We start from the raw sequence: 115,343 nt of genomic DNA on the forward strand, positions 1-115,343 counted from the left end.
GCAAATCACCTTCTCCAAATGTAAATTATTTAATGGCATCCATGCGCTCTTTCGCTTGTTTCAACAATGATTTGGAAGTGGATACTACATTCGATGGGAATGTTTCGCCTTCTCCATATTCGATACCATGTGGGTAGTAATGTTTGCCTAATAGCGGAGTAAGCAAGTTGATCATTGCATGAGATCCACCGACATCACCTTCTACTGCGAATCCTTGTAAACGAAGGTAGAATATACCTTCCTTTGTTTCGAATTTGCGGTCGAATGTTACTCGTTCGTAATCCCACTGACCCGCAAGATCAAAACCTAAATCCTCCATAATATCCGTTAAACGGGATAGTTCCACTTTTTCATTTTCAAAGCCTGTATTTTCGATTTTCATGTATGTACACTCCTTTTTCTATCTCTTTCACTCGAAATAAAGTATGCTCCCTGTTAATAATAGTACGAAAGCGGACAACTTTCAATAAGGAATAGAGTAACTAATCTTCTCAAGGAAAGTTTTTTGAAAAAAGTCATGATTTTGTAGAAAATGGTGAACCTAAGGGTGAGAGAAGGGAATACTCTTATCCTCCTCTAATTAATGGGCGACTATGTATGAAATTAAATGGAGGTCAAAATATGCAAACTGTACGCGAAGTCATGACAACGAATGTAGATTTCTGCACACCGCTTGATAATGTTTTCGAAGTGGCAACAAAAATGAAAGACCTTGATGTAGGAGCAATTCCCATTGTTGAAAACGGTGAATTGCTTGGAATGATAACAGATAGAGACCTTGTGGTAAGGGGGATTGCAGAAAAGCATCCAGGATCAAATCCTGTCACCAATGTGATGAGTGATCATTTGATTACCATAGAACCTGAAGCTTCTATAGAAGAAGCGGCCCATGTGATGGCAGAGCATCAAATCAGAAGATTGCCGGTGGTCGAGAATGGGTCTCTTATCGGGATAATTTCTTTAGGGGATTTGGCAATTCGCGATTACTCTGATGATCAGGCAGGAGAAGCGCTTAGTGAAATATCAGAAGAATAGCATACAATGAGGGGCTGGATTCAAAATGGATCCAGTCTTTTTATTTGGCTGTCTTCGCAAAATTTGTTGCTTAAGTATTCATTTTTATCAATTAGGGTATATATAGGATAACTCTACCAGTGTCTAGTAAAACTCATAAATGGAATGAAAGTGATACTATTAAATATAATGATAGAAAAGGGAGGGAAAAGGTGGATGAGGGGTTTATTCTTCTTGCTATTCATTGCATTTTGTTTATATCTATTTGTAAATGTAGAACCTCATGAATTGGAAAGCTTCATAAACGAACAACCGTTAAGCGGTCAGGTTACTCCTGAGAAAAGACAATCTGAAGAAAAAGCGTTTGTGCAATCAGAAATTCAAATGAATGACAATATAGATGGTTTAGCGTCCTTTATGGGGAAAGAAGCTGAAGAACTGTTGGACACTTTGGGTGATCCTGCCAGAAAAGATCTATCCTCGTACGACTACGAATGGTGGGTATATAATCAGGATCCTGCAAACTACATGCAATTTGGTGTAAGTGAGGGCAAAGTAGTGACCGTCTTTGGAACAGGGAGTAAGAGCAGAAATGAATTATTTGAAATAGGACAATCCTATGAGTCTTTGAATGAAAAATATAGCTTTCTCGATAGCATAACAGTGGATCATAAGGAAGGATCCTATCAATTTCAATTAAAGCCTGAAGAAATGAAGACTCGTCCCTTGATCAAGGTGGATGATATATATATACAATTATATTTCGATGATTTTGAACAGCATCTATCGAGTGTTCGTTATATGAATGATGAGACTTTGATAAAACAGCGTCCGTACGAGCTTGTATATAGAGGTCCATTGCTCGATGCCAAAGACCTGACAGATGAGGAGTGGGCGAAAGTGGAGGAGGGCAATGCAAAGCAAATCATTGATTTTACGAATATTATAAGAAAGCGATTTGATATCGAAACGGTTGAATGGGATGGAGATACAGCAGAGGTTGCATACTTACATAGTAAAGACATGAGGGAGGGAAATTATTTTTCTCATGTTTCTCCTACAAGAGGAAGTCTTACAGACAGACTGATGGAAGGGAATGTTCCATTTCGACTTGCCGGGGAGAACATTGCTGCAAAATATGTGGACGGGGTTGCGGCTGTTGAAGGTTGGCTGAATAGTGAAGGTCACAGGAACACGTTGCTCAATTCAAGATTTACACACTTGGGTGTTGGAGTGAATGAGAAGTATTATACACAGAACTTTATAGAATCCTGGTAGGGCGGACACAAATGACACGTAGAAAAAGACAGCCAACTCTGGCTGTCTTAGTTTTTTATTGAGATAATCTCTCCTGCATGGAACAGCTCATTCTCCCACCTGCCATTTAACCGTATCTCATCACCCTGAGTAAGGGAAGGAGGGAAACTTGAATCTGTATATTGTTGCTTGTAGAATGCTGTGATAATTCTGTCATGACTCTGTATCCGCATGGTTGTATCTAGCGTAAATAATTGATGATAGAAGCGTTTCTTTTCAGTACGCAGATTCATCACTTTCCCTTCCACCCTTGATTCAAGGGGGATATTGTGAAGATTCTTCCAACGTTCCTTCTGTTTGGCTGCTTCTTTTCGTGTTATCCAATAAAAATACAAGATCAGAACAGGAATGACAATAGCAGTAACCATAATTCCCTTCCTTTCTAGCTTCTTTTCGGTATGACAAAAAAGCTTCCGGTAGCATGTGCGATAAGAGTACCATCACTTCGATAGACTTTCCCTTCCATTACAAGCAGTTTGGACCCTTTATGTATCACGGAGGCCACACAAGTAAAATGATCACCGACACCTTTTGCTACATAATTCACTTTCATTTCGGTTGTTACAGCGGCCTTATCTTCCGGAATCAACTTGAATGCAAGTGTCCCCATTGCCGAATCAAGCAAAGTTGCGGTTAAACCTCCATGTAATATATCCAATGAATTTTGAAGCAAAGGTGTGTTAGGAATATCCATCGTTAATGTATCAGGTTCCTGAAACTCGCTCTTAATTTCCATAAGTGCCCCGATATGAGTACCGTTTTCTCCAAGTCTTTTCCTTTCCAGACTCCGTAGGTATAGGGTAGCCGCCTCACGTTCCTCTTCGGTTGCATCTGTTAAAAAATTTTCCCATTGCTGACTGATTTCCATTCACTTGTCCTTCTTTCTTTTCAAAAAGTCTACCACCATCTTATCAATGGAAAGCGTGGAAGAAAAGAAAAATAGGCGAACGCTTTTTCTTTTTTGCAATAAAATAAACTAGGCATATATGTAGAAAAGAGGTGAGAGAATGGCAACTAAAGAAAAGCACCCAAGTATTGAAAAGTTCAAGGACTTTGTAAAAAGGCACCCTAAGCTGACAGAGGAAGTTAGAAACAAGAAAAAAACGTGGCAGGAATTGTTCGAGGAATGGTATTTGCTAGGGGAAGAGGATGAGAGTTGGAAGAACTACCGTGAAGATGGTGCGAATCAAGATGATAGTGCCGGTAAAGGGGCGAAATCTGATGTTATTCCTCAATTGCTGCAATCTTTGAAGAAGATGGATATGAACCAGATGCAATACCATTTGACAAATGTCAATTCTGCTATCGGCAATATTCAGCAGCTGATCCAACAGTTCATCCCGAATACTACGAAAGGAAGTTCTCCTTCACAAGGTTTAAAAAATCCGTTTTCGTTTCGAAAAGACTAGGAATGGATGAGATAAATGCGAAAAGACATCTACGAATACATTCAAAAAAAGAAGTCGTTAAAAAGCTATTTGAGGGAACAGCCTATCTGGTATCGCACATTGACAAGGAATCCAGAGAAGTTGAATGACTTTGAATTATCATCCATGCATTATTATAAACAGACAATCCCTCATAAGGTGGAGAAGTTTCAAAACTCCGTTCAAATGGCTTCCATGATGGTTCATATGTTTCAGACAATGAAAAACATGGATTAATTATAATGACCACGCTCCCATACATTTTGGGGGCGTTTAATTTTGAAATCAATTCGAATAGAATGGTACTTCCTTTCCCAAACTAAAGCTAATCAAGTAAACGAAAGGAGAGTAAGCTGTGAAAAAATCTGCTATCGTACTTATCTGTCTTTTCACCATGTTGCTGGGAGGATGCAAGGAGGAACAGCAAAAACCTGAGAGTCAAGTGAGGGCTTCGGGTGAAGTGGTGGAGGTCCTTTCACAATATACGGCATCCAAGCAAAAGGGGCTGGCCATGGCTGTTCATCATCGTGTTAAAGATACCAACATCTATATGGAGTGTATCGTCACTCCTGATTTCAACTTCCAGGCTAATACGACCAGGAAAAAATATGGTGAGGGACAGATAGGAGTCTACCTTGATGGTAAGCGATGGGACATTTTTACAAGTGGGGCTTTTATATTAAAGGGGATTCCAAAGGGCGAGCATGAAATCAAGATCAAGTTGCTCCATAATGACAAGTCAGAGTATGGTCTTGAGAAAACCTTCCATGTAGAAATCTAATATCCCTTAAATAGGAGATTACACATCCTAAGAAAAACATGGTATGATGGTTTTGGAGGTGTATTCCATGATGATTGCAACTTTTGAGCATGTTCAAATGGTCGAAAAAGCAGAAGAATTGGCGAAGATGATTTGGCAGTCCGAACTTGCTGAAGACTATCATCGTAGTCTATATAATTTACAACATGACCAAGAAGCACAGGAGCTTATTCGTGCTTTTGATTCTATAAAAGAACGATATGAGGAAGTACAGAGATTCGGGAAGTATCATCCTGATTATCGAAAAGTAACCCTCGAAACACGTGAATTGAAGCGGAAAGTGGATCTCCATGAGACCATACACACTTTCAAGGAAGCAGAGAATGCCATCCAAAAAACCTTGGATGAAATCAGTGTTATGATTGGAAAAGCGGTATCCGAGAACGTAAAGGTTCCTACAGGAAATCCGTTTTTCGATTCCATGACAAGCTGTGGCGGTGGCTGCGGATCGGGTGGCGGATGTGGCTGTAAAGCAAGCTAGCTGTCACCGAAGGAGCTGCATTTCTGCAGCTTCTTTTTTTTAGGCTCTTTTCTTCAATCGGATACAGTCGTCACATAGGTTACCACAGCAGAACATCTTCTCCTGGGGTACAAAGAACCGGTGACGATAGACAAACAGGTTATCCTGACGCCGAAAAAAATGGGTTTCCGCGGTCACCTTTTTCTTGAACATCGCCTTTTTCGAGCAGACTTGTATAAAGGATTGCCCTTTCTCCTCCCAGCCAGAAGTGTGTTCAGAATCAATTTGCACATATAAAAAGGGGATCCCGGTAACTTTTTTACGAAAGCATTGAACTACTAGGTCATTTTTTTGAAGTTCTTCCAAAAATGTATTCCAAATCTGCTCGAGTTCCATCGAAAACACCCTTTCCATATCTTTCGTGAAGGAATATTCTCATATTTCGGTTGCTTTAAGTATGTCATAATTTTTCCATTCATGCTAAACTATAAATAATACGCTCATATTTATTACAAAGAGCACATAAAAGAGAAAGATTCTTCTCAAAGGGGTAAATCGTATGCTATCACAAAGGCAAGGCATAGTCGTATGGCTTCATTCTCTGAAACAAGCCAAATTATTAAGACGCTACGGAAATGTCATATATATATCCAAAAAACTGAAATATGTCCTGTTCTATTGTAACAGTGAGGATACGGATGCACTAGTTGAAAAACTGAACAGACAATCCTATGTAAAAAAAGTGGAGGTATCCCACAAACCTTCCATTAAAACGCATTACGAAAATTCACGACCGGACAAAGCGAAAGAATATGATTACAAAATGGGTCTATAGAAAGGCTCTTTTCTAAAAGATTATTGCCTACTACTAATATAAAGTCGGCATTTGGACTTTTTACCGTGTATCTACTTTCAAAGTATCATGCAGTTTCTACGATAGCTAGGAAAAGAGCACGACAGTAACAATTATTACGGTTTTTATAAAAATACGTAATAGCAACAAAGTATGCGAAAACAGCCTATAGAAAAAGCAGTACAAACTTAAGAGATTAGGTTTTGTACTGCTTTTTAAGTTTCATGATTATCTCAATGCAGGAATATAATGGTTTAACCGTAGTATCCCAATTAAATATTGAAAATACAGCTCTTTTTCTGCAAAAGTGTCTGTCGGTTTTACATCGAATTGAATGATTTCCTTGTCAAGCTCATTTGCCACCTCTTGAAACAGTGCGGCCCGTTTATTCGCTTGAAACTTATGATTTGGAATGCCCTCCAAACAAATGTAGAGGGCTTGGAAATCCCCAGGGTTTGTGGGCTTCATCACAGCCACATACGAAGACACATTCCGTTCGTTTTTAACAGTATGTAGCATGATAAGGTGTTGCAGACGTTCTTTATTGCTTCTTGTCAGCTCTATTAGCTCATATATATCAGAATACCCTTCTCCTAGTTCTATAAAGCGTTGTATCATTTTTCTTCTCCTCTCAAAGCAACTCGTACTTTACTCAACACATACTTTACCATGTTACCTTCGAAAATTGAAGAGAATCAAAAAGAAGAAGGAGGTTAGCCGATGCTTTGGTTCACTCTGATACTCATCGTAAGCTTGATTGTGTTGTATGTGCATGATCATTTCTATGAAAGTAAGGTTTCCCAAAAGAATCATAGGGTACCGATAAAAGGGATGATTGTTACCGGTATTTTATACTATCTTGTATCTAAAGGGTTACTTACAAAGGAAGAGGAAAAGCAATTGGAGGATAGCAGTCTTGATGAAATAGAAGGCTATGTGTCGCAAAAGGGCATATTGAACGAAGGGGAATGGAGCGAACTGTGCATGAACCAATGTGAGGCGAACCAGGATAGTGGGTTCGATACTGACATCCTGACTTAAGAATATTGTGGCATAAAAAAAACCCTGCTCGGATGTCCGGGCAGGGTCCTTCCATCCCTTGATATAATCAAGGTTAAGAAGGCAAAGGGAGAGGAGAAACCGGAGGAAGAACTTATGGGGAAACGTAAGTCTTCTCCGCGGTTGGCAACAACATCACACGAAAGGATGTTGTTATAACTAAGTATGAACAAAATCGGAGAATGCTATACACATTAGTTTAATCTTATGGCTGCTCGGACTTACACCTGTAGATTTCCGCTCCAGGTGTTCGCTTTCCGCGGGGCGGTGCTTGAGCCTCCTCGGCTTTTGCCTGCGGGGTCTCAAGTCTACCCCTACCTCCCGCCGGAGTCTCACACCTTACACTACAATCTACAGGGGGACTCCGAATAACTATGGATGCTAGAGCAATTCTTATAGAGTGCTCGAGAAATACTTTTGAATTTCTTGTCGAATGTGATAGGATATTGTTGATTGGCAATCTAGAATTAAAGTATGGTGATACGATGAGAGTAGTTTCAGGGAAATGGAAAGGCAGACAGTTGAAAGCGGTTCCGGGCATGAATACTAGGCCGACCACAGATAAAGTCAAGGAAGCGGTTTTCAATATTATCGGTCCGTATTTTGATGGTGGTCTGGCATTGGATCTATTCGGTGGTAGCGGATCACTCGGTATTGAAGCAATCAGCAGGGGGATGGATAAAGCGATTTTCGTCGATAAAGACGGAAAAGCCATTCAGACGATCAAGCAGAATGTTGAGGCCTTCGACTTGAAAGAAGAGGTTGAGATTTACCGCAATGACGCTTTACGAGCGCTAAATGCGTTAAAGAAGCGGGAGATAAAGTTTGATCTTATTCTTTTAGATCCACCTTATAAAAAACATCATTTGGAAGAGTTAATACATAAAATAAGTGAATATAAACTTTTGTCCTCAACAGGACTTATCATGGCAGAACATAGTAATGACGTCGATCTGCCTGTATCCCTGGGGGAATTCGTAAGAGTCAGACAGGAAGATTATGGGTTGACGGTTATTTCCGTTTATCGCCATAGCCAGGGAGAAGAAGGGGGAAATTAAAGTGGCAAGTGTAGCGGTCTGTCCAGGAAGTTTTGATCCGGTCACTTTTGGACATCTGGATATTATAAAAAGAGCATCTAAAGTTTTTGATAAAGTGTATGTTTGTGTACTGAATAATTCCTCTAAAAAACCTCTTTTTACCGTCGATGAGAGAGTTGAGATGATAAAAGAAGTGACAAGAGAATTCGGTAATGTGGAAGTGGAAGAGTTTCATGGCCTTTTAATCGATTATGCCCACAGTAAGAATGCGAGGTCCATAGTCAGGGGGCTGCGTGCAGTCTCTGATTTTGAATACGAAATGCAGATCACCTCGATGAACAGGGTGCTTGATGAAAGTATTGAAACATTGTTCATGATGACCAACAATCAATATTCTTTTTTAAGCTCAAGCATTGTTAAAGAGGTTGCTAAATATGGTGGATCTGTATCGGAATTGGTTCCTCCGACAGTTCAAGAGGCGTTGCGCAAGAAGTTCCATAAAGAATAGATATAAAAGACCAGCACTGTAGGAAGTATCAGTGCTGGTTTTTTATATTTCTCATCCTTTTAAAAAGAAGGAATAGATAAATCCAGAGCATGAAAATGGTAAAGGCTGGACCAAACATTTGAAAAAGGTTCATCACCTTTTCCCAGAATCCATCTGGTATTAAGGGGGAGAATACAGGAATGTCACCACTAGCGGTTTCAAATCCTTCCAGCTTTCGATCCAATGGGTGCCACAGTATAAATGTAATGACAGCCGCGAATGTCCCATGCATGATACGGGCAAGGAAAAAGGGTTTAAATCGAATATCGGACTCTGCCAATATGCTTGCTACCTGTGCCTGAACAGAGAAACCGCTGAAGGCAAGGAAGAAACTTGTCACGATAACCTGCTCCATCAGGCTGACACCTTTCACCTCACTTGTCAGTTTACCACCAAGTGTAATTTCAAAAAGTCCTGAAATGAGAGGGTAACTAAGATCTCTTGAAATATCAAAAAATCCAAGAAACAGACTGATAATACCTGCCAGAATGGCTGTAACCGAAATAAGTGACAGCATACTGTTTAGTACGGAAAAAAGGATAAGGAAGCCCCCGACCATGAGTAATGTCTGTACGGACGACAGAACTGCATCACCAAGCAATTTCCCTAATGGTTTATTATTTTTCAATCGTGTCCTATGCAGTTCCGAGAATGCTTTCCTCAAGGAGATTTTCTGATGGGCTCTTATAAATTCATTCTGAGGCTTTGATTTATAATAGGGACCATAAAACCTCATGACCAATCCAACACAAATATTACCTATATAATGGGCAGCTGCAAGTATGATTCCCACTTTTGGGTTATGAAAAAAGCCTACTGCAATCGCTCCGAAAATGAATAGCGGGTTTGAAGAGTTAGTAAAGGATACAAGCCGCTCCCCCTCAATCTGAGTAATCTGGTTTTCCTGGCGCAGTCTGACAGTCAGCTTGGCGCCGGAAGGATAGCCAGAGGCCATACCCATTGCCCAAACAAAGCCTCCAACACCTGGTACCCGGAATAGAGGACGCATGAACGGCTCAAGAAGTACCCCAATAAATGCGACCACCCCAAAACCTATCAATAGTTCACTGATAATTAAAAATGGAAGAAGGGAAGGGAATACAATATCCCACCACATATTAAGTCCTCTAACGCTTGCTTGAAAAGATGCTTGAGGGTTAAGAATAAGAGATAGTGTAAGTAGGGAAATAATAATAGCAAAAAACAGTGTCTTTATTTTTGAAAGATCCAAGCAGTTAACCCCCTTCATTAGAGTGGTTCATGGTAAAATAACGTTCCGCTTTCTGAAAACGAACTCCGCATTTCTTTTTTGTACAAGAATGATTGCGTTTTTGTTAGAATAATATTAATTACTCATACAGTGGCAACTAGGTTGTCCAGCTACCTTACCTTTCAATATACGTGGAAAGTACAGTGAATTAGAACCTAAAATGACCCAAGTCTTCATAGTTTGTTCACCAAGAAAAAGGAAAAGCGTATGATAAATGGAAAGAGGTTATCAAAGGATAACTGTATATGACTTGTCAATTTGGTTGCTGTCCAGCACTAGGTGGCTGCAAACAGCTTGAGGTGATGACTTGAAAAAGCCTAGAATAGGAATTGCATTGGGATCTGGTGGTGCACGTGGATTCGCTCATCTTGGTGCACTAAAAGTTTTAAAGGAAGAGAATATTCCAATTGATCTGATTGCAGGAAGCAGCATGGGGGCTCTTGTGGGCAGTTTTTATGCCATGGGTCATGATATGGACCGCCTCTATAAAATAGCAACTGCCTTCAAACGGAAATATTATTTGGATTTTACTGTTCCCAAAATGGGTTTTGTTAGTGGAAACCGTGTCAAGGAACTCATTCGCATGTTTACTCAAAATAAGAACATTGAGGATTTGGACATTCCGCTTTCCATTGTCACTACGGATTTGGAAAGGGCTGAAAAAGTCGTCTTTACTAATGGTCCCATTTCTGATGCCGTAAGGGCGAGCATCTCGATTCCGGGTATCTTCGTTCCGGAAAAAGTGAATGGACGCCTGTTGGTGGACGGTGGGGTCGTTGACCGTGTCCCGGTAAGTGTTGCAAAGGATATGGGAGCGGATATTGTTATTGCCATTGATGTGTCACAGGTCAAAACAAATGAACCAGTCGATTCGATTTTTGATGTCATTATGCAAACAATTGATATTATGCAGAATGAATTGGTGAAGCGAAGTGAATTAGAAGCGGATATTATGATTAGGCCATCTGTAGCACATTACAGCTCGAGGGCATTTACCAATATCGATGAAATCATCCGAATCGGAGAAGAAGCAACAAGGTTACAAATACCTTATATAAGAAAGTTGCTAGAGGAGTGGAAGGAGAAACATCAACATGAAAAGTAGATATATTATGAGATCACTACTAATCGGCATAGTGCTTGCAGTCGTCCTCAATTTCGTGACATTGCCTTACTATGTGACCAGACCGGGAGATGCTCAAGAATTGAGGCCACTTGTTTCTGTAGAAGGTGGTTTTGAAGACGAAGGAAGCTTCATGCTGACAACCGTTAGGATGGGGAAGGCGAATATATTCACTTATGCTCTTGCAAAGGTAAGTGAATATCAGAATATCTTTCCTATTAATCAAATTCGTGCAGAAGACGAATCGGATGAAGAATATTCCTATCGTCAGTTACATATGATGGAAAGCTCCAAAGAGACAGCCATTAAAATCGCCTATGAAAAAGCGGGCAAAGAAGTGGAACTTGTCTCCAAGGGGGTCTATGTCTTTAGTGTGAAAGAGGGATTGGCTGCGGAAGGAAAGCTGAAGATAGGAGATCGAATCACACATATTGACGGAGCGTCGACCGCTACCGCTGAGCAACTGATGGAAGTGGTGGGGGAAAAATCGATTGGTGATAAAATCGAACTCACATTTGACAGAAACGACAAAGAAGAAACCACTTCCATTACGCTGGGACAGCACCCGGAAGACCCGAATCGGGCCGGCCTTGGAATCAGCTTGTTGACCGATTATGAAATTACAATGGATCCGCCAATCACGATAAACAGTGCGCAAATTGGAGGACCTTCCGCAGGGCTGATGTTCTCTTTGGAAATCTACAATCAGCTATTGGAAGAAGATATTGCAAAAGGATATCAAATAGCGGGTACAGGTGCCATCAATGAGAAAGGCGAAGTGCAAAGGATCGGTGGAATCGCACAGAAGATAGTAGCAGCAGATAATTCAGGGGTAGATATTTTCTTTGCACCTAACGAAAAAGGGGCGGAGGGGTCCAATTATCAGGAAGCTCTTGTTGCTGCAAAGGATATTAAAACATCCATGAAAATTGTACCTGTCAATACGTTTGAAGATGCGATTGATTACTTGGAGCTATTGGAACCAAAGTAAATATAAACAGGAAAACGCCTCACGCTGGATGTGAGGCGTTTTTTTTTTCGTGAAATTCCGCATTATCTGTTGATATCAACACGTAATTCTTTAAATCACTTTATAAAAAGTGTCCTTCCGCTTCATCATACCTTATTGGAGGTTTTGAGAATTCCTGTAGCATCCATTCACTACGAGCGGGCTCATTAAACTTCATGGCATATGTATTGGTAGCACGTATGTCCATGTTTAGCAATTGGCTTTCCAGTCCAGAAACTTTTGATAGGATAGGGATTTCCACATCTTTTTTAACTTGTTTCAAATAATGCTGTCCCCGTCTGCTCATTCCTAGCAAACGGATATATTCGCTTCTCTTAGATGAAGAGACGTCGAGCATGAGCTCCTTTTTGGTGTTGGTAAGAAGATGAGTGCACATACGCTGAAGTCTCGTCCACGTGTATCTCTTCGTTTTCAACTTTGTCATGAATTCATGGAAAGTCATACTTTCCTTCATAACATGAATCAGCCGATGCTCCAGTCCTTCTTCGACTTCATAGATTTCAGCAAGTTCTGAAGGGGTACTGCAAAGAACCCGATACTTTAAAAGGGAAAAATAATCCTCCCATTGATGAAAGCTACCGACATGATGTAGATAATGTCCTAAGAGATCATATGTTTTTTTTGGAACAAAACGTTGGACCTTATCGATATCTCCACTGTGGTCGAAAAGATGCTTTCTTATGCTGGTGGCACTTGCAATGGGTGTATCATTGAATTCTGGATCATGATACCCTGCCCCTGTCCGCTCAATAGTAGAAGGACTCAAGCTGCTTTTCTGCTCTTTTATCGCCTTTACATAATGATAACCGAGGATGTTATTTGGTTTGGTGAGATCCAATACCTGACTTGTACTCTCTGTCAACTTCAAGAAGGCGAGGGAGGAAGCTTTCGGAAAGCTGAATCCTTGTCCCATAAACTCTTGAACAAGCAAGTCATGCTGGTCCTTTTGGTTATGCATCAAACGAATTGTTTCCTCGAAATCCTCTATATTACCTTGTTCACTGCCAAAGCAGAGAGAATCACATTTCAGGCCTGAGAGAATCGAAATGGAGCCACTTGCAAACATTTCCGCTTTCTGGGTGGCGAATGCGTATGGAAGCTCCACAACAATATCAATTCCATTCACCAGTGCCATTTTAGTGCGTGTCCATTTGGAGACAAGTGCAGGTTCACCACGCTGCAGAAATTGTCCGCTCATTACGGCAATGACAACGTCGGCTCCGGTTTTTCTTTTGGACTCCATCAAATGAAACAAATGACCATTATGAAAAGGGTTGTATTCAACAATTACACCTAGCGACTTCATATTTCACCCACTCATTCCAAATTTCCATCATTATTTTTCAGATTAGCGTTATTTTTTCTTGGATACTTGTTCAATATAAGTTATTATGTCTATAATTATAGTGTAAAGAAAAAATATTGACAAATAATCTTGCGAAAGCTATAATTACTTTTGTTGCCTTGAGGTGAATATCTTGTTGAAATGGACATTAATCCAGTTAAATCAGTTACAACATAAAGGTTTAGAAATCGATGAAACAGTTGATGTAAGTGAAATTACGGCACATAGTGAAATTCGATCTGTCAAACCAGTTCACGTAACTGGAAGAGCTGATTTAAGTTCAAAAAAAGCTACGTTTCATCTAACTGTGGAAGGTAGTATGGTTTTACCATGTTCACGTACATTGGTTGATGTGGACTATCCTTTTACGATAAAAACAACTGAAACATTCTTATTTCAGCCTGGCGAGTATGAAACGGACGAAGAAGAATTGCATAAGGTCGAAGGTGATGTGGTCGATTTAATTCCGGTTATTCGAGAAGCAATCATCCTGGAAGTGCCTATGCAAGTGTTCAGCGACTCTCCCGACAAGGAAGAGGCCGCTCCCCAATCAGGAAAAGACTGGGGCGTCATTTCAGAAAAGGATACACATGAAAAAGTGGATCCCAGACTTGCAGGACTGGCTAAGTTTTTTGAGAAAGACCAAGAGTAGAAATTACATGATGTAGTAGATGCTCATTTTTTAAGGAGGTGGGAAGAATGGCTGTACCTTTCAGAAGAACGTCTAAAACTGTAAAAAGAAAGCGTCGTACACACTTTAAACTACAAGTTCCTGGTATGGTAGAATGCCCAAGCTGCGGTGAACAGAAATTATCACACCGTGTATGCCCGGCATGTGGTACTTACAAAGGGAAAGAAGTAGTAAGTAAATAAATAATAAGAAAAGCATGAGGCTAATTGCCTTGTGCTTTTTTTATTGTTCGGACCTTCTAAAATAAGATAAAATAAACACAATACTCCAAAAAAGGTGGTCCTTCAAACAATGAATGAATCAAAAGTCCATACTTACATAGATGATAATAACTTTTACTGGTTTACAGTCAACCGTCCTGAGAAGCGTAATGCCATCGATTATGATGTGATGAACGCATTGAAAGCGGCGCTAGTCGAAGTTAGAGAGAACACCGCAATTCGAGGGTTTATCATTACTGGTAGCGGCCAGCAATCTTTTTGCTCCGGTGGTGACCTTTCCGTTTTTCATGCGTTACATACAAAAGAGGATGCATATAGCATGCTCTCCAAAATGGGTGATGTGCTCCACAATCTCATGACTTTGCCGGTGCCAACCTATGCATTGATAAATGGTACAGCAATAGGAGGAGGCTGTGAAATTGCATCAGCCTGCGATCAGCGTTGGGCTGCCCCTGACGCCAAACTTGGCTTTGTTCAGGGGAAGCTTGGTATTACAACAGGGTGGGGAGGAGCAAGCATGCTGATGGAAAAACTTCCACATGCGCAAGCTATCCAAATGCTGACATCTGCCAAAATTTTTTCATCCGAAGAGGCAATGGAATTTGGATTTATACAAAAAATAGTTCCATCCTTTGATTCTCAATCAATACAAGAAGAACTAACGTTATCTTCGGCAGTATTAAGAAGCTATAAAAAGTCTTTCATCTCCAAATGGGACCAGACATCTTTAAAAGAAAGAATGCTAGCCGAAATAGAGCAATGTTCCATTCTTTGGGAACAGGAAGAACATCATGAGGCGGTAAACACATTTCTAGAAAGTAAGAAATTATAAGAGAATCCCAAGCATTTTACTTATGCATTTAGTCTATCTTTTCTATTACACGCATATGTATATGATAAAAAAGTGTGTAAGGGGGATAGCATTATGTCTACTGTTCGTCAAGATGCTTGGACACAGGACGAAGATCTATTGTTGGCGGAAGTGGTTTTAAGATATATAAGAGATGGAGGAACACAATTGACGGCGTTTGAGGAAGTGGGGAAAAAGCTTTCTCGAACTTCAGCGGCGTGCGGATTCAGGTGGAACTCATACGTAAGAAAACAGTATGCTACAGGGATTGAACTAGCAAAAAAACAGAGGAAAGAGTTGAAAAAAGAGCAATCCGCTCCTCAGCCGGTTGCGGTTGAAAACAGCTTCAATGCACTCAATAATAAATTGTATGCAGGAGATAACCTGACCATCTCTGCTGTTATCAGTTATTTGAATCATCTGGAGCAATTGGAAAACGAGTACACAAAAATAAAAGATGAGAATCATAGTCTGAAAAAGAAAGTGGAACAACTGGAAAGTGAACTGAATCATTTAGCAGAGGCTAAGCTAGAACTGGAATCTTCCATGAACCTGGTAGAGGAGGATTACAGGGCTTTAATTGAAATTATGGAACGTGCCCGCAAGATGGTCGTTCTGCAAGATGATGAAAAAAACAAAAAAGTTAAATTCCAGATGGACCGTAACGGAAATTTGGAGAGAGTGGAGAAATAACATATACTTAACACCAACCACCCTTTTGATGAAGGGTGGTTTTTGTGAGTGTGCCAGGCATGGCATCTATCTAGGTGGTGAAAGTCCACTGTGGGGGTACACATCGACCAACCACTAAGGAAGCGCAAGGTACTTACCGTGAGGTAAGGGCGGGAGGAAGCGTGGAATAAAATCTTGGCTCGACGAACAGAAATCTGATACTAAGGCTCTTCAAAGGGATAAGGCTCCTCAACAAGTCAAAGTCCAAAAGATGGGCGTAACTTTGTAGGGTAAATCAGGCGAGTAAAAGAGGAAAGATAGGTGTCTTACCCTGGGAGGTCTTGCGGATGTACCTAGGTACAGTCGAAAAAGGTTTGCCGCAAGAAGTCAGCCGAAGCCATAGTAGTGGAATTATTCCATGATGGGCTGAACAATTTATAGTGTTTCGACACCACGAATGCGTAAGTGAAGTGTTCCGAATGTGTTAATGGTGAACGTATGAGCGTATCTCAGAGGATAACCAAAATGGAATAATCACTTACTACGTGAACGGATAGGAGAAACGAGTGTGGAACTTTTAGAACAAATACTAAGTAATCAAAACATGAATGAAGCTTACCTTCGTGTCTATAAAAACAAAGGTGCGAGTGGGGTCGACGGAATAACGGTCGATGAATTAAAGCAATATCTGAAAGAGCACAAAGACGAGCTGCGTCAGCGCATCAGAACAAGAAAATACCAACCACAAGCTGCCTTAAGAGTGGAAATCCCAAAAGAAAATGGCAAGATGCGCAAATTGGGAATACCAACAGTAGTGGATAGGGTAGTTCAACAAGCCATCAATCAAATACTCAGCCCGATATTTGAAAAGCAGTTCAGCGAATTTAGTTATGGCTTCAGACCGAAAAGAAGCTGTGAGATGGCAATTATTAAAAGCCTTGAATTTCTAAATGATGGACACAACTTGGTTGTGGACATTGATCTTGAAAGGTTTTTCGATACAGTCCACCATGATAAACTCATGCGAATCATCTCTAACACAATAGATGATGGAGATGTCATCTCTTTAATAAGAAAATATCTCGTCAGTGGAGTGATGGTGAATGGAAGATATGAGAGCACACCAGTTGGGACTCCGCAAGGAGGAAACCTAAGTCCACTTCTGAGTAATATTATGTTGAACGAATTGGATAAGGAACTAGAAAGTAGAGGACTCCAATTTGTAAGATATGCAGATGACGGTGCGCCACGAAAGTGTGCGTGAGTAGCGAGACTACTCAAAGCAACTATGCTGTACAAATGATGACGGTGGGCCCGTCGGAGTCGCCATACAGGTGGAGATTTCAAACTACCTTAAGGTGCTATAGTCAAAAACTATGGTATTGAGCGTTAAGGAAAAGGCAGTCAAGAACTGTCAAGTGCGTGTTATGGAGATGAATGAGTATGTGAACCACTTACGGAAATGTCGAAAGCGTAGAGATTCCATCAAAACTAGGGGGTAGTCGTTAACCTAGGATAAGCTTAGAGGAAACCTGTTTACTGTCTAAGTGGTGGGCGGCATAGAGGTGGCATGAACATAACACAGGCGTTTGTACGGAACGTGGGAACCTACGGGCTGATGTTAAGGGAGTATTTCAAGTGGAAGACCCACAAGAAAAGAGTACCGATGCAGTCATAGGGGCAGATTGGGTTGTAGTAGTGATGAAACTTCTGTAATGGAAGCAGAGCGAAGAACCCGAATTATTCAGTTTTAAGGATAGGTCAACTTTGAAAGGAGGAGGAACCTATGCAAAAAACAAAACCGTTTAGTATTTCAAAGCATGCAGTAATGATTGCATTCGAGCGAGTAAAAGCTAATAGAGGAACATATGGGATTGATGAACAGTCTATTGAAAGCTTCGAACTAGACTTGAAGAATAATCTATACAAACTATGGAATCGTATGTCTTCAGGAAGCTATTTTCCAAAACCAGTAAAAGCAGTAGCTATTCCTAAAAAGAATGGTGGAACAAGGACACTTGGAATACCTACGGTCGAAGACCGGGTGGCACAAATGGTTGCGAAACTATATTTTGAACCCACAGTGGAAAAATTGTTCTACACAGACTCTTATGGATATCGCCCAAATAAATCGGCAATCCAAGCAATCGAGGCTACAAGGAAAAGATGTTGGCGGAAAGACTGGGTGCTGGAGTTCGATATTAAAGGACTATTTGATAACATCCGTCATGACTACCTAATTGAAATGGTAAAACGTCATACAAAACAAGAATGGATCATCTTATATATACAAAGATGGCTAACCGCTCCTTTTCAATTGGAAGATGGAACGACAACAGAGCGAACATCTGGTACTCCGCAAGGAGGAGTTATCAGTCCAGTTCTTGCGAACCTGTTTCTTCATTATACCTTTGATGATTTTATGGTGAAAGAATTTCCGAGTATTCCTTGGGCTAGATACGCTGATGATGGAATAGCACATTGTACTTCATTGAAACAGGCAATATATCTTCAACGAAGACTGGAAGAAAGGTTTAAATTATTTGGGTTGGAGTTGAACTTGGAAAAAACGAAAATTGTTTATTGTAAAGATGATGATAGACAATTGAAATATCCTAATATTTCGTTTGATTTTCTAGGATACACATTTCAACCAAGGCACTCAAAGAACAAATATGGAAAATTCTTCACAAACTTCTTGCCAGCTATTGCGGGAAAGGCGAAGAAAGCAATCAGGAAAGAAGTGAGAAGTTGGCGATTACAGCTCAAGGCAGATAAATCATTACATGATATTTCCAACATGTTTAATAAGAAAATCCAAGGATGGATTAATTACTATGGACATTTCTATAAATCAGAAATGTATAGTGTATTGCGATACATCAATAGTTGTTTGGTAAAATGGGTTCGCCGAAAATACAAGAAGCGAAAACATCGAAGAAGAGCAGAGTATTGGTTAGGAGCTATTGCCAATCGAGAACGCAAGTTATTTTCACACTGGAAATATGGAATACTACCGGCTATGAATAATGGGAGCCGTATGAGCTGAGAGGTTCACGTACGGTTCTGAGAGGGACTAAGGGGGAGGTTCCCTTGGTCTACTTACTCCCTAATTTTTGTGAAGAGTGAGAAAGCGGCTAATAGAGTGATGGATTCAATTGTACGGTTTATAGAAAAGAAATTAGGACTGATAGTCAACATGGAAAAGAGTAAAATCTCTCGTCCCAAAGACTTGAAATTCTTAGGTTTTGGTTACTACTACGATAGTAAAAGAAAGAAATATCAAGTACGACCTCATCCTGACTCCATTCAAAAATTCCAACGGAAGCTTCGGAAATTAACAAAGCGAAATTGGAGTATAGGGTTGGACTATCGAATAATAAAACTAAAACAAGTCATAATCGGATGGGTAAATTACTTTAGAACTTCAAATATGAAAACAGCAATGACTGAGATAGACCAGATGCTTCGCTCCAGAATCAGAGTTATCATTTGGAAGCAATGGAAGGTACCGAAAAAACAAATCAAATCGCTTGTCCAACTAGGAATTCCGAAGGAAGAAGCGAAGGGATTAACTTTCTGTCGGAGAGGTTACCGGTTCATCGGACTATCAAAAGTTATTCATAGAGCTATCTCAAACAAAAGATTAAAGCAGAGGGGGTTCCCCTCTGCTTTAGAACATTATCTAAAAGTACACACTGAAATATAAATTGAACCGCCGTATACGGAACCGTATGTACGGTGGTGTGAGAGGGGCGAAAATAATTTAAGTTATTTTCCCTCTACTCGATTGGCCAGGATTATGCATTCCGCCCAGCAAGTCGGCCGAAGAACAAAGAATAAGTTAAATCGATACATAGAGGGCAATTAGTTGTATAATGAAGAAGTAATGGAATGGTCTGGTTGGTTCCCGAAAGGAGAGATATAATGCCTGAAACTGTTAAAAAGCATCCTATTCTTCTTTTTGATGGTGTATGTAATATGTGTAATTCGATGGTGACTTTTGTGATAAAACGTGATTATAAAGCGACGTTCAAATTTGCTTCTCTTCAATCTGAAGTGGGGCAACGCATACTAAAGGAGCATTGTCTCCCAATGGAACATTTTGATAGCTTTTATTATGTGAATGGTACAAAGGTTTATACGAAATCGACTGCGGCTTTAAAAGTGGCAAAAGAACTGGATGGTGCCTGGAAGTTATTTTATCCTTTCATCATCATACCTGCACCTATACGAGATATGGTTTATTCCTTTGTTGCGAAAAATCGATATAGATGGTTTGGAAAGAAAGAACAATGCATGTTGCCAAATGCTGATATGAAAAAAAGATTTCTATAGAAGAGAGAAGGGGAAAAATGAGCACTACTGCAAGTTTGACAGGTTCGATATTTCTTTCGAAACTAATTACCCAATATGCATTTATCCATGAAAAGACTGTTGGGAAAACAGCTGGTGAATACATTCGCCAAATTGGCCTGAGAACAGGGGAATGGATTGAGGATTTCTACGGCAATAGAGAAGATGAATGGACTGTAGATAAATATGCAGAAGTGATTGTGGATTTGAAGAATGCCATTGGTGGCGAATTCCGTATTTCATTCATAAACCCTGAATATGTGGTCGTGAAATCGAACCGCTGTCCTTTTGGTGAAATGGTGAAAGACGCGCCACATCTCTGTAACATGACTTCAAGTGTCTTTGGAGGTATTGCTTCTAGAAAGTTCGGATATAGCATGGTTGACCTGAAAAAAAGAATAGCTGTGGGAGATCTTGAATGTGAAGTGGTCATTTATTTTCAGCCTGGTGCTGAGGTGAATGGAGATGTTTATGATAATCTTCCCCGAACACCAGAAAGCATGGACCCGTTTCAATGGGAGAATGAAACAATCGTGCTGTTAAATGAAGAACTGCGCAAAAGCGATGAGCTTGTGGTCAAGCTTCTGGACGAGCTGGAATGCCTGAGAAAGCAGGTTGAAGAGGGGAACGCCAAATGATGTGCTTTTTACACATATTAGAAAAATGCTGAAAAAGGTAATTGCAAGCGTAACAGGCAATTACCTTTTTCTTATATATTTATTCTGTTGCTGCGGATTCGTCTTTGTTTAAGGTTTGTGAAGCTCTCTCTTGCGCGGTAACACCTTCCGGATACCACACAAGAGGATTTTCACCAAGATCTCTTTCTACATCATAATTGACCGAGGTGAAGCCCATGCGATTCCAGAAGTCCGCAGATTTAATTCTTGGGTTTGTCTTGATTGGAAGTCCGAACCCTTTGGCAAAATCGACAAGCTCTTTACCAAATCCTTTACGTTGGTAATTGGACAGTACCTCTAATTTCCATAGCTCCAAATAATCTTGACGTGGTTCGAAGTATTTATCAAGGTCTTTCGAAACTCGATATAGACTCATTCGCGCTACTAATTTTTCGCCATAATAAATTCCATAGAATGGTGACTCGCTGTCATTCTCGATGATATTGTCCTGAAGCTCTTCAAGCATAGATAGTTCCTGCATGCCATATTCCCTGAACTGTTTAAACTCTTCCAATGTTTTATAATTAATGGATAGTTTTTTGACGGTCAATTCAATTTCCCCCTTGTATATCTCTTTTAAAGCGCTTACCACTATACATATTAAGTAAAATGAGTTATTTTAATAATAATTATATAACAAAAAAACAAAAAATTCTGCAATAATTTTAGAAAGCGTTTGCAAAATAAGAAGGAAATTAAAGAATTATGTAGAAATAGTAGTTTGTTAGAGATTTATTATGCAAGTTCTTAAGAAAGGGGAAACCACCATGCGAAAAATACTGATTGCTAATCGAGGAGAAATTGCAGAACGGATAATACGAACATGTCAACGATTAGGCGTAGAAACAGTTGCCATATATTCAGATGCTGACAAAGATATGCCATATGTACAACAAGCTACTGTAGCAAGACATGTAGGGGAGGCTCCCCCTCAAAAATCCTATTTGAACGTAGAACGTATCTTGGAAATTGCGAAAGAAGAAAATGTTGATGGAGTTCACCCGGGGTATGGATTTCTGTCGGAGAACGGTGAATTCTCAGAAGCGCTTCAGGATGCTGGATTAACTTTTATTGGGCCAACTGTTGATGTTATTAAATTGATGGGCGATAAGCTATCTTCCCGTAGAGCTATGATAAAGGCTGGGGTGCCAGTTGTTCCTGGTTCAGAACAGCCCGTTGAAACATTGGAGGAAGCATGTGCCATTGCAGATGAAATAGGGTTCCCTGTCATGCTGAAGGCCAGTGGTGGCGGTGGAGGAATTGGCATGCACCGCTGTGAAAACAGACAGGATATTGAAAATACATTCGAACAAACCAAAAAACGCGCAAAAGCTTATTTCAAAAATGAAGATATGTTTATTGAAAAATACGTGGGGAATGCCAAGCATATTGAAGTACAGATTTTCGGAGATGCCCATGGGAATGTAGTACATATGTTTGAAAGAAACTGTTCTGTTCAAAGGCGTAATCAAAAAGTGATCGAGGAAGCACAAAGTCCTGCGATGAGTGAAGAAACGAGAACAAAGATATGTGAGGCCGCAGTTTTGGCTGCAAAAGAAGTGAATTATAAAAATGCCGGAACAGTGGAGTTTATCATGGATGAAGATGAAAATTTCTACTTCCTTGAAATGAACACGAGACTTCAGGTTGAACATCCGATAACAGAATGCATTACTGGACTGGACCTCGTTGAATGGCAGCTCTTAGTCGCGAGTGGAGAGAAACTTCCGTTGAAACAAGATGAAATCACAAGCAAAGGTCATGCCATAGAATTCCGTCTATATGCAGAAGATCCAGTAAAATTCTTTCCTTCTCCGGGACTGATTACTAAATGGCATCTACCTCCTGAAGAAGGGGTCCGGATCGACAGTGGCTACGGTCCAGATCTGAAAGTTACACCGTTCTATGACCCAATGATAGCCAAAATAGTCATCTCAGGTGATACAAGAGAAGAAACAATAGACAGGTCCAGCAAGTATTTGAAGAATGCTTCTGTGGAAGGTATTAAAACAAACCTTCCGTTTTTGATTCACGCGCTTGAAACCGATGAGTTTTTGTCGGGGAATTATCATACAGGCTTCATACAATCCATGAAACCTATAACAATCTAACACTATTACAACAAGAAAACAGGAGGAAAATATCATGAAAAAAATTGAAGCGTCCATGGCAGGTACAGTTTGGAAGGTATTAGTGAAAGTGGGAGATGAAGTAACGGCGGGTCAGACTGTCATCATTTTGGAATCCATGAAAATGGAGATCCCGGTGGAAGTGATGATGGATGGAAAAGTCGCATCCCTACATACGGCAGAAGGAGAATTCGTTAATGATGGAGATGTGCTGCTGGAATTGGAATAGTCTTTTACAACGTTGATGAGAAAGCGGGGGAATAAGATGATAAAAACAACAAATGATCTTGATCAAGAATTTCAAGAAACAGTTGAAATGATAAAAAGCGGTGGCAATGAGAAATATCATGAAAAATTAAAGGAACAGAACAAACTATTCGTACGCGATCGATTGGCATTATTATTCGATAATGGCCAGTATGAGGAGGATGGTCTTTTTGCCAACAACAAAGCAAAGGGCCTTCCAGCTGATGGTGTAGTAACTGCAATAGGGAAGATCAATGGTCAGACCGTATGTGTGATGGCCAACGACTCAACGGTAAAGGCAGGTTCATGGGGAGCGAGAACCGTCGAAAAGATCATCCGCATTCAAGAGACTGCGGAAAAGCTGATGGTTCCAATCCTCTACTTGGTCGACTCTGCTGGTGCAAGGATTACCGATCAGCTTGATATGTTCCCGAACCGTCGTGGAGCCGGCAAAATCTTTTACAATCAAGTAAAGCTTTCCGGAATGGTTCCGCAGATCTGTCTGTTATTCGGTCCTTCAGCTGCAGGTGGCGCCTATATCCCTGCATTCTGTGACATCGTTGTGATGGTGGATGGAAATGCATCCATGTACTTGGGATCTCCACGTATGGCCGAGAAGGTAATCGGTGAAAAGGTAACCCTCGAGGAAATGGGTGGAGCAAGAATGCACTGTTCGGTGAGTGGGTGTGGAGATGTACTTGCTGCAACCGAAGAAGAAGCAATCCAGCAGGCCCGCAAGTATATTGGGTACTTCCCAGGCAGCTACCAGGAGAAATCAAAAGAGGTGGACCCTGTCAGCCCGAAAGAGGGAAGAACGCTGACTGATATCATCCCGGTAAACCAGAATGCCCCATTTGATATGTATGAAGCAATCGATCAGTTGATTGATGCCAACAGTTTCTTTGAAGTCAAGAAGCTATTCGCACCTGAACTTGTTACAGGCCTTGCCCGTATTGATGGTAAAGTGGTTGGAATCATTGCCAACCAGCCAAAAGTGAAAGGCGGAGTCCTGTTCGTGGATTCAGCGGATAAAGGTGCCAAATTCATTCAGCTTTGTGACGCTTATCATATTCCATTACTTTTCCTTGCGGATGTTCCAGGGTTTATGATCGGTACAAAAGTGGAGCGCGCAGGAATAATTCGCCATGGTGCAAAGCTCATTGCGGCGATGAGTTCGGCAACCGTACCGAAAATATCCGTGGTAGTAAGAAAAGCGTATGGAGCGGGCTTGTATGCCATGGCAGGTCCTGCTTTTGAACCAGATTGCTGCATCGCGCTTCCGACTGCGCAAATCGCTGTTATGGGTCCAGAAGCGGCAGTGAATGCAGTCTATTCGAATAAAATCAATGAGATTGAAGATCCAAAAGAACGAATTGCCTTTGTACAAGAGAAACATCAGGAATATAAAGAACACATTGATATCTATAAGCTGGCTTCGGAAATGATTGTAGATGACATCGTTCCCGCAAAAGACTTAAGGGATGTTCTAATCAGCCGTTTCCACTATTATTCAAGCAAGCAAATGACATTCAGCCACCGTAAGCATCCGGTGTATCCTGTCTAATAAGGTCAAAACTGCTCAGGTCTCTTTCATGGGATTCTGAGCAGTTTTTTTAAAAGGCTCTTTTCTAATAGATTGTTGCTATTTACTAGTAAAAAGTTGGCATTTGGACTTTTTACAGTGTATCTACTTTCAAAATATCATGCAGTTTCTCCTGAATAACCAGGAAAAGAGCACGACAGTAACAATTATTACGGTTGTTTTAAAAATACGAAAAAGCAACAAAGTTTACGAAAACAGCCTTTTAAAAAGTAAGAAAGTATAATATCCGGTTGATTTCCGTTCCAGGCGCTTCGCTTTCCAGTGGGCGGTCCGGGAGCCTCCTCGGCAGCCTGGAGGGCACTGAAAAACTGAAAACGAATTGTTTTTAATGGTTTCTAGCTGTGGATTGGAGCAAATAGCGTAGACTCCTGCAGGGAAGTAGCGACAATCTTGAGACCCCGCATGGCGCAGCCCGAGGAGGCTCAAGGTCGCCCCGCGGAAAGCGAAGCTATTTGCGGAAATCCACAGCGGTGTTTACCCAAGATCTAAAATTCAGTACTTTTTCAGTGGCCTCGCAGCCTGCGGGATCTCCCCAGTCCCTTCCTCCCACAGGGGTCTGCGCGCCTTCCACTACAATCAACTAGGTGGTTTCAATCCCCGTTAGAAGAACGAAAATCACCTTAAAACCATCTCCACCAAAAATTTACTGAAGTAGCCATTACCCAAACTTACTTAAGAATTCTAGCTGTGAATTGGAGCAAATGGCGTAGACTCCTGCAGGGGAGTAGCGACACAATCTTGAGACCCCGCAGGGCGCAGCCTGAGGAGGCTCAAGGTCGCCCTCTGGATAAGCGAAGCCATTTGCGGAAATCATCAGCGATGTTTAACCAAAGACTAGAATTAATTACTTTTTCAGTGGCCTCCGGTTTTTGCCCAGTTTTTTTATATCATGTGTGGTTGTTTATCATTTTTTTAAATCTGTTTCTCAACTATCACAAAATCAGTAGTACAACAATAACGCAATAATTGGTACAATAAGAAAAAATAGGTATAAAGAAGGGGTTCGAATGAAAGTTGGAATTATCGGTGGAGGCGCAATCGGTTTATTATATGCTTTCCACTTATCCAAGGCGTTTCCTGTCACTCTATACGTGAAAAGGAAAGAACAGTTACAACAGCTGAACAGAGATGGAATTAACATGTCTCATGAGAAGGAAAAAAGGAACATCAACGTACAACAATGGAATAATGATACCCTGCCGAATGAAGACATTATTGTGGTCGCAGTCAAACAGTATGCCCTTCCTACCATCCTACCTTTACTGGAAAAATGCACGAAAGATCAATCTGTCCTCTTTCTCCAAAATGGAATGTCTCATTTAGAGATGCTTGAAAAAATCACCGGCCCTTGGATTCTATTGGGGGTAGTGGAGCATGGTGTAAAAAAAATCAACGATCACAGTATAAATTGGACCGGCAAAGGGAGGACGAAAATAGCAGGCTACCAAAAACCTATTGAGGAACATCCTTCAGCTTTCATAGAAGGATGGATGGAGCTTCTTGGGGACAGTTTTCCAGTAGAAGTCTGCCATGACCATCAATCCATGATGACAGAGAAGTTGCTGGTAAATGCTGTTATCAATCCGCTTACTGCCATCTACCACGTAAGAAACGGTGCTCTTTTGACAAATCCGTACTATAAAAAAACGATGGGAATTTTATATGAAGAGATCAGCTTTCTTATAGAGGAGAAAGAAAGGGACGAGATGTGGGAGCATATTTGCACTATTTGTGAGAAAACTGCAGATAACTGGTCTTCCATGGAGAGGGATATTAAAGAAGGTAGACAGACGGAAATAGAAGCAATATTGGGCTATATAAGAAAAATGGCTAACCAGAGAGGAAAAACAGTCCCTGTAACAGAATTTATTTATCAAGCTGTTAAAGGGCTTCAAAAAAATGCTAACCCTGGAATGGAAATCTACAGTAGTTAAACAGAACAAACATCTGTTTTCATGGAGGTTGAATTAAAAATAATCAGGTATGTGAGAGAGGTAGATGAGAATGACCGGATTTTTCGTAGGTACGCTCGCCACAATCGTCACCGTCCCCATTTTAGCACTGATCATGTTCTACATTATTGCGAGGTTCATAACAAAAAATAATAAAAGGTCGTTCCATGTTGCCATCGACATCTCCACTTTTTTCTTTATTTCAGCAGTTCATTTTCTGATCATCATCATTTGGGATCAATCTCTATTATGGGTGATATTCACTGTCCTGTTGGGAATTGCGACTCTAATGGTGCTGCTAAATTATAAGATTAAAGAAGAAATTCATTTTGGTAAAGTGCTCAAAGGCTTTTGGCGATGTAATTTTCTGCTCTTTTCCTTTACATATTTCTGTCTGACAATCTTAGGAGTAGTGAAAAGAGTCTATGAATCATTTGCATAAGCAATATTTTTTGAAACGATGGAAATCAATGCTATACTCATGAAGATATCAACATATATGAACTAGTCAGAAAGGAAGTACTTTATGAATGTAGTAGAATTAATGCTCCCTACTATCAATAAATTCTCATCCGCATATCTAGCCCAAAAGGAGAGTATTCTCCCATTTTTTACATATAATCCATTTTCACAGGATGCGTTTGCTGAAAGAAAGAGGAAGTTGGAATTTAGAAGCTTCAGGAGGAAAGAACTTTCGGCACATCTTTTGGAATTTAACCAAAGATATAATGCCGATCGACATACACTACATAATATTGAAAAATTGAATGATAAAGAAGCCCTTGTAGTAATCGGAGGGCAACAAGCAGGGTTGTTAACCGGACCGATCTATACAATTTCCAAAATAGTGAGTATCATCAAGCTTGCAAAAGAACAAGAATCAAAATTGGGAGTGCCTGTCATTCCGGTGTTTTGGATTGCGGGAGAGGATCATGATTATCAAGAAATAAATCATGTGAACTTGCCAAATGGGAATGGCATTGAGAAACACGTGTTCCATATGAAGCAAGCCGGCAAGAAAATGGTATCTGATCTGGAAATTGATAAAGGAAAAATGAAATCCTGGATGTTGGAGATTATAAACTCATTTGGCGAGACATCGTTTACGACCGATCTCCAAAACGATCTGGAGAGTGATATTCAGTCATCTTCCACATTTGTGGATGTTTTTGCAAACATGCTCACACGTCTCTTCGAAGGAACCGGACTTGTATTGGTTAATGCCTCCGATCTATCCTTAAGAAAATTGGAAACTCCTTATCTGCAGAAATTATTACAGAGTCATGCAAAAATCAGCGATGGAATCCTCCGAACACAAAATGAACTGAATAATTTGGAATTCCCTACGATGTTGGATGTGGTTAAAGAATCCATGAACCTTTTTCATCACCACCATGGGGACCGGGAACTCTTGTACTGGGATGCTCAAATACAGAAGGCCATCACAAAAGATACTAATCGGCAGTTCACAATGGAACAGCTGGAACAGCTAGCGGAAGAAGTACCAGGTGACTTCTCCAATAACGTCGTAACGAGACCATTGATGCAAGAGTTTCTATTCCCTACTCTGGCCTTTATTGGCGGACCCGGGGAAATTAGTTATTGGGCGGAATTGGGACGATGTTTCAGCTCAGTGGAACTTGAAATGCCACCGGTTGTACCAAGGATATCTTTGACTTTATTGGAACGGCATATTGATAGCTCGATGAAGGAATTGGATATACCTATTCAGGATGTTCTGGAAAACGGGTTGGAAGAAAAACGGAAAGCATGGCTATATAAACAGGAACTTGAATCGTTGGAAGGGACCCTGGCATCTTTTCGGGAACAATATGAGGAAGTCCATGGGAAATTCCGTAAGGTGGGGGAAGAAACATTGCCTCATTTAAAGCCTGCATTTGAAAAGAATTGGTTCCTGATTGATCAACAGTTTTCCTATATCCATCGATTAATAGAACGATCTTCATATGAAAAGCATGAAAATATGATGAATAAATATGAACGGGTAGAACTTGCTTTGTTACCGAAGGGTATGCCACAGGAGCGGGTATGGAATATATGCTACTTCCTTAATAAATATGGTTTGGATTTCATACAAAGACTTTGCAAGCTTCCATTGGAACACAACGGAAAACATAAAATAATAAGAATTTAACAAAACAGTGGGGCTTTTCCCGCTGTTTTTTATTTATCTTTTTTCTGACATCACTTCAAAAAAAGGGAGTCGTAATCATACAAACGATGAAGAATGCTAGGTAAATGTGTTTGCACTGGGCGAAAAACGGTCAAGTTTGAACTAAATTCGTCCTTTTGTCAAAAAATGTTGTAAAAAGATGAAAAACGAAAAAAAAGTAGGCTTAAAGGATTTTCTTTTAGGGAAGAGAATAGTACAATAAAGTAAGTGGAGATAAGTGGGGGATTGTGGGGGAAAGTAGAAGAAAGGTGGGAAATCCGAATGTTCATGGGGGAATATAATCATACAATTGATACAAAAGGGCGTATGATTGTGCCTGCTAAGTTCCGTGATCATTTAGGTGAAACCTTTGTTCTGACCAGAGGCCTCGATAAATGCCTTTTTGGCTATCCTCTCTCTGAATGGAATACAGTTGAAGATAAACTGAAACAATTGCCACTTACTAAAAAGGATGCCCGCGCATTTACACGTTTCTTCTTTTCAGGAGCTTCAGAATGTGAGTTGGATAAACAGGGTCGTGTGAATATCGCTACACCCCTTGTTCAATATGCACAGCTTGAAAAGGATTGTGTCGTGATCGGAGTATCTAATCGAATAGAAATCTGGAGCAAGGAAAACTGGAACTCATTTGTGGAAGATTCAGAAGACTCCTTCGCAGAGATTGCAGAAAACCTAGTGGATTTTGACTTATAAAAGGGATTCATTACAACGAATACTAGCAACAGCCTGGATAAAACATAATGGTCGGTGAGAAAATACCGAGAGAAAAGAATAACGCAGCATCCGAGATGAAAACAGCTCAGAGCTAGAAAGGCGGTGGGTAATGTTTCACCACGTTACCGTATTATTAAACGAAGCAGTAAATGGCCTTCAAATCAAGGAAGACGGAACTTATGTGGATTGCACCCTTGGAGGCGCAGGACATAGCTCCGAGATTGTGAAACAGCTATCCGAAAAAGGAAGACTGATAGCTTTTGACCAGGATGACCATGCCTTAGAACATGCAAAAAGTGTGTTACATAACTATCTGGACCGGGTCATTTTCATTAAGAGCAACTTTAAACACTTAAAAGAAAAATTGTACGACCAAGGAATCACTAAGGTGGATGGAGTGTTGTTTGATCTTGGTGTATCATCCCCTCAACTGGATACTCCGGAAAGAGGGTTCAGCTATCACCATGAAGCACCGCTTGATATGAGAATGGATACGGACAGTCCGTTTAGTGCTTATGACGTTGTCAATGAGTGGCCATACGAGAAGCTGGTACGCATTTTTTTCCAATATGGAGAAGAGAAGTTTTCCAAGCAAATTGCGAGAAAAATCGAAGAATACCGAAAAACAAAGCCGATTGAGACGACTCTTGAACTGGTGGAGATCATTAAAGACGGAATACCGGCTCCTGCTAGAAGAACAGGTGGACATCCTGCAAAACGTGTATTCCAGGCAATTCGAATTGCGGTCAATGATGAACTGGGAGTATTCGAAGATGCAATTCACCAAGCCATTGATGTTTTAAGGCCGGGGGGAAGGGTTTGTGTTATCACTTTCCATTCACTTGAAGACAGAATGTGTAAGGTAGCCTTCAAAGAGAAGAGTCAGCTGCCTCAATTACCACCGGGACTACCGATAATCCCTGAGGAATTTGAACCGACACTTAAGCTCATCACTCGCAAACCGATTTTGCCAAGTGAAGATGAGTTGGAAGCGAACAATCGTGCGAGATCGGCAAAACTGAGAATTGCGGAAAAAGCGAAAGACTAATAGATAGGCACTTTTCTCAAAGAAAAAAGCCAAAAGAAAAAAATGTAGACTAGGGGGAAAGGAAATGAGTAATCTAGCTCATAAAATCCAGCGGCAACATGAAGAGCGAGTTCAGCAGTCACCAAAAAGACAATTGGTTGTTAAAAAGCGTGCCAAAATTACGCTTGGGGAAAAAGTGCTTGGCTGCATGTTCATCGGAATGCTCGCGTTTGGGTCCATCCATGTTGTATCAAGTCATGTGAGTATTTATCATGTGAACAGTGAAATTCAATCGCTTGAAGGTTCTGTGGAATCTCAATTAAAGAAAAACCGTGAACTGGAGCTTCGTGTTGCAGAAGAAAGCAGCTATGAAGTCATCTTGGAAAAAGCAAAAAACCTTGGTCTTACATTAAACGAAAATAATGTGAAGAACGTAGGGAACTGATGAATACACACAACATCGTTCAAAAAAAGAGAATTCACTTGGGAGCCGCAATTTTACTGGGATTTTTTGCGTTGCTCTTTTTTCTATTAATTGGACGGTTTTTCTACCTTCAAGCGACAGGAGAGGCACACGGGCATAACCTTTCCGCAGAGGCAAGTGAGAGATACAATGTAAACAAGACAATCAGTGCAACACGTGGAGCCATTTTTGACAGAAGTGGTGATCCGATTGCGGAAGATACTCCTTCTTTCAACCTCGTGGCTGTATTGGACGAGTCGTTGACTACAAATGAAGAAAAACCTCGTCATGTAATCAATCCCGAAGAGACAGCTGCGAAATTAGCAGAGGTCCTAGAGGCCGATCAGGGGGAGATACTTGAAAGGTTAATGCGAAACAGTAAACAAGTCGAATTCGGAGTAATAGGAAGAGATCTCCCTTTATCTGTCAAACAGGAGATTGAAGATATGAAATTGCCGGGTATCGGGTTTGTTGAAGGTGCCAAGCGCTTTTATTTTAATGGAAAATTCTCCAGTCACGTTGTCGGGTTTGCGAGGGCAAATGATGATGGTGCAGTAAGCGGGGTTACAGGGCTTGAGAAAATGCTCGAGGAAGAATTGAAAGAGCAGGATGGTTCATTGGCTGTAAAAACCGATAATAAAGGAATAAAGCTTTCGATGAATTCAGATGTCTCCTATGTCCCTGCAATCAATGGGAAAAATGTGCATCTCACATTGGATAAAACCATCCAGACTTTTTTGGAAGAAGCGATGAGCGAAGTAGCAAAGGAATATAAACCGGAAAGAATCATTGCGATTGTAGCTGATCCGAAAACAGGACAAATACTAGCGATGGGATCAAGACCAACCTTCGATCTGAACACAAGGGAAGGGTTGACGGATAATTGGAACAATGATGCAATTTCGTACAGATATGAACCTGGATCGACCATGAAAATCTTCTCTTTGGCTGCAGCCATTGAAGAAGGAGTTTATAACGGTTCTGAAATGTATCAATCTGGTTCCTACTCATTGCCAAACGACCCTGTTCCGGTTTATGACCATAATAGATCCGGATGGGGTTCCATAAGTTTTGATGAAGGTGTGCAACGCTCATCAAATGTTGCATTTGCCTTGCTGGCGGATAAAATGGGGACTGACATATTATTGGAATATATTCAGGCATTTGGCATGGATAAGCCAACCGGTATTGATCTACCTGATGAGACGACTAGTAATATCAACTTCCATTACTATCGTGACCGAATTTCTACAGCATTTGGACAGGGATCTGCTTTTACTCCAATTCAGCAGATACAGGCTGCAACTGCAGTTGCAAATGGTGGAAAGATGATGCAACCATACGTTATTGATAAAATAGTTGATCCGAACACAAATGAAGTGGTTCTGGAGAACAAACCGAAGCAGAAAGGAAAGCCTATTTCCGAAAATACAGCTGAAAAAGTACTGGACATACTGGAATCGGTGGTAAGCTCGGAAAATGGCACAGGACGTCCGTATAGTATTGAGGGTTATAGTGTAGCTGCCAAAACAGGGACAGCACAAATACCGGGTCCTGGCGGCTATTTATCTGGACATGGCGAATACATCTATTCCATTACCGGAATGGCTCCGGCAGATGACCCAGAGCTGTTAATGTATGTGGCTGTTGAAAAACCGAAAATTGCCCAGCATGAAAATGGTGCAGGGCCGGTGTCTGGGGTGTTTAATTCAGTCATGCGACGGAGTCTGCAATATTTAAGCATCCAGCCTGATGGAAAAAAACAAACGGCCCCTAAGAAGAAAGATGTCGGGGTAAAGGTGCCGAACCTTGTAGGAAAGTCTGTTCAGGATATTTCCACAGGGACTCAGGCTCCCGATTATGTGTTGGTAGGGGAAGGTAACAAAATATTGAAACAGACACCAAAAGCCGGACGTGAAGTGATAAAAGGGGAAAAGGTGATTCTGTTGACCGAAGAATCACCACCGCTTCCTGATATGACAGGATGGAGTCTGAGAGATGTCAGAAAAATTGCCAACCTTCTAGGACTTGATACAGAAATAACAGGCAATGGTTATGTGCAAAAACAGAACATCATGCCGGGAACACCGGTGGAAAAAGGGAACAGTCTGGTTGTGGAATTGGGATCTAATCGTCCTTTACCGCAAACAGAAGAAACTGCTCCTGAGGAAGAAACAGAAGAAGATGGTTGATTCGATATGAACTGCATCGTTGTTGGGTTATCTTAACCCAACAACGATGCAGTTTTTTCTATATTGAAGGCTGTTTTCGTAAACATTGTTGCTATTTCGTATTTTTCAATCAACCGTTATATTCCTTACTGTCGTGCTCTTTTCCCGGCGTACAGAATAACCTACATGCCTATTTTAAAGTAAATAAGCTGTAAAAAGTCCAATTGCCGACTTTTTATTAGTGACTAGCAACAATCTTTGAGAAAGGCTGTTTTCGTAAACTTTGTTGCTATTTCGTATTTTTACAACGACCGTTATATCTGTTGCTGTCGTGCTCTTTTCCTGGTTATTCGGAGAGATTGCATGATATTTTGAAAGTAGATACACGGTAAAAAGTCCAATTGCCGACTTTTTACAAGCGAATAGCAACAATCTTTGAGAAAAGAGCCATATTGAAAAAAGATAAGTAAGTATAAATATTTGGCGTTTTGCTAAGCTGCTGATTTCCGTTCCAGGCGCTTCGCTTTCCTGCGGGCGGTCCGTAACCCTCCTCACAACGCTTCAGGGGTCTTACCTGTCTCTTCCTCCCGCGGGAGTCTGCGCGCCTTCCACTCCAATCAACAAGGTGGTTTCATTCACCGATAGAATAACGAAAACCCCTTCTTAGTAAAGGGTCTGAAATAGTAATCAACCGATCTTACTAAAGAATTCTAGCTGTGGATTGGAGCAAATGGCGTAGACTCCTGCGGGGGAGTAGCGGCAATGTTGAGACCCCGCAGGCTTGCCGAGGAGGCTCAAGGTCGCCCCGCGGAAAGCGCAGCCATTTGCGGAAAGGAACAGCGGCGATTAACCAGTCAACTAAAGTTTTTAAGATATAAAAGAACCGGGCGGTTTTTGCCAGAGATTCTTATACCCCACAATCATTGAACACCATGAAAGTTCTAACCCCTTTCGTACAAGCATATATTACTACGAATATTAAAGGGGGTTCATATGATATGCGGGTGTCTCATGTGACGGTTCGGAGAAGATTGACCATAGTACTTATTGTTGGGATTCTACTATTTAGCATCATAGATTTGCGCTTGGGATACGTTCAAATTGCGCTGGGGAATATGCTGACAGATCGTGCCAAAGATTCTTGGAGCAGGAACATACCATTTGAGCCAGAACGGGGCGAAATACTTGACCGAAATGGGGTGCCACTTGCCACCAATATGAGTGCGCCTACAGTCCTTGTTGTTCCGAGACAAATAAAAGATCCGAATGAAACGGCAGAAAAACTGGCTGCTGTCCTCAATATGTCGAAGGAGAAGGTGTACAAGCTGGTAACTAAGAGTTCTTCCATGGAAAGGATCAATCCGGAAGGGAGGAAAATCTCCCATGAAAAAGCGAAGGAGATAAGGGCACTCGGACTTAAAGGTGTCTATATTGCTGAGGATTCCAAACGTCACTATCCATTCGGAAGTTACCTTTCCCATGTACTCGGATTTGCAGGGATTGATAATCAGGGGTTAATGGGGCTCGAACTCTATTATGACGAACAGTTAAAAGGGGAAAAGGGATACGTGCAGTTCTATTCAGATGCAAAAGGAAGGAGGATGCCTGATATTCCGGATGATTATGAGGCTCCTCAGGATGGGCTCGATCTGAAATTGACCATTGACTCAAAAGTCCAGACCATCATGGAAAGAGAGCTGGACCTGGCTCAGGAGTTGTACAATCCGGATGGGATTATTGCAATAGCGATGGACCCGAAAACGGGCGAAATATTGGCTATGTCCAGCAGACCCGATTTTGACCCTGCCCAATTCCAGGATGTAGCACCTGAAATATATAACCGAAATTTGCCTGTATGGAGTACGTATGAGCCGGGTTCCACTTTTAAGATTATTACACTTGCAGCCGCATTGGAGGAAAACAAGGTTAATTTGACGAAGGACACCTTTAATGACAGTGGAGCTGCAATGGTCGATGGGGCAAGACTTCGTTGTTGGAAAAAAGGGGGGCATGGTCATCAGACTTTCCTTGAAGTAGTGCAGAACTCTTGTAACCCGGGCTTTGTGGAGCTTGGTCAACGATTAGGTACTGATACTCTTTTTGACTATATTAAATCATTTGGTTTTGGTGAAAAAACGGGAATCGACCTTGCTGGAGAAGGGAAAGGGATTCTATTTAAACCTGAGCGGGTCGGTCCGGTGGAATTGGCTACGACCGCATTCGGTCAAGGTGTATCTGTCACTCCCATTCAACAGGTGGCGGCGGTAGCGGCAGCGGTGAATGGAGGGATTCTGTACACCCCATATATTGCAAAAGAATTCGTGGATCCGGTTACTGGGGAGGTCGTTTCAAGAAAGACTCCTGTCGAGAAAAGAAGAGTGATCTCAGAAGAAACATCGGCCCAAGTGCGATATGCATTGGAAAGTGTCGTCGCTCAAGGGACAGGAAGAAATGCCTTTGTGGATGGCTATAGAGTTGGTGGGAAAACAGGAACAGCACAAAAAGTCAAGGATGGCCGTTACATGGAAAACAACCACATCGTTTCCTTTATAGGGGTTGCGCCTGCGGACGACCCTCAACTAGTCGTCTATCTGGCAGTTGATAATCCTAAAGGAACAGTTCAATTCGGTGGTGTTGTAGCAGCTCCAATCGTTGGGAATATAATGGAGGATAGCCTAAATGCACTCGGTGTAGAAAAGAGAAAAGGCCAAATCGAGAAAGAACTGCAGTGGCCGGATGTACCGCTTGTAGAAGTTCCGGATCTAAAAGGGATGACAAGAAAAGAACTGCTTCAACAGCTGGTAACCCTTAAGCTTGATATTAGTGGAGAAGGGGATACAGTGGTACAGCAGGCGCCTGCCCCCGGTACTAAAGTGGAGGAGGGGTCCACTGTCAGAGTGTATATGGCAGGTAAAAGCGGTTCGGGTGAAGAGTGACCATCAAGGCTGTTTACCTGAAGAGGATATAAATACTATTCTTCTTCAGGGAACTGCTTTGAATATGCTGAGAGTGCATCTTTTCTCGTGTCTGTTTGGTTTAATTTCCCTAAATAGGATAGAATGGTGATAGTGGTTAGTCTATTGTTTAAAAATGCGTTTAGGTCTTCAAGTATGCAAAAGGGGTTTGATTTACATGAAACTTCAGCAACTTATACAGAATCTTCATCGATACGAAATATCCTCTGAGTATGATCCTGAAATATCTTCGATTGTCATGGATTCCCGTAAGGTCATCGAAGGGAGTTTATTTTTTTGTATCAAAGGGTACACGGTAGATGGGCATCAATTTGCCAAAGAAGCTGTTGCCAATGGTGCCGTGGCGATCATTTCTGAAAAGCTGATGGACCTCCCAGTACCGGTAATTGTGGTACCGGATACAATGAGGGCGATGGCGATTCTTGCGGATGTCTTCTACAAGCAGCCCACCCATAAACTTCATTTAATTGGTGTCACGGGAACAAATGGCAAAACGACTACAACTCACATCATAGAATCCATTTTCCAAAACCATCAACAAAAGACGGGAATGATTGGCACAATCTATATGAAAATTGGAAATACGACTTATCCTGTCAAAAATACAACTCCTGATGCATTGACGCTCCAGGAATCTTTTCACCAAATGGTGGAAAGCAAGGTGGACACAGTGGTGATGGAAGTCTCCTCCCACGCTCTCCATATGGGAAGGGTATTTGGATGTGACTTTGATGTAGCAGTATTCACCAACCTTTCCCAGGACCATTTGGATTATCATAAAACAATGGAAGAATACCAGTTTGCCAAGTCATTACTATTCTCTTCTTTAGGAAACTCCTATAACCTTTCCAAACCGAAATACGCAGTGTTGAACGCTGATGATGCTTCTAGCGATTTTTTCAGGCGTACAACCGCAGCGCAGGTTATTACGTATGGCATATACCAAAAAAGCGATATAATGGCAAAGAATGTGGTAACTAGCGCAAAAGGAACTTCCTTTGATTTAGTGTATGATAACAAGTCGATTCCAATTAAATTGAAGATGGTGGGGCAATTCAGTGTGTACAATGTTCTTGCTGCCATCAGCGCCAGTTATGTGTCGGATATTCCAATGGAAACCATTATTCCGGTGGTCGAGCGGATGACAGGTGTCCCGGGAAGATTTGAAGCGATTGAAGGGGGCCAGGACTTTACCGTTATTGTGGATTATGCCCATACTCCCGACAGTCTGGAAAATGTTTTGAAGACGACAAAACAACTTTCACAGAATCAAATATATTGTATCATCGGCTGCGGTGGAGACAGGGATCGGGCGAAACGTCCATTGATGGCGGCTGTTGCAGTGAATTATGCCAACAAAGCGATTTTCACCTCCGATAACCCACGCTCGGAAGATCCGGTACAAATCTTCAACGACATGAAATCCGGTGTTCTTAATCGCACATACGAAATTGTGGAAGATCGGAGGAAGGCCATTTTCAAGGCGATAGATCTTGCAAAAGAGGGCGATGTCGTGCTGATCGCAGGAAAGGGTCATGAAACCTACCAGGTCATCGGCGACAGGGTGCTTGAATTTGATGACAGAAAAATAGCTTTGGAGGCCATACAATCAAAAATAAGCTCATAGACTGTTAAGGTGTGAATCAATATATTTAACTATTTCCATTGACACCCGATATCCCAAATTATGAGTAAAAATTAATAAAATAGTTTGGTTTTCAAAAGAAAAACGGAAAAGATGAAAAAAAGTATTTTCATGTGAGGGAAAAACCGATAAAATTTACTTTTGGTATATCTTTTTATTTTTCAAAAAAACAAAGGAAATCCAAAACCTAAAGCCAAGGTATTATCATTCTCCAACATCAGGGACTTCGATGTATTAGAAGTTCATGTTTGGTTTGTGATAATACCTCTAATCATGAAAACAAGAGAGGAGGGAATAACGATGGAACAACAGGTTGTTTTATTTGCTATCGTTATGTCTTTTTTATTTACCGTATTATTATCACCAATTTTTATTCCCTTCCTGCGTAGACTGAAGTTCGGTCAGAGTATCAGGGAAGAAGGGCCACAGTCCCATCAAAAGAAAACAGGTACCCCGACTATGGGTGGAATTATGATTCTACTTTCCGTAACGGTCACAACACTTGTCATTACTGGACAGTTTGCTGAGGCTACTGTCGAAACCTATCTGCTATTATTCGTTATGGTTGGTTATGGTCTGCTTGGATTTTTGGATGATTTCATCAAGGTTGTTTTAAAAAGGAACCTAGGGTTGACGTCCTTGCAGAAATTGATCGGGCAAATTGTGATTGCAGTAGTCTTCTATTTTGTCTTTGTTCAATTCGAATTTTCCACAGCGGTAAGTATTCCGGGAACAAACATTTCTATCGAATTGGGATTCTTCTATGTTCTTTTTATAATCTTCTGGTTGGTTGGTTTCTCTAATGCCGTTAACCTGACGGATGGCTTGGATGGCTTGGTATCAGGTACAGCGGCAGTTGCATTCGGTGCGTTTGCGGTCCTGGCATGGTTCCAATCACAATTTGAAGTTTCCATCTTTGCTGTAGCGGTTGTTGGTTCTCTTTTAGGATTTCTGGTGTTCAATGCACATCCTGCAAAAGTGTTTATGGGAGATACAGGTTCCTTGGCGCTTGGTGGTGCAATTGCAACCGTAGCAGTTCTGTTGAAATTGGAAATCATTCTAATCATTATCGGTGGTGTCTTCGTTATTGAAACACTTTCCGTTATCATTCAGGTCATCTCCTTCAAAGCGACAGGAAGAAGGGTATTCAAAATGAGTCCTCTTCACCACCACTATGAACTTGTTGGTTGGTCGGAGTGGCGTGTTGTCGTAACTTTCTGGACGGTCGGCTTATTATGTGCAATGCTTGGAATCTATTTAGAGGTGTGGATCTAATATGAGACAAATCAACCATTACCAAGGAAAAAATGTACTGGTACTTGGATTAGCCAAAAGTGGGACGGCAACAGCAGATCTATTACATAAATTAGGTGCAAATGTAATTGTGAACGACAGAAGTCCATTGGAAGGAAATGAGCAGGCTCAGTACCTTCAATCCAAAGGAATGGAAGTTGTATGTGGGGGTCACCCGACCAACATATTTGACCAAAGGATCGATGTTGTTTTTAAAAACCCTGGTATTCCATATAGCAACCCATTAGTGGAGTTGGCTTTGCAAAAAGAGATATCCGTATTAACGGAAGTGGAACTTGCCTATCAGATCAGCGAGGCTCCTTTTATCGGGATTACCGGATCAAATGGAAAAACGACCACCACTACGCTGATTGATGAAATGCTTGTTGCTGATGAAAAAGGCCCACTTATTGCCGGTAATATCGGTAAGGTCTCAGTAGAAGTGGCACAGGAAGCATCGGATGCGAACGTAATGGTTACAGAACTATCATCCTTTCAATTGATGGGGATTGAATCATTCCGACCTAAAATTTCCATTCTGTTAAACATTTTTGAGGCGCATTTGGATTATCACGGGACGTTGGATGAGTACGCAAAAGCGAAAGCAAGAATTTTCATGAATCAAACGAGTGAGGATTTTGCAGTTGTGAATGCAGATGATTCTGTGGTAATGAAGCTGGCTGAAGGGATTAGTCCGGTCCTTGTACCATTTTCCACCACTTCAAAAGTGGATGGCGCGTATCTGGAAGAGGGGTTCGTCTGCTTTAAAGACGAGAAAGTGATGTCCATCGAGGATATTGTGCTTCCGGGAAAACATAATCTGGAGAACATTCTCGCTGCTGTAGCTGCTGTAAAGCTCATTGGCACAAGCAATGAAGCCATCAAAAAAGTGCTTTCAAGCTTTTCTGGTGTAAAACACAGGTTGCAGTTCATTGACCTTTTGGAAGGCCGGCGTTTTTACAATGATTCAAAAGCAACCAATATACTGGCAACACAAAAAGCACTTTCAGCTTTTGAAGAAAATGTCATCCTTCTTGCGGGAGGGCTTGATCGAGGTAATGAATTCGATGACCTACTACCATACCTTGCAAATGTCAAAGTATTGATCACTTTTGGTGAAACTGCGGAAAAATTAAAGAGAACAGCTGCTTTAGCTGGAATAAAACAAATTAAACATGTCGATAATGTGGAAAAAGCCGTTCCGGTGGCTTATGAAATGTCAGAAAACGGAGATGTTATCCTATTGTCACCTGCTTGTGCGAGCTGGGATCAATATAAAACATTTGAGCAACGTGGAGACATTTTTATAGACGCCGTGCATAAGCTTAAGTAAGGGCTTGGCCACATATTCAAGAGGCTTTGTTCTGATAGCTTTCTCCTTTAAGGGGTAAGCATACGGACAGAGCCTTTTTTGGCTAACACTTCGGATGTAGCTATAAGTGCACATCTATTGCCCTAATTTTAGTAGTTGAGGTGTTCCACGTTGGCAAATAAGCGATCGACTCCGGACATAATCTTGATCTTAACCACCCTGACCCTGCTCGCGGTCGGGCTTATCATGGTGTACAGTGCGAGTGCGGTTTGGGCCGATTACAAGTTCCAGGACACTTTCTTCTTTGCCAAAAGGCAGTTGCTTTTTGCCGGATTAGGAGTAGTGGCGATGTTCATGATCATGAATGTCGACTATTGGACATGGAGAACCTGGGCAAAGCTAATTATTCTTGTTTGCTTTTTTCTTCTTGTCATTGTATTGATTCCCGGAGTGGGAATGGAACGAAATGGCTCACGAAGCTGGATTGGGGTAGGAGCCTTTTCTGTTCAACCTTCGGAATTTATGAAAATAGCGATGATTGCTTTTCTTGCCAAATATCTTAGTGAAAATCAGAAAAAGATCACTTCATTTAAAAAAGGCTTGGTGCCAAGCCTCTCGCTTGTATTTTTGGCATTCGGGATGATCATGTTGCAACCCGACCTTGGAACGGGAACAGTTATGGTCGGTACTTGTATTGTCATGATTTATGTTGCTGGTGCAAGAATCAGTCATTTTGTGGGACTTGGACTAGTAGGAGTAGCAGGCTTCGTTGCTCTTGTGTTATCCGCACCGTATCGAATCAAGCGGATCACCTCATTTTTAAATCCTTGGGAAGATCCTTTAGGAAGTGGATTTCAGATCATTCAATCCTTGTATGCTATAGGCCCCGGTGGACTACTTGGTCTTGGGTTGGGGCAAAGCAGACAGAAATTCTTCTATTTACCAGAGCCGCAGACTGACTTCATTTTTGCCATCCTGGCGGAGGAACTCGGCTTTATCGGGGGTTCATTTGTCGTCCTTCTTTTTGCACTCCTGCTATGGCGAGGGATTCGGATTGCCCTTGGTGCACCGGACCTGTATGGAAGCTTTTTGGCAGTTGGAATAATCGCAATGATTGCTATTCAGGTTATCATCAACGTTGGGGTGGTAACTGGACTTATGCCTGTTACGGGCATAACTCTTCCTTTTCTTAGTTACGGTGGGTCATCATTGACACTGATGTTGCTTGCTGTTGGTATTCTGCTGAATATAAGTAGATATGCGAAATATTAGATGAGTAAAGCCGATTCCGGTATCCGGGGTCGGTTTTCTATTACATTATGGGACATTATATGACAAAAAATAAAAATTTCATTACAATAACTAATATTCGTTGCACATCTTTAACAAGGGATATACTATTAAAGTACTGTGCGATAATTATTTGGCACATAGCTTTTTATAACAGAAATTTTCAATAGAAGAAAATATGCATAATGACAAAAACAGGTTTAGGATCTAGGTATAATAGGGTAATTAAATATAGTCCTTTTTATAAATTACATAATTGTCATGAACCGACTTCATGGTGTGATAGGCTGATGTACCGTTACAATTTGCTTTGCATACTATAGGTATTATCAGCTACCGACTCACATCCACTTGAAACGAAGTCTTATTTCCTACTTTTAAAAGTTGGGTTCTGTTATAGAATGTTTTTGCTTTAGGAATTTCGGCTGTGTTCGGAGCGTTTGGCGAATACTCTCACGCGAAAATCAACTGCGATGTCCAACAGAGCCAATAGTTATGAAAATTGTTATAGGAACGTGGATTTAGGAGGATTTTATATTGGAACAGTTAGTGAAGGATTTAAAAGAAAAGGAAGTAGGTAAAGTACTACCAAATGAACCCTTGGCAAATCATACGACCATGAAAATCGGTGGACCTGCTGATATTCTCGTGGAACCGAATAGTCTGGAAAAACTGCAGGAAACGATGAAACTCATTAGTAAATATAATGTTAAATGGACTGCAATCGGACGCGGCTCCAACCTTTTGGTTTCCGATCTCGGAATCGAAGGAGTCGTTATAAAGCTTGGAGCCGGCATGGATCATATGGAACTGAAAGGAAACGAAGTCCATGTGGGTGGAGGCTATTCCCTGATTAAGCTTGTGACTATCATCAGTAAAAAGGGGCTTTCCAACCTTGAGTTTGCTGCTGGCATCCCCGGAACTGTCGGAGGGGCGGTTTATATGAACGCAGGCGCACATGGATCCGATATGTCCAAGGTCCTTCAAAAAGCCCATATTCTTTTTGAAGATGGAAAAATGGAATGGTTGACTGCTGAAGAGTTGAACTTTTCATATCGGACATCCTTGCTTCAAAAAGAAAGGCCAGGTATCTGCCTTGAAGCAGTACTGAATGTAGGAGAAGGGGATAGGGAGGAAATCGTTGCCTTGCTTCAAAAGAATAAAGATTATCGCAGGGATACTCAGCCATTTACTTACCCATGTGCTGGAAGCATATTCAGAAATCCACTTCCTAATTATGCGGGACAGTTAATTGAGAAGGCCGGGTTAAAGGGATATAAAATCGGTGGAGCAAAGGTTTCCGATATGCATGCGAACTTCATTGTTAATGATGGTGGAGCTAAAGCGCAGGATGTATTGGATTTGATAGATTTCATCAAAAAAACAGTAATGGAAGAAAACAATATTAAGCTTGAAACGGAAGTTGAAATTATAGGAAGAAAATAGTAGTTTTTTTCCGTATTTTCACCCCATATATGATATAATTATGCTAGAAAATTAATGCATAATAACAGCGTGCTAAAGGGCGCGCGGTGGGGTGAAATAGTTTTAAATGGAAAAAGGGAAAGTAGTGACGCTGGAAGATCGTGTACCTAAAATCAAACAGCAGAGAAAGCACAAGACAAACAGAAGATTGATTATATATTTGTCCTTATTTTTCATTTTATTGTTTTTGATTATTTACTCGCAATCTTCATTCAGTAAAGTTTCCGGCATAGCTGTGGATGGAAATGTACATGTATTAGATGATGAAATCATTAAGATCAGTGAGATTACAAATGAGACAAGCATCTGGCGTGTGAATGTAGAGAAAGTATCTGAATTGATTCAGCAGCATAAAGAAATTTCTGGTGTTGAGGTTCAGAGAAAATTTCCCAATAGTGTAGAGATCAGTATTGAAGAATATAAAAGGGTCGCATATATATATGAAAGCGGAAACTATTACCCTGTCATGGAAAATGGTAAAATGCTTTCTGTTTTGGACGATAAGGATGCTTTGCCTGACGATGCACCACTTATGATGAATTGGAAAAACGGAGAAATGGTCGAGAATTTTATCGTGGAGCTGATAAAGCTGCCGGAATCCATCATTTACTCCATCTCGGAAATACATCATACACCTACTGATATCGACCCTTATCACATCACGATGTTTATGAATGACGGTTTTGAGGTCAGTGCAACAATTAGGGATTTCTCGAGAAAAATGGTTGCATACCCTTCCATAATCGAACAATTAGATCCATCTGTTAAAGGGATCATTAACTTGGAGGTAGGTACATTCTTCAAACCGTACGAATCAGGTGGAGAGGAAGAGGAAGAAACAGATGAAAGTGACAGGTAAACATGTTGTCTTATCTTTCGTTTGTCTAGTCCTTGGTTTTATCGTCTCTTATTCTTATCAACTTACACAAGAGGAAGAAATCTTAGGTACAGACAGACAATGGCAACGTGATCGGGCAATTAGGGAATCATTGATCAGAACGGAAGAGAGGAACCTTGAACTTCAACAAGAGCTCCAGAAAAAACAAGAGGCTGTGCAAAACATTGAGGAAGAACTTGCTGCAGGTGAACAGCTACTATTTAATCTGGTGGAAGATGTGGACAAGCTCAGAATGTATAATGGGAATGTCAAAGTTCAGGGGGAAGGGGTGGAGGTAACGCTAGCTGACGCTTCCTACGTCCCCTCGGAAGAGAATATCAATAATTACATCGTACATGAAAACCATGTATTCAAGGTGATGAATGAACTGTTTATATCCGGTGCTGCTGCAATAGCCATTAACGGACAGAGAATCACCAAGGATTCATACGTCATCTGCAATGGCCCCGTAATAACTATTGACGGAAATCAATATCCGGCTCCATTCGTTATTACCGCTATAGGAGATTCCGAGGTTCTGATTCCGGCTCTTAATATCCTGGGCGGGGTGAAGGATCAACTGATAGCAGACAATATTACAGTGAAAATGCAAAAGAAGGATTTAGTAGTTCTTGACCCGGTAATTCGATAAACTCTGTTTAAAGCCGGCTTTAAGGCTTATTGCATGCTTTATGAGGTTAGGTGTACAAGTTGGACAAACGTAAATTCAGTTTTACAATTATAACAGTTATTGTTGGTTTGATGATTGCCATACAATTTCAAACAGTGAAACAACCTATTATCCGTGATACTCGTGATACATGGCAGCTTCGCAGTGACTTGAATCGTGAACAGGAAATTCAGTCCCAGATAATCCATGAAATCAGGAAGTACGAAGGAATGCTGAAAGAGTATTCCAAAGAACGGGAAGAATCCAAAGAAAATATCGTACGTGAAACCTTGGAAGAACTAAAAAAAGAAGCAGGGTTAACCGAAATGAATGGACCAGGCATTAAGATGACAGTCAAACCTTTATTTGATGAAGACATAATCGGGAACGTGCAGGAAAATATATCTGCAGATCTTTTAAGAAGATTTGTAAATGAATTGAATTCCTATGGTGTTGATGAAATAAGCATTGCCAATCAGCGGGTTGTAAGCAATACGGTCATTAGAGAAATCAACGGCCGTACGAAAGTGAACAATGCTTGGATACCTAATGCGAATTTTGAAATCATTGTGATTACGAGTGACCCGACAAAGCTCTATAACCGATTGCAGGTATCAAGGGCAATGGATGAATTTGCAATAGAAAACTTATTATTGGAAGTTTCCACCCCTATCAATCAAGTAACTGTGCCTGCTTATGACGAGCAGATCCGTGTGAAGTATATGGAACCGGTTAAAGCTGGGAAGGAGGGGAACTAACCATGTGGCTTCCTCTCCTGGGGTTGATTATAGGAATTGTCTTGGGACTCTATTCCGAAATTCGTGTGCCGGACGAATATTCCAATTATTTATCGATAGCAGTGCTTGCTGCGCTCGATACTTTGTTTGGAGGAATACGTGCTCACCTGCAAAACAATTATGATGATAAAGTATTTGTATCAGGATTCTTCTTTAATATCCTGCTTGCTGCAAGTTTAGCTTTTCTAGGCGTACATCTTGGTGTAGACTTATATTTAGCTGCAGTTTTCGCCTTCGGAGTAAGGCTATTCCAAAACATAGCAGTGATTAGAAGGATATTATTATCCAAATGGTCACTCTCTAAAGAAAAAAACGAAAAAAAATGATTTTAAAAAAGGGAAAACATCATATTTGTGGAATACTTTCTAATATAATATGTTTTTTCAGGTGTTGTTCTTAAATAATTAGTTGTTTTTTAGGAGTAGAAGGAGGTGCCATAGAATGAACAGCAATGAAATATACGTCAGTTTGGACATCGGTACATCCAGTGTTAAAGTAATCATTGGAGAAATGGTGAATGATACTTTAAATATTATTGGAGTCGGTAATGTAAAATCAACAGGATTAAGAAAAGGATCTATAGTAGACATAGATGAAACTGTTCATTCCATTAATAAGGCAATTGAACAGGCTGAGAGAATGGTAGGGATGCCGATTAATAGAGTGGTTGTCGGTGTCACTGGAAACCATGTACAGCTTCAGGATTGCCATGGAGTGGTGGCCGTTTCAAGTGAAAACAGGGAAATAGGGGATGAAGACATCGCTCGCGTCATTGATGCAGCACAGGTCTTTTCCATACCCCCTGAAAGAGAAATCATCGACTGTATCCCTAAGCAGTTCATCGTGGATGGGTTGGATGAAATCAATGATCCGAGAGGGATGCTTGGTGTTCGACTTGAGATGGAAGGTACCATTATTACAGGATCGAAAACAGTCTTACATAACTTACTGCGTTGTGTAGAGAAAGCAGGGCTGGAAATTACGGATATCTGCCTGCAGCCGCTTGCATCAGGATCTATTGCTTTATCGAAGGATGAGCGTAATCTTGGTGTGGCACTTGTGGATATAGGTGGTGGGTCGACTACTATTGCCGTTTTTGAAGATGGGTTCTTGAAAGCCACTAGTGTTCTACCTGTTGGCGGGGAATACATCACCAAGGACATTTCAATAGGATTGCGCACTTCCACAGAAGACGCAGAAAAAATCAAACAAAAACATGGACATGCATTCTATGATCATGCTTCCGATGAAGAAGTGTTCAGTGTACCTATTATTGGAAGTGATCAGCATCAACAGTTTAGCCAACTTGAAATTTCTGATATTATAGAAGCAAGAATGGAAGAGATTTTCGAGCTTGTGCAACATGAGATTAAAAGATTAGGTGTCCGCGAGATTCCAGGCGGATTTGTATTGACTGGCGGAGTAGTATCGATGCCAGGTGTGCTGGAATTGGCGCAACTGATACTTAACAACAATGTAAGGAAAGCTGTTCCGGATTATATTGGCGTGAGAGAGCCTCAATATACAACAGGAGTGGGACTTATCCAATTTGCATATAAAAATGCAAAGCTGCAAGGCAGAAAAATTGAAGCTACCACAGCACCAAGCGAATACCCAGAAAAACGTAGTGGAAAACAAACTCAGCAAAAAGGAAAGCAAACAAAGCCTGTAAACGAAGAAGAAAAAGTGGGCAATAAAGTTAAGAAATTCTTCGGATTATTCTTTGAATAACTAAAGATATTGTTAACCGGGGAAACCATAGCTGTTGATTGTAGCACGGGGTGAAGACTCCAGCGGGAGGTAGCGGTAGACTTGAGACCCCTGAAGCGTTGCGAGGAGGCTCAAGCACCGCCCCGCGGAAAGCGAAACCCAGTGCGGAAATCAACAGCGGCGTTAAACAGGTCTTTATATAAGGATAAAGCTTATGTTTGCAAGTACTTTCGAGAAATAGGAGGAACAGTCATGTTAGATTTTGATAATAGTATCGATCAATTAGCTACCATAAAAGTAATCGGAGTTGGGGGAGGCGGAAACAACGCTGTAAACCGTATGATAGAACATGGTGTTCAAGGAGTGGAGTTCATCGCAGTAAATACGGATGCTCAAGCTCTAAACCTATCAAAAGCAGAAGTAAAAATGCAAATTGGCGGTAAACTAACTCGCGGACTTGGTGCAGGTGCAAATCCTGAAGTCGGTAAGAAAGCTGCTGAAGAAAGCAAAGAGCAATTGGAAGAAGTACTCAAAGGTGCGGACATGGTTTTCGTAACTGCTGGTATGGGTGGAGGTACCGGTACTGGTGCTGCACCTGTTATCGCTCAGATTGCGCGAGACCTTGGAGCTTTGACAGTCGGTGTTGTAACAAGACCATTCACTTTCGAAGGCCGTAAACGTGCAACACAAGCAGCAGGCGGTATTGCTTCCATGAAAGAAGCTGTAGATACTTTAATCGTAATTCCTAACGATCGTCTTCTTGAAATCGTTGATAAAAATACGCCAATGCTTGAAGCGTTCCGTGAAGCGGATAATGTTCTACGTCAAGGTGTACAAGGTATCTCTGACTTAATCGCTACTCCAGGTTTAATTAACCTTGACTTTGCTGACGTGAAAACAATCATGTCCAACAAAGGTTCCGCGTTAATGGGAATCGGTGTAGCAACTGGTGAAAGCCGTGCAGCAGAAGCGGCGAAAAAAGCAGTATCTTCACCACTACTTGAAACTTCCATCGACGGAGCTCAAGGTGTTCTTATGAACATTACCGGCGGAACAAACCTTAGCTTGTATGAAGTGCAGGAGGCTGCCGATATCGTAGCATCCGCTTCTGACCAAGAAGTGAACATGATCTTCGGTTCTGTTATTAACGAAAACCTTAAAGATGAAATTGTTGTTACGGTAATTGCGACTGGTTTCAGTGAAGCTGAAATCAACCACACAAAACAAGGTGCACGTCCGGTTTTCGGCGCTCAAAAGGCACCTTCTCAAAAACCGCAACAACGTGAAGTGAGACGCGAGGAACCTGTTCACCAACAGCAGGAACAGCAACCACAGGAGCCACGCCGTCAGCAACAACCTCAACAACAGGAAGAAACTTTGGATATTCCAACGTTCCTGCGTAACAGAAACCGCCGCCGCTAATCTGTATTAGCTGGCTTAAATAAAAAGAAGCACCAAACCAATCATTGATTGGTTTGGTGCTTTTTTGGTTTAGATGTTTCGCTAACACAAAAACCCTCAACACCCCCTCCGACAAATAAGCAAAAAAACCTTCAAAAATTGTATTCTACTATCGGCAGGAACTGACAGACTTTCTACTAGCAGTGATTTATACTAGTTTCAAAACTAAAAGGTATAAATGAGGGACTCAATGTGACCGTATATTTAGATGCAATCTGGCTACTGAATTTCGGCTTTGATTTTCTGCTTTTAAAGATTACAGGTCTGATCCTGAAGCGTCAGGTCGTGACCTGGAGGCTATTACTTGGGGCGTTTATCGGCTCTTTAATTGTAGTACTCATGTTTACACCTGCACAAATGCTTGTAGCAAACCCTTTTGTGAAAATGTTCCTTTCTCTCACTATCATTCTTACAGCATTCGGCTTTCACAGATTAAGGACTTTTCTAGAGAATCTGACCGTGTTCTATGTAACAACCTTTGCGGTTGGGGGAGGCATGTTAGCGGTCCATTATGCATTGCAAGTCGATCAGCGTTTTGCAAACGAGAGCATTCAAAGCCTTACAAGCGGACTTGGAGACCCAGTTTCATGGATGTTCGTTCTCATCGGTTTTCCGGTACTTTTATACCTTTCCAAAAAGCAATTTAGTGCAGTGGAAACAAGAAAATTCAAATATGATCAACTCGCCACTATTACAATTACAATTGAAAAGGATGTGATCTCGTTATCAGGTCTCCTGGATAGTGGTAACCAACTTCTGGACCCTATTACCAAAACTCCTGTCATGATAGTAGAAGTGGCAACTCTTCAAACATTCATCCCAGAAGAAATCATACAAGCTATGGACTCCATAGAACAAACGCAAGGTTGGCCAACTTTTTCAGATGAAACCAGGTGGGTCGAGAGGATCAGAATCATACCTTACCGGGCAGTTGGAAAAGAAACAACTTTGATGCTGGCAATTAAACCGGATAAGGCAATCATTCACCATGATAACAAGCGGTATGAAACAAGTAAGTTCCTATTGGGACTAACAAAAACACAGCTTTCCTCCGAAGGGGACTATGTTTGTATTGTTCATCCTAAAATGCTTCAAGGAGAAGTGGTGGAGCGGGTTTCATAAAGATAGCAAATCAAGAATCTATCTAACCATCATAGTAGATTGGATCTGCATTGATAGGACCTGAGAGCAAGTGAATTGATGGCATAAATAGCTAACGTTAAGATTGCCAGCTAGAGTAACCAGTCGGTCCGTAAATAAAAGGAGGAGTTATTTTGGGTAAATTAAAAATAAAGATCACCTATTTATGGTACAAATTATTAATCAAATTGGGATTAAAAACAGATGAGATCTATTACATCGGGGGAAGTGAAGCACTCCCACCACCTTTGTCAAAGGAAGAAGAAGCACATCTACTTATAAAATTGCCTAAAGGTGACCAGGCTGCAAGATCCATTCTGATCGAAAGAAACTTGAGACTTGTCGTCTATATTGCAAGAAAGTTTGAGAACACGGGGATCAACATTGAGGACTTAATCAGTATCGGCACAATCGGACTCATAAAAGCTGTTAATACATTCAATCCGGAGAAAAAGATTAAGTTGGCTACGTATGCCTCAAGATGTATTGAAAACGAAATATTGATGTACTTAAGAAGAAATAATAAGGTGCGTTCGGAGGTTTCTTTTGACGAACCTTTAAATATTGATTGGGATGGAAACGAGCTGTTATTGTCAGACGTTCTCGGTACAGAAGAAGACATCATCACAAAAGACCTTGAAGCCAATGTGGATCGTAAACTCCTTATGAAAGCACTTGAACAACTTAATGATCGAGAGAAACAGATTATGGAACTTCGTTTTGGGCTCATTGGTGGTGAAGAAAAGACGCAAAAAGATGTAGCTGATATGTTGGGAATCTCGCAATCATATATCTCAAGATTGGAAAAACGAATCATTAAAAGGTTAAGAAAAGAATTCAACAAAATGGTTTAAAAAATTTTCAGGCAAAAATTCCAGTACTAATAAGCATTGTCATTATTTGTCAGAATAGATAGATTTCTGCATATGCATATTTTTCCCTCCTGAGGAGATACTTAACTCTGAACAGCAACTCCTGTAAGGAGGGGAAAGAATGACACGTAATAAAGTTGAAATTTGCGGTGTGGACACCTCAAAACTTCCCGTTCTGAAAAATGAAGAAATGCGGAAGTTATTTCGTGAAATGCAAAGTGGTGAACTATCCGCTCGTGAAAAACTTGTTAATGGTAACCTAAGGCTTGTATTAAGTGTTATTCAACGGTTTAATAACCGTGGAGAATTTGTTGATGACTTATTTCAAGTAGGGTGCATTGGGTTGATGAAATCCATTGATAACTTCGATTTGGGTCAGAACGTTAAGTTTTCTACATATGCAGTGCCGATGATCATCGGAGAAATCAGACGTTATTTACGTGACAATAACCCGATAAGAGTGTCGAGGTCGTTGCGTGATATTGCCTACAAAGCGCTGCAAGTGAGAGAAAGGTTAATGAGTGAAACATCAAGGGAACCGACGGCTGAAGAAATTGCGAAAGTTTTGGAAGTACCTCATGAAGAAATCGTTTTCGCACTTGATGCCATACAGGACCCTGTTTCTCTTTTCGAGCCGATCTATAACGATGGTGGAGATCCCATATATGTATTAGATCAAATAAGTGATGAAAAGAACAAGGATATCCAATGGATTGAAGAAATTGCATTAAAAGAAGGCATGCGGCGATTGAATGACAGAGAAAAGCTCATTTTAAGAAAACGGTTCTTTCAAGGAAAAACACAGATGGAAGTTGCTGATGAAATCGGAATTTCGCAAGCTCAAGTATCTCGCCTGGAAAAGGCGGCAATCAAACAGATGAACAAGAATATTCAAAGCTAATGCAGGATAATATAAAGAAAAAGAATCAGTGTCCTATGCAACAAATGGGCACTGATTCTTTTTTTTGGACAAGTTATTTGGTTTTAAGGTTTTTTTGAATGCAGTTACCATGTTGATTGGAGTGAAAGGCGCGAAGACTCCTGCAGGGGAGTAGCGACAATCTTGAGACCCCGCAGGGTGCAGCAGCAGCCCGAGGAGGCTCAAGGTCGCCCCGCGGAAAGCGAAGCTATTTGCGGAAATCAACAGCGGTGTACACCCAAGAACTAAAATTCAGTACTTTTTCAGTGGCCTCCAGGATTGCCGAGGAGGCTGCCGGACCGCCCACTGGAAAGCGAAGCGCCTGTAACGGAGATCAACAGTTAAATGCAAATCTAAAGGTTTAACAGAATGTGTCTAAAATCTAAGTTGAAACTATTTCATTTTCCCTTCATGAAGATGGAGTCAAGTATCATATAGTTTAATATGATGTAAAAAATGGGGGAATGGCAATGGTGAAAATATCTGATTTTCAAACGAAAGATGTTGTAAGTGTTTCAGATGGAAAAAAGCTTGGAAACATCGGTGATATTGATATTAATTTAACAAATGGAAAAATTGAGGCCATTATCATTACAGGCGGGGGAAAGATGCTTGGTTTTTTTGGGAAAGATGAAGAAGTTGTCATCCCGTGGCGTAATATTGTTAAAATTGGTGCTGATGTAATACTTGTTCGTTATCAAACGAAGATAGAAACAGCTTACGAGGAATAAAACGCGAAAAAAGCTGTCGAAACATACATTATAATTCAATGTTTATAGAAAAATGTGGTACAATATGAAGGAATATCAGCGTAATCAATAAAGAAGGTGTCACAAATGACAGAGCCATTTGTTCTAGAAAAAGAACAAGCGTTGACTCTCCCACGTTGGAAAAGAAAAAATCCGGACTTGGTTGTCGGCTTTACAACAAAAAATGGAGGAGTCAGTGAAGGACATTTCAATACACTAAATATGGGCTTGCATGTTAAGGATTCAATAAAGGCAGTTTGTCAAAACAAAGAGATTCTTGCTGAACTATTGAACATGCCCACCGGAAATTGGGTGGGCTGCGATCAAACCCATGAAGATAATATTGTAAGAGTTGAAAGATCCCATACAGGCAAAGGGGTATATACTTATAGTACTGCACTGGCAGGTACTGATGGCATATACACAAATTGCAAGGATGTATTGTTAACACTATGCTTTGCTGATTGCGTACCATTGTATTTCTTTGCTCCTGATCATTCCATGGTTGGAATTGCCCACGCTGGTTGGAAAGGCACAGTTAAAAACATTGCAGGCAAGATGATAGACAAATGGAAGTCGGAAGGAATAAACGCTGATTCTGTTCTTGTAGCGATTGGCCCATCCATTTCCGCTCAAGCCTATGTTGTGGATGATTTTGTTGCTGATAAAGTTAAGGATGCTCTTTCTTCTGAAACACAGGAAGGTTTTTTGAAAGTAGTGTCCAAAGGGCAATTTGAACTGGATTTAAAAAGAGTAAATTATGAACTTCTCTTGCAATCTGGCGTCAAAGAGGAAAACATACTTTACAGCTCTTTTTGTACAAGCTCGGATGATTCCTTGTTTTTTTCCCATCGGCGAGATAAGGGGAAAACTGGAAGAATGATGAGTTTCATCGGTTTGAAAGGAGCGAATGGATAATGAGTAATCTGCGTTCAGTCGAGGAAAACCTTGGAGAAATCCGGGAAAACATCCGTGATGTATGTGAACGAACAAATCGTTCGCCGGAAGAAATACAAATAATTGCTGTTACTAAATATGTTTCAACTGAAAGAGCGGAAGAAGCCGTCACTTCAGGAGTAAAACACTTAGGTGAAAATCGAGATGAGGGCTTACTGAAGAAATGGGATGTACTCTCCAATCAGGCAACATGGCATTTCATCGGATCATTGCAATCCAAAAAAGTGAAGAAAATCATTGATAAAGTGGATTATATCCACTCCCTAGATCGTGAATCACTGGCAGAAGAGATACATAAACGTGCTGATAAGACTGTAAAATGCTTTGTCCAAGTAAACGTATCAGGGGAGAATTCTAAGCATGGTCTTTCGGAAGAAGGTGTGCTTGAATTTGTAGAAAAACTCAAAGCCTACCCGAGTATACAAGTGGTTGGATTAATGACTATGGCACCTTACACCGAGGATGAAACAGCATTGCGGAAATGTTTTCGTGGTCTGAAGTCGCTTCAACACCAAATTCAAGTGATGAACCTGCCATATGCACCATGTGAAGAATTGTCCATGGGCATGTCCAATGACTATATGATAGCTATTGAAGAAGGTGCAACATTTATCCGTATTGGAAGTGCGCTTGTCGGAAACGAACAATAATTTGGAGGTGTAAGGCATGACAATTAAATCGAAATTCAAAAGCTTCTTTGCTTTAGATGACGATGAGTATGAATACAAGGAAACGGATGCATATGAGGAAGAAGAGACAGTTGAGGAGACCAGAAGGACAAGATCTGGTACGACCCAACCGGCTAAACAAAATGTGGTAAGCCTGCAAAGTGTCCAGAAGACATCTAAAGTGGTCCTATATGAGCCAAGGTCTTATTCGGAAGCACAGGATGTTGCAGATCATTTAAAGAATCGCAGGGCTATCATAGTCAATTTGCAGAGAATTGACATGGATCAGGCGAAAAGAATTGTGGATTTCCTAAGCGGCACCGTTTATGCCATTGGCGGTGATATCCAGCGCATCGGACAGAATATTTTTCTGTGTACTCCCGATAATGTGGATGTATCTGGATCGATATCAGAAATTATGCAGCAAGAGCAGGAAGAATATACTGACAAGAGGTGGTAGACGTACATGGATATGTTCTTTTATTTACTAGACAGATTGGTTTTTTTCTATACAATTGCTTTAATCATCTATATTTTCATGTCTTGGTTCCCAGGAGCCAGGGAATCTTCATTCGGTAGAATACTGGGAAGAATTTGTGAGCCCTACCTGGACATGTTCCGCCGAATCATTCCGCCGCTTGGGATGATTGATATTTCCCCGATCGTAGCTATTTTTGTATTAAGATATGCAGTATTAGGGTTGGCGGCACTGTTTAGAATGCTGGGTCTTTATTAAAAAGTAGGGGATCTCGTATAAGCGGATTCCCTATTTAACTTTTGTATGAGTAGAGTGATAATATGAGTATTTATCAACACTTTCGTCAGGAAGAGCATGAGTTTATTGATCAGGTACTGGAATGGAAAGAGACAGTAATGGACCAGTATGTAGCCAAACTGACAGACTTTCTAGACCCACGTGAACAAGATATCGTGAGAAGTGTTATTGGAAATAATGATGATGTCATGCTTGCTCTTCACGGTGGAGCAGAGGGAGCAGAAAGGAAGCGTGCACTTCTGTATCCGCCTTACCTCACGCCCACAGCAGATGATTTTCTATTAAAGGCATATGATTTGTCTTATCCGGACAAATTTGTTCAGATTGAACATAGGCAAATACTCGGTTCATTAATGGGGATAGGCTTAAAAAGAAGTAAATTCGGTGACATCTACTTTCACGAAAAAAATGTACAGTTAGTTTTAAGCTCGGAAGTAAGCACATTTGTCGAGCTTCAATTCCAGGAGGTGGGCCGAGTAAAGATATCTCTTACCACTTTACCTCTGAGCGGATTGAATGCGACCGAATCCAGCTGGGAAGAAAAGTCGACCACAGCAGCTTCATTAAGGTTGGATGTTATGATAGCTTCCATCTACAATCTCTCCAGGCAAAAAGCCCAGTTGCTGATCGACGGGAAAAAAGTGAAAATCAACTGGAAACTTGTAGAGCAGACTGCGTTTGAATGCCAAGAAGGGGACATCCTATCTGTAAGGGGCTATGGCCGAAGTAAACTCGTCACCATTGATGGAAAAACGAAAAAAGACAAATGGAGAATTATTGTAGGAAAACAAAAATAATTTATTGTTTGGCAGGAAATCGAGTAAACCTGTCGAATAATGTTAAGTACTAGAAGAGATTTTAATGGAGGTGGCATCAATGCCCTTAACACCGCTTGATATTCACAATAAAGAGTTCAATAAGGCTTTTCGTGGTTATGATGAAGATGAAGTAAATGAATTTCTTGATCAGGTCATCAAGGACTATGAAATGATTTTACGCGAGAAGAAAGAACATGAGGAAAAGGCAAAAGAATTAAATGACCGCCTATCTCATTTTACTACCATTGAGGAAGCTTTGAATAAATCCATTTTGGTGGCGCAAGAATCCGCGGAAGATGTAAGAAGGAACGCACAGAAGGAAGCCAAGCTGATCATTAAGGAAGCGGAAAAGAACGCTGACCGCATCATTAACGAATCACTATTAAAGTCTAGAAAGCTGCAAGTGGAGATCGATGAGTTGAAAAAACAATCAAAGATTTTCCGAAACCGTTTCAAGATGCTTGTTGAAGCACAATTGGAACTTATTGATAATGATGACTGGGACCACTTGATGCAATATGAGGAAAAAGATAAAGAATTAGAAGAAAGTGGAGTATAACCTTGACGATATAAGGTTATATTCAGTATAATAACGAAACAAATCAAAGTTTTTTCATATGATAGATAAATGAACTTATTAACATCATACAGAATAGAAAGCGTTGATAGGGACAGTAGTTTCTCTTACCACTTATAAAAGCGAATCGGGGACGGTGTAAGCCCGGTATAAGGAGAGAAATGAACATCACCCTGGAGCACTGGACTGAAGGCGGCCCGCTTGTAAGTTCAGTCGTCACATTCACGTTACGAATGCTAAAGTGGACCGGATTCCTGTTAGAATGGCAGGCTGGTCAATTTAGGGTGGTACCACGGGAGATTCTCTCGTCCCTTTTTTGGGATGAGAGGATTTTTTTATTTGTCTTCGTAAATATAGCTTAAGAAGTTTTAAGGATTTCTAGCAGGTGATTGGAGCAAATTGCGTAGACTCCAGCGGGGGAGTAGCGACAATGTTGAGACCCCGCAGTGTAGTGAGGAGGATCAAGGTCGCCCCGCGGAAAGCGAAGCCATTTGCGGAAACCACCAGCGTAGTTAAAACAAACTAAAAAAGTGAAAGTTGGAGGAAATACCATGGAATACAAAGATACCTTATTAATGCCAAAAACGGAATTCCCTATGCGCGGAAACCTACCAAATCGTGAACCGCAACTACAACAAAAATGGGATGAAATGGACATCTACAAAAAGGTGCAAGAACGCACAAAAGACCGTCCGATGTACGTGCTGCACGATGGACCTCCATATGCAAACGGAGACATCCATATGGGGCACGCATTAAATAAAGTATTAAAGGATTTTATCGTTCGCTACAAATCCATGAGTGGCTATCATGCTCCATATGTTCCAGGCTGGGATACTCATGGCCTGCCAATTGAAACGGCATTAACAAAAAACAAAAAAGTGAAACGCAAAGAAATGTCAGTGGCAGACTTCCGTAAATTATGTGAAGAGTACGCATATGATCAAGTTGACCGCCAACGCGAACAATTCATGCGACTAGGTGTTCGTGGTGACTGGTTCAATCCATATATCACCTTAAAACCGGAATACGAAGCCCAACAAATCAAAGTATTCGGAGACATGGCGAAAAAAGGACTTATTTACAAAGGACTGAAACCGGTTTACTGGTCCCCGTCCAGTGAGTCTGCACTTGCTGAAGCGGAAATCGAATACCAGGATAAACGCTCTCCTTCCATCTATGTAGCTTTCAAAGTGGAAGATGGGAAAGGAGTATTGGAAGGTTCTGAACGTTTCATCATCTGGACAACAACACCGTGGACAATTCCTGCAAACCTTGGGATCGCCGTCCATGCGGACCTAGATTACAGTGTAGTGGAAGTGGACGGAGACAAGTTCATCATCGCTGCAGAGCTTCTAGAAACAGTATCGGGCACACTTGAGTGGGAAGATGCGAAAGTGGTAAAAACACTAAAAGGTGCAGAGCTTGAACATGTAGTAGCAAAACACCCATTATACGACCGTACTTCATTGGTTATGCTTGGCGACCACGTAACGACAGATGCAGGAACAGGTTGTGTACACACCGCTCCTGGTCACGGGGAAGATGACTTTATCATCGGAAAAAAATATGGTTTGGATGTACTTTGCCCGGTTGATGCGAAAGGTAATATGACAGAGGAAGCACCAGGTTTTGAAGGCATGTTCTATGATGAAGCCAACAAGCCGATCACAGAAAAGCTACAAGAAGCTGGAGCACTTCTGAAATTGAACTTCATCAAGCACTCCTATCCACATGACTGGCGTACGAAAAAGCCGACCATTTTCCGTGCAACAGCACAATGGTTTGCATCCATCGATAAAATCAGAGATCAACTGCTAGAAGCGGTTGCAGAAACAAAATGGGTACCGGCATGGGGTGAGACTCGTCTTTTCAACATGGTCCGTGACCGTGGCGACTGGTGTATCTCCCGTCAGCGTGCGTGGGGTGTTCCAATTCCAGTGTTCTACGCAGAAAACGGCCAGGAAATCATCACAGATGAAACCATCGACCATGTATCTGCATTATTCAGAGAGCAAGGCTCCAACATCTGGTTTGAAAAAGAAGCGAAAGATCTGCTTCCGGAAGGCTTTACTCATGAAGGTAGCCCAAATGGCACCTTCTTCAAAGAGATGGACATCATGGATGTGTGGTTTGATTCCGGCTCCTCTCACCAATCCGTTCTGGAAGAGAGAGATGACCTGCAGCGTCCTGCAGACCTTTACCTGGAAGGTTCCGACCAATACCGTGGATGGTTCAACTCTTCACTGACAACAAGTGTCGCAGTAACTGGAAAAGCCCCTTACAAAGGGATCTTGAGTCACGGATTCGCTCTCGATGGTGATGGACGCAAGATGAGTAAGTCCCTTGGAAACGTGGTTCTTCCTTCTAAAGTGATGAACCAGCTTGGGGCTGACATCCTTCGTTTATGGGTTGCATCCGTAGATTACCAATCAGATGTGCGTGTTTCCGATAACATCCTGAAGCAGGTTGCAGAGGTGTACCGTAAAATCCGTAACACGTTCCGATTCCTTCTTGGAAACCTTGCCGACTTCGATCCGACAGTAAATGCGGTAGAGGTAAAAGATTTACGTGAAGTGGACCGTTATATGATGGTGAAGCTGAACAACCTTATCACGAAGGTGAAGAAATCCTATGAGGACTATGAATTTGCAGGTATCTACCATGCGGTTCATAACTTCTGCACGATTGAATTGAGCTCTTTCTATCTGGACTTTGCAAAGGATATCCTTTATATCGAAGGAAAAAATCAGCATGACCGCCGTGCAATTCAGACAGTTCTTTATGAGACATTGCTAGCTCTCACAAAGCTTGTGACACCAATCCTTCCTCATACAACAGACGAAGTATGGTCCCACATCGAGTTTGTAGAAGAGGAAAGTGCGCAACTGGTGGATATGCCGGATGTGTTGTCTGTTGATAATTCAGATGCAATCGAAGAAAAATGGGATAAATTCATGTCATTGCGTGACGATGTGCTGAAGGCGTTGGAGATTGCCCGTAACGAAAAAGTGATCGGTAAATCCCTTGCTGCAAAGATCACATTGTATCCGAATGCAGAAACAAAAGCATTGCTTGATTCCATCGAGGAAAATGTTCAACAATTGTTTATCGTTTCCGGAATGGAAGTGGCAGGCGTGAAGGAAGAAGCTCCTGAGAATGCACAGCAGTTTGAAGGCTTAGCAATTTCCGTAACTCCGGCTGAAGGCGAAACATGTGACCGTTGTTGGGTTGTAACGCCAACAGTTGGAGAAGATGCTGACCATCCGACACTATGTGTACGATGTGCTTCTGTTGTAAAAGAGAACTATAGTGCTTAATACTTGAGAAAGAACCTGCGCTGACAATTGTTGGCGCAGGTTCTATTATTTTGTTGTAATAATAGTTCAGCTTTATTTACTACCCTCTATTTGCTATAATTCAAAAGTACATATAAAAAGCTGGGGGTACTTGTCAAGATGTATTATCTTATTGCACTTGTAATTATCATTGTCGATCAACTAACAAAATGGTTAGTAGTAAGATACATGGAACTTGGAGAAAGCATTCCAATCATACATAACTTTTTATACTTATCTTCCCATCGCAATCGTGGAGCTGCCTGGGGGATATTAGAAGGCCAGATGTACTTTTTTTATATTATTACAGTAGGTGTAGTAATTGGACTGATAATTTACTTGCAGAAGCTGCCTAAAGATCAGCCGTGGATGAAGCTTGCATTAAGCCTGATGCTTGGTGGAGCTATCGGTAACTTTATTGATCGCTTATTACATCAAGAAGTAATTGACTTCATCAATACGTTTATATTCACCTATGATTTCCCTATATTTAATGTGGCGGATTCTGCATTAGTGATAGGCGTTGGGATAATATTAGTCTTAACGATACTTGAGGGCAAGAAAGAGAAGGAGTTATCAAAAAAATGACAGAAACAATAACGATTCAGATTAATGAATCACAGAAAAACGACCGTATCGACAAGGTGCTATCCACTCAAAATGAGTGGTCCCGCTCCCAGGTCCAGCAATGGATCAAAGAGGGGCAAGTGCTTGTAAACGGAGAAAAAACCAAACCGAATTATAAATGCAGTGTTGGGGATGACATTTCCGTTACCATTCCGGAACCGGAGGCTTTGGATGTTGTACCAGAAGAGATGAATCTTGAGATCTACTACGAAGATGCAGATGTAATTGTCGTTAATAAGCCTAGAGGTATGGTTGTACACCCTGCAGCTGGTCATGCAACAGGTACACTTGTAAACGGACTAATGGCGCATTGCAATGATCTCTCCGGAATAAACGGTGTATTAAGACCAGGAATTGTCCACCGAATAGATAAGGATACATCTGGGTTATTAATGGTTGCGAAAAATGATTTTGCACACGAAAAGCTAGTAAACCAGCTGGTCGCAAAAACGGTTACAAGGAAGTACCAGGCAATCGTCCATGGTGTCATTTCTCATGATGTAGGGACTGTAGATGCTCCAATCGGTCGTGATAAGAAAGACCGACAGGCGATGACGGTGACGGATGATAACAGCAGAAACGCTGTAACGCACTTCCGAGTGATTGAGCGTTTCAAAGACTTTACACATATTGAGTGCCAGCTTGAAACCGGCCGTACTCATCAGATCCGTGTACACATGAAATATATCGGATATCCTTTGGCAGGTGACCCGAAATATGGTCCGAAAAAATCATTAGATATAGAGGGTCAGGCTCTTCATGCAGGTATCCTTGGGTTTGTTCACCCACGCACGGAAGAATACATGGAATTCCAGGCTCCTAATCCACCAGAATTTGAGCGTGTACTAAAACATTTAAAAAATCATTGACAGCCCAATGTTATTTTGAGATAATCATGACAGTTGAATAAGACCTTTAAATGACAGTCCCGTGAGGCTGAGAAGGTAACGGCATATGCGAATGGAGAAGCTATATCTATAGCCGCCCCTCTATTTTCATGTACAAAACCTCTCATCATACGGTGGGAGGTTTTTTGTTTCGCGTTACTGTTAATTGGTAAAAAGAAAGAATGAGGTGAAGGAACAATGGCGGAAAAGGCTTTGATTTTAGATGAGCAGGCAATAAGAAGAGCTTTGACACGCATTGCGCATGAAATCATCGAACGCAATAAAGGAGTGGAGGACTCCGTACTTGTTGGGATTAAAACAAGAGGGATCCACTTGGCCAAACGGCTTGCTGAACGTATCAATCAGATAGAAGAAAAGGACATACCGGTAGGGGAATTGGATATAACCCTTTACAGGGACGACCTTACAACAAAAACATCCGATAAAGAACCGCTTGTAAAAGGTTCTGACATACCGGTGGACATTAACAATAAAAAAGTTATTCTGGTAGATGATGTCCTGTTCACAGGCAGAACAGTAAGAGCTGGAATGGATGCCCTGATGGATTTTGGGAGACCGGCACAAATCCAGCTTGCCGTTCTTGTAGACAGAGGACACAGGGAACTTCCGATCAGAGCAGATTTTGTAGGTAAAAATATTCCCACAGCAAGTACGGAAAAAATAGTGGTGGAACTATCCGAGATAGATAATAACGATCAAGTAAGCATACATGAAAAATAAATAGACCCTTTTAAATGCGGTCCCGTGAGGCGGCAAAGGGGTAAATTGGTTCTGATCCGCTGCAGGCGGAATTTCAAGGACCTCTCTGCCTCTTTGCGCCATATAGGCTGCGTAAAGAGTTTTTTTATGCGAAAAATGGGAGGTCAAAGACAAATGAGAGAGAAACCGGTTTTAGATGTAAATGAAGTACCAAGTAAATCAAAATGGCTTATTTTCAGCATACAGCATTTATTCGCCATGTTCGGCGCAACGATATTAGTACCTGCATTAGTAGGCTTGAACCCAGCGGTTGCATTGATTTCTAGTGGCTTAGGTACACTAGCATATATTTTCATCACGAAAGGACAAATACCAGCCTACCTTGGTTCATCCTTTGCATTCATCGTCCCGATTATCGCAGCATCAGAACTGGCAGGTCCAGGTGGAGCGATGGTAGGAGGATTCATGGCAGGTATGGTTTATGGGGTTATCGCATTACTGATTAAACAACTCGGGCATAAATGGATTCTAACCATATTGCCTCCGGTGGTGGTAGGGCCCGTTATAATCGTTATCGGTCTAGGTTTGGCCGGGGTGGCAGTGGATATGGCCATGTATGAAAATCCTGGGGCGCCAGAAGCCGAATTGATCTATAGTATGAAGCATCTGATGGTGGCATTGACGACACTGGCAATTACAATAATAAGTGCGATTTTCCTAAGAGGGATCTTCGGAATTATTCCGATATTGATAGGTATTATAGGTGGGTACACCACTGCTTACTTTGCTGGATTGATTAATTTAACACCTGTAAGTTTAGCGAAGTGGATTGAAGCACCAGATTTTATTGTACCATTCGTGGATTATTCACCGATGGTTACGGTCTCAATCATCGCAATTATGGTTCCGATAGCAATCGTAACCATTGCGGAGCATATTGGAGATCAGATGGTCATTAGTAAAATTGTAGGGAAAAACTTTGTTAAAAAGCCTGGACTTCACCGCTCGATTTTAGGCGATGGAGTGGCAACTATGATTGCCTCCTTAATTGGAGGGCCACCTAACACGACTTATGGGGAAAACATTGGGGTTCTTGCAATCACGAGAGTATTCAGTGTATTTGTAGTAGGGGGAGCAGCGGTACTGGCAATCCTGTTCGGATTTGTCGGTAAAATATCAGCACTAATCAGTACTGTTCCTAGTGCGGTAATGGGTGGTGTATCCATCTTGCTCTTTGGAATCATCGCATCAAGTGGGCTAAGAACATTAATTGATAATAAAGTGGATTTCAGTGTGAAAAGGAATCTGATCATTGCTTCTGTCATTTTGGTAATTGGTGTAGGAGGAGCGTTCATTAAGGTGTTTGACGTACAGATTGCCGGAATGGCATTGGCTACGGTCATCGGAATTTTCCTTAACCTGCTATTACCTGGAAGAGAACCAGTAGAAACAGATCAGGATGTTTTTGAAGAAGAACAAAATACTGTAGCTTAACCTTTTAAGAAAAGTCCAGAGAGGCTGAGAAGGGTGCAAGGCGAAAACTTAGTGAACAAGGAAGATTCTGCAGAATTATCCTCTTGTTTATCTGAGTATGAGCAAAACACCCTTCCAAGCGTTTGGACAGGGTGTTTTTTATTGGTTCTATGTAACACCGCTGTTGATTTCCGCACCGGGCTTCGCTTTCCACGGGGCGCTTGCGGAGCCTCCTCGGCAAGCCTGCGGGGTCTCCACTAAGCGCTAGCTCCCGTAGGAGTCTACGCCCTGTGCTCCAATCACCAGCTAAGACATCTAAAATCTAAGAGGATTTTTTCAATAAAAATGGGAGGGATGGAAATGAGACACTTACGGACAATGAATGATTTGATGAACGAAGAAATCATGGGACTAATAGAAGAAGCGATGGAGTTTCAGCAAGGAAAGCAATGGACACCTGAAACCCCCACCTTTGTAGCCAACCTATTTTATGAATCAAGCACAAGAACAAAATGCAGTTTTGAGGTAGCAGAAAGGCGACTAGGACTCCATGTGCTTCCATTTGAAGTCAGTACATCTAGTGTCAATAAGGGCGAAAGCTTGTATGATACGGCGAAAACCCTTCAATCCCTTGGTGTTAGCGCACTTGTCATCCGTCACCCAGAAGAGGAATATTTCAACCAGCTACATAATGTAAAGACTGTGATAATCAACGGAGGAGATGGGTGTGGAAATCATCCTACACAGTCCTTATTGGATATGATGACAATCTATCAGGAATTCCGAAAGTTCGCTGATCTGAAAATAACGATTATCGGAGATATCCGCCATAGCAGGGTTGCCCGATCCAATGCGGAAGTCCTGCATCGATTAGGTGCTGACGTGAAGTTTGTCGCACCAGATGAATGGAAGGATGATAGTTATCCCGAAAATGCGTACATCACAATGGATGAGGCAATCAAAACAAGTGATGTAGTGATGCTGCTGAGAATTCAGCATGAGAGACATCACACAGGTAAAGCGGGATTGGATGACTACCACCAAGAATATGGTATGACAATCCAAAGAGAAAAAGAAATGAAGCCTAAAAGCATCATTATGCATCCGGCACCAATCAACCGCGGCGTGGAAATAGCTTCAGAGCTTGTGGAATGTGAGCGATCAAGGATCTTCAAACAGATGGAAAACGGTTTATACATGAGAATGGCTGTACTGAAAAGAGCACTGACAAACAATGAAGGAGGAAATGAGCATGAAAACATTATTAAAGAATGGGAAATGGCTTAATTCTGAAGGTGAAATGGAAAAGGTGGATATCCTGATTGAAGGTAAAACCATAGCGAGCATCGCCTCCAACATTGAACAGAATGGAACGGAAGAAGTTATAGACCTTGATGGTAACCTTGTATCTGCTGGTTTCATTGATGTACATGTCCACTTGAGAGAACCAGGCGGAGAAAAGAAAGAAACGATAGAAACAGGAACGAAAGCAGCTGCAAAGGGCGGATTCACGACCATCTGCGCAATGCCGAACACAAGGCCGACACCTGATACGAAAGAACAACTAGAGTGGTTGAATAATAGAATCGAAGAAACAGCAAGCGTCCGTGTCCTTCCATATGCGTGTATAACGACAAGACAGCTTGGGCAGGAGCTTACCAATTTTGCTGAATTAAAAGAAGCGGGAGCATTTGCTTTTACTGACGATGGAGTGGGAGTGCAAGATGCTTCGAAAATGCTGGAAGCGATGAAAAAAGCGGCGTCTTTAGATATGGCCATCGTTGCCCATTGTGAAGAAAATACGCTTATCAATAAAGGGGCTGTGCATGAAGGGAAGTTTTCCAAGGAAAATGGCCTGAACGGTATTCCTTCTGTATGTGAGTCCGTTCATATTGCACGTGACATTCTACTTGCAGAGGCTGCAGAGTGCCATTACCACGTATGCCATATTAGTACGAAGGAATCCGTCAGGGTGGTAAGAGATGCGAAACGAGCTGGTATCAGAGTAACGGCGGAAGTAAGCCCGCACCATCTGCTTCTTTGTGAAGAGGATATCCCTGGTCTGGATCCAAATTTCAAAATGAACCCTCCACTAAGAGGGAAAGCGGATCAAGACTCTTTAATTGAAGGGCTGCTTGACGGTACCATCGATTTCATCGCAACTGATCATGCTCCGCATACTGCGGAGGACAAAGCGGAAGGAATGGAAAAAGCGCCATTCGGAATTGTAGGTTTGGAAACAGCCTTTCCATTGCTCTACACAAACTTCGTGGAGACAGGGAAATTCACGCTGAAGCAACTGGTAGATTGGCTGACTGCAAATCCGGCAGATGTGTTCAAACTGAGGTATGGAAAGCTTGAAGAAGGCGCTCCTGCTGATCTTACGATAATAGATACAAACAACTTATCAACCATTAACCCAGAAAGTTTCTTATCAAAAGGGAAAAATACACCTTTTGCAGGCTGGGAATGCAAAGGATGGCCGGTAATGACAATGGTAGACGGAAAACTAGTTTGGCAGAAAGGTAGTGTTCAAGTATGAATCGACAACTAATTTTAGAAGACGGCACTTTCTTTGTAGGAAAGGCGTTTGGCAGCTTAAAGGACTCTATTGGCGAAGTGGTTTTTAATACTGGTATGACAGGCTATCAGGAAATTCTATCAGATCCATCCTACTGCGGTCAGCTTGTAACATTAACCTATCCGCTTGTCGGAAATTATGGAGTGAACAGGGATGACTTTGAATCCATCCATCCAGCAATTCATGGTTTTATTGTAAAAGAGGTAAGTGACTATCCATCGAACTTCCGTAATCAATGGACACTGGACGAGTTTTTCAAAGCAAAGGACATTCCTGGGATTGCAGGAATTGATACTAGAAAACTGACACGAATCATTCGTCAGCATGGGACGTTAAAAGGGGCTTTATGCGGACTTGATGTAGACCGTGAAGAAGTGGTTGAACAGTTGAGATCCACTACATTGGCTACCAATCAGGTACATCAGGTTTCTACCAAAACTGCTTATCCTAGTCCGGGGCGTGGCTACAGAGTGGTACTCGTTGATTATGGGATGAAGCATGGTATTCTACGGGAATTAAACAAACGGGGCTGCGACGTGGTAGTGGTACCATACAACGTTACAGCAGAGGAAATCATGCAGCTCAGTCCGGATGGTGTGATGCTTTCCAACGGACCTGGAGATCCGAAAGACGTTCCGGAAGCAATTACGACTATTCAAGGACTACTTGGAAAGGTTCCTGTTTTCGGTATCTGCCTTGGTCATCAACTTTTCGCACTTGCATGCGGAGCGAATACGGAAAAGATGAAATTCGGTCATAGAGGTTCCAACCATCCGGTAAAAGATTTAAGCACTGGAAAAGTGGCTATGACTTCACAGAATCACGGGTACACAGTAACAGAGGAATCCCTGTTGGAAACAAGACTTGAAGTAACACATATCGCATTAAATGACGGCACGGTAGAAGGTGTCAAACATAAAGATTATCCAGTATTCACTGTCCAATATCATCCGGAGGCAAGCCCGGGACCAGAGGATGCTAACTACTTGTTTGATCAATTCATGGAACTTATCAAGGAAGCGAAAAAGGGGGAGCTAGTATGCCAAAACGTCTAGACATTCAATCCATTTTAGTAATAGGGTCAGGGCCGATTATCATCGGGCAGGCTGCTGAGTTTGACTATGCAGGAACACAGGCTTGTATCGCTTTAAGAGAAGAAGGCTATCGCGTCATCTTGGTGAACTCCAATCCTGCTACCATCATGACTGATCAGGAAATGGCGGACAAAGTGTACATGGAGCCATTGACGGTGGAGTTTGTGAGCAGAATCATTCGCAAGGAACGCCCGGATGCCATCCTTCCTACACTTGGTGGACAGACAGGATTGAACCTCGCAGTAGAATTGGCCGAAGCTGGTGTCCTTGAAGAATGTAACGTACAGATACTTGGCACGAAGCTCTCAGCCATTCAGAAAGCGGAGGACCGCGACCTGTTCCGAACCCTGATGAATGAGCTTGGCGAGCCGGTACCGGATAGTGATATCATCACGAATCTCGAAGAAGCTTACCGATTTGTGGATAGGGTAGGTTACCCGGTCATTGTCAGACCAGCCTACACACTTGGAGGAACTGGCGGAGGGATTTGTTCCGACAAAGAAGAATTGGATGAGATTGTTACAAGCGGATTAAAAAATAGTCCTGTGACGCAATGTTTACTGGAAAAAAGCATTGCCGGATTCAAGGAAATTGAATACGAAGTGATGCGCGACTGCAATGACAATGCCATTGTAGTTTGTAACATGGAAAATATTGACCCAGTCGGAATACACACAGGTGATTCCATTGTGGTTGCACCAAGTCAGACGCTAAGTGACAGGGAGTACCAACTTTTGCGAAATGTATCCCTGAAAATCATCCGCGCCTTGGAAATTGAAGGCGGATGTAACGTACAGCTTGCACTTGACCCACACAGCTTCAACTATTACATCATTGAAGTGAACCCAAGGGTAAGTCGCTCATCTGCTCTTGCATCGAAAGCTACAGGCTATCCGATTGCTAAGCTCGCTGCAAAAATCGCAGTAGGATTGACGCTGGATGAAATGATGAACCCGGTAACAGGAAAGACTTATGCATGCTTCGAGCCTGCACTTGATTATATCGTAACCAAAATTCCAAGATTCCCATTTGATAAATTTGAATCAGCTAATCGCCGTCTCGGAACGCAAATGAAGGCGACAGGGGAAGTAATGGCGATTGGAAGAACGTTTGAGGAATCACTTCTCAAAGCGGTCCGTTCTTTGGAATCGAATATCTCCTACCTCGAGCTTGAAGCCAGCGAAGGATTTTCTGATGAACTTGTCGAAAAACGCATCAGAAAAGCTGGCGACGAAAGGTTGTTCTACATTGCTGAAGCGATGAGAAGAGGCGTAACCATTCAGACCATCCATGAATGGTGCGAGATTGATCTGTTCTTCTTGCAGAAGTTGCATAAGATTTTGGCGAAGGAAGAGTTCATTACCAGCAACAAGGGTTGCCTTTCCACTCTAATAGAAGCTAAAAAAATGGGCTTCAGTGATGAGACGATCGCCAAACTATGGTCCACAACGGAAAGAGACATCTATGAGCTTCGTCTTCAGGAAAACATCGCACCAGTTTATAAAATGGTAGACACATGTGCAGCAGAGTTTGAATCCAGTACACCTTACTACTATGGAACGTATGAAGACGAAAATGAATCCGAAGTTACCGAAAAAGAAAGCATCGTCGTACTGGGATCCGGTCCAATCCGTATCGGTCAGGGTGTGGAATTCGACTATGCAACGGTCCACTCCGTCTGGGCGATCAAGGAAGCAGGCTATGAAGCAATCATCATCAATAACAATCCGGAAACCGTATCAACGGACTTCAGTATTTCTGACAAGCTTTATTTTGAACCGTTAACGATTGAAGATGTCATGAATATCATCAACCTGGAAAAGCCGAAAGGGGTAGTGGTTCAATTTGGTGGACAAACAGCGATAAATCTGGCAGCGGAACTAGAAGCAAGAGGGGTAAAGATTCTTGGGACCACATTAGAAGACCTGGATCGTGCTGAGAACCGAGATAAATTCGAACAGACGTTGAATAACCTAGACATTCCACAACCAAATGGAAAAACTGCCATCTCCATCCCGGAAGCAATTGAGATTGCCGAAAGGATCGGATACCCAGTGCTTGTCCGTCCATCCTATGTACTTGGCGGGCGTGCAATGGAAATTGTCTATAAATCAGAAGAACTACTACATTACATGAAAAATGCCGTGAAAATCAATCCTGAACATCCAGTTTTGATTGATAAATACATGACAGGAAAAGAAATAGAAGTAGATGCCATATCGGATGGGAAAGACGTTTTCATCCCGGGCATCATGGAACACATCGAACGTGCGGGAGTCCATTCCGGTGACTCGATCGCCGTTTATCCGCCACAAACATTGAGTGCAGAAATTAAAGAGCAGATCATCGATTACACTACACGATTGGCACAGGGCTTGAACATTATCGGACTACTGAACATCCAATTTGTCATCTACAAAGAGGAGGTCTATGTAATAGAAGTCAACCCGAGATCAAGTCGCACCGTACCATTCCTAAGTAAAATCACACATGTCCCAATGGCAAAAGTGGCAACAAAAATCATCCTTGGTGATAGCCTGGAATCACAAGGCTATGAATCCGGACTTCAACCGGAAACAAAAGGAGTTTTTGTAAAGGTGCCAGTGTTCTCTTTTGCAAAATTACGGAATGTCGACATCACGCTCGGGCCTGAGATGAAATCAACTGGGGAAGTGATGGGAAAAGATATAACGCTCGAAAAAGCTCTATACAAAGGGCTGGTGGCATCTGGGATTTCCATCAAAACTTACGGTTCCGTCCTCTTCACCATAGCCGATAAGGACAAGGAAGAAGCACTACAGCTCGCCAAAAGATTTCACAGAATTGGCTACAAGCTTCTGGCAACAGCCGGAACCGCTGAGTTCTTCGGAAAATCGGACATCCCTGTAACGGTAGTGAACAAAATAGGGGGAGAATCACCAAACCTTATTGATGTTATCAGAAAAGGGCAAGCACAATTTGTCATCAACACGCTGACCAAAGGGAAGCAGCCGGCACGGGACGGATTCAGAATCAGACGCGAATCTGTGGAAAACGGAATCCCTTGCTTGACATCGCTAGATACGGCAAAAGCGATTTTGCGAGTACTTGAATCAATGACATTCTCCATTGAATCTATTGAAACTTTGGAAAGCAAAGAGCAAGAGGCGGTGTACAGCTAATGAAAAAAGCTTGGATGACCATCACCTCTCAAGCTAACATAGCACGGAACATTTATGAAATGACCCTTGAAGGAGAACTCGTCGACCTGATGAGTTCCCCGGGTCAGTTTGTTCATATCCGCGTAACAGAAGGGTTCGATACTCTGTTAAGGCGTCCGATCAGTATCTCTTGTATTAATAAAGAAAAGAGACAATGCAAGATCACATACAGAGCTGAGGGGAAAGGGACAATGCTTTTGGCTGAGAAACTGGCCGGAGAAAAATTGGATGTGTTGGGACCACTAGGAAATGGCTTCTCGGTAGATGAGTTACAGCGTGGAAATCATGCGCTTATTGTAGGTGGAGGAATTGGTGTCCCACCTCTACTTGAGTTGACCAAGCAACTGCATCGAAAGGGAGTTAGCACCACTCACGTTTTAGGCTTTCAATCGAAAGAGGATGTCTTTTACAAAAATGAATTTGCCTACTTTGGTGACACCTATGTAGCAACGGTCGACGGAACATACGGAACTGAAGGGTTTGTGACAAATATTCTGGATGAGATACAACCCAATTTTCAAACGCTATTTGCCTGTGGGCCAACACCGATGCTCGGAGCACTTGAAAACCTATATCCACATGAAAACGTCTATCTCTCGCTTGAAGAGCGGATGGGCTGTGGCATCGGGGCTTGCTTTGCCTGTGTATGTCATCTTCAAAACGATCCGGAGGGACATTCCTATAAAAAGGTTTGTACAGACGGACCGGTATTCCGAGCAGGGGAGGTTGTACTATGAGTTGCTTAGCTGTAAAACTGCCAGGACTTGATTTGAAAAACCCGATTATGCCTGCATCAGGGTGCTTCGGCTTCGGGAGAGAGTATTCGAAGCTTTACGATTTGAATGTTTTGGGAGCAATCATGATCAAAGCCACCACTGCAGAGCCTAGATTCGGCAATCCAACTCCAAGAGTAGCCGAAACAAACGCTGGCATGCTTAACGCAATCGGCCTGCAAAATCCAGGATTGGATAGGGTTCTGTCTGAGGAGTTGCCTTTCTTGGCAAACTACGATGTTCCCATTATTGCAAATGTAGCTGGTTCCCTTATTGAGGACTATGTGAAGGTTGCGAAAGAAATATCTATGGCTCCGAATGTTCACGCACTAGAATTGAACATTTCCTGTCCGAACGTAAAAACCGGGGGAATCGCGTTTGGAACAGATCCTGCAGTAGCTTTTGAGGTTACAAAGGCAGTAAAGGAAGTTTCAGAGGTTCCGGTGTACGTTAAACTATCTCCAAACGTTGCAAACATTGCAGAGATTGCAGTAGCGATTGAGAAGGCAGGAGCAGATGGATTGACGATGATCAATACATTGCTCGGAATGAGAATCGATCTGAAAACAGGGCGTCCGGTATTGGCGAATGGTACAGGTGGATTGTCGGGACCGGCTATTAAGCCAGTTGCCATCCGCATGATCCATGAAGTCAGCCAGAAGGTTTCCATTCCTATCATCGGCATGGGAGGAGTCCAGACTGCTGAAGATGTTCTGGAATACTTTTTTGCAGGAGCAAGTGCAGTCGCGGTGGGGACCGCAAACTTTGTAGATCCTTTTGTTTGCCCGACCATCATCGAAGAACTTCCTTTTAAAATGCATGAACTAGGATTTGAGCATATTTCAGAGTGTATCGGAAGGAGCTGGAAGCAGCATGCAAAAATCGCTTATAGTCGCTCTTGATTTTCCGGGGAGAGTGGAAGTTTCGGGGTTTCTTAGGCACTTCGGAGCTGAAAAGTTATATGTGAAAGTCGGAATGGAGCTATTTTACCAGGAGGGACCACGAATAGTGGAATCCTTAATCGCAGAAGGTCATGACGTATTCCTCGATTTGAAGCTGCACGATATTCCTCATACCGTTTACAAGGCTATGAAGGGTCTTGGGAAATTAGGTGTGAAGATGACCAATCTCCATGCTGCCGGCGGTAAGGAAATGATGAAAGCTGGATTGGAAGGGTTGCTGGAGGGGGCTTCGGTAGTAGGAAGCGGTTTGAATGGTATTGGAGGCTCCGGTGGTAGCTGTCGTGTCGGTGGCCCTAGCCTGATTGCTGTTACCCAGCTGACTAGTATGTCCGAAGAGCGGATGAGAAAGGACCTCATGATTGATGGTAAGCTTGATGATGTAGTGCTTCACTATGCTAGCAATGCGTTTGAATGCGACCTGGATGGCGTGGTGTGCTCTTCATTGGAAGCGTCCATGCTGAGGGATGCTTTTGGAGCGGAATTTAAAAAAGTGACACCAGGCATCAGAATGAAAGATGATAGTTTGGATGACCAGAAACGTGTAGTCACCCCAATGGAAGCTCGTAGGTTTGGGGCGACGGAAATTGTAGTTGGTCGCAGTATAACAAAAGCTGCTAATCCTCAGAGGGCGTATGAGACAATATTACAACAATGGCAGGGAGTGGAGATAGGATGAACAAAACACTAGCAGAAGACTTATTGGAAATCAAAGCAGTATTTTTTCAACCGAATGACCCTTTCACTTGGTCTTCGGGAATTAAATCACCCATCTATTGTGACAACCGATTGACCATTTCTTATCCGCGCGTCCGAAAGAATATTGCGGAGTCGTTGTCCAGATTAATCGCTGAGAATTTCTCTGATGTGCAGGTGGTAGCTGGCACTGCGACAGCGGGAATCCCCCACGCTGCATTGGTCAGCAATGAATTGAACCTGCCGATGTGCTATGTGCGAAGCAAAGCGAAAGCGCATGGAAAAGGCAACCAAATCGAAGGCAGAGTGGAAGCTGGGCAGAAGGTAGTCGTAGTGGAGGACCTTATTTCCACAGGCGGAAGTGCTATCGCGGCAGTTCAGGCACTGAGGGAAGCAGGGTGTGAAGTGCTTGGTGTGGTAGCCATCTTTACATATGGATTGGAAGTGGCCAATGATAACCTGGCCAATTATGAAATTGAAGCGCATGCACTTTGTGATTATAAGACATTGATGGATGTTGCAATTGAGAAGGCTCATATTGGGGAGCGGGATCGCAAGAAACTATCGAAGTGGCTGGAGAACCCAACGAGTGAGACTTGGATGGAGTTTTAGGTTTAGTTTTAGATGGATGTGTTTGTTTTCCCCCTGGACCTTAGTGGTCTGGGGGATTTTTTTGTGGAGTGGAATTTCAGATTGGCAGCAGAGGATTGTTTTTTAAAATGGGCAGCTAAAAGGCGGAGATGTAGAAGGTTGGAGTTGAAAGGTAGGAGAACGTTTGGGAAATGTACAAGGGAGCTTGGGAAATGTAGGAAACCTCCGCTGAAATGAAGGAGATGAAACTTGAAAAGTAGTGCAGCCTACCAATGAGTGAAGGAGCTGCTGCATATTGAGGATATTGGAGCTTGCATTTAACCTTTAGTGAGTGGTGGAACATCAGCGGGTTAGAAAGTTACCTATTTTTAAAATGGGTAGCTGAAAGGCGGAGATGTAGAAGGTTGGAACTGAAAGGTAGGAGGACGTTTGGGAAATGTAAAAGGTGGCTTGGGAAATGTAGGAAACCTCCGATGAAATGTAGGAGATGGAACTTGAAAGGTAGTGCAGTCTACCAATGAGTGAAGGAGCTGCTGCATATTGTGGAGATTAGGGCTTGCATTTAACCTTTAGTGAGTGGTGGAACATTAGCGGGTTAGAAAGTTACCTATTTTTAAAATGAGCAACTAAAAGGCGGAGATGTAGAAGGTTGGAGCTGAAAGGTAGGAGAACGTTTGGGAAATGTACAAGGGAGCTTGGGAAATGTAGGAAACCTCCGCTGAAATGTAGGAGATGGAACTTTAAAGGTAGAATGCCCAAAAAGATACAATTACCCCCAAGAAAATAATCATCGGAGAAATAATCCAAAAAAGCAGGAATCCCGGAAATAAATGTCGTAATATGCATTATGGAAAGAATAAGAGGGGTGTGATAAATTGGTTAAAACAAAAAACGGACAATCAATGTTACAACGTAAGCTTGTTGCTTTATTAAAAAGGCTTTCGCCCAAACATGAGAAGTATAGGCAAGTGGAAAGTGACTTGGGCAAAAAACGTTCAGGTGATTATGGGGAAAGTTCAATAGATTATTATTTAGCCCAAATCAATGGAAATCCAAAATACCAAACAATTAAAGATGTAAGGTTATCCCTCAACAATTACCACTTTCAAATAGATACTCTTCTACTGTTCCCTTCATTTTTTATAATACTAGAAACAAAGCATTTAACTGGCACGCTTCTTTTTGACCCTGATTATCATCAGCTGATTCAGATTAAGAAAGAGGTGGAAAGCAATGAAATATCCAGACAGGATCCAATTTTGCAAGTGAAAATGCAGTATAACCAATTGAAGAGATGGCTTTTACATTACGAGGTTGAAGGATATCCGGGATATTGTTTTGTCGTGCTCACAAACCAAAATGCAATTGTTAAAGTTCTGTCCAACCCTGATTTAGTACAGGAATATGTATACAAAAATCCCGCATTACCTTTCAAAATCGAGAGTATTATTGCCAATCATCAGCCAAATCACTCCAGTAGTCATTCCTCTCAAGATATATTCTCTCTAATCTCCCGAAACCTTGTTCCCAAGAATGAAGATATTCTAGAAGATTACAATATCAACCCAACCGAAATAATTACTGGGGTTGAGTGTCCTCAATGTAATAGGATAGCTATGGAAAGACTACCGAGACGGTGGATGTGCCTTTATTGTAAACATAGTTCAAATGATGCTCATATTCAGACGTTAATTGATCATTCATTGTTGATAAGTCCATGCATCACCATTAGGGAGATGTGCAGGTTTCTATATATAGATAATGTGCGTTCTGCCAGGAAAATCATCAAAGAATTAGGACTGGAAAAAAGGGGAGCATCAGTTAAAACAGAATATAGTTTGAAGAATCTTTTTGTCACATAACAAAAACGCACCCCTTATCAAACAGAGGTGCGACACGTAATCTAAGCAAAATTTAGATCATTTTCTCAATTTCACTGTTTTTCTTAAGATCTTCCACTAGTGCTTGCAATTTCTTTTGAATTTCTTCTTCTTCTAATTGTCCACGGATCTGCTCTTCCACTTCAGCAAATTCAGGGAATTCGCTTTCTGGAGCTTCTTCACCTTCTGGAGCTTCAGCTTGTTGAGCTTCACTTTGTTCTTTAGCTTGGTTGTAGTATTCTTTTACTTGCTCGTCCGACACTTTTGTATCAGGGAATTCTTTTTCCATGTACTTTTGAAGTGCCAACTCTTCAGAAATCTGTGCTTTCAGTGTATCCATTGTAAGAGGGCTTGCTTCAAGTGCCTCTTCGAATTTTTCTTCGCTTTCATAACCTGCTTTAATTTCATTGATGTAGTCTTCGATCTCTTTTTCACTTGCTTCATAACCTTTGTCTGCCACTTCTTGAGAAAGGATTTCTTGGTCGATCAAGGTATTCAACGTTTGGTCTTTCATTGCCTTAGCATCTCCGCCTTGACCAAATTGCATCATCATCATTTGTGTTTGTTGAAGCATGTTGTTGTATTCTTGACCTTTAATTTCAGTTCCGTTCACTTTTGCTACTACTTTTTCGGGATCAACTTCTTCTACTTCAGGAGTCTCCTGTTCTTGTCCTTGTTTTTTCGCCTCTTTGTTTCCATTTTCTTCTTTAGCAGCATTGTTTCCATTTGAACCACATGCTGTCAATAGAACAGCTGTTAGCATTGCTACCAAAAAAAACGTCAATTTCTTTTTCATGTTGTAACCTCCATTTGTAAAACATTTAAAACTATTTTTCCATTTAAACATGGTTTTTATGAGGAAGCAAATAATTACCCTTTATTTTGTAAAAATAAACCTGAAAATATAAAATTTTGTTGTAACTTATTTGCATTTTCTTCGTCTTTAATACATGAAAAAGGAGGGGACGGGATGGACGAAGAATTTGCCAATCAGAAAATTCAAGAGTGGTACAACATACATAGCGATGAAATTTACCGATTTATCGTCATGCTTACCGGAGATCAGGAATTGGCGAAAGACCTTATGCATGATACGTTTTTGAAATCCTATTTTAGTTTGGAGCAATATCAGGGTAAAGTGAGTGTGAAGAATTGGTTATATCGGATTGCACGAAGTGTAACGATTGATTATCAAAGGAGGAGTAGGCCTGTTTCTTTCTTTCTGAGTGAATGGAACCTTCTGACGGTAGATAATGGAAAGAGTCCGCAGAAGATATTGGAACTGGGGGAAATGGAAGTGCATTTATATGAGGCTTTGAGAAAGCTGAAGCACTCCTATAAAGAGGTAATTGTGTTGCGGAAACTAAAAGAGATGTCTATTCAAGAAACAGCGGAAGTACTTGATTGGTCAGAGGCAAAAGTGAAAACGACTCTTTTTCGGGCTCAACTGGCGTTAAAAAAACAGTTGGAAAAGGAGGGGTATATACATGAAAATGTCTAATAAAGAGAATGAATGGGAGGATGTTTACAAAAGTTTTCAATCCATCCGTTTGGAACCGGAAGAAAAACAAACAGTTCTTGATACTTTGCAGGTTAACATGTCTAAAAAGAAGAAAACCTTGTGGTCCAACTTCCATGCTGCCCCAATTCTTTCTGTTCTTCTATTAGTAATGGCGTTTTTGGTGGGAGGTTACTTTCTGGTCACTGTAAATACGAATCAAAATAGTTATACTTCCGGTGGAGCATATCCAACTCCCCAAATACCTGTATTGGAAGAATTGAATTTACGGCTAAGCCAAGATCAAATGGACAAATGGTATATCCTAGATGGGAATGGAAAGGTTGTAGGAAAACTAGGTTATTGTGAAAATCAATGCGATGCAGAGATTGACCGGATGAAGGTCATGGAAGAACGGGAGTTGAAAGGATTTACCTATGCCACCACTCTTATTCGGGAACATGTAAAATCATTGGATGTATTTCAGATTCAGCATTTTATAATGAGTAGGGAGGATGGGGAACCTTTTGCATATATGCAAATCATCGTTCCTGATGTAGATCACGAATTGGAACAAGAGGCATCAGTGATTCTTGAAAGCTTTCAAAATAATTTACGATAATTCAAAAAGCACCTGCTCCATCCCTTAGAGCAGGTGCTTTCCTATCACTTCTTCAGTCCGATTATCAACTCTTCGTCCGGTGTCACGTAAACGGTCTGTTGTTGTTCATAAATAACAAAGCCAGGTTTTGATCCGGAAGGTTTTTTAACGTGCCTAACTTTGGTGAAGTCGACAGGCACAGAGCTTGATTGTCGTGCTTTGCTGAAGTAGGCCGCGATGGTGGCCGCTTCTTTGATTGTGTCCTCTGAGGGCTCAGAATCTCTGATGACAACATGGGATCCGGGAATGTCCTTAGTGTGGAGCCATACATCATCGCGACGTGCAATCCGGTTGGTCAGGTGGTCGTTCTGCTTGTTGTTTTTGCCGACAAGAATCTCCGTTCCATCACTAGCCAAATAGTTTTCAAGAACAGGTTTTTGCGGCTTGACCTTCTTGCGCTTCTGCTTCATGCGAAGGTAGCCTTCTTCCATCAGTTCCTCGCGGATTTCCTGGATGTCCTTCGGGGAGGCAGTTTCTACCTGCTGGTTCAGCATTTCGAAATACTGGATTTCTGCCTTCGCCTTTTCAATCTGCTCTTGCACGATAGCCAGGGAGTTTTTTGCTTTCTGGTACTTGTTGAAGTAACGCTGAGCATTACTTGAAGGTGAACGCTGAGGGTCGAGTGCAATGGAGATGGTTCCTCCATCTTCATCATAATAGTTCACTACGGTCACCTCGGTATCCCCCCTCGAAATCTGATAAAGATTTGCAGTAAGGAGCTCACCAAACAATTGATACTTCTCCGCGTCTCTTGCATCAACCAGAGTTTGCTCAAGCTTCAAAATCTTCTTTTCATTTTTCTGGATTTCATTGGTGATAAAGCGTTCCAAATCATTGGCCTGCTGTTTTACCCTGTCTCTTGAGGCTTTTCCGAAATAAAAACGGTCAAGGGTCTCGCTAAGGGAAGAGTAAAGTTTGCTTTCTCCTTTAAGGTGATGCAGATCGAGTAAATAGAAGACTTCTTTGTTGTCTTTTGAAATGATTTGTGGCGAGATATCTCCATTTTTTATTTTATCGACTAAACCGATGAAGCTTTTGGGTAGGGAGTCCCGATTAGCCAGTCCTGCTAAATGGACAGCTTCCTTGGCAAATAAAGGTGAAACCCCGGCAAAAGTGTTCACTAGCTGCTTGTCGAGCTTTCCGCCTATAAAGTCCAATTTCTGTTGCACCGTTTCTTCTGTTGCTTCAAGTGGATTGATTTTGTCCTGAGCTGGTGGGAGGACATAAGTTTGTCCGGGAGTAAGACTTCTATGTCTGTTCTGTGCCATTGGGACATGTTTGATGCTGTCTAGAATCATCTGCTTTTCTTTATCAACAAAGATGATATTGGAATGGCGCCCCATAATTTCCACTATCAACTGTTTGTAAGAAACATCCCCAATTTCGTTACGTGCTTTAACATCTAAAACAATAATTCGGTCCATTTCAATCTGATGAATATTTGTGATGATACTGCCCTCAAGATGCTTGCGGAGAAGCATGCAGAACATCGGAGGCTCCGATGGGTTATCATAGGATTCCTCAGTCAGGTGCATTCTTGCATAACTCGGGTGCGCACTAATTAATAGTTTATGATTGGTTCTACCCGAGCGGATGGTCAAAATAAGTTCGTTTTTGTATGGTTGATAAATCTTCGTAATTCTCCCGCTTTCAAGCTTATCTTTCAGCTCTGCGGTCATTGCGTAAGTAAAAATACCGTCGAAACTCATATATGTAAACTTCCCTTCTGTTCATGAACTCAAAACGTTTCTTTTCCTCATTATAGCTTAATGAACTATGAAACACCCAAAAAGTATATCATTTTTTTGGACGAGTCCGAATAGACTTTCTTAGATAGATTTTGTGCAAAGGTTGTGAGGTGAGACAGATGAAATGGCATGAAATGAGAGCAGAAGAAGTCGAAGAACAGATTAATTCTGATGTGGAAGCCGGGTTGAGTGAAAATGAAGCGAAAAATCGTCTGTTGCAGTATGGGACGAATGAACTTCAAGAGGCGGATAAGCCAAACGCCTTTTTAGTGTTTTTAGAGCAGTTCAAAGATTTCATGGTGGTGGTACTTCTTGTAGCAACATTAATTTCAGGATTACTTGGCGAATACATTGATGCGGTTGCTATCATCGCAATTGTCATCATCAACGCATTCCTAGGTTTCTTCCAAGAGAGGAAGGCGGAAAGATCCCTGCAGGCATTGAAGGAGCTTTCCGCACCTCAGGTAACGGTGCTCAGGGAGAAGGAATGGCGTAAGGTGGCTTCAAGGGAAGTAGTGGTAGGGGATATCATCAAGTTTGGCAGTGGTGATCGGATCGGAGCAGATCTCCGGATTGTACAGGCCAGTTCTTTGGAGATAGAAGAGTCCGCTTTAACAGGTGAATCCGTTCCAGCCGTAAAAAGTGATAAACCGGTTCACGGGTCAGATGTTTCCATTGGTGATCAGGTAAACATGGCCTTTATGGGGACACTTGTGACACGCGGGACAGGTGTGGGTGTGGTGGTGGCTACAGGCATGAACACCGCTATGGGTCAGATTGCAGATCTGCTCCAATCCGCCGAGACAACAATTACCCCTCTGCAAAGGAAACTGGAGCAGCTTGGGAAAATACTGATTACGGTTGCCTTAATTTTGACTATGCTTGTGGTTGTTGTTGGTGTTATTCAAGGGCACAGCCTATATGATATGTTTTTGGCCGGTGTTTCCTTGGCGGTAGCAGCCATTCCGGAAGGCTTGCCGGCAATTGTAACAGTTGCCCTGTCACTAGGAGTTCAGCGTATGATCAAGCAGAAATCCATTGTGAGAAAGCTTCCTGCAGTGGAAACACTAGGTTGTGCTTCTGTCATCTGTTCTGATAAAACGGGAACACTTACTCAGAATAAAATGACAGTCACGCATGTATGGTCGGGAGGGACCACATGGAATGTGACGGGAAACGGTTATGAACCAAAAGGGGAGTTCTTAACAGAGGGAACGGAGAGCTTAAGTGAAAATAAATCACTGCATCAGCTTCTGACTTTCGGTCTTTTATGTAACCATGCAAATATCATTAAGAAAAATAAGCATTATATACTTGATGGAGACCCTACGGAAGGCGCTCTAGCGGTAGCGGCGATGAAGGCAGGTTTTACCCGTGAAAATCTGTTAAGTGAGTTTCAACTTGTTAAGGAATATCCTTTCGATTCGGAACGAAAAATGATGAGTGTTGTAGTAAAAGACAAGCGGGGAAAAATGTTCGTCATCACGAAGGGAGCACCTGACGTAATTACTAATGTAAGTGAATCGCTTTTATGGGAAGGAAAAAGAGAGTTATTCTCTGCTAAATATGAAAAAGTTGTAAAAGAGATGGTCCATAAGCTGGCTTCGCAGGCTTTAAGGAATATAGCGGTTGCCTTTAAACCGATTTCCAATTTTCATGATGGAATGTTGGAAAGAGAAATTGAAAAGGAACTTGTTTTTATCGGTCTGCAAGGAATGATTGATCCGCCGCGTCCGGAAGTCAAACAGGCTGTTCGCGAATGTAAGGAGGCCGGCATAAAAACGGTCATGATTACAGGAGATCACATTGTGACAGCAAAAGCGATTGCAACGGAAATAGGCATTCTTCCTATGGGGGGAAAGGTTCTCGAAGGAAAGGCGCTTCAGACGATGTCACAGGCAGAACTTGAAGAGATGGTCGATGACGTCTACGTATTCGCAAGGGTATCTCCTCAGCATAAACTCTCGATTGTAAAAGCGCTAAAGAAAAAAGGGCATATTGTAGCGATGACCGGGGATGGGGTGAACGACGCTCCAGCCATTAAAGCATCCGATATCGGTATTGCCATGGGAATTACAGGGACAGACGTTGCCAAAGAAGCATCTTCGCTTGTTTTGCTTGATGATAACTTTGCCACTATCAAGTCCGCCATCAAGGAAGGCCGCAATATCTATGAAAATATTAGAAAGTTCATCCGATATTTGCTGGCTTCGAATGTCGGGGAGATTCTTGTTATGCTGTTCGCCATGTTATTGGCCCTACCTCTTCCATTAGTACCGATTCAGATTCTTTGGGTAAACCTAGTCACAGATGGACTGCCGGCGATGGCGCTTGGGCTCGACCAAGCGGAGGGGGATGTGATGAAGAGGAAGCCTAGGCATCCCAAAGAAGGCGTCTTTGCCAGAGGTCTTTGGTGGAAGATTGTTTCTAGAGGATTCCTGATAGGGCTTGCTACACTGATTGCGTTCATCATTGTCTACAAACAGCATCCGGACAATCTGGTTTATGCTCAGACTGTAGCTTTTGCAACACTTGTCATGGCGCAGCTCATTCATGTATTCGATTGCAGAAGTGAGAGGTCCATCTTTCACCGAAATCCGTTTCAAAACATGTATCTTGTTGGAGCGGTCATCTCTAGTATCATTCTAATGTTGATCGTCATTTATTATCCACCGCTGCAGGGGATTTTCCATACAGTGGCACTCGAGCCTAAAGAGTGGCTGTTGATAATGGGTATGGCAGCTTTACCAACCTTTTTGTTGGTGGGTACTCTTTTTACAGGAAAAGCCAAAAAGAATATGGTATAATTTATGTAGGTAGTAGAGAAGTTCTCTATTGCCTTTTCTTCTTTTGTAGCCACCCTTACAGAAGCCCAGCGAATTTCTGTAAAAATAGCTTTCAAATTAGGGGAAATAATGCTAATATAGTGGTTGCTTAGCATCAAAAACAGCCAATTTCCGGCTCTTTTTTAGGCTTTAATTGAGGGCTTTTTCTTACTTAAGGATCGGATGTGAGTGTAATATGGTGAAAAGTATGACAGGCTTTGGTCGCGCGGAAGCAAAACAAGGTGCATATCATGTCCTTGTAGAGATGAAATCTATCAACCATCGCTTTTGTGAAATTAATATCAGGATGCCTAAGCAGTTCTTAGCAATCGAAGAGAAGATGAAAAAGGTCGTAAGCTCTCATTTGCATAGAGGAAGAATAGAGTTATTCATCACGATTGAGGGCCAAGACGTCAAGGATAAGCAATTAAATGTGGATTGGGAGCTTCTCTCATCATACATAGATTCAGTACATAAGGTGAAAGATAGATACCAAATTTCCGGTTCCATTGAGATTAGTGATATACTTAAATTAGAGAATGTGTTCACCTCAAGGGAAACACTTACTGGAATGGAAACGATTGAGAAAACGTTGCTGGAACTGGTACATTCAGCGGTAGAACAATTGGTTTCCATGCGGACACTTGAAGGGGATCAGCTAAAAGAGGATATTATCAGCCATCTAACATCTATCGAGAATATGGCGGAGCAGCTTAAGCTGTTAGCTCCAAGTGTTGTGGAAGCGTATCGTTTTCGATTGGAAAAAAAGATGAAGGAATATCTCGGTTCCCAGATCGATGAACAACGTATCTTGGGAGAAGCCGCTATTTTTGCAGATAAGGCTGACATTAATGAAGAACTAAAGAGAATTAACAGTCATCTTGGTCAATTCACACAGTCCCTGCAATCGGCAACTCCGGTGGGCAGAAAACTTGATTTTCTTGCACAGGAATTGAACAGGGAAGTTAATACCATAGGTTCCAAGGCTAATGACGCAAAGATTGCAAATCTTGTAGTCGAAATGAAAGCTTGTCTGGAAAAAATTAAAGAACAGGTGCAAAACATTGAATAATCGTTGATTACTAACCAAAAAACACGGTTAGAATAGAGTTTGTAACTAGAGGTGGGAACCATGAGTATAAAGTTAATAAATATTGGCTTTGGTAATATCGTATCGGCAAACCGTATTATATCTATTGTTAGTCCTGAGTCAGCTCCAATCAAACGGATCATCCAAGATGCAAGAGATCAGGGAATGCTAATAGATGCAACTTATGGAAGACGAACTAGAGCAGTACTAATAATGGATAGCGATCATGTTATCTTATCAGCTGTGCAGCCGGAAACTGTTGCACAACGCCTGGTAAATAAAGATGATATGTCTGATGAAGGGTAGGTATTTGTTATTATAATGAGAGATAGAGGATTATTGATCGTCCTTTCCGGACCTTCAGGGGTTGGAAAAGGAACAGTCAGAAAAGCGTTATTTTCAAAAGAAGATGTCAGTTTGCACTATTCCATATCCATGACGACACGTAACCCGCGTGAAGGGGAAGTGGATGGAACGGATTACTTCTTTAAATCAAGAGAAGTATTTGAACAGTTAATAGAAAAAGACAAGTTCATCGAGTGGGCAGAATATGTAGGAAACTATTACGGGACTCCTGTTGATTATGTGGAACAATGTTTAGCAGAAGGAAAGGACGTTTTCCTTGAGATTGAAGTACAGGGTGCCATTCAAGTGAAAAGCAAATTCCCAGAAGGTGTCTTCATTTTCCTAATGCCGCCAAGTTTATCCGAACTTAAGAACCGCATTACAACAAGAGGAACAGAAACACAAGACTTGATCAATAACCGTATGACTGTTGCAAAAGAAGAAATCGAAATGATGGACGCTTACGATTATGTGGTGGAAAATGATCAAGTGGATCTTGCTTGTGATAGAATTAAAGCAATTGTACAAGCGGAACATTGTAAACGAACTAGATTGCGTGAAAAATATAAGCAAATGCTGGAGGCTGAATAATATGCTATACCCATCCATTGATTCACTAATGCAAAAATTAGATTCAAAATATACGCTTGTAACCGTTTCTGCAAGACGTGCACGTGAACTTCAGCAAGTAAATGACCAAATGATCGAAAAAACTGTTTCCTATAAGTTTGTTGGAAAAGCCCTTGAAGAAATTGACGCTGGTCTGCTATCTGCCAAAACAATCAAAACAGCAGAAAGAAGCGAAGGCATTCTTAATCACAAGTAAAAATAACAACCTAGAGATAGGTTGTTATTTTTTTAAGAAAAAAATTAAGATTCTGGGACGGGGGTAGTGGAATGCTGAAAAACAAGAAAGTCCTATTATGTGTAACCGGTGGAATCGCCGTGTACAAAGCAGTGGCACTTACAAGCAAGCTGGTACAGCAAGGTGCTGAGGTGAAGGTCATCATGAGCCAGTCCGCCTGTAAATTTGTTACACCGTTATCTTTTCAGGCTTTATCAAGGAATGAAGTGTTCACGGATACATTCGAAGAAAAAAATCCTGCCGTCATCTCCCACATCGACCTTGCCGACTGGGCGGATGTTGTACTGATTGCACCGGCAACGGCAAACGTAATTGGGAAGCTTGCCAACGGATTGGCGGATGATATGATCACAACAACACTTCTTGCAAGTACTGCTCCTGTTTGGATTGCACCAGCTATGAATGTACATATGTATGACCATCCTGCCGTCAAAACGAATATGAACCGCCTTGCTTCTTTTGGTTATCGATTTATAGAACCGGGTGAAGGCTTTTTGGCATGTGGTTATGTAGGGAAAGGACGATTGGAAGAGCCGGAGACCATTGTGGAGGGACTCAACCAATTTTTTCAAAAATATGACGAGGCACTTTTTGCTGGGAAACGCGTGCTTGTAACGGCAGGACCGACCGTTGAAAAAGTGGATCCTGTCCGATTCTTTACCAACCGTTCCACTGGCAAGATGGGGTATGCCATTGCCGAAGCGGCTGCAAGCCTAGGGGCGGAAGTTACCTTAGTGTCAGGGCCAACCCAACTGCCAGATCCTCCTCGTGTTAAAACTGTCAGAGTGGAATCCGCCCAGGAAATGTATGATACAGTGATGGGCTATTATGAACAGACTGATGTTGTCATAAAATCAGCAGCAGTTGCCGATTACCGCCCTAAGCATGTGTCAGATACCAAAATGAAAAAACAGGACGGAGAAAGTGTATTGGAACTGGAACGGACCAAAGACATTCTGCAAACACTAGGAGAAAGAAAAACGCATCAGGTACTCGTGGGATTTGCAGCGGAAACGAATAATGTGGAAGAGTATGCCAAGGGGAAGCTTGAAAAGAAGAACCTTGATTACGTGGTAGCAAACAACGTGACGGTTTCAGGTGCGGGATTTGGGACGGAGACCAACATCGTAACAATCTATAAAAAAGACGGCACAAGCATCTCTTTACCGATGATGTCCAAAAGGGATGTGGCATTTGCGCTGCTTGAGGAAGTCGCAACAAATCTTGAGGGAAAACGATGACCTATTACGCTAGTGTGATTGTTGATGTTCCTGCCAAACAGACGGACAGGGCATTTGACTATGAGATTCCTGCAAAATGGAGCGGGTTCATACAACCCGGTATGAGGGTCAATGTACCATTTGGACCAAGGCAGATACAAGGGTTTGTGGTGGAGGTGAAGGACACTACAACTGTGCCGAAAACACGGCCCATTACTTCCTTGATTGATATCCAGCCTATTATTACAAAGGAACTTATGCAACTGGCAAACTGGCTTAGAGATCATACTCTGTGCTTTACCATCTCGGCTTATCAGGCAATGCTACCTGCCGCTTTGAAGGCAAAATACGAAAAGTGGTTGATTGCGAGAAATATGGAGGGAATACCGGCAGAACTTCAACTATTCTTTCAAACCTCCAATCGTGTTAAATTTGATGAATTGGCAGGTACCGCTCATTTCAAAACGATCAAGCATCTTATCGAAGAGGATGTTTTGGAAGTCTATTATGAAGTGAAAGATAAGCTTTCCAAGAAAACGAGAAGAGTGATTCGATTGGAAGCTTCAGAAGAGGCTCTGATCGAGGCAAAAGGCAAGCTGGCCGTCCGTGCGGCAGCACAGCATAAACTTCTTGACTATTTTATTGAAACAAAGCAAGAGATGATTGATAAAAAATCGTTATTAGAAGAGCTGCAGATCGGGACGAGCGCTGTCCAAGCGTTAATCAAACTTGGTATTCTTAATGAAAAAGATGAAGAGATATATAGGGACCCTTATGAAAACAGAGAATTTGAGCAATCTCAACCCCTTCCTTTAACTCAGCAGCAACAAGAGACCATCACTCCAATCCTCGATTCAATCGAACAAAATAGGCATGAAGCATTTGTCATGTTCGGTGTGACAGGCAGCGGAAAAACGGAGGTCTATATGCAGGCAGTTGATGCGGTTCTGCAACAGGGGAAGGAAGCTATCGTGCTCGTTCCTGAAATCGCCCTGACCCCTCAGATGGTAAATCGATTCAAGTCAAGGTTTGGTTCCGAAGTGGCTGTTATGCATAGCGGACTTGGAATGGGAGAGAAATACGATGAATGGCGAAAGATTCATCGAAAGGAAGTAAGAGTGGTGGTAGGTGCCCGTTCGGCAATCTTTGCTCCATTTGAAAATGTAGGAATCATCATCATTGATGAGGAACATGAAACAAGCTATAAACAAGAGGATACCCCGCGTTATCATGCCCGTGACATTGCTTTAGAGAGGGGCAGATATCATGAGTGCCCTGTTGTTCTTGGTAGCGCCACCCCCACATTGGAAACCTTCGCCCGTGCATCCAAAGGCGTGTACAAGCTTCTGACGATGGATAGAAGAATGAATGAACAAGGAATGCCGGCAGTGGAAATTGTCGATATGAGAGAAGAATTGAGGGAAGGTAACAGATCCATGTTCTCGAGAAGCCTTCTTGAAAAGCTTCAAACAAGGCTTGAACGCGGGGAACAATCCGTTTTGTTTTTAAATAAAAGGGGTTATTCTTCTTTTGTAATGTGTCGAGACTGTGGATATGTGGTGGAATGTCCGCATTGTGACATTTCACTGACCTATCACCGTAGCAGCAACCAATTGAAGTGTCATTATTGCGGGTATGAAGAACCTGTTAGGTCCACTTGCCCATCCTGTGACAGTGAACATTTTCGCTTTTTTGGAACAGGTACACAAAAGGTGGAAGAAGAGTTGACAAAGCTTCTTCCGGAAGCAAGAGTGATCCGGATGGATGTTGATACCACAAGCAAAAAAGGATCTCATGAAAGGCTATTACAACAATTCGGAGACCGGAAAGCGGATATCCTTCTTGGGACACAGATGATAGCAAAAGGGTTGGATTTCCCGTTTGTAACACTTGTAGGTGTGTTGACGGCAGATACGATGCTCAATATTCCGGATTTCCGTTCATCCGAGAAAACATTTCAACTGCTTACACAAGTAAGTGGTCGTGCAGGCAGGCATGAACTGGTTGGTGAGGTGGTTGTCCAGACATACAGCCCAGAACATTACAGTGTGGAGCTTGCCGGAACTCACAATTACCTGGACTTCTATCAAAAAGAGATGCAGGTAAGAAAACTGCATCAATACCCGCCATTTTACTTTTTGGCGCTTGTTACCGTGACACATCAGGAATTGACGAAAGTTGTTTCGGTCACAGAAAAAATCACCAATTTCTTAAACATGCAATTATCCAAAGAGGCTGTTATACTTGGACCGGTTGCTTCACCAATTGCGAGAATAAAAGACCGCTACAGGTATCAATGCATTATTAAATATAAACGAGAACCAAACCTGCATGATGCATTAAAAACAGTGATTGAAAAATACCAAACACAAATGGACCAAGAAAAACTAGCCGTTCATATTGATTTAAACCCTTATATGCTTATGTAACTGATGGAGGAATTAAGATTGACTATATTAAATATCGTGAAATACCCGGCACCGGTTCTGGAGCAGAATTGTGAGCCTGTCCATACGTTTGATAAAAGATTAGTGCGATTATTATCCAATATGTATGATACGATGCTTGAGGCAGACGGAGTTGGACTTGCCGCTCCCCAGATCGGAATAGCAAAAAGAATTGCAATTGTGGATGTAGATGATAAACACGGAAAGATAGAGCTGATTAATCCGGAAATCGTGGAAGAAGAAGGCGAGCAGATCGGACCCGAGGGTTGTTTGAGTTTCCCGGATTTATACGGGGAAGTGAAGCGTTCCAATTATGTAAAGATACGTGCACAAAACCGAAAAGGCAAATGGTTCGAACTGGATGCCCACGGATTCCTGGCTCGTGCCATCCTACATGAGATCGACCATCTAAACGGAGTTCTGTTCACGTCTAAAGTGTTGAGATATTTTAAAGAAGACGAGTTGGAAGTAGAAGGGTGATATAGATGAAGAAAATAGTTTTTATGGGAACACCGGACTTTGCGGTACCTGTTCTGCAACGAATTATACAAGATGGGTATGATGTAATTGCTGTCGTAACCCAGCCTGATCGTCCAAAAGGTAGGAAAAAGGTGTTAACGCCACCGCCTGTGAAAGTGGAAGCGGAAAAGCATAATATCCCTGTCTATCAGCCTGAAAAAATAAAAGAGCCCTCAGAGTATGAGAAAATCACGTCATTGAAGCCCGATTTGATTGTTACCGCTGCTTTTGGACAGATTTTACCTAAACCTCTGCTAGATGCACCTGAATATGGATGCATCAATGTTCATGCATCCTTGCTTCCAAAACTGAGAGGTGGGGCACCGATTCATTATTCCATCATTCAAGGACATGAGAAAACGGGTGTCACTATCATGTATATGGTAGAAAAGCTCGATGCCGGTGATATGCTGACACAGGTGGAAGTGAAAATAGAGGAACGTGATCATGTCGGAACATTACATGATAAGTTGAGTGTGGCCGGTTCCGAGCTTCTTTCAGAAACGCTCCCGCAACTATTTGAACAGAACCTTGAGTCTGTTGTGCAAAACCATGAAGAAGCCACGTTTGCCTCCAACATCAAGCGTGAGCAGGAGAAGATTGACTGGACGGGTGATGGGGAGCAAATCTATAACCATATCCGCGGAATGCATCCATGGCCGGTTGCCTATACAACAATGGATGGTCAGGTCATGAAAGTCTGGTGGGGCGAAAAGATGGACATTGTTAAAGAAGCAGCACCAGGTACCATCATTGGAATAGAAGATGATGGATTTATCGTCAAAACTGGCAATACTACTGGTATCAAAATAACAGATTTGCAGCTTGCAGGTAAGAAGAGAATGACCGGAGTGCAATATTTAAACGGGGCAGGAGCTTCCTTATCAGAAGGCACAAAGCTAGGAGACTAAAATGAAAAATGTAAGAGAACTTGCTCTGGAAGTGTTGTTGAATGTGGAAAAGAAGCAAGCATACAGTAACTTATTATTGAACAACTATCTTGATTCGGGGAAATTGAGCAAAAAAGATGCAGGACTTTTCACTGAGATAGTTTATGGTACCATCCAACGGTCCATTACAATAGAGTATTACCTGACATCCTATATAGAAAAACAGAAGAAACTGCAGGATTGGGTTAAAGTCCTGCTAAAAATGACCTTGTATCAAATGCTATACCTGGATAAGGTACCCGCTCGTGCCGCTATTTATGAAGCGGTCGAAATTGCCAAAAAAAGAGGGCACAAAGGTGTGGCATCTGTTGTAAACGGAGTGTTAAGGTCGATTCAGCGTAATGGTGTGCCAGATCTTGAGACAATGGAGAACGATGTTGAGCGAATCTCGATTGCGACCAGCCACCCGAAATGGTTGGTGGAAAAATGGGTGGAACAATACGGTGTCCATGATACGGAAAGAATGTGTGAAATGAACCTCGTACCTCCACATCAATCTGCCCGGGCGAACACAGCCAAGGCGGAAGTGGAGGAAGTGCTGCAGATGCTAACCACCCAAGGCTTTAATGTGGAAAAGGGAGACCTTGCAGATGAAAGCATTATTTCTCTGAAAGGTAATATGGCATACTCCAATGCATATAAGAATGGCTATATGACCATTCAGGATGAGAGTTCCATGCTTGTTGCAAAAACGCTCGGAGTAGAGAAGGACGACATAGTCTATGATTGCTGTGCAGCCCCTGGAGGAAAAACTACCCATATCGCTGAACTGTTGAAAGGAACGGGTACGGTAATATCGACAGATCTTCATGACCACAAAGTGAAACTTATCAAAGAGCAGGCAGATCGCCTTCAGCTATCCAACATAGAAGCAAAGGCACTCGACAGCAGAAAAGCGCAAGAAATTTTCAAACAGGAACAATTCGATAAGGTGCTTGTAGATGCACCATGCTCCGGCTTCGGTGTTATCCGCAGAAAGCCAGATTTGAAATACACAAAATCCATGCAGGACATCAAGCAATTAGCTTCCATTCAATTGGCTATACTAAAGGAAGTGGCACCTCTTGTAAAAAAAGGTGGAACTTTGGTATATAGTACATGTACAATTGATAAAGAAGAAAATGCAGATGTTGTTCATGCATTCCTCGAAGCTAACAAAGAATTTGAAATAGATTTCAACATAAAAGATTTACTGCCAGAAAAGCTAAACAGCTATGTTAAAGAAGGTATGCTCCAGCTATTGCCTCACTATTTTGGTACGGATGGATTTTTTATTGTTAGACTAAAAAGGCAGGTGTAAAAGATGGAACATAATACAAAAGAAGAAATCAAACAAGAAGAAGCAACTCGTAAACCGTCCATCTATTCTTTGCAATTGCACGAATTGGAAGAATGGTTACTAAGTATCGGAGAGAAAAAATTCAGAACGACACAAATCTTTGAATGGTTATACCAAAAACGTGTTACTTCGTTTGAGGAGATGTCCAATCTTTCAAAAGGACTTAGGGATAAGCTAGAGGAGACCTATGCGCTCACCACTCTGAAAACAATTGTACAACAAACGTCTTCAGATGGAACAATGAAATTTTTATTTGAACTACATGATGGTTACTCCATTGAAACAGTACTGATGAAGCATGAATACGGAAATTCCGTATGTGTGACGACACAAGTAGGTTGCCGAATAGGGTGTACGTTCTGTGCCTCCACACTAGGTGGCTTAAAACGAAACCTGGAATCCGGTGAAATTGTCGCTCAAGTTGTAAAAGTACAACAGGCTCTTGATGAAATGGATGAACGTGTAAGTCACGTCGTTATCATGGGGATCGGGGAACCGTTCGACAATTTTGATGAAATGATGGACTTCTTGAAAATTATCAACCATGACAATGCACTTAATATCGGTGCACGTCATATTACCGTATCAACAAGTGGAATCATTCCAAAAATCTACAAGTTTGCTGATGAGAACATGCAAATTAACTTTGCGGTATCCCTTCATGCACCAAACACCGAGATACGTTCAAGATTGATGCCGATCAATAGAGCATACAAACTGCCTGAATTAATGGATTCTATCCGTTATTACATCAAAAAAACAGGTCGCCGAGTTAGTTTTGAGTATGGTCTATTCGGTGGCGTGAATGACCAGGTGGAACATGCAGAAGAGTTGGCTCAACTGCTAAAAGGGATGAAATGTCATGTTAACTTGATTCCAGTTAACTATGTTCCTGAACGAGATTATGTAAGAACGCCAAAGGAACAAATCAATTTGTTTGAAAAAACCTTGAAAAATCTTGGGGTTAACGTAACAGTCCGTCGTGAACAAGGCCACGACATTGATGCGGCATGCGGCCAGCTGCGTGCGAAGGAGCGGAAAGAAGAGACGAGGTGACATTTGTTAATGGTCTTTTTAACAGATAGAGGGAGAATTCGTTCACATAATGAAGACAATGGGGGAATTTTTGTTAATAAAGACGGCACAATCCTTGCAGTTGTTTGTGACGGCATGGGGGGACACCAGGCAGGTGAAGTGGCAAGTGAAAGAGCTGTTAGCCACATTAAGGAAATGTGGGAGGAGACAATCAATATCTCTTCCCCTGAACCTGCCGAAATCTGGTTGAAGACATTTATCCTTCAAACCAATCAAACGCTTTTTGAACATGCAAATTCCCATGAAGAATGTCAAGGAATGGGAACAACGATTGTAGCTGCGATTTTAGGGGATTCTTTTGTTACCCTTGCACATGTAGGGGATAGCAGAATTTATCTAATATCGGATGCGGCTGCCAAGCAATTAACAGAAGATCATACTTTTGTTAACGAGCTTGTTAAGAGTGGACAAATTTCAAAAGAAGATGCAGAGCATCATCCTAGAAAAAATGTTATACTACAGGCTTTAGGGACAGAGAAATCAGTGAGAATTGATATAAAAACAATTACATATGATGACCCTGGATATATTCTCCTATGTTCAGACGGGTTGACAGATAAAGTCAATAGCAGGGAGATTGTCGAGGTTTTAAATAATGGAAGCCAAGATTTATCTGCCAAAGCGGAAGAATTGATAAGACGCGCCAACCATTACGGTGGAGAAGATAATATTACGGTAGCCATTTTGGAATTATCTGTCTCCGAAGCTGGGAGTGGGTGATATAGGTGTTAATAGGCAAAAGATTAAATGATCGCTACAAAATTATGGAAGTCATCGGTGGCGGAGGAATGGCGAATGTTTACCTTGCCCATGACATGATTTTGGACCGTGATGTTGCTGTTAAAGTATTAAGGTTAGATTTTGCAAACGATGAAGAATTTATTCGCCGCTTCAGAAGGGAAGCTCAATCTGCAACAAGCTTGGACCATCCGAATATTGTCAGCATATACGATATTGGGGAAGAAGACGACATCTATTACATCGTGATGGAGCATGTTAAGGGGAAAACATTAAAGCAATACATTCAGCAATATGCACCAGTTGAACAGTACAATGCAGTGGAGATCATGAACCAGCTGACATCTGCCATCTCCCATGCCCATGATAATGGGATAATACATAGAGATATTAAGCCGCAGAATATTTTGGTTGATGATTATGGGACAGTGAAAGTAACGGATTTTGGTATTGCGATGGCTCTTAGTTCTACTACTATTACACAGACCAATTCCCTATTGGGATCTGTACATTATTTATCACCGGAACAGGCAAGAGGAAGTTTGGCCACGAAGAAATCCGATGTATATGCTCTTGGAATTGTCATGTTCGAACTATTGACCGGAAGACTTCCTTTCTCTGGTGAGTCTGCCGTTTCCATTGCATTAAAGCATCTTCAGTCGGAAACACCTTCACCTAAACGCTGGAATCCGACATTACCACAAAGCATGGAGAATGTGGTATTGAAGTCAATGGCCAAAGACCCGTTACACAGATATGCTTCTGTTGATGAAATGCAGGCAGATCTTATGACTACGCTTGAACCAAGTCGTAGGAATGAACCTAAATTTCACATTCCTGATGATGATGAAGAGGCCACCAAAGCAATTCCTATTATCAAAGGTAGTCTCGGAAACCTTACAAATGAAGATGAAACAAGGGTTCGTCCCTCTGAAGAAAAGCTTGTCAAAAAGGAGAAAAAAGCACCACCTCCTAAGAAAAAGAAGAAAAAATGGCCAATAGTACTTTTAGTCATTCTTTTACTACTAATTGGTGGCTCAGTCGCAGCGTTTATCCTTCTCCCTTCCATGCTGCTACCAAAAGATGTGACGGTACCTGATGTATCTACCTATGAGTATGACGATGCAGTAAGAGAACTCATTGATCTTGGGCTTGTGCTGGAAGAACCAAAAGATGAGCCAAGTGATGAAATAGAGAAAGGGAAAGTCACAAGAACATTTCCAAAGGCAGGGGATGTCGTGAAAGAAGGAAAAGCGATCACGATCTTCAGAAGTCTTGGAAAAGAAGAAGTGGAAATGGAAGACTATACCGACCTTTTTGTGGAAGATGCGATAGAAAGCATAAAGGAAAAGGATTTCAAGAATCCTGATATTGAAGAAGTTCATTCTGATGAAGTACCAGAAGGAAGGGTAATCCGCCAGGAACCGGAAAAAGGCAGTATGGTCATACCGGAGGAAACAGTGATTAAACTTGTTGTCTCCATCGGATCAAGCCCTATTCAGTTGGATAACTACCAGGGATCGTCAATCGACTTTGCCCAAAGACATCTGGCAGGTCTGGGGTTGGTTCCTGATATTACAAATGAGTATAATGATTCCGTTTCAGAAGGCAATATTATCAAACAGGATCCCGCTCCGGAATCACAGGTGAAAAAAGGGGATACAATAAAGCTTATTGTTTCCGATGGGCCCGAGCCGGCGGATAAGTCAGTGGATATTCCTTTGGAAGTGAAATACGATCCAGAAGAAGAAGGCGCTGAACAGACGGTTGAATTATATTTGGAAGATCTAAATAACACTATGGATGGTGAACCTAAGGAGACTTTCATTATAACGGAAGATCTTATTTCAGGATTCACTGTGACAGTTGCGTACAAACAACAAGCTAAATACAGAATTGTAGTCGACGGGGAAGAGATCGAAAATGTTACCATCGATTATGACGATATAGAGTAACGGACTAAGGAGTGAGTGTATGCCAGAAGGTAAAATTGTCAAGGCATTAAGCGGCTTTTATTATGTTTTGACTGCGGATGGCAGTATAACCCAATGTAGAGGGAGAGGGGTTTTCCGTAAAAATAAGATTACCCCTCTTGTTGGGGACTCCGTTGTATTTCAAGCGGAAAACGACCGAGAAGGATACATTATGGACGTATTGCCTCGCAAAAATGAGCTTGTAAGACCACCTATTGCAAACATCGATCAGGCGATCCTCGTCTTTTCTGCATTGGAGCCTGAATTTAGTACGGTCCTATTGGACAGATTCTTGGTACTGATTGAATCCAAAGATGTTAGTCCTTTGATTTGTATCTCCAAGATGGACCTTCTTGATGAAGATGCTAACCTGATCAAGTTTGCCGATTATTATCGTTCGGTCGGTTATGAAGTGTTGCTTACTTCCACGAAGGAACCTGAGCAGCTGAAGGAGATACTACCATACCTGAAAGACAAGTCTTCGGTGATCGCCGGCCAATCCGGTGTGGGCAAATCATCTCTTTTAAACGTGTTACGCCCTGAACTTGAATTGAAAACGGACAACATCTCCTCCCATTTAGGAAGAGGAAAGCATACAACGAGACATGTGGAGTTGATGGAAATCAACCATGGCTTTGTTGCTGACACTCCAGGGTTCAGTTCTTTGGAATTTTTGGAAATGGAAGCGGAAGATGTGAAAGATTGTTTTCCAGAATTCGTAGAGAAAAGCCATGACTGCAAGTTCAGAGGCTGCACCCACCTGAAAGAACCGAAATGTGCGGTAAAGGAAGCTGTCGAAAAAGAAGAGATTGCCTCCTACCGATACAAGCATTACGTTTCCTTTGTTGAAGAAATAAAAGATAGAAAGCCGAGGTACTAAAATATGATAAAAATCGCCCCTTCGATCCTGAGTGCGGATTTCGCTAAATTAGGTAAGGACATTCTCGATGTGGAACAAGGAGGAGCAGACTATATTCATATTGATGTGATGGATGGCCATTTCGTTCCCAATATCACAATAGGTCCATTAATTGTAGAAGCCGTGCGTCCCATCACGAAACTACCATTGGATGTACACTTGATGATCGAGAATCCGGATGCCTATATTGCTGATTTTGCAAAAGCTGGAGCAGATATCATTTCCGTACATGTGGAGACTTGCCGCCATCTACATCGGACCATCCAGCATATTAAATCACAAGGCGTGAAAGCTGGAGTGGTCATCAATCCTGCTACACCGGTAGAGAGCATCATTCCTATATTGAATGACGTGGATCTTGTCCTTTTGATGACAGTTAATCCAGGTTTTGGCGGTCAGGCTTTCATTCACGATGTACTGCCAAAAATCGAGCAGGTAGCGTCCCTTGTTAAAGAGAGAGGGTTATCCATAGATATTGAGGTGGATGGAGGCGTCAACCCCGAAACTGCCAAGCTGTGCGTAGAAGCTGGTGCAAATGTTCTGGTTGCAGGCTCTGCCATCTACAATAAGGAAGACCGCAAACAGGCAATTGAGTCCATAAGAAGCAATTTGTCTTAATTTCGCAAATTCCTCAAGTTCGTAGAAAGTCTTCATAGAGAAGGCTTTTTTACGTTATGCTATTATTTGTGATAAGAAAACCATAATACAAGGGAGAGAAAAAAGTTGATCATACATATTGTTGCAGGAGGCCCAACAGATCTTATACCTGATCTTCAGTCCCTCCAAGCAGATAACGTCACATGGGTGGGGGTGGATAAAGGAGTAGCATACCTTTTAGAACAGGGTATTAAGCCAGCCAAAGCTTTCGGTGATTTTGATTCTATTACAAGTCAGGAACTGGAGGATATAAAGAAAAGGCTTCCGTTTGCAGAGGTTTTCCCAAGTGAAAAAGACGAAACCGATACGGATATTGCAGTGAACTGGGCTCTGGAACAAAGGCCGAATCTTATCCGGATATACGGAGGGACCGGCGGGAGACTGGATCACTTTTTAGGTAACATTCAACTTCAGTTAAAAGGGTTGGACAAAAAGATAAAGATAGAGATACACGATAGCCAAAATATATTATACGTTCTCAAAGAAGGTACATATCCTATCGCTAAAGATGAATCGCTGCCATTTATCTCTTTCATGCCCATAACCCCTCATGTGAAAGGCATAACGTTGATTGGATTTAAATATCCTTTAGATAAGAAGAATATTCGCTTCGGAGACACACTATGTATAAGTAATGAACTTGAAGTGGAAAGTGGTACTTTTTCATTTGAGGAAGGCATATTAATGGTGATAAGGAGCCGTGATTATCATCCATTATCCTAAAACGGTCCTGACGATCCGCAAATTTGCAACCTGATATCATAGAAGGTAAAAAGTTCGGAGGAGGGAATGTAATGAAATTTTATACAATCAAGCTACCTAGATTCTTGGGAGGTATAATCCGGGCTATGCTTGGGACATTTAAGAAGGAGTAAAGCACCTGGTATGGGTGCTTTTTTTATAAATGGTTGATGTTCTTTAACAATGGAAAGTTGCCGCAGAGGGTGTGGAGGGCATGTTTTGAACAAATGTCCGAAGTTTTGATGAACTTGGCCGAAGTTTTCCGATAGTTGACCGAAGATTTTGTGAACTTGACCGAAGTTTTCCGATAAATGTCCGAACCGATTTTACAAATGTCCGAACGGCCCAATATTCTTGTCCAAACAATCAATTGAAATGTCCGAACCCTCCTCAAAATTACTTGCAAAATGTCCGAACCTACAAAAGAAATGACCGAATATATTTTTACATGCTAAAAATGCATCATTTTCTTCAAAAATATACTCATTATCACTCATTTTTCTCCCGAATAGACAATAAAAATATTATGTAAACAAATCATCTGCTGTAGCTACACCCATCCATCCGAAGCAATTCCAACTATCCCCCAAAAAAAGTAAAAAGCGACAGGGAAAATTCCCTGTCGCTTTCGTATGTGCGCTGATATTAAACGCGCTCCACTTTACCTGATTTTAAAGCTCTTGCGGAAACGTACACACGCTTTGGCTTACCATCTACTAAGATGCGAACTTTTTGAAGGTTTGCACCCCAAGTACGACGAGTAGAGTTCATTGCGTGAGAACGTGAGTTTCCAGAACCAGTCTTTTTGCCTGTAATTACACATTTACGTGCCATGTTCAATTCCCTCCTAACTACAAAGAAACATCATTCAATATTTTCATTAGTAATAAGAAAGTACCTTCTTATTATTGCGAGAAAAACCATACATTAGTTCTACGTCTGAAGAAGTACACTTCCGTACCGTTTTTCTTTACCAAAATAATCTCTTGAAAATACTTATATAATTTAACATACTACCCTCAACATTGCAATAGTTCTAAAGAAAGCTTTCAAGAAAAAAACCTTGACATACATGTTTTTAGCATTCAGTATAATAATAGTATTGATACAATAGTATCCGCCTGCTTTTAAAATGAATGAACTTATAGTAAAATAGCGAGTAGACTAGGTGAAAAATCCAATCGAAGGGGGAACCTATATGTCCATCGAACTAAAAACATCTTATGGTCAAATAGATATTTCAAACGATGTAGTTGCTACCATCGCTGGTGGAGCTGCAATAGATTGTTATGGAATAGTAGGCATGGCTTCAAAAAGCCAATTGAAAGATGGGTTATCTGAGATACTTAGAAAAGAGAATTTTACAAAAGGTGTACTCGTACGCCAAGAAGAAGATCAGCTACATATTGATATGTACATCATCGTCAGCTATGGAACGAAGATTTCCGAAGTGGCTCACAATGTACAGACTAAAGTAAAATATATCCTGAATCAAATGCTCGGTCTTTCCGTTGATTCTTTAAATATTTATGTACAGGGAGTTCGAGTTACGAACCCGTAATAAGGAGGAAAATTTAGTGTCAGTAAAAGTTCTAAATGGGAAACGTTTTGCACAAATGATCATTCAAGGTGCAAATCATTTATCAAACAACGCCAAAACAGTGGACGCGTTGAACGTTTTTCCGGTTCCGGATGGAGATACGGGAACAAATATGAATCTTTCCATTACTTCAGGAGCAAAAGAAGTAAAAGGTAATGTTTCTGAACATATTGGAAAGGTCGGTTCTGCTCTGGCAAAAGGCTTACTTATGGGTGCAAGAGGTAACTCTGGGGTTATTCTTTCTCAACTATTCCGAGGATTCTCTAAGCATATTGAAGCAAAAGAAACAATTACGAGTACAGACTTTGCACAAGCGCTAGAAGCAGGCGTACAGACAGCATACAAGGCTGTCATGAAACCTGTGGAAGGTACTATTCTAACTGTGGCAAAAGATGCTGCCAAAAGAGCGGTAGCAGTCGCCAAAAACGAAGAGGACATCATCGTCTTGATGGAGGAAACGTTAAAAGAGGCGTATGCTTCCCTTAAACGCACACCTGATCTACTTCCTGTATTAAAGGAAGTTGGAGTAGTTGATAGTGGTGGACAAGGTCTGGTTTATATTTACGAAGGTTTCCTGGCTGAACTAAAAGGCCAGAGAATTGAAGATATCGTACCAACTACTACAATGAACGAACTTGTTAATGCCGAGCACCATAAGAGTGTTCATTCTGCTATTAATACCGAGGATATCGAGTTTGGATATTGTACAGAATTCATGGTGAAGTTTGAAGATGATAAGGTAAAAGGAAATCCTTTCACTGAAGAGAACTTCCGTAATGACCTGTCTCAGTACGGTGACTCTCTTTTGGTAATTGCAGATGAAGAAATTGTAAAAGTACACATTCATGCAGAACAGCCTGGGGATGTTTTGACCTATGCTCAAAGGTACGGCAGCCTGATCAACATGAAGATTGAAAATATGAGAGAGCAGCACAGTAACCTTCTTTTTGAGGAAGAGGCATACCCTGCTACAAAACCTGAAGTGAACAAAAAACGTGAAAAGTTCGGAATCATTGCTGTTGCAATGGGCGAGGGAATCGCAGAACTATTCAAGAGCATCGGAGCAAAGGTGGTCATTGAAGGCGGCCAAACGATGAACCCTAGTACAGAGGATATTCTGAAGGCGATTGATGAAGTGAATGCAGACAACGTCATCATCCTACCTAACAACAGCAACATTATCATGGCTGCAAAACAAGCAGCCGAAGTTACTGAGCAAAATGTTGCAGTTGTTGAAAGTAAAACTGTCCCTCAAGGAATGGCAGCTATTCTGGCATTCAACCCGACTGGTGAATTGGCTGACAATGAAGCTACGATGAAAGAAGCTTTGAGCTCTGTTAAAACTGGTCAAATCACATTCGCTGTTAGAGACACGAACATTGATGGTGTGGAAATCCAGAAGGATGACTTCATGGGAATTGCAGACGGTAAAATTGTCCTCACAAATAAAGACAAGAAAGCCGCTGCTAAAGAACTTCTTTCTACCATGATGGACGAGGACTCAGAAATCCTTACTGTTATTTACGGGGAAGACGTATCAGAAGAAGATGTGGAAGAATTGGTAAGCGATCTGGAAGAATCTTACCCTGATGCGGAAGTGGAAGTCCATAACGGAAAACAGCCACTATATTCCTTTATCTTTTCTATTGAGTAGGCTAATATAATAGTTGCAAACAAAGAAGGGGTAATACCCTTCTTTTGTATGTGATGAAAGATTTCTGTAATTAACTGAAACCAGCAAAGGGGAGTGGGCAGACATGAAATATAAAAGTGTATTTGATATAATTGGCCCAATAATGATAGGTCCATCTAGTTCCCATACAGCAGGAGCTGCCAGAATAGGTCGCGTAGCCAGAAGCCTTTTCGGAAGACAGCCTAAATGGGCGAACATATCATTTTATGGATCATTCGCCAAAACATACAAAGGTCACGGAACCGATGTAGCGATTGTCGGTGGATTACTTGACTTTGATACGTTCGATGAAAGAATTAAAACCTCTCTTCAGATAGCAGATTCATTGGGAGTGAAAATAACATTCCAAGAAGAAGATGCTATAACAGACCACCCGAATACCGCGAAAGTGGTAATAGGTGATGAGGAAGGTGAATTGGAATTGGTAGGGATATCAATCGGGGGCGGGAAAATTGAAATAACGGAATTGAATGGGTTTGAACTCAAACTTTCTGGAAATCACCCAGCACTGCTCGTTGTACATGATGACCGTTACGGAGCAATTGCAGGAGTGGCAAACGTATTGGCGAAATTCGCAATCAATATCGGCCATATGGAGGTTTCACGCAAGGAAAAAGGTCAAAAAGCTTTGATGACTATTGAAGTCGACCAGAATATTGATGACGTGGTTATTCAAGAACTTTCCGCACTGCCTAACATCACTCAGGTTACAAAGATAGTGGACTAGCTTTTGGAAGAATAATGATAGCGCTTACAAAGATGATATAGCTCATAGGGGGGAAAAGAATGTTTCGTAATGTTGCAGAACTTATTGAAATAGCAGAAAGTAGTAGTAAGAAGATTTCAGAAATCATGATTGAACAGGAAATGGAATTTACAGGGAAAAGTCGTGAAGACATTTTTGCCCAGATGGATAAGAATCTAGAAATCATGGAACAGGCTGTGGAAAGAGGGCTTGAAGGAGTGAAATCCGTTTCCGGCTTAACTGGCGGGGATGCGGTGCTTCTTCAGAAGTATATTGAAAAAGGTAACTTTCTAACAGGTAAAAACATATTGGATGCAGTAAGCAAAGCGGTTGCAACAAACGAAGTAAACGCTGCAATGGGTACCATCTGTGCCACACCGACTGCCGGTTCTGCCGGAGTGGTTCCGGGGACATTGTTCGCAGTGAAGAATGTCCTTAACCCGACAAGAGAAGAAATGATCAACTTTCTGTTCACATCAGGAGCTTTCGGGTTTGTTGTGGCTAACAATGCGTCCATTTCCGGTGCAGCAGGAGGCTGTCAGGCTGAAGTAGGTTCCGCTTCCGGAATGGCGGCTGCAGCCATTGTCGAAATGGCTGGAGGGACACCTGATCAATGTGCGCATGCAATGGCCATTACCCTTAAAAACATGTTAGGATTAGTGTGTGACCCTGTTGCAGGTCTTGTGGAAGTTCCGTGTGTGAAACGTAATGCAATGGGAGCAGCAAATGCAATGGTGGCAGCAGACATGGCACTTGCGGGAATTACGAGCACGATTCCATGTGATGAAGTAATTGACGCAATGTACAAAATCGGACAGACGATGCCTACTGCACTAAAAGAAACTGCACAAGGAGGGTTGGCGGCAACACCAACTGGACGTGAGCTTGAAGCGAAAATTTTTGGTGTTTCCTTACAAAAAGGTGACTAATTTATCGGAGATTACTGTAACAACCCTAAAAGGCATTGGTGAAGAAACCGCAAACTCCCTCCATACAATGGGAATATATACAGTGGAAGACCTTCTCATGCATTTTCCATACAGATATGAAGATTACCGCTTAAGAGATATATCAGAAGTCAAACATGAAGAGAAGATAACTGTAGAAGGGAAGGTTCATGGCGAGCCTTCTCTTATGTATTTTGGCAAAAAGAAATCAAGGCTTACTTTCCGCTTTTTTGTGGGTCGCTTTCTAGTCAAGGCGGTTTGCTTCAACCGTCCCTACTATAAAAATAAACTGTCCATCAATGATACGATCACGATAACTGGGAAATGGGATCAACATCGTCAGACCATCACCGTGATGGAGATACATTTCGGGCCATTCATGAAGGAAAGTGAAGTGGAACCTGTCTATTCGGTTAAGGGTAACATCACCGTCAAGCAGATGCGCAAATTTATCGCAAATGCGCTGAATGCATTTGGTGGCCAGCTTGAGAGCGCTCTACCACATTCCGTCCTGCAAAAATACAAGCTTCCGTCAAAAAGTGAATCCGTCAAGGCGCTACATAATCCTGTTAATCAAGAGGTGTTGAAGCATGCGAGAAGATATTTCGTTTATGAGGAATTTTTACTGTTCCAGCTGAAAATCCAAGCTTTGCGCAAATACAAACGCGAACAAACAGAAGGATTGGTACACCGCTTTTCAAAAGAATCCCTAAATCAGTTTATCAGCATCCTCCCATTTCCGTTGACAGGAGCCCAGGAGAGAGTGCTAGAAGAGATCATGGGTGATATGACTTCTCCATTCCGAATGAATCGTCTGTTGCAAGGCGATGTTGGATCAGGTAAGACAGTGGTGGCAGCCATAAGTCTATATGCGGCACATCTATCAGGCTATCAAGGAGCGCTGATGGTTCCGACTGAAATATTGGCAGAACAGCATGCTCAATCGTTAACAGCCCTTTTTGACAAGACGGCTGTAAATATTGCACTCTTAACAAGTTCGGTAAAAGGGAAACGACGAAGAGAACTTTTGGAAAGGCTCCAAAAAGGTGAAATTGATATTCTGGTAGGTACCCATGCATTAATACAGGAAGAAGTGAACTTCCATAAGCTTGGGCTGGTAATAACAGATGAACAGCATCGTTTCGGGGTGGAGCAACGAAGAGTGCTCAGGGAAAAAGGGTCAAACCCAGATGTCTTGTTCATGACTGCTACCCCAATACCAAGAACTCTTGCCATTACTGCGTTCGGAGAAATGGATGTTAGTATCATAGATGAAATGCCTGCCGGCCGGAAAGCCATTGAAACATACTGGGCAAAGCACCAAATGATTGATAGGGTACTTGGCTTTGTTGAAAAAGAACTGCAAAAAGGAAGACAAGCCTATGTCATCTGCCCGCTGATTGAAGAGTCCGAAAAGCTGGATGTCCAGAATGCCATTGATGTTCACGATATGCTTACTCACTACTATCGGGGCAATTGGAAGATAGGTTTGATGCACGGAAGATTGAGTTCAGATGAAAAAGAAAAAGTGATGGAAGCCTTTAGTGAAAATGAGGTACAATTGCTTGTTTCCACGACTGTCGTTGAGGTCGGTGTGAATGTACCTAATGCGACGATGATGGTGATCTATGATGCAGAACGCTTTGGCCTATCCCAGCTGCACCAGCTCCGTGGGCGCGTTGGACGTGGAAGTGAACAATCATACTGTATTCTGCTTGCTGATCCAAAATCGGAAGTCGGGAAGGAACGAATGAAAATCATGACAGAAACGAATGATGGGTTCGTACTTTCCGAGAAGGACCTGGAACTGAGAGGTCCGGGTGACTTCTTTGGAAGAAAGCAAAGCGGTGTTCCTGAATTCAAAGTGGCAGACATGGTGCATGACTATAGAGCCCTTGAAGTTGCAAGACAAGATGCCCACGAACTTCTATACTCGCAAAGCTTTTGGGAGGAAGAGGAGTACAAAGGATTAAGGGATATGATTACGCAGTCTGGAATCCTAGATGGCGACAAGTTAGATTAACATAAGCAGAGGTAAGTCATTTGGTTGGCAGACCTCTGTTTATTTGCACTTCGATCCAATATTTTTTCTTGCAATCTGCTTTTTTAGTATATATACTACTATTAGTACCTAGTCATAATAGTTCGGATGGTGTGTATTTTATGAGAAGAAATAAAAAGGAGCGTCAGTTATCTTTAAAGGATAAGATACAAGAGAACCCTTTTATAACAGATGAAGAACTTGCCGATTTTTTTCAAGTGAGTATTCAGACAGTACGCTTGGACCGCTTGGAGTTAAGTATTCCTGAATTGCGTGAGAGAATAAAAAACGTTGCAGCGCGTACACTCGAAAAAGAGGTTAAATCCTTGCCACTGGATGAAGTGATCGGTGAAATTATTGATCTGCAATTAGACGAGAGTGCCATTTCCATTTTTGATGTACAAAGCGAGCATGTTTTCAAACGAAACCAGATTACGCGAGGTCACCATTTGTTTGCCCAGGCAAACTCATTGGCGGTTGCAGTTATCAATGATGAGCTGGCTCTAACAGCAAAAGCGACCATTCGCTTTACAAGACCTGTAAAGCTTGGTGAGAGAATTGTTGCAAAAGCAGTTGTAAGTAATGTAGATAAAGAAAAAGGGAGAACAACTGTAGAGGTGAAAAGCTCGGTCGGAAGCGAGAAGGTTTTCCACGGAGAGTTCGAAATGTTCCGTTCTACAAGTTCTTAATCAAAGGTAGGTTAAAGCTATGAGAATTGCCATTGATGCAATGGGTGGTGATCATGCACCGAAGTCGATCGTTGAAGGTGTCATGAAAGCTGTTGAAAAATACAATGACGTTATATTTACCCTTGTAGGGGATGAAAATAAAATACGACCATTTTTAACCAATGAAAAGAATGTAAGTATCATACATACAGAAGAAATCATTTCAGGCGATGAAGAGCCGGTAAGAGCAGTCCGCCGTAAAAAGAATTCGTCCATGGTCCTGATGGCTAAAGAGGTAAAAGAGGGAAGAGCGGATGCTTGTATCTCGGCAGGAAATACCGGGGCGTTAATGACAGCTGGGCTATTAATAGTTGGCCGGATTAAAGGGATTGAACGACCTGCGCTATCTCCAACCTTCCCTACAGTGGATGGGAAGGGATTTGTGATGCTTGATGTCGGTGCAAATGCAGATGCCAAGCCTGAGCACCTGTTCCAATATGCATTGATGGGATCCATTTATGCGGAAAAAGTACGTGGAGTAAAAGCTCCGAGGTTGGGTCTTTTGAACGTTGGGACCGAGGATAAGAAAGGGAATGAGCTGACAAAAGCCGCTTTTGAATATATTAAAGAGTCAAATGCGGTCCATTTTATTGGGAATGTGGAAGCGCGGGACCTTTTGAATGGTGTGGCGGATGTCGTTGTCACAGACGGTTTTACCGGGAATGTAACGCTAAAAGCAATTGAGGGTACGGCATCATCCGTTTTTGCCATGCTTAAAGATGCCCTGACCAGCGACCTGAAAAGCAAGCTAGCAGCTGCTGTGTTAAAACCTAAACTGAAAATAATCAAAAATAAAATGGACTACTCCGAATACGGTGGTGCTGCTCTGTTCGGCCTGAAGGCACCTGTCGTAAAGGCTCACGGGTCATCCGATGAAAATGCTGTATTTAATGCAATCCGTCAGACACGAGAAATGCTCGAAACCGACATGGTCGGGACGATAGCACAAACAATCGAGAAAATGGAGTTTGTGACAACTGAAGAGAACGGGGGAGAATAATGGGAAAGGTCGCGTTTGTTTTTCCTGGACAAGGCTCACAAATTGTGGGCATGGCCCATGAATTAGCCAAAGACTATATAGAAGTTCAAAGTGTGATTGAAAAAGCGGATGCCAAGCTTGGATACAAGCTGTCAAAATTGATGTTCCAAGGCCCGCAAGAAGATCTTACTCTGACTTACAACGCCCAACCTGCTCTATTGACTTCGAGCATTGCGATTCTGCAAGTGTTAAAAGATGCAGGGATAAAAGCCGATTATACTGCTGGTCACAGTCTGGGAGAATATTCCGCGCTAGTGGCTGCAGGATCTATCAGTTTTGAAGATGCTGTCCAAACTGTTCATATGCGTGGAAAATATATGGAAGAAGCGGTTCCTGCAGGTGTTGGTTCCATGGCGGCTGTATTAGGCCTAGATGAGCAACTTTTGAAGGAGGCGTGTGAGGAAGCCTCAACAGAAGCAGGACCGGTTCAGCTTGCAAACTTGAACTGTCCAGGTCAGATTGTAATTTCGGGAACTGCAGAAGGGGTAATCTCTGCCTCCGAGAAAGCGAAGGAGAAGGGTGCCAAGCGAGTTATTCCGTTAGTAGTCAGTGGACCGTTCCACTCAAGCCTTATGAAACCTGCAGCATCCAAGCTTGAGGACACCTTATCCTCCATTGCAATCAATGACGCTGTAATTCCAGTTATAGCAAATGTGGATGCCAATGAGATGACGAGTGCGAAGGAAATTCCTGTGAAACTAGTTGAACAGCTTTATTCTCCGGTACGCTGGGAACAATCTGTCGAGAAGATGATAGATCTTGGAGTGGATACTTTTATCGAAGTTGGTCCAGGGAAAGTTTTATCAGGTCTAATTAAAAAAGTAAATCGTAAAGTAACGACGATTCCTGTTTATGATAATGAAACGCTACAAAAAGCCATAGATCACTTTAAAGAGGAGGATTCATCCAATGCTTAAAGGAAAAACAGCGGTTGTTACGGGGGCATCCCGTGGGATCGGACGTGCCATTGCACTTGAACTTGCAGAACAAGGTGCCAATGTAGTTGTCAACTACTCAGGAAGTGAAGCGAAAGCTCATGAGGTAGTGGAAGCAATTAAAGGGATGGGTGGTCAGGCCATTGCGGTTCGAGCGAATGTGGGGAACATGGAAGACGTCCAAGCAATGATGAAAGAAGCACTTGCACAATTCGATACAATCGACATATTGGTGAATAATGCTGGGATTACACGTGATAACCTATTAATGCGCATGAAAGAAGAAGAGTGGGATGATGTTATCAATATCAACCTGAAAGGTGTCTTCAATGCAACAAAAGCTGTCACCCGTCAAATGATGAAGCAACGTTCCGGAAGAATCATCAACATCGCTTCCATTGTTGGTGTAATGGGAAATGCCGGGCAGGCTAATTATGTGGCGGCAAAAGCTGGGGTTATCGGGTTGACAAAATCAACTGCCCGTGAATTGGCTTCTCGCCACATTACGGTAAATGCAATTGCACCGGGCTTCATCACAACGGATATGACAGACAAACTCACTGAAGATGTGAAGGGGGAAATGCTGAAGCAGATCCCTCTTGCCAGATTCGGAGAAGCAAAAGACATCGCATCTGTAGTATCTTTCCTTGCATCTGAAAAAAGTGCCTACATTACCGGCCAAACACTACACGTAGACGGCGGAATGGTCATGTAAGTTTAAAAGTTATCATAACGAAAAAACTAGTTCCCCCTGATGACTAGAGTGCAAGGTGTGAGACTCCAGCGGGGGGAAACGGTAGACTTGAGACCCCGCAACGAAGTGAGGAGGCTCAAGCACCGTCCCGCGGAAAGCGAACACCTGGAACGGAAGTCATCAGGGAGTATAATATACAACTTACACTAGTTTTTTAAGACTAAATTCACTATAATACTTGAGGGGAGGTGAAAGTTATGGCAGATGTATTAGAGCGTGTAACAAAGATCATTGTTGATCGTTTAGGTGTAGACGAGTCCGAGGTGAACCTTGATTCTAAATTCAAAGATGATTTAGGTGCTGATTCTCTTGATGTAGTTGAATTAGTAATGGAGCTTGAAGATGAGTTTGATATGGAAATTTCAGACGATGAAGCAGAAAACATTACAACGGTTGCCGATGCGGTTAACTACATAAAAGCAAACACTTAATAGTTTTTTGTTGTCCCACTCAGGTGGGACTTTTTGTTTTTATGGGGATAGTAAGTAAAGGGTAAAAAAGATAAATGTCGAATTCGGTTCAATTACCAATAAAAATTTTAGGATTCTGCTTAATTAATAAAAGTTGCTATTTTTATCCGCTAAATTATTTGTTAAAATAGTAATGTTATACAACTTTCATCATCCAAAAGAAAAATGTTGCCATCTTAGTGAAAGAAGATGTATGTTGGAGGCTCCTTTACATGACCAGAAATAGAAGTAGAATAAATGAAATGAAAAACGAAGCGACAAAAAAGAATTTTGCTATGCTTCAAGATAAATTAGGAGTGCAGTTTCATAACGAGAAACTGCTATATCAGGCTTTCACCCATTCATCCTATGTGAATGAGCATCGCAGAAAACCTTACGAAGATAATGAGCGTTTGGAGTTTTTGGGAGATGCTGTTTTGGAGTTGACCATTTCACAGTTTCTGTATAAGAAATATCCTATGATGAGTGAAGGTCAATTAACAAAACTGAGAGCGTCTATCGTATGTGAACCTTCTCTGGTTTCATTCGCAAATGATCTATCGTTCGGACAGTATGTACTGCTTGGAAAAGGGGAGGAAATCACTGGTGGACGTGCCAGACCAGCTTTGCTTGCCGATGTATTTGAAGCATTTATCGGGGCGTTATACCTGGACCTTGGACTTGATACCGTATTCCAATTCCTTGAAAAGTATGTACATCCTAAAATTAATGAAGGTGCTTTTTCTCATGTGATGGATTTTAAAAGTCAGCTACAAGAGATGATTCAGCGGAATGCACTTGGTGTTATCGAATATGAAGTACTTGAAGAAAAAGGACCGGCACATAACAGGGAATTTGTATCCAAAGTTTCTTTGAATAAAGAAGAGATGGGAATAGGTGTAGGTCGCTCGAAAAAAGAGGCGGAACAACATGCTGCTCAATTTGCTCTTCAAAAGTTGAAACAAGCAAAAAAATGAAAGTAGGCGATCCGATGGTGCACATGTGTGCCAAAACGATCGCTTTCTTTCCTATTACATAATTGAAGTAACCAACTAAGAAATTTAACGAGTATAGATGAGGTGAGGATTATGTACCTCAAACGATTAGAAGTGGTAGGGTTTAAGTCGTTTGCTGAAAAAATATCCGTTGATTTTGTCCCAGGCGTCACTGCCGTGGTAGGACCAAACGGAAGCGGAAAAAGTAATATAATTGATGCCATCAGATGGGTTCTTGGGGAACAATCAGCCAAATCACTGCGTGGTACCAAAATGGAAGACATCATTTTTGCTGGGAGCGATAGCAGGAGAGCCTTGAACATGGCAGAAGTGACGTTGACACTTGACAACAGTAACCGGATACTTCCAATTGATTATATGGAAGTGAGTGTGACTAGAAGGGCCCTCCGTTCTGGTGACAGTGAATTTCTTATTAATAAACAAACTTGCCGACTGAAGGACATTGTGGACCTGTTTATGGATTCCGGTCTTGGCAAGGAGGCATTCTCCATTATCAGCCAAGGGAAAGTCGAAGAAATTCTTAGCAGTAAATCGGAGGAGCGTCGCAGTATTTTTGAAGAAGCTGCAGGTGTTCTTAAATACAAGTCCAGAAAGAAGAAGGCGGAGAGTAAACTGTGGGATACGCAAGAGAACTTGAATCGTGTATCCGACATTTTACATGAGTTAGAAGGGCAAGTGGAGCCTTTAAAGATTCAGGCATCTATTGCAAAGGACTATCTGGAGAAAAAAGAAGAACTAGAACAGATAGAAGTCGGCGTGACCGTCTATGAAATAGAAGAGTTGCACCAAAAATGGGAACAGAACTCCTTGGAAGTGAAAAACAGTACGGAAAAAGAGCTAATCCTATCTTCCGAGCTTTCACAAAAGGAAGCAAAGCTTGAAAAATATAAAGACCAAGTGGCGGCATTGGATGAATCAATTGATTCGTTACAACAAGCCCTTCTTGTAGCAAGTTCCGAGCTTGAGAAACTTGAAGGTCGAAAAGAAGTACTCAAAGAACGTAAAAAGAATGCTACTACTAACCGTGCCCAGATGGAAAAGTCCTCTGTGGAGCTAGCAGAATTCCTTAGAGTCCAAAAGGAGAAGCTCACGGCGGAAAGTAAGTTATTGGATGCACTACGCAAGGAATTGGTATTGACAGAACAGCAACTGAAAGAAAAACAGGTCATCAACGAACAGTTCGACCAGAATATTGAAGAGAAAATTGATGCGTTGAAAAGCGACTATATCGAGCTTTTAAACAAACAGGCCACCATCCGAAACGAATTTTCCTATCTGGAACAGCAGGAAAAACAAGAAGGTTTGAAAGTGACCCGCCTTGATGAAGGTAACCAGAAATATGTGGATATGCGAATCAATACCCAACAGAAAAAGGAAGAGGTTCTGGCCGACCAAAAAAGGGTTCAGAGTGAATTAAATGAAACTGTGGACCGTTACAGAGCGGAACAGGCATCCTTGGAACAATTCAAACAGTCCTATCAGAAGAAGGAGACCACGCTGTATCAAGCTTATCAATTTCTGCAGCAGACTCGAGCTAGGAAAGAAATGCTCGAAACAATGCAAGGTGATTTCACCGGTTTCTTCCAAGGTGTAAAAGAAATTCTGAAAGCAAGGGATGAAGACAGGCTTACAGGAATCAAGGGTGCTGTTGCAGAAATCATCCAAGTGAAACAGCATGTGGAAACGGCAATTGAAATAGCCCTTGGCAGTGCGACGCAGCATATTGTGGTGGATAATGAACAGAATGCCAGAACGTCCATCCAGTATCTGAAGAAGAACGGGTTTGGACGTGCGACTTTACTGCCGATGACTGTGATGAAACCTCGGACATTATCAGACTATCAATTGAACCAAATCAGCCAGCATGAATCCTTTGTTGGAATAGCGGCTTCATTGGTGGACTATGACCCTTCCTATGAAAATATCGTATATAATCTCTTGGGAACCATCGTAATAGCCAAAGATCTAAAAGGGGCAAATGCACTCGCTGGTATTCTTCAGCATCGCTTCCGGATCGTGACGCTAGAGGGTGACGTTGTTAATCCTGGTGGATCCATGACAGGTGGGGCAGTTAAGCAAAAATCGAACTCGCTTTTAAGTCGGGGGCGTGAGCTTGACACCATCTCAGCCAAGCTTGAAGAGATGGAAAATAAAACAGCCCTTCTGGAAGACCAGGTAAAGACATTAAAGAAGAAAATTGAAGAAAAAGAAATACAAGTGATGGAATGTAAAGGGGCAGGAGAAGAGCTGCGTTACAAAGAGCAGCAAGTGACCAGCCTACTGCGTGAAGTGGAATTGGAAGAGAAGAACATAAATGAGCATCTAAGCTTGTATGATTACGAAAAACAACAGTTGACCTCCTCTATAAAGGGTGCCAGCGATAGAAAAGGGAAACTGGAAACCGAATTGAAAAACGTTGGTATCCAGATTGTTTCCCTTGACAAGGAAATTGCTGACCTCAACTCGTTGAAGCTGGAGCAACATACTACGCAAGAAACTGTTCAAAATGAATTGACACAGCTAAAAGTGGACTATGCCAGTAAAAAGGAAAAGCTTCATAACCAGTCGGAAAAAGTGGAAACCATAGAAACGGACCTGAATCAGGCACAGGAAAAGCTTACTGATATCCAAGAAGATCTTGCTCTTTTGCAAAGTGAAATGAACGATAACTCCTCAGGAGAACAAAAGCTTGAAATGGCAGCTGCAGAAAAGTTACAAGATAAAAATACCACCATGAAACTGATAGCGGAACGTCGTGCAGAAAGGCTATCTTTCTATGAAAAAGTAGAACAAGAAGAGCTTGAACTGAAAGGGCTGAAACGTCAGTACAAGCAACTAACAGAAGTACTGAAGGCAGAAGAAGTAAGACTGAACCGCCTGGATGTTGAACTGGATAATAGACTTCAGCATTTAAGGGAAGAGTATATGCTGTCCTTTGAAGCGGCAAAAGAAGAATATCCACTTGAAATCGATATCGAAGAGGCACGCAAAAAAGTAAAACTGATCAAGCTTGCAATAGAGGAGCTTGGGACGGTTAACATAGCGGCCATCGAGGAGTATGACAGAGTCAGTGAACGCTACACATTCCTGAAGGAACAGAAGGATGATCTTCAAGAAGCGAAGGATACCTTGTTCCAAGTGATCGGGGAGATGGACGAGGAAATGAAAAAAAGGTTCGAAACAACCTTTACCAATATTCGCGCGCATTTCCATGATGTGTTCAGATCTCTGTTTGGCGGAGGAAGAGCCGATCTTGTACTTACCGACCCTGCAGACATGCTGAATACCGGTGTTGACATAGTTGCCCAGCCACCAGGTAAAAAACTTCAGAATCTTGGCCTCTTGTCAGGGGGAGAAAGAGCATTGACTGCGATAGCCCTGCTATTCTCCATCTTGAAAGTGAGACCTGTACCATTCTGCATCCTTGACGAGGTGGAAGCGGCTCTTGATGAAGCGAACGTTCACCGTTTTGCACAATACTTGAAACAATTCAGTGAAGAAACCCAGTTCATCGTCATCACCCACCGTAAGGGAACCATGGAATTTAGTGACGTCCTTTATGGTGTGACCATGCAAGAATCCGGTGTTTCCAAATTGGTTTCTGTCCGCCTGGAAGAATCAAAAGAACTTGTTCAATAGAGAGGAAGAGATTATTAAAATGAGTTTCTTTAAAAAATTGAAAGATAAGCTTACTAACCAAACAGAGTCAGTAACGGATAAATTCAGAGAAGGGTTAACGAAAACCCGTGACTCGTTCTCCGGAAAAGTTAATGATCTTGTTGCACGATATCGTAAAGTGGATGAGGATTTCTTCGAAGAGTTGGAGGAAATTCTTATTGGAGCAGATGTTGGTGTAAACACTGTGATGCAACTGATCGATGAGCTGAGAATGGAAGTTAAGCGTCGTAACATTCATGACCCACGCGAGGTTCAAAGTGTTATCTCTGAAAAACTGGTGGAAATCTATCAAGCAGGAGAAGACATCTCTCCAACCATCAACTTCCAGCAGGACGGCTTGACTGTCGTACTTGTAGTAGGTGTTAATGGGGTAGGTAAAACTACTTCTATCGGTAAAATCGCCAAGAAGTTAAAGCAGGATGGCAAGAGTGTCCTGCTTGCTGCAGGGGATACATTCCGTGCGGGTGCGATTGAACAGCTTGAAGTATGGGGGGAACGTGTAGGAGTAGACGTCATCAAGCAATCAGCGGGGTCAGACCCGGCTGCGGTCATGTATGACGCTCTTCAGGCGGCAAAAGCACGTAAAGTTGATGTGCTTCTTTGCGATACTGCTGGTCGCTTGCAGAATAAGGTTAACCTGATGAAAGAGCTTGAAAAGGTGAAGCGTGTAATTGAGCGTGAAGTACCAGGGGCTCCTCACGAAGTTTTGCTTGTATTGGATGCAACCACTGGTCAGAACGCCCTCAGCCAGGCGAAGATCTTCTCTGAAGCAACCAATGTAACGGGAATTGTGTTAACAAAGCTTGATGGTACCGCAAAAGGTGGGATCGTTCTGGCTATACGCAATGAAATGCGCATCCCTGTAAAGTTTGTCGGTTTGGGTGAAAAAGCCGACGACCTGCAGGAGTTCAATGCGGAACAGTATGTGTACGGATTGTTTGCGGATCTGATTGAAACAGAAGAGGTAGAGGAAAACTAAGGATAATAGTTTGATTGGAGGTCGTCCCGGCGTATGGTGGGGCGGCCTTTTCTGGTCAAGAAAAAAACTTGACATTCCTTTTCCCACCCTGTAAACTAAGCTATTGTAAAGGCATTTCACTTAACAAGGGAGAGTGAAAAGGATGCTTGAAAAAACAACGAGAATGAACTATCTATTTGATTTCTATCAGTCGTTGTTGACACCAAAGCAACGCAGCTATATGTCTTTGTATTACTTAGATGATCACTCCCTTGGTGAGATAGCAGAGGAATATAACATAAGTCGTCAAGCGGTGTATGATAATATTAAACGTACAGAACAGATGCTTGAACAATATGAAGAAAAGCTTTTGTTATTTCAAAAGTTTCAAGAGCGGCAGTCGCTATTAAAGCAAATGAAGGATGAAGTCGAAAAAACGGACACCCCGTTAAACGGCCAATCTTTTCTGGCTCTGATCGAGTCGCTTGAGAAATTAGATTAGGGGGCGGCATACATGGCATTTGAAGGTTTAGCCGACCGTTTGCAAAATACGATACAGAAGATTCGCGGAAAAGGTAAGGTAAGCGAACAGGACGTTAAAGAAATGATGCGTGAAGTTCGACTGGCTTTACTTGAAGCGGATGTAAACTTCAAAGTAGTGAAAGACTTTGTGAAACGCGTGAATGAACGTGCAGTTGGACAAGAAGTCATGAAAAGTCTTACACCCGGTCAGCAAGTAATTAAAGTGGTTAAAGAAGAACTCACCGCGCTTATGGGCGGGGAGCAAAGTAAAATTGCAGTGAGCAACCGACCGCCAACCGTCATCATGATGGTAGGTCTTCAAGGTGCAGGTAAAACGACGACAACCGGGAAGCTTGCCAACCTATTGCGCAAAAAGCACAATAGAAAACCGCTTCTAGTTGCTGCAGATATTTACCGACCGGCGGCTATCAAACAGCTTGAAACACTTGGGAAACAACTCAGCATGCCTGTTTTCTCTTTAGGAGATCAGGTAAGTCCAGTAGAAATCGCCAAGCAGGCCATTCAGAAAGCAAAAGATGAGCACCATGATTATGTGCTAATTGATACCGCTGGACGCTTGCATGTAGATGAGGCATTGATGGACGAGCTGAAGCAGGTGAAAGAGCTATCCAATCCGGATGAGATCTTCCTGGTAGTTGATGCGATGACAGGTCAAGATGCTGTAAATGTGGCGCAAAGCTTCAATGAGCAGCTTGGTTTGACAGGTGTAGTATTAACAAAACTAGATGGAGACACTCGTGGAGGAGCGGCATTATCTGTTAAGGCGGTAACGAATACTCCTATCAAGTACATTGGTATGGGAGAAAAGTTGGATGCCATCGAACCTTTTCACCCTGAACGTATGGCTTCCCGTATTTTAGGTATGGGAGATGTACTGACTCTAATTGAGAAAGCACAATCGAATGTGGACGAAGAGAAAGCCAAAGAGCTCGAACAGAAGCTGCGTACGATGAACTTTACGTTTGATGATTTCCTGGAGCAGCTTGGGCAAGTGAGAAACATGGGCCCACTCGATGAAATCCTGGGAATGATACCTGGAGCCAACAAGATGAAAGGCTTAAAAAATGTCCAGGTGGATGAAAAGCAGATTGGTCATGTCGAGGCAATTATCCAATCGATGACCAAAACGGAAAAAGAAAACCCTGATTTGCTAAATGCTAGCCGCAAAAAACGGATAGCAAAAGGTAGCGGACGTCCGATTCAGGAAGTTAACCGTCTACTGAAACAATTTGAAGAGATGAAAAAAATGATGAAACAGATGACAAGCATGCAAAAAGGGAAAGGCAAAAAAGGTGGCTTCAAATTCCCTTTCATGTAAGACATCCACACCATTTTTTCTCTTAATAAATGAAGTGACAAGAAAAAACACTTTACAAACAAGTAACTACTTGTTATCATACTATCTTGTGTGAAATATTTTCGGAGGTGCTATATTAAATGGCAGTAAAAATTCGTTTAAAACGTATGGGTAATAAAAAATCCCCATTCTATCGTATTGTAGTAGCAGATT

Annotated in this window: 112 protein-coding genes, 1 pseudogene and 1 other annotated feature (1 of these 114 only partly in view); of the genes and pseudogenes, 102 read left to right on the plus strand and 11 right to left on the minus strand. The window is 41.9% G+C overall.

What is annotated here, in order from left to right:
- Nucleotides 1-25: 25 nt before the first annotated feature.
- A complete protein-coding gene (locus AB685_RS11515; RefSeq protein WP_047970739.1) occupies nucleotides 26-382 on the minus strand; it encodes a YugN family protein in 357 nt (118 codons plus the stop codon).
- 239 nt (nucleotides 383-621) lie between these two features.
- Here AB685_RS11515 and AB685_RS11520 point away from each other — a divergent pair, with 239 nt between their 5' ends.
- Both AB685_RS11520 and AB685_RS11525 read left to right on the plus strand, forming a co-directional pair.
- Nucleotides 622-1,035 (plus strand): CBS domain-containing protein, encoded by a 414-nt coding sequence (locus tag AB685_RS11520; RefSeq protein ID WP_047970740.1) that lies wholly within the window; start codon nucleotides 622-624, stop codon nucleotides 1,033-1,035.
- A 195-nt stretch (nucleotides 1,036-1,230) separates the two neighbouring features.
- Nucleotides 1,231-2,292 (plus strand): CAP domain-containing protein, encoded by a 1,062-nt coding sequence (locus tag AB685_RS11525; protein WP_047970741.1) that lies wholly within the window; start codon nucleotides 1,231-1,233, stop codon nucleotides 2,290-2,292.
- Between the two features lie 47 nt (nucleotides 2,293-2,339).
- Here AB685_RS11525 and AB685_RS29745 read toward each other — a convergent pair whose 3' ends face one another.
- Both AB685_RS29745 and AB685_RS11535 read right to left on the minus strand, forming a co-directional pair.
- A complete protein-coding gene (locus AB685_RS29745; RefSeq protein ID WP_053073798.1) occupies nucleotides 2,340-2,699 on the minus strand; it encodes a hypothetical protein in 360 nt (119 codons plus the stop codon).
- 14 nt (nucleotides 2,700-2,713) lie between these two features.
- Entirely contained in the window at nucleotides 2,714-3,199 is a 486-nt protein-coding gene (locus AB685_RS11535; protein WP_047970742.1) for a PaaI family thioesterase, read from the minus strand.
- Between the two features lie 139 nt (nucleotides 3,200-3,338).
- On the opposite strand from AB685_RS11535, the gene AB685_RS11540 reads away from it, so the two are divergent.
- The 4 genes from AB685_RS11540 (at nucleotide 3,339) to AB685_RS11555 (ending at nucleotide 5,059) form a co-directional block, all read left to right on the plus strand.
- Nucleotides 3,339-3,740 carry a YlbD family protein gene (locus AB685_RS11540; RefSeq protein WP_047970743.1) on the plus strand — a complete coding sequence of 134 codons (402 nt, stop codon included), beginning with the start codon at nucleotides 3,339-3,341 and terminating at the stop codon, nucleotides 3,738-3,740.
- A gap of 15 nt (nucleotides 3,741-3,755) precedes the next feature.
- Nucleotides 3,756-3,995 (plus strand): YlbE-like family protein, encoded by a 240-nt coding sequence (locus AB685_RS11545; RefSeq protein ID WP_047970744.1) that lies wholly within the window; start codon nucleotides 3,756-3,758, stop codon nucleotides 3,993-3,995.
- A 118-nt stretch (nucleotides 3,996-4,113) separates the two neighbouring features.
- On the plus strand, nucleotides 4,114-4,539 hold the full coding sequence (locus AB685_RS11550) for a hypothetical protein (RefSeq protein ID WP_053073799.1): 426 nt from the start codon (nucleotides 4,114-4,116) through the stop codon (nucleotides 4,537-4,539).
- A 67-nt stretch (nucleotides 4,540-4,606) separates the two neighbouring features.
- The gene (locus tag AB685_RS11555) at nucleotides 4,607-5,059 is read left to right on the plus strand and encodes a YlbF family regulator (protein ID WP_047970745.1); all 453 of its coding nucleotides are present in this window, start codon (nucleotides 4,607-4,609) and stop codon (nucleotides 5,057-5,059) included.
- Nucleotides 5,060-5,098: 39 nt separating this feature from the next.
- On the opposite strand, the gene AB685_RS11560 is transcribed toward AB685_RS11555, so the two are convergent.
- Complete coding sequence (locus AB685_RS11560) at nucleotides 5,099-5,434, minus strand: hypothetical protein (protein ID WP_047970746.1); 336 nt, start codon at nucleotides 5,432-5,434, stop codon at nucleotides 5,099-5,101.
- Nucleotides 5,435-5,597: 163 nt separating this feature from the next.
- Between AB685_RS11560 and AB685_RS11565 the strand changes: the two genes are divergently transcribed.
- Entirely contained in the window at nucleotides 5,598-5,873 is a 276-nt protein-coding gene (locus tag AB685_RS11565; RefSeq protein ID WP_047970747.1) for a DUF2129 domain-containing protein, read from the plus strand.
- A gap of 246 nt (nucleotides 5,874-6,119) precedes the next feature.
- Here AB685_RS11565 and AB685_RS11570 read toward each other — a convergent pair whose 3' ends face one another.
- The gene (locus AB685_RS11570; protein ID WP_047970748.1) at nucleotides 6,120-6,509 is read right to left on the minus strand and encodes a hypothetical protein; all 390 of its coding nucleotides are present in this window, start codon (nucleotides 6,507-6,509) and stop codon (nucleotides 6,120-6,122) included.
- A 102-nt stretch (nucleotides 6,510-6,611) separates the two neighbouring features.
- Between AB685_RS11570 and AB685_RS11575 the strand changes: the two genes are divergently transcribed.
- The 3 genes from AB685_RS11575 (at nucleotide 6,612) to coaD (ending at nucleotide 8,495) form a co-directional block, all read left to right on the plus strand.
- Nucleotides 6,612-6,932, plus strand: a complete 321-nt coding sequence (locus AB685_RS11575; RefSeq protein WP_047970749.1) for a hypothetical protein — start codon at nucleotides 6,612-6,614, stop codon at nucleotides 6,930-6,932.
- Between the two features lie 503 nt (nucleotides 6,933-7,435).
- Nucleotides 7,436-8,008 carry a 16S rRNA (guanine(966)-N(2))-methyltransferase RsmD gene (gene rsmD / locus AB685_RS11580; protein ID WP_047970966.1) on the plus strand — a complete coding sequence of 191 codons (573 nt, stop codon included), beginning with the start codon at nucleotides 7,436-7,438 and terminating at the stop codon, nucleotides 8,006-8,008.
- 1 nt (nucleotide 8,009) lies between these two features.
- Nucleotides 8,010-8,495 carry a pantetheine-phosphate adenylyltransferase gene (coaD, locus tag AB685_RS11585; protein ID WP_047970750.1) on the plus strand — a complete coding sequence of 162 codons (486 nt, stop codon included), beginning with the start codon at nucleotides 8,010-8,012 and terminating at the stop codon, nucleotides 8,493-8,495.
- A gap of 28 nt (nucleotides 8,496-8,523) precedes the next feature.
- Here coaD and ylbJ read toward each other — a convergent pair whose 3' ends face one another.
- Entirely contained in the window at nucleotides 8,524-9,765 is a 1,242-nt protein-coding gene (ylbJ, locus tag AB685_RS11590; RefSeq protein WP_128755851.1) for a sporulation integral membrane protein YlbJ, read from the minus strand.
- 346 nt (nucleotides 9,766-10,111) lie between these two features.
- Between ylbJ and AB685_RS11595 the strand changes: the two genes are divergently transcribed.
- Nucleotides 10,112-10,909: a patatin-like phospholipase family protein gene (locus tag AB685_RS11595; protein WP_047970752.1), complete on the plus strand. Its 798-nt coding sequence runs from the start codon at nucleotides 10,112-10,114 to the stop codon at nucleotides 10,907-10,909.
- Nucleotides 10,899-11,918, plus strand: coding sequence for a SepM family pheromone-processing serine protease (locus tag AB685_RS11600; protein ID WP_047970753.1), 1,020 nt, complete (start codon nucleotides 10,899-10,901; stop codon nucleotides 11,916-11,918). The genes AB685_RS11595 and AB685_RS11600 overlap by 11 nt, the downstream gene beginning before the upstream one ends.
- Before the next feature lie 100 nt (nucleotides 11,919-12,018).
- On the opposite strand, the gene AB685_RS11605 is transcribed toward AB685_RS11600, so the two are convergent.
- A complete protein-coding gene (locus AB685_RS11605; RefSeq protein WP_047970754.1) occupies nucleotides 12,019-13,263 on the minus strand; it encodes a nucleotidyltransferase in 1,245 nt (414 codons plus the stop codon).
- A gap of 175 nt (nucleotides 13,264-13,438) precedes the next feature.
- On the opposite strand from AB685_RS11605, the gene AB685_RS11610 reads away from it, so the two are divergent.
- From AB685_RS11610 to AB685_RS11650, 9 genes and pseudogenes are all read left to right on the plus strand, one after another.
- Nucleotides 13,439-13,954 carry a YceD family protein gene (locus AB685_RS11610; RefSeq protein ID WP_047970755.1) on the plus strand — a complete coding sequence of 172 codons (516 nt, stop codon included), beginning with the start codon at nucleotides 13,439-13,441 and terminating at the stop codon, nucleotides 13,952-13,954.
- A gap of 47 nt (nucleotides 13,955-14,001) precedes the next feature.
- Complete coding sequence (rpmF, locus tag AB685_RS11615) at nucleotides 14,002-14,175, plus strand: 50S ribosomal protein L32 (RefSeq protein WP_047970756.1); 174 nt, start codon at nucleotides 14,002-14,004, stop codon at nucleotides 14,173-14,175.
- 109 nt (nucleotides 14,176-14,284) lie between these two features.
- A complete protein-coding gene (locus AB685_RS11620; protein ID WP_047970757.1) occupies nucleotides 14,285-15,046 on the plus strand; it encodes an enoyl-CoA hydratase/isomerase family protein in 762 nt (253 codons plus the stop codon).
- A 93-nt stretch (nucleotides 15,047-15,139) separates the two neighbouring features.
- Nucleotides 15,140-15,757 carry an RsfA family transcriptional regulator gene (locus AB685_RS11625; RefSeq protein WP_047970758.1) on the plus strand — a complete coding sequence of 206 codons (618 nt, stop codon included), beginning with the start codon at nucleotides 15,140-15,142 and terminating at the stop codon, nucleotides 15,755-15,757.
- Nucleotides 15,758-16,304: 547 nt separating this feature from the next.
- Nucleotides 16,305-16,976 (plus strand): annotated as a pseudogene (ltrA, locus tag AB685_RS11630) (group II intron reverse transcriptase/maturase); the annotation flags it as partial.
- Nucleotides 16,977-17,522: 546 nt separating this feature from the next.
- Entirely contained in the window at nucleotides 17,523-18,785 is a 1,263-nt protein-coding gene (gene ltrA / locus AB685_RS11635) for a group II intron reverse transcriptase/maturase (protein ID WP_047970759.1), read from the plus strand.
- A gap of 69 nt (nucleotides 18,786-18,854) precedes the next feature.
- A complete protein-coding gene (locus AB685_RS11640; RefSeq protein WP_053073800.1) occupies nucleotides 18,855-19,445 on the plus strand; it encodes a group II intron maturase-specific domain-containing protein in 591 nt (196 codons plus the stop codon).
- Nucleotides 19,446-19,663: 218 nt separating this feature from the next.
- The gene (locus AB685_RS11645; protein ID WP_047970760.1) at nucleotides 19,664-20,074 is read left to right on the plus strand and encodes a thiol-disulfide oxidoreductase DCC family protein; all 411 of its coding nucleotides are present in this window, start codon (nucleotides 19,664-19,666) and stop codon (nucleotides 20,072-20,074) included.
- A gap of 17 nt (nucleotides 20,075-20,091) precedes the next feature.
- The gene (locus tag AB685_RS11650; protein WP_047970761.1) at nucleotides 20,092-20,730 is read left to right on the plus strand and encodes a methanogen output domain 1-containing protein; all 639 of its coding nucleotides are present in this window, start codon (nucleotides 20,092-20,094) and stop codon (nucleotides 20,728-20,730) included.
- Nucleotides 20,731-20,809: 79 nt separating this feature from the next.
- Here the strand turns inward: AB685_RS11650 and AB685_RS11655 are convergent, their stop codons facing one another.
- The gene (locus AB685_RS11655; RefSeq protein ID WP_047970969.1) at nucleotides 20,810-21,325 is read right to left on the minus strand and encodes an N-acetyltransferase; all 516 of its coding nucleotides are present in this window, start codon (nucleotides 21,323-21,325) and stop codon (nucleotides 20,810-20,812) included.
- Nucleotides 21,326-21,536: 211 nt separating this feature from the next.
- Between AB685_RS11655 and AB685_RS11660 the strand changes: the two genes are divergently transcribed.
- From AB685_RS11660 to AB685_RS11900, 46 genes are all read left to right on the plus strand, one after another.
- Nucleotides 21,537-22,880 carry an acetyl-CoA carboxylase biotin carboxylase subunit gene (locus tag AB685_RS11660; protein WP_047970762.1) on the plus strand — a complete coding sequence of 448 codons (1,344 nt, stop codon included), beginning with the start codon at nucleotides 21,537-21,539 and terminating at the stop codon, nucleotides 22,878-22,880.
- 34 nt (nucleotides 22,881-22,914) lie between these two features.
- Entirely contained in the window at nucleotides 22,915-23,127 is a 213-nt protein-coding gene (locus AB685_RS11665) for an acetyl-CoA carboxylase biotin carboxyl carrier protein subunit (protein ID WP_047970763.1), read from the plus strand.
- A 36-nt stretch (nucleotides 23,128-23,163) separates the two neighbouring features.
- Nucleotides 23,164-24,708 (plus strand): acyl-CoA carboxylase subunit beta, encoded by a 1,545-nt coding sequence (locus AB685_RS11670; protein WP_047970764.1) that lies wholly within the window; start codon nucleotides 23,164-23,166, stop codon nucleotides 24,706-24,708.
- A 1,046-nt stretch (nucleotides 24,709-25,754) separates the two neighbouring features.
- The gene (locus AB685_RS11675) at nucleotides 25,755-26,681 is read left to right on the plus strand and encodes a 2-dehydropantoate 2-reductase (RefSeq protein ID WP_047970765.1); all 927 of its coding nucleotides are present in this window, start codon (nucleotides 25,755-25,757) and stop codon (nucleotides 26,679-26,681) included.
- Between the two features lie 70 nt (nucleotides 26,682-26,751).
- The gene (locus tag AB685_RS11680) at nucleotides 26,752-27,141 is read left to right on the plus strand and encodes a DUF3397 domain-containing protein (RefSeq protein WP_047970766.1); all 390 of its coding nucleotides are present in this window, start codon (nucleotides 26,752-26,754) and stop codon (nucleotides 27,139-27,141) included.
- 84 nt (nucleotides 27,142-27,225) lie between these two features.
- On the plus strand, nucleotides 27,226-28,854 hold the full coding sequence (gene bshC, locus AB685_RS11685) for a bacillithiol biosynthesis cysteine-adding enzyme BshC (protein WP_047970767.1): 1,629 nt from the start codon (nucleotides 27,226-27,228) through the stop codon (nucleotides 28,852-28,854).
- 300 nt (nucleotides 28,855-29,154) lie between these two features.
- Nucleotides 29,155-29,586: a division/cell wall cluster transcriptional repressor MraZ gene (gene mraZ, locus AB685_RS11690; RefSeq protein ID WP_047970768.1), complete on the plus strand. Its 432-nt coding sequence runs from the start codon at nucleotides 29,155-29,157 to the stop codon at nucleotides 29,584-29,586.
- 130 nt (nucleotides 29,587-29,716) lie between these two features.
- The gene (gene rsmH, locus AB685_RS11695) at nucleotides 29,717-30,655 is read left to right on the plus strand and encodes a 16S rRNA (cytosine(1402)-N(4))-methyltransferase RsmH (protein ID WP_047970769.1); all 939 of its coding nucleotides are present in this window, start codon (nucleotides 29,717-29,719) and stop codon (nucleotides 30,653-30,655) included.
- 64 nt (nucleotides 30,656-30,719) lie between these two features.
- The gene (gene ftsL, locus AB685_RS11700; RefSeq protein ID WP_047970770.1) at nucleotides 30,720-31,079 is read left to right on the plus strand and encodes a cell division protein FtsL; all 360 of its coding nucleotides are present in this window, start codon (nucleotides 30,720-30,722) and stop codon (nucleotides 31,077-31,079) included.
- A gap of 38 nt (nucleotides 31,080-31,117) precedes the next feature.
- Entirely contained in the window at nucleotides 31,118-33,289 is a 2,172-nt protein-coding gene (locus AB685_RS11705; protein ID WP_241773281.1) for a penicillin-binding protein, read from the plus strand.
- Nucleotides 33,290-34,266: 977 nt separating this feature from the next.
- Nucleotides 34,267-36,204, plus strand: coding sequence for a stage V sporulation protein D (locus AB685_RS11715; RefSeq protein ID WP_047970773.1), 1,938 nt, complete (start codon nucleotides 34,267-34,269; stop codon nucleotides 36,202-36,204).
- Between the two features lie 196 nt (nucleotides 36,205-36,400).
- On the plus strand, nucleotides 36,401-37,870 hold the full coding sequence (locus tag AB685_RS11720) for a UDP-N-acetylmuramoyl-L-alanyl-D-glutamate--2,6-diaminopimelate ligase (protein ID WP_047970774.1): 1,470 nt from the start codon (nucleotides 36,401-36,403) through the stop codon (nucleotides 37,868-37,870).
- Between the two features lie 318 nt (nucleotides 37,871-38,188).
- Nucleotides 38,189-39,163: a phospho-N-acetylmuramoyl-pentapeptide-transferase gene (mraY, locus tag AB685_RS11725; RefSeq protein WP_047970775.1), complete on the plus strand. Its 975-nt coding sequence runs from the start codon at nucleotides 38,189-38,191 to the stop codon at nucleotides 39,161-39,163.
- Between the two features lies 1 nt (nucleotide 39,164).
- Nucleotides 39,165-40,514 carry a UDP-N-acetylmuramoyl-L-alanine--D-glutamate ligase gene (gene murD, locus AB685_RS11730; protein WP_047970776.1) on the plus strand — a complete coding sequence of 450 codons (1,350 nt, stop codon included), beginning with the start codon at nucleotides 39,165-39,167 and terminating at the stop codon, nucleotides 40,512-40,514.
- Between the two features lie 150 nt (nucleotides 40,515-40,664).
- Nucleotides 40,665-41,765, plus strand: a complete 1,101-nt coding sequence (gene spoVE, locus AB685_RS11735) for a stage V sporulation protein E (protein ID WP_047970777.1) — start codon at nucleotides 40,665-40,667, stop codon at nucleotides 41,763-41,765.
- Nucleotides 41,766-42,320: 555 nt separating this feature from the next.
- Complete coding sequence (murB, locus tag AB685_RS11740; protein WP_047970778.1) at nucleotides 42,321-43,229, plus strand: UDP-N-acetylmuramate dehydrogenase; 909 nt, start codon at nucleotides 42,321-42,323, stop codon at nucleotides 43,227-43,229.
- Nucleotides 43,230-43,335: 106 nt separating this feature from the next.
- Nucleotides 43,336-44,127: an FtsQ-type POTRA domain-containing protein gene (locus tag AB685_RS11745; RefSeq protein WP_047970779.1), complete on the plus strand. Its 792-nt coding sequence runs from the start codon at nucleotides 43,336-43,338 to the stop codon at nucleotides 44,125-44,127.
- A complete protein-coding gene (locus tag AB685_RS11750) occupies nucleotides 44,111-44,797 on the plus strand; it encodes a DUF881 domain-containing protein (protein WP_047970780.1) in 687 nt (228 codons plus the stop codon). Before AB685_RS11745 ends, AB685_RS11750 begins: the two co-directional genes overlap by 17 nt.
- A 50-nt stretch (nucleotides 44,798-44,847) precedes the next feature.
- Nucleotides 44,848-45,573 (plus strand): DUF881 domain-containing protein, encoded by a 726-nt coding sequence (locus AB685_RS11755; RefSeq protein ID WP_347230867.1) that lies wholly within the window; start codon nucleotides 44,848-44,850, stop codon nucleotides 45,571-45,573.
- A 2-nt stretch (nucleotides 45,574-45,575) separates the two neighbouring features.
- Complete coding sequence (locus AB685_RS11760) at nucleotides 45,576-45,938, plus strand: small basic family protein (protein WP_047970782.1); 363 nt, start codon at nucleotides 45,576-45,578, stop codon at nucleotides 45,936-45,938.
- A 115-nt stretch (nucleotides 45,939-46,053) separates the two neighbouring features.
- Complete coding sequence (gene ftsA / locus AB685_RS11765; protein ID WP_047970783.1) at nucleotides 46,054-47,343, plus strand: cell division protein FtsA; 1,290 nt, start codon at nucleotides 46,054-46,056, stop codon at nucleotides 47,341-47,343.
- 231 nt (nucleotides 47,344-47,574) lie between these two features.
- Nucleotides 47,575-48,744: a cell division protein FtsZ gene (gene ftsZ, locus AB685_RS11770; RefSeq protein WP_047970784.1), complete on the plus strand. Its 1,170-nt coding sequence runs from the start codon at nucleotides 47,575-47,577 to the stop codon at nucleotides 48,742-48,744.
- A gap of 231 nt (nucleotides 48,745-48,975) precedes the next feature.
- Complete coding sequence (gene spoIIGA, locus AB685_RS11775; RefSeq protein ID WP_047970785.1) at nucleotides 48,976-49,905, plus strand: sigma-E processing peptidase SpoIIGA; 930 nt, start codon at nucleotides 48,976-48,978, stop codon at nucleotides 49,903-49,905.
- A 152-nt stretch (nucleotides 49,906-50,057) separates the two neighbouring features.
- Nucleotides 50,058-50,777: an RNA polymerase sporulation sigma factor SigE gene (gene sigE, locus AB685_RS11780; RefSeq protein ID WP_047970786.1), complete on the plus strand. Its 720-nt coding sequence runs from the start codon at nucleotides 50,058-50,060 to the stop codon at nucleotides 50,775-50,777.
- A gap of 139 nt (nucleotides 50,778-50,916) precedes the next feature.
- Nucleotides 50,917-51,696, plus strand: coding sequence for an RNA polymerase sporulation sigma factor SigG (gene sigG / locus AB685_RS11785; RefSeq protein WP_047970787.1), 780 nt, complete (start codon nucleotides 50,917-50,919; stop codon nucleotides 51,694-51,696).
- A gap of 488 nt (nucleotides 51,697-52,184) precedes the next feature.
- The gene (locus AB685_RS11790; RefSeq protein ID WP_047970788.1) at nucleotides 52,185-52,445 is read left to right on the plus strand and encodes a YlmC/YmxH family sporulation protein; all 261 of its coding nucleotides are present in this window, start codon (nucleotides 52,185-52,187) and stop codon (nucleotides 52,443-52,445) included.
- A gap of 105 nt (nucleotides 52,446-52,550) precedes the next feature.
- Nucleotides 52,551-53,381 carry a peptidoglycan editing factor PgeF gene (gene pgeF / locus AB685_RS11795; protein WP_047970789.1) on the plus strand — a complete coding sequence of 277 codons (831 nt, stop codon included), beginning with the start codon at nucleotides 52,551-52,553 and terminating at the stop codon, nucleotides 53,379-53,381.
- Entirely contained in the window at nucleotides 53,381-54,070 is a 690-nt protein-coding gene (locus AB685_RS11800) for a YggS family pyridoxal phosphate-dependent enzyme (protein ID WP_047970790.1), read from the plus strand. Before pgeF ends, AB685_RS11800 begins: the two co-directional genes overlap by 1 nt.
- Before the next feature lie 16 nt (nucleotides 54,071-54,086).
- Nucleotides 54,087-54,548, plus strand: coding sequence for a cell division protein SepF (locus AB685_RS11805; RefSeq protein WP_047970791.1), 462 nt, complete (start codon nucleotides 54,087-54,089; stop codon nucleotides 54,546-54,548).
- Between the two features lie 6 nt (nucleotides 54,549-54,554).
- Entirely contained in the window at nucleotides 54,555-54,824 is a 270-nt protein-coding gene (locus AB685_RS11810; protein WP_047970792.1) for a YggT family protein, read from the plus strand.
- A gap of 62 nt (nucleotides 54,825-54,886) precedes the next feature.
- Complete coding sequence (locus AB685_RS11815; RefSeq protein WP_047970793.1) at nucleotides 54,887-55,660, plus strand: RNA-binding protein; 774 nt, start codon at nucleotides 54,887-54,889, stop codon at nucleotides 55,658-55,660.
- 79 nt (nucleotides 55,661-55,739) lie between these two features.
- Nucleotides 55,740-56,240, plus strand: a complete 501-nt coding sequence (locus tag AB685_RS11820; protein WP_047970794.1) for a DivIVA domain-containing protein — start codon at nucleotides 55,740-55,742, stop codon at nucleotides 56,238-56,240.
- Nucleotides 56,241-56,334: 94 nt separating this feature from the next.
- Nucleotides 56,335-56,574 (plus strand) — a binding site (T-box leader).
- A gap of 235 nt (nucleotides 56,575-56,809) precedes the next feature.
- Nucleotides 56,810-59,578 (plus strand): isoleucine--tRNA ligase, encoded by a 2,769-nt coding sequence (gene ileS, locus AB685_RS11830; protein ID WP_047970796.1) that lies wholly within the window; start codon nucleotides 56,810-56,812, stop codon nucleotides 59,576-59,578.
- Between the two features lie 138 nt (nucleotides 59,579-59,716).
- Nucleotides 59,717-60,184 carry a signal peptidase II gene (lspA, locus tag AB685_RS11835; RefSeq protein WP_047970797.1) on the plus strand — a complete coding sequence of 156 codons (468 nt, stop codon included), beginning with the start codon at nucleotides 59,717-59,719 and terminating at the stop codon, nucleotides 60,182-60,184.
- Nucleotides 60,181-61,092, plus strand: coding sequence for an RluA family pseudouridine synthase (locus AB685_RS11840; RefSeq protein ID WP_047970798.1), 912 nt, complete (start codon nucleotides 60,181-60,183; stop codon nucleotides 61,090-61,092). Before lspA ends, AB685_RS11840 begins: the two co-directional genes overlap by 4 nt.
- A 216-nt stretch (nucleotides 61,093-61,308) precedes the next feature.
- Nucleotides 61,309-61,851, plus strand: a complete 543-nt coding sequence (gene pyrR, locus AB685_RS11845) for a bifunctional pyr operon transcriptional regulator/uracil phosphoribosyltransferase PyrR (RefSeq protein WP_047970799.1) — start codon at nucleotides 61,309-61,311, stop codon at nucleotides 61,849-61,851.
- Between the two features lie 153 nt (nucleotides 61,852-62,004).
- Entirely contained in the window at nucleotides 62,005-63,324 is a 1,320-nt protein-coding gene (locus tag AB685_RS11850) for a solute carrier family 23 protein (protein ID WP_047970800.1), read from the plus strand.
- Between the two features lie 339 nt (nucleotides 63,325-63,663).
- On the plus strand, nucleotides 63,664-64,590 hold the full coding sequence (locus tag AB685_RS11855) for an aspartate carbamoyltransferase catalytic subunit (RefSeq protein ID WP_047970801.1): 927 nt from the start codon (nucleotides 63,664-63,666) through the stop codon (nucleotides 64,588-64,590).
- Nucleotides 64,556-65,845 carry a dihydroorotase gene (locus AB685_RS11860; RefSeq protein ID WP_047970802.1) on the plus strand — a complete coding sequence of 430 codons (1,290 nt, stop codon included), beginning with the start codon at nucleotides 64,556-64,558 and terminating at the stop codon, nucleotides 65,843-65,845. Before AB685_RS11855 ends, AB685_RS11860 begins: the two co-directional genes overlap by 35 nt.
- Nucleotides 65,842-66,939, plus strand: coding sequence for a carbamoyl phosphate synthase small subunit (locus AB685_RS11865; RefSeq protein ID WP_047970803.1), 1,098 nt, complete (start codon nucleotides 65,842-65,844; stop codon nucleotides 66,937-66,939). Before AB685_RS11860 ends, AB685_RS11865 begins: the two co-directional genes overlap by 4 nt.
- Nucleotides 66,924-70,139 (plus strand): carbamoyl-phosphate synthase large subunit, encoded by a 3,216-nt coding sequence (gene carB / locus AB685_RS11870; protein ID WP_047970804.1) that lies wholly within the window; start codon nucleotides 66,924-66,926, stop codon nucleotides 70,137-70,139. The genes AB685_RS11865 and carB overlap by 16 nt, the downstream gene beginning before the upstream one ends.
- Nucleotides 70,139-70,915, plus strand: coding sequence for a dihydroorotate dehydrogenase electron transfer subunit (locus AB685_RS11875; protein WP_047970805.1), 777 nt, complete (start codon nucleotides 70,139-70,141; stop codon nucleotides 70,913-70,915). The genes carB and AB685_RS11875 overlap by 1 nt, the downstream gene beginning before the upstream one ends.
- Entirely contained in the window at nucleotides 70,912-71,853 is a 942-nt protein-coding gene (locus AB685_RS11880) for a dihydroorotate dehydrogenase (RefSeq protein WP_047970806.1), read from the plus strand. Before AB685_RS11875 ends, AB685_RS11880 begins: the two co-directional genes overlap by 4 nt.
- Entirely contained in the window at nucleotides 71,825-72,589 is a 765-nt protein-coding gene (gene pyrF / locus AB685_RS11885; protein ID WP_047970807.1) for an orotidine-5'-phosphate decarboxylase, read from the plus strand. Before AB685_RS11880 ends, pyrF begins: the two co-directional genes overlap by 29 nt.
- Nucleotides 72,586-73,218 (plus strand): orotate phosphoribosyltransferase, encoded by a 633-nt coding sequence (gene pyrE / locus AB685_RS11890; protein ID WP_047970808.1) that lies wholly within the window; start codon nucleotides 72,586-72,588, stop codon nucleotides 73,216-73,218. The genes pyrF and pyrE overlap by 4 nt, the downstream gene beginning before the upstream one ends.
- 854 nt (nucleotides 73,219-74,072) lie before the next feature.
- Entirely contained in the window at nucleotides 74,073-75,059 is a 987-nt protein-coding gene (locus AB685_RS11900) for a nuclease-related domain-containing protein (protein ID WP_047970810.1), read from the plus strand.
- 52 nt (nucleotides 75,060-75,111) lie between these two features.
- Here AB685_RS11900 and AB685_RS11905 read toward each other — a convergent pair whose 3' ends face one another.
- Nucleotides 75,112-75,873: a SurA N-terminal domain-containing protein gene (locus tag AB685_RS11905; RefSeq protein ID WP_047970811.1), complete on the minus strand. Its 762-nt coding sequence runs from the start codon at nucleotides 75,871-75,873 to the stop codon at nucleotides 75,112-75,114.
- 174 nt (nucleotides 75,874-76,047) lie between these two features.
- Between AB685_RS11905 and AB685_RS11910 the strand changes: the two genes are divergently transcribed.
- Nucleotides 76,048-76,578, plus strand: coding sequence for an RNA polymerase sigma factor (locus tag AB685_RS11910; RefSeq protein ID WP_047970812.1), 531 nt, complete (start codon nucleotides 76,048-76,050; stop codon nucleotides 76,576-76,578).
- Nucleotides 76,565-77,197: a hypothetical protein gene (locus tag AB685_RS11915; protein ID WP_047970813.1), complete on the plus strand. Its 633-nt coding sequence runs from the start codon at nucleotides 76,565-76,567 to the stop codon at nucleotides 77,195-77,197. The genes AB685_RS11910 and AB685_RS11915 overlap by 14 nt, the downstream gene beginning before the upstream one ends.
- A gap of 44 nt (nucleotides 77,198-77,241) precedes the next feature.
- Here AB685_RS11915 and AB685_RS11920 read toward each other — a convergent pair whose 3' ends face one another.
- Nucleotides 77,242-78,945 (minus strand): NFACT RNA binding domain-containing protein, encoded by a 1,704-nt coding sequence (locus AB685_RS11920; protein ID WP_047970814.1) that lies wholly within the window; start codon nucleotides 78,943-78,945, stop codon nucleotides 77,242-77,244.
- 158 nt (nucleotides 78,946-79,103) lie between these two features.
- Here AB685_RS11920 and AB685_RS11925 point away from each other — a divergent pair, with 158 nt between their 5' ends.
- The 17 genes from AB685_RS11925 (at nucleotide 79,104) to spoVM (ending at nucleotide 96,841) form a co-directional block, all read left to right on the plus strand.
- On the plus strand, nucleotides 79,104-81,791 hold the full coding sequence (locus AB685_RS11925; RefSeq protein ID WP_047970815.1) for a calcium-translocating P-type ATPase, SERCA-type: 2,688 nt from the start codon (nucleotides 79,104-79,106) through the stop codon (nucleotides 81,789-81,791).
- Nucleotides 81,792-82,005: 214 nt separating this feature from the next.
- Entirely contained in the window at nucleotides 82,006-82,881 is an 876-nt protein-coding gene (locus AB685_RS11930) for a YicC/YloC family endoribonuclease (RefSeq protein ID WP_047970816.1), read from the plus strand.
- A 60-nt stretch (nucleotides 82,882-82,941) separates the two neighbouring features.
- The gene (locus AB685_RS11935) at nucleotides 82,942-83,205 is read left to right on the plus strand and encodes a DUF370 domain-containing protein (RefSeq protein ID WP_010193107.1); all 264 of its coding nucleotides are present in this window, start codon (nucleotides 82,942-82,944) and stop codon (nucleotides 83,203-83,205) included.
- A gap of 15 nt (nucleotides 83,206-83,220) precedes the next feature.
- Nucleotides 83,221-83,835 carry a guanylate kinase gene (gmk, locus tag AB685_RS11940; RefSeq protein WP_047970817.1) on the plus strand — a complete coding sequence of 205 codons (615 nt, stop codon included), beginning with the start codon at nucleotides 83,221-83,223 and terminating at the stop codon, nucleotides 83,833-83,835.
- 1 nt (nucleotide 83,836) lies between these two features.
- The gene (gene rpoZ, locus AB685_RS11945) at nucleotides 83,837-84,070 is read left to right on the plus strand and encodes a DNA-directed RNA polymerase subunit omega (protein WP_010193109.1); all 234 of its coding nucleotides are present in this window, start codon (nucleotides 83,837-83,839) and stop codon (nucleotides 84,068-84,070) included.
- Between the two features lie 71 nt (nucleotides 84,071-84,141).
- Complete coding sequence (coaBC, locus tag AB685_RS11950; RefSeq protein ID WP_047970818.1) at nucleotides 84,142-85,350, plus strand: bifunctional phosphopantothenoylcysteine decarboxylase/phosphopantothenate--cysteine ligase CoaBC; 1,209 nt, start codon at nucleotides 84,142-84,144, stop codon at nucleotides 85,348-85,350.
- Complete coding sequence (gene priA / locus AB685_RS11955) at nucleotides 85,347-87,758, plus strand: primosomal protein N' (protein ID WP_047970819.1); 2,412 nt, start codon at nucleotides 85,347-85,349, stop codon at nucleotides 87,756-87,758. The genes coaBC and priA overlap by 4 nt, the downstream gene beginning before the upstream one ends.
- An 18-nt stretch (nucleotides 87,759-87,776) precedes the next feature.
- Entirely contained in the window at nucleotides 87,777-88,256 is a 480-nt protein-coding gene (def, locus tag AB685_RS11960; RefSeq protein WP_047970820.1) for a peptide deformylase, read from the plus strand.
- A gap of 5 nt (nucleotides 88,257-88,261) precedes the next feature.
- Entirely contained in the window at nucleotides 88,262-89,206 is a 945-nt protein-coding gene (gene fmt / locus AB685_RS11965) for a methionyl-tRNA formyltransferase (protein ID WP_047970821.1), read from the plus strand.
- Nucleotide 89,207: 1 nt separating this feature from the next.
- Nucleotides 89,208-90,545, plus strand: coding sequence for a 16S rRNA (cytosine(967)-C(5))-methyltransferase RsmB (rsmB, locus tag AB685_RS11970; RefSeq protein ID WP_047970822.1), 1,338 nt, complete (start codon nucleotides 89,208-89,210; stop codon nucleotides 90,543-90,545).
- Between the two features lie 3 nt (nucleotides 90,546-90,548).
- Nucleotides 90,549-91,640, plus strand: a complete 1,092-nt coding sequence (gene rlmN, locus AB685_RS11975; protein ID WP_047970823.1) for a 23S rRNA (adenine(2503)-C(2))-methyltransferase RlmN — start codon at nucleotides 90,549-90,551, stop codon at nucleotides 91,638-91,640.
- A 9-nt stretch (nucleotides 91,641-91,649) separates the two neighbouring features.
- Entirely contained in the window at nucleotides 91,650-92,399 is a 750-nt protein-coding gene (locus AB685_RS11980; RefSeq protein ID WP_047970824.1) for a Stp1/IreP family PP2C-type Ser/Thr phosphatase, read from the plus strand.
- 5 nt (nucleotides 92,400-92,404) lie between these two features.
- Nucleotides 92,405-94,372: a Stk1 family PASTA domain-containing Ser/Thr kinase gene (gene pknB / locus AB685_RS11985; RefSeq protein WP_047970825.1), complete on the plus strand. Its 1,968-nt coding sequence runs from the start codon at nucleotides 92,405-92,407 to the stop codon at nucleotides 94,370-94,372.
- Nucleotides 94,373-94,391: 19 nt separating this feature from the next.
- Nucleotides 94,392-95,270 carry a ribosome small subunit-dependent GTPase A gene (gene rsgA / locus AB685_RS11990; protein ID WP_047970826.1) on the plus strand — a complete coding sequence of 293 codons (879 nt, stop codon included), beginning with the start codon at nucleotides 94,392-94,394 and terminating at the stop codon, nucleotides 95,268-95,270.
- 3 nt (nucleotides 95,271-95,273) lie between these two features.
- Nucleotides 95,274-95,927 (plus strand): ribulose-phosphate 3-epimerase, encoded by a 654-nt coding sequence (gene rpe, locus AB685_RS11995; protein WP_047970827.1) that lies wholly within the window; start codon nucleotides 95,274-95,276, stop codon nucleotides 95,925-95,927.
- A 105-nt stretch (nucleotides 95,928-96,032) separates the two neighbouring features.
- Nucleotides 96,033-96,689, plus strand: a complete 657-nt coding sequence (locus AB685_RS12000) for a thiamine diphosphokinase (RefSeq protein ID WP_047970828.1) — start codon at nucleotides 96,033-96,035, stop codon at nucleotides 96,687-96,689.
- A gap of 71 nt (nucleotides 96,690-96,760) precedes the next feature.
- Entirely contained in the window at nucleotides 96,761-96,841 is an 81-nt protein-coding gene (spoVM, locus tag AB685_RS12005) for a stage V sporulation protein SpoVM (RefSeq protein ID WP_047970829.1), read from the plus strand.
- A gap of 511 nt (nucleotides 96,842-97,352) precedes the next feature.
- Here spoVM and rpmB read toward each other — a convergent pair.
- Nucleotides 97,353-97,541, minus strand: coding sequence for a 50S ribosomal protein L28 (rpmB, locus tag AB685_RS12010; RefSeq protein ID WP_047970830.1), 189 nt, complete (start codon nucleotides 97,539-97,541; stop codon nucleotides 97,353-97,355).
- A 364-nt stretch (nucleotides 97,542-97,905) separates the two neighbouring features.
- Here rpmB and AB685_RS12015 point away from each other — a divergent pair, with 364 nt between their 5' ends.
- The 16 genes from AB685_RS12015 to rpsP form a co-directional block, all read left to right on the plus strand.
- Nucleotides 97,906-98,268 carry an Asp23/Gls24 family envelope stress response protein gene (locus AB685_RS12015; protein WP_047970831.1) on the plus strand — a complete coding sequence of 121 codons (363 nt, stop codon included), beginning with the start codon at nucleotides 97,906-97,908 and terminating at the stop codon, nucleotides 98,266-98,268.
- 16 nt (nucleotides 98,269-98,284) lie between these two features.
- Entirely contained in the window at nucleotides 98,285-99,961 is a 1,677-nt protein-coding gene (locus tag AB685_RS12020; protein ID WP_047970832.1) for a DAK2 domain-containing protein, read from the plus strand.
- Between the two features lie 103 nt (nucleotides 99,962-100,064).
- Nucleotides 100,065-100,727 (plus strand): L-serine ammonia-lyase, iron-sulfur-dependent subunit beta, encoded by a 663-nt coding sequence (gene sdaAB, locus AB685_RS12025; protein ID WP_047970833.1) that lies wholly within the window; start codon nucleotides 100,065-100,067, stop codon nucleotides 100,725-100,727.
- Between the two features lie 59 nt (nucleotides 100,728-100,786).
- Complete coding sequence (gene sdaAA / locus AB685_RS12030; protein WP_047970834.1) at nucleotides 100,787-101,674, plus strand: L-serine ammonia-lyase, iron-sulfur-dependent, subunit alpha; 888 nt, start codon at nucleotides 100,787-100,789, stop codon at nucleotides 101,672-101,674.
- Nucleotides 101,667-103,715, plus strand: coding sequence for an ATP-dependent DNA helicase RecG (gene recG / locus AB685_RS12035; RefSeq protein ID WP_047970970.1), 2,049 nt, complete (start codon nucleotides 101,667-101,669; stop codon nucleotides 103,713-103,715). The genes sdaAA and recG overlap by 8 nt, the downstream gene beginning before the upstream one ends.
- A gap of 140 nt (nucleotides 103,716-103,855) precedes the next feature.
- A complete protein-coding gene (gene fapR, locus AB685_RS12040; RefSeq protein WP_047970835.1) occupies nucleotides 103,856-104,422 on the plus strand; it encodes a transcription factor FapR in 567 nt (188 codons plus the stop codon).
- A gap of 19 nt (nucleotides 104,423-104,441) precedes the next feature.
- Nucleotides 104,442-105,461, plus strand: coding sequence for a phosphate acyltransferase PlsX (gene plsX, locus AB685_RS12045; protein WP_047970836.1), 1,020 nt, complete (start codon nucleotides 104,442-104,444; stop codon nucleotides 105,459-105,461).
- A complete protein-coding gene (fabD, locus tag AB685_RS12050; RefSeq protein ID WP_047970837.1) occupies nucleotides 105,461-106,417 on the plus strand; it encodes an ACP S-malonyltransferase in 957 nt (318 codons plus the stop codon). The genes plsX and fabD overlap by 1 nt, the downstream gene beginning before the upstream one ends.
- Nucleotides 106,410-107,150: a 3-oxoacyl-[acyl-carrier-protein] reductase gene (fabG, locus tag AB685_RS12055; RefSeq protein ID WP_047970838.1), complete on the plus strand. Its 741-nt coding sequence runs from the start codon at nucleotides 106,410-106,412 to the stop codon at nucleotides 107,148-107,150. Before fabD ends, fabG begins: the two co-directional genes overlap by 8 nt.
- 236 nt (nucleotides 107,151-107,386) lie before the next feature.
- The gene (gene acpP, locus AB685_RS12060; protein ID WP_047970839.1) at nucleotides 107,387-107,620 is read left to right on the plus strand and encodes an acyl carrier protein; all 234 of its coding nucleotides are present in this window, start codon (nucleotides 107,387-107,389) and stop codon (nucleotides 107,618-107,620) included.
- A 281-nt stretch (nucleotides 107,621-107,901) separates the two neighbouring features.
- Complete coding sequence (gene rnc, locus AB685_RS12065) at nucleotides 107,902-108,615, plus strand: ribonuclease III (RefSeq protein ID WP_198530504.1); 714 nt, start codon at nucleotides 107,902-107,904, stop codon at nucleotides 108,613-108,615.
- Between the two features lie 111 nt (nucleotides 108,616-108,726).
- The gene (smc, locus tag AB685_RS12070; RefSeq protein WP_047970841.1) at nucleotides 108,727-112,293 is read left to right on the plus strand and encodes a chromosome segregation protein SMC; all 3,567 of its coding nucleotides are present in this window, start codon (nucleotides 108,727-108,729) and stop codon (nucleotides 112,291-112,293) included.
- 19 nt (nucleotides 112,294-112,312) lie between these two features.
- Nucleotides 112,313-113,311 (plus strand): signal recognition particle-docking protein FtsY, encoded by a 999-nt coding sequence (gene ftsY / locus AB685_RS12075; protein WP_047970842.1) that lies wholly within the window; start codon nucleotides 112,313-112,315, stop codon nucleotides 113,309-113,311.
- A gap of 142 nt (nucleotides 113,312-113,453) precedes the next feature.
- Nucleotides 113,454-113,792: a putative DNA-binding protein gene (locus AB685_RS12080; protein WP_047970843.1), complete on the plus strand. Its 339-nt coding sequence runs from the start codon at nucleotides 113,454-113,456 to the stop codon at nucleotides 113,790-113,792.
- Between the two features lie 12 nt (nucleotides 113,793-113,804).
- On the plus strand, nucleotides 113,805-115,151 hold the full coding sequence (gene ffh, locus AB685_RS12085; protein WP_047970844.1) for a signal recognition particle protein: 1,347 nt from the start codon (nucleotides 113,805-113,807) through the stop codon (nucleotides 115,149-115,151).
- A 119-nt stretch (nucleotides 115,152-115,270) separates the two neighbouring features.
- Nucleotides 115,271-115,343: the 5' end (the start) of a 30S ribosomal protein S16 gene (gene rpsP, locus AB685_RS12090; protein ID WP_047970845.1), read on the plus strand. 200 nt of this gene lie beyond the right edge of the window; the window shows 73 of its 273 coding nt (coding positions 1-73); its start codon is at nucleotides 115,271-115,273; its stop codon lies off the right edge, out of view.

The organism is Bacillus sp. LL01 (assembly GCF_001037965.1).

What these genes read in the sequence shown, in the direction of transcription:
- AB685_RS11820 (WP_047970794.1), top strand. Translation starts at nt 55,740, where the DNA reads ATGCCCTTAACACCGCTTGATATTCACAATAAAGAGTTCAATAAGGCT.
- AB685_RS11930 (WP_047970816.1), top strand. Translation starts at nt 82,006, where the DNA reads ATGGTGAAAAGTATGACAGGCTTTGGTCGCGCGGAAGCAAAACAAGGT.
- AB685_RS11935 (WP_010193107.1), top strand. Translation starts at nt 82,942, where the DNA reads ATGAGTATAAAGTTAATAAATATTGGCTTTGGTAATATCGTATCGGCA.
- AB685_RS11810 (WP_047970792.1), top strand. Translation starts at nt 54,555, where the DNA reads ATGGATATGTTCTTTTATTTACTAGACAGATTGGTTTTTTTCTATACA.
- AB685_RS11745 (WP_047970779.1), top strand. Translation starts at nt 43,336, where the DNA reads ATGGAAAAAGGGAAAGTAGTGACGCTGGAAGATCGTGTACCTAAAATC.
- sigG (WP_047970787.1), top strand. Translation starts at nt 50,917, where the DNA reads ATGACACGTAATAAAGTTGAAATTTGCGGTGTGGACACCTCAAAACTT.
- AB685_RS11925 (WP_047970815.1), top strand. Translation starts at nt 79,104, where the DNA reads ATGAAATGGCATGAAATGAGAGCAGAAGAAGTCGAAGAACAGATTAAT.
- spoVM (WP_047970829.1), top strand. Translation starts at nt 96,761, where the DNA reads ATGAAATTTTATACAATCAAGCTACCTAGATTCTTGGGAGGTATAATC.
- AB685_RS11525 (WP_047970741.1), top strand. Translation starts at nt 1,231, where the DNA reads ATGAGGGGTTTATTCTTCTTGCTATTCATTGCATTTTGTTTATATCTA.
- AB685_RS11565 (WP_047970747.1), top strand. Translation starts at nt 5,598, where the DNA reads ATGCTATCACAAAGGCAAGGCATAGTCGTATGGCTTCATTCTCTGAAA.
- AB685_RS11875 (WP_047970805.1), top strand. Translation starts at nt 70,139, where the DNA reads ATGAAAAAAGCTTGGATGACCATCACCTCTCAAGCTAACATAGCACGG.
- AB685_RS11980 (WP_047970824.1), top strand. Translation starts at nt 91,650, where the DNA reads ATGGTCTTTTTAACAGATAGAGGGAGAATTCGTTCACATAATGAAGAC.
- lspA (WP_047970797.1), top strand. Translation starts at nt 59,717, where the DNA reads ATGTATTATCTTATTGCACTTGTAATTATCATTGTCGATCAACTAACA.
- AB685_RS11540 (WP_047970743.1), top strand. Translation starts at nt 3,339, where the DNA reads ATGGCAACTAAAGAAAAGCACCCAAGTATTGAAAAGTTCAAGGACTTT.
- bshC (WP_047970767.1), top strand. Translation starts at nt 27,226, where the DNA reads ATGAATGTAGTAGAATTAATGCTCCCTACTATCAATAAATTCTCATCC.
- ftsZ (WP_047970784.1), top strand. Translation starts at nt 47,575, where the DNA reads ATGTTAGATTTTGATAATAGTATCGATCAATTAGCTACCATAAAAGTA.
- AB685_RS11920 (WP_047970814.1), bottom strand. Translation starts at nt 78,945, where the DNA reads ATGAGTTTCGACGGTATTTTTACTTACGCAATGACCGCAGAGCTGAAA.
- pyrR (WP_047970799.1), top strand. Translation starts at nt 61,309, where the DNA reads ATGGCGGAAAAGGCTTTGATTTTAGATGAGCAGGCAATAAGAAGAGCT.
- smc (WP_047970841.1), top strand. Translation starts at nt 108,727, where the DNA reads ATGTACCTCAAACGATTAGAAGTGGTAGGGTTTAAGTCGTTTGCTGAA.
- pyrE (WP_047970808.1), top strand. Translation starts at nt 72,586, where the DNA reads ATGAACAAAACACTAGCAGAAGACTTATTGGAAATCAAAGCAGTATTT.
- mraZ (WP_047970768.1), top strand. Translation starts at nt 29,155, where the DNA reads ATGTTCATGGGGGAATATAATCATACAATTGATACAAAAGGGCGTATG.
- coaBC (WP_047970818.1), top strand. Translation starts at nt 84,142, where the DNA reads ATGCTGAAAAACAAGAAAGTCCTATTATGTGTAACCGGTGGAATCGCC.
- rsmD (WP_047970966.1), top strand. Translation starts at nt 7,436, where the DNA reads ATGAGAGTAGTTTCAGGGAAATGGAAAGGCAGACAGTTGAAAGCGGTT.
- priA (WP_047970819.1), top strand. Translation starts at nt 85,347, where the DNA reads ATGACCTATTACGCTAGTGTGATTGTTGATGTTCCTGCCAAACAGACG.
- AB685_RS11675 (WP_047970765.1), top strand. Translation starts at nt 25,755, where the DNA reads ATGAAAGTTGGAATTATCGGTGGAGGCGCAATCGGTTTATTATATGCT.
- AB685_RS11855 (WP_047970801.1), top strand. Translation starts at nt 63,664, where the DNA reads ATGAGACACTTACGGACAATGAATGATTTGATGAACGAAGAAATCATG.
- AB685_RS11840 (WP_047970798.1), top strand. Translation starts at nt 60,181, where the DNA reads ATGACAGAAACAATAACGATTCAGATTAATGAATCACAGAAAAACGAC.
- rpmF (WP_047970756.1), top strand. Translation starts at nt 14,002, where the DNA reads ATGGCTGTACCTTTCAGAAGAACGTCTAAAACTGTAAAAAGAAAGCGT.
- AB685_RS11880 (WP_047970806.1), top strand. Translation starts at nt 70,912, where the DNA reads ATGAGTTGCTTAGCTGTAAAACTGCCAGGACTTGATTTGAAAAACCCG.
- rpoZ (WP_010193109.1), top strand. Translation starts at nt 83,837, where the DNA reads ATGCTATACCCATCCATTGATTCACTAATGCAAAAATTAGATTCAAAA.
- AB685_RS11515 (WP_047970739.1), bottom strand. Translation starts at nt 382, where the DNA reads ATGAAAATCGAAAATACAGGCTTTGAAAATGAAAAAGTGGAACTATCC.
- sdaAA (WP_047970834.1), top strand. Translation starts at nt 100,787, where the DNA reads ATGTTTCGTAATGTTGCAGAACTTATTGAAATAGCAGAAAGTAGTAGT.
- gmk (WP_047970817.1), top strand. Translation starts at nt 83,221, where the DNA reads ATGAGAGATAGAGGATTATTGATCGTCCTTTCCGGACCTTCAGGGGTT.
- AB685_RS11720 (WP_047970774.1), top strand. Translation starts at nt 36,401, where the DNA reads ATGAAACTTCAGCAACTTATACAGAATCTTCATCGATACGAAATATCC.
- ileS (WP_047970796.1), top strand. Translation starts at nt 56,810, where the DNA reads ATGGAATACAAAGATACCTTATTAATGCCAAAAACGGAATTCCCTATG.
- rsmH (WP_047970769.1), top strand. Translation starts at nt 29,717, where the DNA reads ATGTTTCACCACGTTACCGTATTATTAAACGAAGCAGTAAATGGCCTT.
- rpe (WP_047970827.1), top strand. Translation starts at nt 95,274, where the DNA reads ATGATAAAAATCGCCCCTTCGATCCTGAGTGCGGATTTCGCTAAATTA.
- AB685_RS11575 (WP_047970749.1), top strand. Translation starts at nt 6,612, where the DNA reads ATGCTTTGGTTCACTCTGATACTCATCGTAAGCTTGATTGTGTTGTAT.
- carB (WP_047970804.1), top strand. Translation starts at nt 66,924, where the DNA reads ATGCCAAAACGTCTAGACATTCAATCCATTTTAGTAATAGGGTCAGGG.
- fapR (WP_047970835.1), top strand. Translation starts at nt 103,856, where the DNA reads ATGAGAAGAAATAAAAAGGAGCGTCAGTTATCTTTAAAGGATAAGATA.
- rlmN (WP_047970823.1), top strand. Translation starts at nt 90,549, where the DNA reads ATGGAACATAATACAAAAGAAGAAATCAAACAAGAAGAAGCAACTCGT.
- AB685_RS11545 (WP_047970744.1), top strand. Translation starts at nt 3,756, where the DNA reads ATGCGAAAAGACATCTACGAATACATTCAAAAAAAGAAGTCGTTAAAA.
- AB685_RS11680 (WP_047970766.1), top strand. Translation starts at nt 26,752, where the DNA reads ATGACCGGATTTTTCGTAGGTACGCTCGCCACAATCGTCACCGTCCCC.
- AB685_RS11715 (WP_047970773.1), top strand. Translation starts at nt 34,267, where the DNA reads ATGCGGGTGTCTCATGTGACGGTTCGGAGAAGATTGACCATAGTACTT.
- plsX (WP_047970836.1), top strand. Translation starts at nt 104,442, where the DNA reads ATGAGAATTGCCATTGATGCAATGGGTGGTGATCATGCACCGAAGTCG.
- fabG (WP_047970838.1), top strand. Translation starts at nt 106,410, where the DNA reads ATGCTTAAAGGAAAAACAGCGGTTGTTACGGGGGCATCCCGTGGGATC.
- ffh (WP_047970844.1), top strand. Translation starts at nt 113,805, where the DNA reads ATGGCATTTGAAGGTTTAGCCGACCGTTTGCAAAATACGATACAGAAG.
- AB685_RS11915 (WP_047970813.1), top strand. Translation starts at nt 76,565, where the DNA reads ATGAAAATGTCTAATAAAGAGAATGAATGGGAGGATGTTTACAAAAGT.
- AB685_RS11620 (WP_047970757.1), top strand. Translation starts at nt 14,285, where the DNA reads ATGAATGAATCAAAAGTCCATACTTACATAGATGATAATAACTTTTAC.
- AB685_RS11570 (WP_047970748.1), bottom strand. Translation starts at nt 6,509, where the DNA reads ATGATACAACGCTTTATAGAACTAGGAGAAGGGTATTCTGATATATAT.
- AB685_RS11535 (WP_047970742.1), bottom strand. Translation starts at nt 3,199, where the DNA reads ATGGAAATCAGTCAGCAATGGGAAAATTTTTTAACAGATGCAACCGAA.
- AB685_RS11860 (WP_047970802.1), top strand. Translation starts at nt 64,556, where the DNA reads ATGAAAACATTATTAAAGAATGGGAAATGGCTTAATTCTGAAGGTGAA.
- AB685_RS11665 (WP_047970763.1), top strand. Translation starts at nt 22,915, where the DNA reads ATGAAAAAAATTGAAGCGTCCATGGCAGGTACAGTTTGGAAGGTATTA.
- pgeF (WP_047970789.1), top strand. Translation starts at nt 52,551, where the DNA reads ATGACAGAGCCATTTGTTCTAGAAAAAGAACAAGCGTTGACTCTCCCA.
- AB685_RS11790 (WP_047970788.1), top strand. Translation starts at nt 52,185, where the DNA reads ATGGTGAAAATATCTGATTTTCAAACGAAAGATGTTGTAAGTGTTTCA.
- AB685_RS11555 (WP_047970745.1), top strand. Translation starts at nt 4,607, where the DNA reads ATGATGATTGCAACTTTTGAGCATGTTCAAATGGTCGAAAAAGCAGAA.
- AB685_RS11750 (WP_047970780.1), top strand. Translation starts at nt 44,111, where the DNA reads ATGAAAGTGACAGGTAAACATGTTGTCTTATCTTTCGTTTGTCTAGTC.
- murD (WP_047970776.1), top strand. Translation starts at nt 39,165, where the DNA reads ATGAGACAAATCAACCATTACCAAGGAAAAAATGTACTGGTACTTGGA.
- ftsA (WP_047970783.1), top strand. Translation starts at nt 46,054, where the DNA reads ATGAACAGCAATGAAATATACGTCAGTTTGGACATCGGTACATCCAGT.
- AB685_RS11645 (WP_047970760.1), top strand. Translation starts at nt 19,664, where the DNA reads ATGCCTGAAACTGTTAAAAAGCATCCTATTCTTCTTTTTGATGGTGTA.
- AB685_RS11815 (WP_047970793.1), top strand. Translation starts at nt 54,887, where the DNA reads ATGAGTATTTATCAACACTTTCGTCAGGAAGAGCATGAGTTTATTGAT.
- AB685_RS11605 (WP_047970754.1), bottom strand. Translation starts at nt 13,263, where the DNA reads ATGAAGTCGCTAGGTGTAATTGTTGAATACAACCCTTTTCATAATGGT.
- AB685_RS11560 (WP_047970746.1), bottom strand. Translation starts at nt 5,434, where the DNA reads ATGGAACTCGAGCAGATTTGGAATACATTTTTGGAAGAACTTCAAAAA.
- AB685_RS11760 (WP_047970782.1), top strand. Translation starts at nt 45,576, where the DNA reads ATGTGGCTTCCTCTCCTGGGGTTGATTATAGGAATTGTCTTGGGACTC.
- mraY (WP_047970775.1), top strand. Translation starts at nt 38,189, where the DNA reads ATGGAACAACAGGTTGTTTTATTTGCTATCGTTATGTCTTTTTTATTT.
- AB685_RS11805 (WP_047970791.1), top strand. Translation starts at nt 54,087, where the DNA reads ATGACAATTAAATCGAAATTCAAAAGCTTCTTTGCTTTAGATGACGAT.
- AB685_RS11905 (WP_047970811.1), bottom strand. Translation starts at nt 75,873, where the DNA reads ATGAAAAAGAAATTGACGTTTTTTTTGGTAGCAATGCTAACAGCTGTT.
- rpmB (WP_047970830.1), bottom strand. Translation starts at nt 97,541, where the DNA reads ATGGCACGTAAATGTGTAATTACAGGCAAAAAGACTGGTTCTGGAAAC.
- AB685_RS11865 (WP_047970803.1), top strand. Translation starts at nt 65,842, where the DNA reads ATGAATCGACAACTAATTTTAGAAGACGGCACTTTCTTTGTAGGAAAG.
- sdaAB (WP_047970833.1), top strand. Translation starts at nt 100,065, where the DNA reads ATGAAATATAAAAGTGTATTTGATATAATTGGCCCAATAATGATAGGT.
- AB685_RS11520 (WP_047970740.1), top strand. Translation starts at nt 622, where the DNA reads ATGCAAACTGTACGCGAAGTCATGACAACGAATGTAGATTTCTGCACA.
- fabD (WP_047970837.1), top strand. Translation starts at nt 105,461, where the DNA reads ATGGGAAAGGTCGCGTTTGTTTTTCCTGGACAAGGCTCACAAATTGTG.
- AB685_RS11670 (WP_047970764.1), top strand. Translation starts at nt 23,164, where the DNA reads ATGATAAAAACAACAAATGATCTTGATCAAGAATTTCAAGAAACAGTT.
- AB685_RS11660 (WP_047970762.1), top strand. Translation starts at nt 21,537, where the DNA reads ATGCGAAAAATACTGATTGCTAATCGAGGAGAAATTGCAGAACGGATA.
- AB685_RS11650 (WP_047970761.1), top strand. Translation starts at nt 20,092, where the DNA reads ATGAGCACTACTGCAAGTTTGACAGGTTCGATATTTCTTTCGAAACTA.
- AB685_RS11850 (WP_047970800.1), top strand. Translation starts at nt 62,005, where the DNA reads ATGAGAGAGAAACCGGTTTTAGATGTAAATGAAGTACCAAGTAAATCA.
- rnc (WP_198530504.1), top strand. Translation starts at nt 107,902, where the DNA reads ATGAAAAACGAAGCGACAAAAAAGAATTTTGCTATGCTTCAAGATAAA.
- pyrF (WP_047970807.1), top strand. Translation starts at nt 71,825, where the DNA reads ATGCAAAAATCGCTTATAGTCGCTCTTGATTTTCCGGGGAGAGTGGAA.
- acpP (WP_047970839.1), top strand. Translation starts at nt 107,387, where the DNA reads ATGGCAGATGTATTAGAGCGTGTAACAAAGATCATTGTTGATCGTTTA.
- ftsY (WP_047970842.1), top strand. Translation starts at nt 112,313, where the DNA reads ATGAGTTTCTTTAAAAAATTGAAAGATAAGCTTACTAACCAAACAGAG.
- AB685_RS12080 (WP_047970843.1), top strand. Translation starts at nt 113,454, where the DNA reads ATGCTTGAAAAAACAACGAGAATGAACTATCTATTTGATTTCTATCAG.
- AB685_RS11910 (WP_047970812.1), top strand. Translation starts at nt 76,048, where the DNA reads ATGGACGAAGAATTTGCCAATCAGAAAATTCAAGAGTGGTACAACATA.
- ltrA (WP_047970759.1), top strand. Translation starts at nt 17,523, where the DNA reads ATGCAAAAAACAAAACCGTTTAGTATTTCAAAGCATGCAGTAATGATT.
- rsgA (WP_047970826.1), top strand. Translation starts at nt 94,392, where the DNA reads ATGCCAGAAGGTAAAATTGTCAAGGCATTAAGCGGCTTTTATTATGTT.
- rsmB (WP_047970822.1), top strand. Translation starts at nt 89,208, where the DNA reads ATGAAAAATGTAAGAGAACTTGCTCTGGAAGTGTTGTTGAATGTGGAA.
- AB685_RS11625 (WP_047970758.1), top strand. Translation starts at nt 15,140, where the DNA reads ATGTCTACTGTTCGTCAAGATGCTTGGACACAGGACGAAGATCTATTG.
- AB685_RS12015 (WP_047970831.1), top strand. Translation starts at nt 97,906, where the DNA reads ATGTCCATCGAACTAAAAACATCTTATGGTCAAATAGATATTTCAAAC.
- fmt (WP_047970821.1), top strand. Translation starts at nt 88,262, where the DNA reads ATGAAGAAAATAGTTTTTATGGGAACACCGGACTTTGCGGTACCTGTT.
- AB685_RS11600 (WP_047970753.1), top strand. Translation starts at nt 10,899, where the DNA reads ATGAAAAGTAGATATATTATGAGATCACTACTAATCGGCATAGTGCTT.
- AB685_RS29745 (WP_053073798.1), bottom strand. Translation starts at nt 2,699, where the DNA reads ATGGTTACTGCTATTGTCATTCCTGTTCTGATCTTGTATTTTTATTGG.
- AB685_RS11800 (WP_047970790.1), top strand. Translation starts at nt 53,381, where the DNA reads ATGAGTAATCTGCGTTCAGTCGAGGAAAACCTTGGAGAAATCCGGGAA.
- ftsL (WP_047970770.1), top strand. Translation starts at nt 30,720, where the DNA reads ATGAGTAATCTAGCTCATAAAATCCAGCGGCAACATGAAGAGCGAGTT.